Below are 112,591 nucleotides of genomic sequence, written 5' to 3' on the forward strand. Positions count from 1 at the left end.
CGGCGAGCCGGAGAGCGAATACCGGTGCACGGACGGCCCCGTCACAGCCCGGTCGTCACGTGAGTCGCCGTTTCAGGATCGCGTCAGGTCGGGCGCGCACCATGGAGACATGACGAGTCCAGAGCCGACCGCCCCCGCGACCTCCACCACACCCCGACGCAACCGTCGCTGGGTCCTGCCCACCGTGGCCGCACTGGTCGTCACGGGCGGCATCGGCTACGGCGCGATGCAGGCCGGAGCCAACTCCGGTCTCGAACCCAAGACCGCCGAGCAGATCCTCACCGGCATGCAGGCCGCCGAGATCAAGCCCCTGGCGGGTACGGTCGTCGCGACGGCCGACCTGGGCCTGCCCGCCATCCCCGGGGCCGCCGACTCACCCGAACTCATGTCGCTCGTCAGCGGATCGCACACCGTGCGGGTCTGGTACGGCGGCCCCGAGCAGGTGCGCATCGCCAAGCTGGGCGGGGCCGGCGAGACCAACGTCATCCGCAACGGCAAGGACGCCTGGATCTGGTCGAGCACCGAGAAGAAGGCCGTGCACCACACCGTGCCCACCGGCGCCGCACACGGCACGACCGGCACGAAGGACCCGGGCGCCGCCCCGAGCGGGATGCCGACGACGCCGCAGGAGGCCTCGCAGGAAATCCTGTCTCACCTGTCCGAGGACTCGACCGTGTCGACCACGTCGAACTCCACGGTCGCCGGACGCGACGCCTACGAGCTCGTGATCACCCCCAAGCAGAAGAACACCCTGGTCAAGGACGTCCGTCTCGCCGTCGACGGAGAGACGATGATGCCGCTGCGCGTGCAGGTGTACTCCACCAAGCTCAACGCGCCCGCGTACGAGATCGGCTTCACCTCACTGGATCTCGGCCCGGTCGAGGACCGCATGTTCACCTTCTCCCCGCCCTCGGGCACCACGGTCGAAGAGGCCGGCGCGCACGCGTCCGGTGACGACAAGGGACATGGCGCGGCGAAGTCCGGCGAGGTCCACAAGAAGAGTGAGGCCCACAAGAAGGGTGAGGCCGGTTCGGGCATGACGTCCAAGGTCGTCGGCGAGGGCTGGGAGCGCGTGTACGTCGCCTCGACGCCGGCGGGCGCGCTCGAGAAGGCCGCGCAGTCCGGCTCCGAGACGAGCGATGGCCCGCACGGTGGCGGGGGCATCGACCCGGCCGGGATCCTGGCCGCGCTGCCCGAGCGTTCCGGATCGTGGGGCAAGGGCCGCGTGCTCGACGGCACCCTGTTCTCGGCCGTCCTGGCCGACGACGGTCGCGTCGCCATCGGCGCGGTGGGCGTCGACCAGCTGACCGCAGCCCTCGGGCAGGGCCGGTGACCGCCACGTCGACGACGGCGTCATCAGGGGCGCGGGACTCGACCACGTCCATGGTGAGCGCTCACGAGGAGTCCGCGCCGCGGGTCGAGCCCGCGGTGGCGACCCGCGGGCTCGTCAAGACCTACGGGCGGGCGAGGGTGGTCGACGGCATCGACCTCCTGGTGCCGCGCGGATCGGTGTACGGATTCCTCGGGCCCAACGGCTCGGGCAAGACGACGACGATCCGCATGCTGCTGGGGCTCGTCGGCTCCGATTCCGGTGACATCGACATCCTCGGCCGGTCGATCCCCGCGCACGCCTCCGACGTGCTCTCCCGCGTGGGGTCCCTCGTCGAGGGTCCCGCGTTCCACAACCACCTCACCGGCCGGGCCAACCTGCGACGCCTCGACGCCGTCGACGACCGTGCCGATCCACGCACGTGCCGGGAGCGCGTCGACGCGGCGCTGACCCGGGTCGGGCTGCTGGCGGCGGCCGACAAGCGGTTTCGCGCCTACTCACTGGGGATGCGGCAGCGCCTCGCGATCGCGGCGGCGCTGCTCGCCGAGCGCGATCTGCTCATCCTCGACGAGCCGACCAACGGACTCGACCCGCAGGGCACCCGCGAGATCCGTCACCTGATCTCCGCGCTCGCCGCCGAGGGGGTCACGGTGCTCGTCTCGAGCCACCTCCTCTCGGAGATCGAGCAGGTGTGCACCCACCTCGGAGTCATGCGCGACGGGTCACTCGTCGCGCAGGGGACCGTCGGGGAGATCCGTTCTCTGGCACCGGTCCAGGTGCGGGTCACCACCACCGACGCCCAGCACGCGGCCCGTGCCGCGGAGATCCTCACGTCCGCCGGTCTCGCGCAGGTGCGGGACGTCGACGGCGCCGGGGCCGGAGTCATCGCCACACTGGGTGACGCCCGTCCCGAGGACCTCGTCACCGCGCTGGTCGGTGCCGGGGTCGGGGTGCGCGGATTCGAGGTCGTGCCACCGCGACTCGAGGACCTGTTCGTCTCGCTGACCGGGGAGGGCTTCGATGTCAGTCGTTGAGACGTGGGTCAGTGAGGACACCGGCGGGGTCCCTCGTACCGATGCGGCGTCGCGGGTGCGTGCCCGTCGCCCGTGGGCGGCGGCGTTCGGTCGCCTCGTCCGCTCGGAGCTGGGATTGATCGCCGGCCGACGCCGCAACCAGGTGGGTCTGCTCATCCTCGCCGCCGTGCCGCTGATCCTCGGGATCGCCGTCTGGTACACGGCGCCGCCGGCCGATGCGGGCGGGCCTCCGTTCTTCTCCTCGATCACCCAGAACGGCATGTTCATCGCGATGACCGCGCTGATCGTGCAGATGCCGCTCTTCCTGCCGTTGGCCGCGGCGGCGCTGTCGGGGGACGCCATCGCGGGGGAGGCGGGCAGCGGAACGTTGCGCTACGTGCTCACCGTGCCGGTCGGCCGGATCCGGTTGCTGCTGGCCAAGTACCTCGCCGCGCTCGTCGGGCTGTTCATCGGCGTCCTCGTCATCGCGGTCACCGGAGTGATCACGGGCCTGGTGCTCTTCGGGTCGGGGCCGGTCCTCACCCTGTCCGGGTTCGAACTCACCTACGCCGAGGGCCTGATGCGCGTCGGGGCGGCGGTGCTCTACACGACCGCGGCGCTCGCGGCCGTGCTCGCCATCGGCATCCTCATCTCGACGCTGACCGAGCAGCCCATCGCCGCGATGATCGCCGTGGTCGTCGTGACGATGTCGATGCAGATCCTCACGACGCTCGATCAACTCGCCTGGCTGCACCCCTACCTCATCGCGCACCACTGGCTGGCCTCGATCGACCTGTTCCGAGAGCCGGTCTTCACCGAGGGCATGGTGGACGGACTGTGGGTGTTCGCCACCTATGTCGTCATCGCCCTGGGCCTGGCGATGTGGCGCTTCCGCACCAAGGACATCACGAGCTGACCGATCCCGCTCGAGCCGTCGGTTCGAGCGTCGGGGCCGCGGCGATCGCGGCGAGGCGGGTGCGGATGCGCCGGTCCAGTGCGGCGGTGCGCAGAGTGCCGTCGGCGTCGAGCAATTGATGCCACGTGACGTGCATGACGTGCAGGCCCTGGGCTCCGAGCTCCTCGTCGCGCTCGAACACGGACGTGACGGCCGAGCTGACGGCGGCGCGGGTCGCGCCCATCGTCGTGAGGCTGCGATCCGCCGTGAACTTGGCCATGCCGTCGAACTCGAGGATCAGTGGGGTGCCGAGGAGGCGCATGTCGCATCGACGCGCTCCCTGCGCCGGGCGGTACTGGGTCTCGACGGGTCGTCCGAGCAGGTGCAGCGCGTACCGCAGGAGGGATTCGCCGACGGACTCGCTGCAGGGGTCGAGTACGGGGAACGCCTCGCGCACGGCCGCCATCCCGGGAGAGTGGGCGTAGACCTCGATGATCGAGGCGATCTCGGCACGGTCGGTGGCGCCGCTCATGAGCGCTGCGTCGCCGGCGACCAGCATGGAGACCGGTCCGAACGCGATCCCGCACTGCACCACGGCCGCCGCGACGGGCACCACCGGGCCGCTCGTCGCTCGGGAGATCGCGTCGGCGGCGTGGACGACGTAGCGATCGGTGTATCGCATGCGTGTGCGCCGGCGATGCGTGACATGGACGAGATCCGGGCTCCGTACACGGGGAGTCGGCGAAGGGCCAGGGCGCTGTGATGACTGGCCACGACGTCCTCGCCGTGCGCTGCGAGCACGCAGAGCTGCCAGTCCTCCCGGGTGCGCGCACGGGCACGGACGTACCAGCCGTGGGTCACCCGAACCACGAGCCGATCACGCACCCACCGCTGCAGCGACTCGGGTCCCACCCCTGCCCGCCGGGCCTCGGCCGTCGAGACGACCTCGAGGTCGTGGAGAGCACCGAGCTGCGCGAGGACACGGTCGTGGCGGTTCATGCGCGTCATCCTGGCGGGGTGGCGGCGCGTCCCGGGGCCTCGCAAGCTCGCCTGTGGACAGCGGCGGGCGTTCACCGGGCCGGGGGATGGAAGCGACCCGACTTCACCCCCGAAAGTCCGTCTTTACACCGGATGATTTCGGGGGTGAAGTGCCACTTCGGGGTGTCGAGTGCCTTTCGGGCGCGACGTCCGCCGATCCCGCCTCGGTTCGAGCGCCGTCACCCCGCCCTACCCGTCCGTAGCACGACGAGCGGTAGGTCTGACGCGGTGAGCGGTCGTCCCCGCTCTGGAAATTTACTAGGAAGTCCTAGTAGTTTGGTCGCATGACGATGACGGAGCCGCAGCAGATGACCGGTCGCGAGCGTTGGCAGCAGCGCTTCGACACCGCCCGAGTCCGCGACGCGGACTTCACGACCCTGTCCGGCATGGAGGTCGACGCCGTCTACGGCCCGAGCCCCGAGCAGGAGTCCGCCGACCCCGACTTCGACCGCATCGGTTGGCCGGGCGTCTACCCCTTCACCCGAGGCCTCTACCCCAACGGCTACCGCGGACGCACGTGGACGATCCGCCAGTTCGCGGGCTTCGGCAACGCCAAGCAGACCAACGAGCGCTACAAGATGATCCTCGGCCGTGGTGGCGGCGGGTTGTCCGTCGCCTTCGACATGCCCACCCTCATGGGCCGCGACTCCGACGACTCGATGAGCCTCGGCGAGGTCGGCCACTGCGGCGTCGCCATCGACTCCGCCAACGACATGGACCTGCTGTTCTCCGACATCAAGCTCGACGGGGTCACCACGTCGATGACGATCTCGGGCCCGGCCGTGCCGGTGTTCTGCATGTACCTCGTGGCCGCCGAGCGTCAGGGCTGCGACACGGGCGCCCTCAACGGCACCCTGCAGACCGACATCTTCAAGGAGTACATCGCGCAGAAGGAGTGGCTGTTCGCCCCCGAGCCGCACCTGCGTCTGATCGGCGACCTCATGGAGTACTGCGACTCCAACATCCCTGCGTACAAGCCGCTCTCGGTGTCCGGGTACCACATCCGTGAGGCCGGTTCGACGGCCGCGCAGGAGCTCGCCTTCACCCTCGCCGACGGGTTCGGCTACGTCGAACTCGGCCTCTCGCGTGGTCTGGACGTCAACTCCTTCGCGCCCGGCCTGAGCTTCTTCTTCGACTCCCACGTCGACTTCTTCGAGGAGATCGCCAAGTTCCGCGCCGCGCGCCGCATCTGGGCCCGCTGGCTGCGTGACGTCTACGGCGCCACCAGCGAGAAGGCGCAGTGGTTGCGCTTCCACACCCAGACCGCGGGTGTCTCCCTCACCGCGCAGCAGCCGCTGAACAACGTGGTGCGGACCGCCACCGAGGCGCTGGCGGCCGTCCTCGGCGGAACGAACTCCCTGCACACCAACGCCCTCGACGAGACCCTCGCCCTGCCGACCGAGCAGTCCGCCGAGGTCGCCCTGCGCACCCAGCAGGTCATCATGGAGGAGACCGGCGTCGCCAACGTCGCCGACCCGCTCGGTGGCTCCTGGTACGTCGAGGCCCTCACCGACAAGATCGAGGCGGAGGCCGAGCGCATCTTCGACTCGATCCTGCGCATGGGCACCAGCGGCCTCGGCGCCGAGGACAAGGACGCCCTCGCCGACGTCGTGCGTTCCAACATCGGCGACAAGTCCGGTGACGCCCAGTGGCCGATGACCTCCGGCATCCTGCGCGGCATCGAGGAGGGCTGGTTCATGTCGGAGATCGCCGACGCCGCGTTCCAGCACCAGATCAGCCTCGAGAAGGGCGACAAGAGGGTCGTCGGCGTCAACTGCCTCACCGAGTCCGTGGCGAACGAGCTGGAGATCCTGCGCGTGAGCCACGAGGTCGAGAAGGAGCAGGTCCGCGAGCTGTCCTCCCGCAAGGACGGCCGCGACCAGGCCGCGGTCCAGGCCGCGCTGACCACGATGGTCGAGGTCTCCCGCACCCAGGAGAACATGATCCCGGCGATGCTCGACGCGGTCCGCGTCGAGGCCACCCTCGGTGAGATCTGCAACGCCCTGCGTGACGAATGGGGCGTCTACCGCGAGCCCGCGCGCTTCTGATCACGCCGCCCCACGGGGCACCCACGACGGCGCTCGGACCGTTGCCGACAGGCGACGGTCCGAGTTGCATGTCGACGAGGGAACTCGCGAGGTGTCGCCGGATGTGGGCGCCGCTGCGTCACACTCGTCGGGTGAAAGCACCTCAGAGCCGCCGCGCGGAGGCCGACGGGCACGGTATGCGTATCGCCCCCTCGCTCTCGCGACCTCCCTCGCCCTGACCGTCCCTCTCGCCCTGGCAGCGCCGTCCGTGGCGCAGTCGGCGCCCCTGCGATCGGCGGCGTCGATCACGACGTCGGCCACGAGGATCACCCACGACACCCTGCGTGACCCGGTGCTGCGCGGCACCGCACCGGCGGGCAGCCGCCTCACCCTGCAGGTCGACGTCCGCGGCACGTGGAAGGCGAACCAGCGGTTCACCGTGCCGCGCAGCGGTACTTACGCGGTGCGGCTCACCTACGGCCGGGGAGCGGTGGGCACGTTCCGCCATCGGCTCACCTCGTCCGCGGGCTCGGTCGGCCCCGTCGTCACCCTCCGGCGTGCGGCCGTGCTCAACCCCACCATCCGCACGACGACCCGCGCCGACGTGGCCAAGACGTGGCGTCCCGGCTGCCCCGTGCATCACTCGGCCCTGCGCACCGTCGAGATGAACCACTGGGGGTTCGACGGACGCATGCACCGCGGTCGGCTCGTGCTCGCGGCCGGTGTCACCACCAGTGCGCTGCAGGCCTTCCAGGTCGGGATCGACACGAAGTTCCCGATCCAGCGGATGCGTGAGGTCTCCGCCTACGCGGGCAACGACGACCGGTCGATGGCGGCGAACAACACCTCCGCGTTCAACTGCCGGCGCATCACCAACGGCACAGGATGGTCGAAGCACTCCTACGGGAGGGCCATCGACATCAACCCCGTGCAGAACCCCTACATCTACAAGAAGACCGTGTCGCCGGCCGCCGGCAAGGCCTACACCGACCGCCGCAAGGTGCGTCCGGGGATGATGGTCTCCTCGGCGCCGCTGACCCGCGCCTTCACCACCCGCGGATGGAAGTGGCTGTCCACCTACGACTACCAGCACGTGGAGAAGTAGGGCGGAGGGCCGCGTTTCACACGGCCCCGTCTGTTCGGCAAGAATGCGGGTATGACTGAGCAGCCTGGAATCCGTTCGTCCGCTCTTCGTGGTGCCGTCGACCTGTCCTCGCTCGGGCAGGGCCCGACGGGCGGCGAGGCCACCGGTGGAGGGGTTCAGCCGGGTTCGATCCGGGTCGACGCCACCGAGGCCACCTTCGAGGAGTTGATGCTCAGCACCCGTGAGGTGCCGGCGATCGTGGTCCTGTGGTCGGCCTCGCACCCGGAGACCGAGAAGGCCGTCACCGACTCGGTGGCGGTGGCCGAGCGGCTCGGTGGTCGACTGCGGGTCATCGGGGTCGACGTCGACGCCGCCCGCGCGATCGCGTCCGCGTTCCAGGCGCAGCAGATCCCGATGACGGTCGCGGTCATCGCCGCCCAGCCCATGCCCCTGTACCCGGGGCTGCAGCCGGTCGAGCAGATGGAGAAGGTGTTCGCCGAGGTCGTCAAGGTCGCCGGTGAGAACGGTGTCAACGGTCGGATCGACGTCGGCGCCGAGCCGGCGGAGCAGGAGCCCGAGCCGCTCTCTCCCGAGCACCAGGCCGCCTACGACGCCATCGAGCAGGGTGACTTCGCCGCTGCCGTCGAGGCGTACGAGGCCGCGCTGAAGAAGAACCCCAAGGACGCCGACGCCGCGGCGGGTCTCGCGAACGTCTCCCTCATGGAGCGCACGCAGGGCGCCGATCTCGACACCGCCCGTCGCGCCGCCGCCGATGCTCCCGACGACATCGACGCCCAGCTCCTCGTGGCCGACCTCGACGTCCTCGGAGGTCACGTCGAGGACGCGTTCTCGCGCCTCATCGACCTGGTCCGCCGCACGATCGAGGACGACCGCGAGCGGGTGCGCACCCGCCTCGTCGAGCTCTTCGAGGTCGTCGGCGCGCAGGACGAGCGCGTCGTCAAGGCACGCCGCGCCCTCATGAGCGCATTGTTCTGAGACAAGACGACGACGGCGGCGCACACCCGGTGTGCGCCGCCGCCGTGTGTCCGCGTGTCCTACGCGCCGAGCAGCGCCGGCCCCTGCACGAGCAGGATCCAGACTCCGCCGAGCAGCAGGCTGGCCGCAGCGGCGAACCGGACGTTGCGCTTGACCTCGGGGCTCTTGACGAGCAGCGAGACGACGAGCAGCCCCGCCGCCAGGAACGCCGCGATGCCGGCGATCTCCATGAACTCTCCCACCCTCGTTTGTGCGTCATGCCTCGAATCGGAGGGTAACGCTCAAAGCGGACGCCGGGGTCACCGGTTCGACCCCTAACCTCGGGATTCCGGTGGGTCGGGGGAGCGCGCCTGTCAGGCTGGTGGGGTGACATCGACGAACGTGCGCGCTGGGCGCGACCTCCTTCCAGGGTTGGCACTGGCCGTCGGTGCCGCGCTCGTGGCGTCGGGGATCAACGCGGTGGTGCCCACGCTCAGCGCACTGCTGGTGGCGATCCTCCTCGGTGTCCTCGTCGCCAACACGGTGAGGTTGCCGCCGGCCATACATCCCGGACTCGCCGTGGCCTCGAAGCACGTCCTGCGTCTCGGGATCGTCCTGCTCGGTCTGCAGGTGTCGCTGCAGGCGATCGCGGGGCTCGGAGTCGGGATGGTCGCGGTCGTCGTCGCCGTGGTCGTCGGTGGCCTGGTGGTGACGGAGTACGCGGGCCGCGCGCTCGGGGTCGTCCCCTCCCAACGGGCGCTCATCGGCGCGGGGTTCTCGATCTGCGGTGCGGCCGCCGTGGCCGCGGTCGAGGGCGTGGTGGAGGACAAGGCCGAAGAGGACGTCGTCACCGCGCTGGCCCTCGTCGTCCTCTTCGGCACGCTGATGATCCCGCTGGTCCCGCTGTCGGCGGGGGCGTTCGGCCTCGACGGCCCGACCGCCGGTGCCTGGGCGGGAGGATCGATCCACGAGGTCGCGCAGGTCGTGGCCGCGGGCGGGATCATCGGTGGTGCGGCGTTGCAGACGGCCGTCGTGGTCAAGTTGGCGCGGGTGCTCATGCTCGCCCCCGTCGTCATGTGGTTCGGGTGGCGCTCGCGGCGGGCGGGAGCCGGCCCGATGGCGGGTCGCCCGCCGCTGATGCCGCTGTTCGTCGCCGGATTCCTCGCCGCCGTCGCGCTCAGGAGCACCGGGCTGGTGCCCGTGGAGCTGCTGGAGGTCCTCAAGATCGCGCAGACGCTGCTGCTCGCGGCGGCGATGTTCGCCCTAGGCTGCGGGGTCCGCTTCGCGACGTTGCGCGGCGTCGGGGGCCGCCCGTTCGCGCTGGCCACGGTGACGACGGTCGCCGTCGCCGCCATCGCGCTGGCAGGCGTCCTGCTCGTCTTCTGACCGGCAGAAGTCGGGGAATGGTGCGCCCGATCAGAAGCTGTCGCGGATGTGGACCTGCCGGCCACCCATGAGGGCGTCGAGAAGGCCCGGGGCCGGCGCACCCGTCAGGCCGCCGACCGCGGCGATGTTGGCGCAGGACTGGGCGCCCGCGAACCACAGGGCGAGTCCTCGGGCGTCGAACACCGGAACCTCACCCGCGTCCACGACATCCGCGAGGCGCCGGCAGCGTCCCCGGCCGGCCTCGACGGCCAGCTCGTAGGTCCCGTCGACCCCGGCCAGCGGCGCTCCGCCGACCCCGAAGCGCACCGTCGTGTCGATGCCGTGGACGTATCCGCGCGCCTCGAAGGCCGCGACGACGTCCAGCACCGCGAGCATGTAGTGGTCGATCTCGGCGGCGGGCCACGAACGGCCGGGGACGACCAACCGGAGCAGGTCGAGGCCGCTCGACCCCGACGACAGGAGTTCGGTGGTGGGCGCCACCGCCGCGGACGACCCGAGGGCGCCGAGCAACAGCCGGTATCCGTCGAGGGTGGTGGCGACGAGGTCGTCGACCTCGAGGAGGCCACCACCGTAGTAGCCGCCCGTGTGCTTCCACGCGGCATACCCGACGGTCTCTCCCGCCGGGTCGAGCGCGAGCGTGACGGCGTGGGTCTGGAAGACCTGGTCCGGGTCGCCGAACGCCGGACCCCGCCTGGTCAACGGGCCGTTCTGCGCGCGGGCCCAGGCGTCGTAGACGGCCGCGAGCGCCGGTCGGTCGGCCGCCGTGGCGCGTCGCGTCGTCCCGCTGCCACGGGTGACGGGCGCGAGTGACGCGGTCGGCAGCCGCAGGTGTTCGTAGGTGGTGATCGACTCGTACCCGCACGGCCGATAGGCGGCCGGTGCGGTGGGGACGAGCGTCGAGACGGCGGCGCCACGCTCGCGCGCACCGCGCATGAGCTCGAGCATCACCGCGCGCATGGTGCCGCGGCCGCGTTCCTCGGTGGCGACGGTCACCGACGCCACCCCGGAGGTCGGCACCACGCAGCCACCGAACCAGCTGTCGTAGTGCAGGTCTCGGGCCTTGCCCACGACGACACCGTCGCGCTCGGCGAGGTACATCGTCTGGCCGGGGGCATCGAGCGGCCCGAGGTCGCCGGGGTCGGTGGGCAGGGAGTACCCGAACGCCTCCGACGACAGCCGCGCCGAGGCCAGCTTGTCCGCATCGGAGTTCTGTGCAGGCCGGATCAGGAACGTCACGGCCCGAGCGTGTCACACGGCTCCTGCGCGGGCAGCGAATATTCCGGGGGCCCGGGTCGAACGGACGTGGCGGGAGCGTGGACCGGTGCCACGCTCCCGCCACGCGTCCTCAGCCCTGGGCCGGGGAGAGGACGATCCGCTGCGTCGTGTGCTTCTCGATCGCCTTGCGGCTGTAGAGCATCGGTACGTACTCGCCCTTCGACCACGGCTCGGCGAGGTCGCGGTAGTGCTTGCTGGCGGGATCGCCTGACTGGCCGGGGGTGTTCATGACCCACGAGGCGTCCCAGTTGCCGACGTCGATGACCTGCTTGTACGACGCCCGTCCCGAGGCGATGGGGGTGGTGCTCGACCCCGGGATCGCGAACGGGCCGACGTCGAGGCGTCCGTCGTGCTTGCCGAGGGGGTGGTTCATCGTCACCTTGTTGCCCTCGTACCCCCACGTCTTCTCCGACACCGCACCACGCTCGGAGAGCGCCTTCGTGTAGGCGTCGGTGAGGGTGGCCAGCAGGATCCGGTCGCGCGCGGCCTCGGGGTCGGCACCCAGCGTGCTCGTGTACTTCTTCGGGTGCTTCAGGACGTCCTCGACGACCAGCCAGTCCACGTCCTCGACCAGCTTGCGCTTGTCTTCCGGCACGAGCACGTCACGGACGGCGTGGTTGAGCCGCTCCTCCCAGTACTTCTCGAACAGCATCGCCTGCACCGAGCCCAGGTGTTCCGACCCGTTCCACCCGGACATGAGGTCGAGGGCCGCAGTGGTGGTGGGGTCGTCGCTCTCGAGGGGGCGGATGAGGCGCGTCAGCCACTGCGCGCGGGTGGAGACGACGTCGTGCTGCAGTGCCTTGGAGTCCTCGAGGGTGTGCTGGGGCTGCCGGGAGAGTACATGGCTGATGCGTCGGTGCCGGTCCGGGTACGACCACTCGTAGGCCGTGACGTCCTCCCGGGGCGTGTTCGGTGGGAGGTTGAACTGGTTGGCCGTGGCGAACCAGCCCTGGCGCGGGTTGTACACCTCGGGCAGGTTCTCGCTGGGGATGTAGCCGTTCCACTCGTACCGGCCGTCGCCGGGCACGGGGAGCAGACCGTCGTACCCGGTGCGGCGTGGGGCGAACGCGGCGGCCTTCCACCCGATGTTGCCCTTGGCGTCGGCGTACACCTGGTTCTCGCCGGGTGCTCCCCAGCGGCGCAGTGCGGCGACGAACTCCGACCAGTTGTTGGCGCGCATGTAGCCGATGCTCGCGAAGTACGCGGAGGTGCCGGGGTCGGACCAGACCGACCGGATCGCGTAGGCCTTGCGCTTGGCCTTGTCGACGTGCACGACCGGTCCGTGGCGGGTGAAGCTGACGTCCTTGGTGACGGGGGCGCCGCCGCGGACGCCGATCTTCTCGGTCTCGGTGCGAATGTCCTCCCACCCGCCCTTGTACCGATACTTCGTGCCCGTCTCGTCCAGGTCGTAGGTGTACAGGTCCTGGGCGTCGGTGCCGAAGATCGTCAGGCCGAACGCGATCGAGCCGTTGTGCCCGATCGAGATGCCCGGAAGCGCCGGCTCGCCACCGCCGATGACGTTCATGCCGGGCGCCGAGAGGTGGGCGACGTAGCGCAGCGAGGGAGCCTGGTGCACGCGGTGCGGGTCGTTGGCGAGCACGGCCCGTCCCGTGGCCGATCGGCGCGGGGAGACGACCCAGTTGTTGCTGCCGTCCGGCTCCGCCGCATCGCCGGCAGCCGTGAACTCCAGCGGATTCTCGAGGTCGCCCGTGAACTTCACCGACTTCGTGGCGTCCTCGTAGACGCCGAGGACGTCCTTCGGGAGGCAGGGGTCCAGCCCCGCCGGCACCGACGTCGTCGTCGAGGGCTCGCGCTTCATCCGCAGGTCGTCCAGGCCGAGGGCGTTCTCGCAGGCGAGCTTGGCCCGGCCCACCTCGTCCTCGAGCCCGTCGACGAGGGCGTGGGTGCGGATCCGCACGATGTCCTCGGGTGTCCACCGGTCCGGGGTGTAGCCCAGCGCCTCGAACTCCGGCGGCAGCTGGTCGGGGTTGTCCTTGAGCCAGTCGATGTAGGCGTTGATGCCGGCGGCGAACTTGGTCGCGATCTGCTTGGCGCCGGGCCCGTAGGAGGCCCATTCGGCGTCCATGTCGCCCCGGTAGAGGAAGAGGCGGGCGGCGCGGTCCTGCTCGAGGTACTTGTCCCCGAACACCTCGGAGAGCTTGCCGAGGCCTCGGCGGTGCGACAGGTCGATCTGGAAGAGCCGGTCGCGCGCGGCGTTGAAGCCCTGCGCGAGGAACACGTCGTTCGTCGACTCGGCGAAGATGTGGGGGATGCCCCAGCGGTCGACGTCGATCGTCACCTTCTTCTCCAGACCGGCCACGGTCCGGTGGGTGATGTCGGTGGTGGCTGGAGTTTCTGTGGCGGCCAGCACCGGGGTGCCTGCGACGGTCAGTGCGAGTCCGCCGCTACCGAGTACGGCGGCGACGCGGGACAGGGGCTGCGTCGGTACATGGATGACCTCCTCGTCATCGGGGTTCCCGACGCTACCCGAGCGGAATCCGGCACACTGTGCCGAATTTCGCCGGATCTGCCCACAGGGTGTGCAGGTGCGGGGTCAGCCTCCGGGCCGGTTCGAGAAGGTCGCCTCGAACTCCGCGAGAAGCGTGAGATCGCCGGTGCGGTGCAGGTCGCCGAGCGTGGGCCGCCCCCAGAAGGAGCAATCCAGGTCCTCGGCCGTGCCCGAGAGGATGGCCACCGGTCGCACCGTCCCGTCGGCCGGGTCGACGTCGGCGACGGAGATCCCCTGCGACGCCCTGGGCCGACCGTCCTGCCTGACGACGACCCTGGTCATCGTCGCCAGCCACGTGGTGCCGGTGTCGGAGGCGACGACGCGCACCAGACGGTCCTCCTCTGGCTCGACGGTCGCCTCCGGCGGGACCGCCGCTCCGATGAGACGCAGCGCTTCGTCGACACCGTCCGTCGCCAGCATCGGATCGATCGCGGTCCGGGCGCTGCAGTCGGGTGCGGCGGTCAGCTCGGCGTCGAGGCGATGGATGCACGCCTCGTGCGCCTGACGCCGCTGGATGAACCCGACCGTGTGGTCGTCCGGCGCCCACGTCCACGCCTCCGCGTCGGCGGGCGTGCTGTCCAGGGCGTCGAGCAGGCGACCGCTCGCGCCGCGGACCACGTCGAGGAGTGTCTGCCGGTCATCGGGCCGGGGGAGGGGCGTGAGGGCCTCGGCCTCGGCGTCGTCACGCACACCGGTGGTGATGACCAGCGCCCAGAAGTGGTGGACCTGCCCGAGGTGATGCAGCAGATCCTCGACGTTCCAGTCGGGGCAGGTCGGCACGCGGGTACCGTCCGGGACCGTGGCGAGGACGTCGACGAAGCGGGCCGCGTCGGCGGCGACGGCCGCCAGGTACCGGTCCGGGTCGAGTCGGGTCGATGACGCTGTGCTCATGCGCCCACCCTCCCACCGTCGCGTGCGCGCTGCACGGGGGAATCCGAACGTTCAGCGATCGTCGGTGTCCTGCTCGGTCTCCGTCTCGACCACGGACTCGGGCAGACGGGCCAGGATCTCCTCCACGACCGCGTCCGGGGCGTCGGCGGTGAGTCCGAGCCCGGGCAGGTCGCCGGCGGGCGAGGCGCCGAGGCGCACGAGGTGGATCGGTGTGGGGGAGGCGAAGTCGAGGTAGGCCTCGAGGTGCTCGGCGGGCACGTCGTCGGCGACGACCGCGTCGTACCCGGCCAGGCGAAAGCTGTCGGCCAGGGCGATCCCGGCCGTGTAACGCAGGAAGGTCTGTTCCAGACCGGATCCCTCGGCGTCCCCGCCGAACATCGCCCCGACCACCGGACCGTCGACCGAGGCCGCCCGCGGTAGACGCGCGGTCAGGGCCCGCGCCACGTCGTCGGCTCCCGCGCCGCTCAGCAGGAAGAAGCGGCCCTCCGGCGTTTCGTCGGCGCTCATCACGTTCCCTCTCGCTCCCGGTGTCGTGGAGGAATCACCCTGCCACACGCCCCGACGGGCCTCAGCGCAGGAGTTGGTCCATCTCCTCGGCGAGGCCCGAGAGCTGGCGGGCGGTGTCCTGGGAGACGGCGGCGAGTTGTCGCGTCCCGGCCATCGTCGAGGACACGCCTCCGATCCGCGTGGTCACGTCGCGCAGTGCCCCGGAGGACTCCGACGCGCGGGCCGAGATCGTCGCGACCGTGCCGGCCTGCTGCGTCGCCATCGCGGCCATCATCGACTGCTGTTCGTCGAGGGAGTTGATGTCGGAGTCGAGGGAGGAGAACGAGGTCATCATCGAGGCGGACAGTCCGCGGATGTGCCCGATCCGCTCGCCGATGTCGCGCGTCGCCGACCCGGTCTCACCGGCGAGATCCTTGACCTCACCGGCCACGACCGCGAAGCCCTTGCCCAGCTCACCCGCCCGCGCCGACTCGATCGTCGCGTTGAGGGCCAGCATGTTGGTCTGCGAGGCGATCGCGTCGATGAGTTCGACGACCTGCGAGACCGACGTCGCGGCGTCCTCGAGCTGCCCGACGTCACGGGCGGTCGTGCTCATCGAGCTGCGCACCGAGCCCGACAGGGTGGAGGAGTTCTCGACGGCGCGGGAGATCTCGCGGATGGCCGCCGACAACTCGTCCACGGCCTGCGAGATCGACGTGACGCTGTCGCTGATCTCGGAGGTCGCGCTCGTCGCCGACTCGGCCGCCCGGGAGACGTCGGCGATCTCGGCGGCCAGGCTGTCGGCCACCGCAGCGACGTTGGCCGCGTTGGAGGCGACCAGATGGGTCATGAGGGCCTGTCGGTATTCGAGCCGGTCCATGTGTTCGTCGATGCGTGCGCGGGCGGTCCAAGTGACGCCGCCCTTGGGCAGCTCGCCGAGGTGCAACCGGTCGGCGATGTCGCGGACGGGGGCGACGATCGGCAGGATGAGCAGATTCTTGATGAGGATGAACAACGCCGTGGGGAGTACCACGGCCATGACGAGCGAGAAAGCGACGATCCACGGCCCCGACAGGACGAATCCGCAGATCAGGCCCACCGCCGCGAGGCACACGGCGAACCCCAGCATGACGAGCGCGCCCTTGCGGTAGGGGTTGTCGTGGGGTTCGACGACGCGGGGCTCAGCCGGCCGATCGATCTCGACCGCCCGTGCCAGGGCCTGATCTCCGGCGGTGAGGGCCGACAACATGCGGACGAGGGCGGAGGACGTGCGACTGAACTCCCCGTCGATCCGCAGGCTTGCGCGGGCATCGTCGGTGCGTCCGGCCGTCACGTCGCGGGCCACCTGCGCGGCGACCTCGTGGAATCGGTCGTGCATAGTGACCAGCGCGTCATGGATGTCGGCGGGCAGATCCTGGCGTGCCCGGCCCGCACCCACGGTGGCTCCGAGCTCGCAGAGGTCGGTGCGGCCGACCTCGTCGGCCTCGACCCGCTCGACTCCGCTGACGGCACCCTCGAGACGGGCGCGCCATCCGGCATGGCTGATGATGGTCGCGTTGAAGTCCACGAGAGTCCGTTTCGTCCGTTTGGATACCGACTGCCCATCGTCCGCGGCGAGGGCGACATGAGACGTCGGTCACCCCTCGACCACGTGCCGAGGCGGCCTGGCACCCGCGTCGAAGCCGGCTCCCAGGAGTCGCTCCTACCCTCGTGGCCGTGCCCGTGACCTTCGCCCATCCCGTCGCCGTCCTTGCGCTGAGAAGGACCCCGTTGCCGATGTCGGCCCTGGTCATCGGGTCGATGGTGCCCGACCTCCCGCTGTTCCTGCCCTGGGCGCCGCTGGACTACGCCACCACCCACACCCCGCTCGGCCTGGTCACGGTCGACGTGGTGATCGGGGTGCTCGTGTGGGCCGTGTGGCATGCGGTGATCCGCGCGCCGGTGCTGGACGCGGCACCGAGCCCGCTGCGACGCCGGATCGCCTCCGCGCCCGCGCCCCGTGGGATGCGGGCGCTGCTCGTGCCGGTGGCCGTCGCCGTCGGAGCAACGACCCACGTGGTGTGGGACGAGTTCACCCACATCGGGCGTTGGGGAGAACGGCACATCACGTGGTTGGCCGAGGTCCATGCGGGCCTGCCCGGGGTGAAGTGGGCCCAGTACGTCAGCGGTGTCGGTGGCCTGCTGCTGCTCGCCGTCGTCGTCGCGATCCTCCTGTACCGCACGCCTCCTGCGCCGCAGGCACCCCGGGCGAGGCCCCGGCTCGCGCCCTGGATCCTCGCCGCGCCCACCGGCGCCGTGGCTCTCACCGCGGCGGTCGTCGTCGCGACGGCATCGGAGATCTCACTGCGCTCGGTGGCCTACGGGGTCATCACCCAGGGCGCGGTCGCCGGCGTGGCCGTTCTGACGCTGACGTGCGCGCTCTGGCACGTGGCCCCGCGCAGGTGACGGCGGAGATGGCCGTGGACCACGCACGTCGGCGGCCGCACCCGGACCGGGTGCGGCCGCCGATCGCGCCTGCTCAGTCGGCCAGCGCCGCGGAGACCACCTCGCGTGCCTCGGCCTGCACCTGCTCGAGGTGCTCCGGGCCCGTGAACGACTCCGCGTAGATCTTGTAGACGTCCTCGGTGCCCGAGGGGCGGGCGGCGAACCACGCGGACTCCGTCGTCACCTTGAGGCCGCCGATCGCCGCGCCGTTGCCGGGCGCCTCGGTGAGTTTGGCCGTGATCGGCTCTCCCGCCAGCGAGTCCGCGGTCACGGCCTCGGGGGACAGCTTCTTGAGCTTGGCCTTCTGCTCCCGGTCGGCGGGTGCGTCCACCCGGGCGTAGGCCGGTTCGCCGTGCTGTGCCACGAGGTCGGCGTAGTGCTGCGAGGGACTCCTGCCCGTCTTCGCCTGGATCTCGCTCGCGAGCAACGCCAGGATGATGCCGTCCTTGTCGGTGCTCCACACGGAGCCGTCGAAGCGGAGGAACGACGCGCCCGCCGACTCCTCACCGCCGAACGGGCCGGACCCGTCGAGCAGGCCGGGCACGAACCACTTGAACCCGACCGGCACCTCCACGAGGCGACGGCCGAGGTCCTCGGCGACCCGGTCGATCATCGAGCTCGACACGAGGGTCTTGCCGATGAATCCGTCCGCCGACCAGTCGGGCCGGGCGCCACCGAAGAGGTACTGGATGGCCACCGCGAGGTAGTGGTTGGGGTTCATCAACCCGCCGTCGGGGGTGACGATGCCGTGCCGGTCGGAGTCCGCGTCGTTGCCGGTGGCGATGTCGTAGGAGTCCTTCTGGTCGATGAGCGAGGCCATCGCCGAGGGGGAGGAGCAGTCCATGCGGATCTTCTCGTCCCAGTCCAGGGTCATGAAGCGCCAGGTGGGGTCGACCAGCGGATTGACGACGGTGAGGTCGAGGCCGTAGTGCTCGCCGATCGCGCCCCAGTAGTCGACGGACGCGCCGCCGAGCGGGTCGGCGCCGATGCGCACCCCGGCGTCCTTGATGGCCGCCATGTCGATGACGTTCTCGAGGTCCTCGACGTAGATGCGCTTGAACTCATACGGCTCGCAGCGCTCGCGGGCCTGCGGGAAGGGGAGGCGCTGGACGCCCTTGAGCCCGACGCGGATGTACTCGTTGGCCTTGTCGGCGATCCAGGTCGTCGCGTCGGTGTCGGCCGGGCCGCCATGGGGCGGGTTGTACTTGAACCCGCCGTCGCTGGGCGGGTTGTGGCTCGGGGTGACGACGATGCCGTCGGCGAGCCCGGCGTTCGCGGGCAGGTCGTCGACCCCGCCGATCTTGCCCTTGTTGGCGCGCAGGATCGCGTGGCTCACGGCCGGGGTCGGGGTGTAGCGGTCCTCGGCGTCGACCCGCACGTCGACACCGTTGGCCACGAGGACCTCGATGGCGCTGGCCCAGGCCGGCTCGGACAATCCGTGGGTGTCGCGGCCGATGAACAGCGGCCCGTCGAAACCCTGCTCGCGGCGGTAGTCGACGATCGCCTGGGTCGTGGCCAGGATGTGGTGCTCGTTGAACGCCGTCTTCAGGCTGCTGCCACGGTGACCCGAGGTGCCGAACGCCACCTGCTGGTCGACGTTCTGGGGATCCGGCCGGCCCGTGTAATAGGCGGTGACGAGATGAGCGACGTCGACGAGATCGTGGGGCTGGGCGAGCTGTCCTGCGCGGGAGTCGGTCATGGCCCCCATCTTTGCAGCGAGGGAGCTCCCGTGGTGGGCCGGTGATCGACCCCCGCGACGAGGATGTCCTCGACTCCGGAATTCGCCGAGACCGCCGCCTATAGGCGGCGGTCTCGGCGGTGGAGGAGAGCAGGGATGAATATGAGAACGATTATCATTAGAGTGCCGGCCATGCGTATCGACACACCTCTCCCGCTTTCCATCGCCGGGCTGGCCCTCGGCGCCCTCACTCTCACCGCGTGCGGAGGTCCTGGCGGCGCGCCCGGCCAGAACCCCACCGACCAGGCGCCCTCCGCGCCCACCTCGACCTCCATCGCCGACCCGGGGGCCGGTGGCAACGAACGCGAGGTCGGCACGGTCAAGCCGCGCCTGCTCATGTCGCACGCCGACGGCCTGACCCTCCTCGACGCCGGGACCGGCAAGGTCCTCAAGGAGACCAAGCATTCCGCGTTCCTGCGGCTGAACAACGCCGGAGACGGGCGGCACGTCTTCGTCACCGACTCCGACACGTTCCGCCTCTACGACACCGGAATCAGCTCCCAGCCCCACGGCGACCACAAGCACAACTTCGAGACCGACCCCTGAAGTTCCCCTGGAGCGTAGAGGCATCCACAATGAGGGATCGAGATGCCAGAGAAGCGTAAGAAGTACGACCGGGAGTTCCGTGAGGGAGCGGTCCGGATCGTCGAGGAGACGAACAAGCCGATCGCGCAGGTCGCTCGCGATCTTGGCGTGAACGAGGGCACGCTGGGCAACTGGGTCCAACGCGCCCGTGCCGCACGCGAGGGTCATGGAGAGCTGTCCAAGGACGACTACGAGGAGCTGAAACGGCTGCGCGCCGAGGTCGCCGAGCTGCGGATGGAGCGTGATGTCCTCAAGCGATCCGTGGTCCTGTGGGTGAAGGAGGCGACGAAGTGAGCGTGGCACGCTTCATCGCCGACCAGAGGACCAACTACGCCGTGCCACACGCCCTTGTCTGCTCGCTGCTCGGAGTCTCCGAAGCGTGGTTCTACAAGTGGATCAAGCGCGCCGACGGTCCCGGCGCTGCCAGCGGGCTGTTCACCGACACCGACCGCCGCCGCGACACCGTCGACCGCGCGGTGCGCGTCGCGTTCAAGAACGCCAAGGGCCTGCACGGCTCACCGCGCTTGCACGCCGACCTGCGCGAGGCTGGCTGGCAGATCAGCGAGAAGACGGTCGCCGAGTCGATGCGCCGCCAAGGCCTGGTCGCCCGCGTCATCAAGCGGCGCAGCGGCCTGACCAGGCAGGACAAGACCGCACCCAAGTTCCCGGACCTGGTGCGTCGCAACTTCACCGCGCCGGCGCCGAACTGCAAGTGGGTCGGCGACATCACCGAGATCCCCACGGCCGAGGGCAAGCTGTACCTGGCCACCGTGATCGACCTGTACTCGCGCCGGTTGCTCGGCGCGGCCACCAGTGCCCACCCCGACGCTGACCTGGCGTGCGCGGCGATCCAGATGGCCGTGACCGCTCGCGGCGGCAAGGAGGCGATCTGGCGCGAGGACGAGTCCGACCGGGTCATCTTCCACACCGACCGGGGCTCGACCTACACGGCGACCTCGTTCACCCGGCTCTGCGCCGACCTCGGGATCCGCCAGTCGATGGGCCGGGTCGGGTCGTGCTTCGACAACGCCGCCGCCGAGGCGTTCTTCTCCTCCCTGGAGTGGGAGGTCCTGTCCCGGCAGGCGTTCGACACCCGAGCCCAGGCCCGGGCCCTGGTCATCGACTGGGCCTACGGATTCTACAACCACCAACGCCGGCATAGCGCGGCTGGCATGATGTCACCGGTCAACTACGAGCAGTCCACCGCAGCGTCCGTCCCGGACGCCGCGTAGCCCGAAGCCCTCCACGATCCGGGGGAACCACACCCGGCCTGACCGCGGTCACCTACGACATGCCCCACGCCGGACATGTCGTCCTGCATCACGGCCGGACCGTGTTGTTCGCCGACGGCGACGGGACGATCCTCGCGATGGATTCGGACAAGGTCGCCGACACCGGCCGCGGCCCGACGCGCTACGGCGCCGACGCGGCACATCACGGTGTCGCCATGGAGCTGGCCGACGGGTCGCTGCTCACCACGCAGGGCACCAAGGACGCGCGCACGACGATCCAGAACAAGAAGGGCTCGACGGTCCTCAGCGAGACCAAGGACTGCCCGGGAGTCCACGGCGAGGCCGCGGCCAAGCCCGACACCCACGGCGACGTCGTGGTCTTCGGGTGCGAGAACGGCCCCGTCGTCTTCCGTGACGGCGCCTTCCACAAGGTGCCGGTCAAGGACGCCTATTCCCGCTCGGGCAACCTCGCCGGATCCGACGCTTCGCCGATCGTGCTCGGGGACTACAAGGTCGACAAGGACGCCGAGCAGGAGCGACCGACGCGGGTCGCGTTGATCGACACCCGCAACGACAGCCTCAAGCTCGTCGACCTCGGCTCGCCGTACTGGTTCCGCTCGCTCGCGCGCGGCCCCGAGGGTGAGGGGCTCGTGCTCACCTACGACGGCAGCCTGCGCGTCATCGACGAGGAGAAGGGGACGCAGACGGCCTCGATCAAGGTCATCGAGCCCTGGCAGGAGAAGAAGGACTGGCAGGAGCCGGGCCCGGCGATCAAGGTGGCCGGCGACAAGGCCTACGTCACCGACGCCGAGAAGAAGAAGCTGCACGTCGTCGACCTGCACAAGAAGGCCGTGAGCAACACCTACGACCTGCCGCACACGCCGGTGGAGATCGCCGTCACCACCGGTGAGGCGGAGAACCCGGCGAAGAGCGCCGACGGCCACGGCCACGAGGGGAGGGCCACGAGGGTCACGACCACTGAGCCGGACCTGACGCGGCGACGCCTCCCCGATCCTGGTCGGTCGGGGAGGCGTCGCCGGTGGCAGGCGGCAGGCCTGAGGTCGCGAGCGTCAGAGGAGGCGGCGGTTGGAGAGCTGCTTGGTGCCGGCGAAACGTCCCTCGAACCACAACTGGGCAGCGGTGGCGTGGGTGAATCCGCCGGTGAGGTGGCTCACATTGAGGTGGGTACGCAGTTGGACGTCGGCTCCCTGCGCACACCAGTCTTTGGCGAGCTGCTTGCCGACGGCGTAGGGGACGACGTCGTCACCCAACGCGTGGGTGACGAGGACAGGGACCGCCGGCTTGAGCCTCCCGATCCGGCTGTCGGCGATGGCGCTGCGCATCGGCTCGGTGTCGAAGGACGTGTAGAGGGGCTTGCCGTCCTTGGTCAGCGTCGCGGTCTTGAGGCCACCGAACGTCGTGATCTCCAGCGCGCAGTGGTCCTCGGCGCGGCGCAGGGTCTCCAGGCCGGCCTCGTTGAGCGAGTCCTTCGGGTCGATGTGGTAGCCCGTCATGAGGCCGATCGCCGAGTACAGGGTGAAGGCCGAGTAGAGGGAGCCTTCGATCTTCCTGCCCACGGGGACGAGGTCGGCCGGGACCGCTCCGGCGGCGGCGCCCTTGATGTCGAGCTCGGGTGCGTAGGAGGGGGCGAGCTCGGCGGCCGCCGCCACCGCTCCACCACCCTGGGAGTAACCGTTGAGGCCCACCGGGTTGGAGCTGTCGATGCCGGTGAACCCGAGTCCTGCTGCGGCGCGGGCCATGTCGAGCACTGCGTGGGCCTGGGCCTCCCGGACCATGTAGGTGTGCGACCCGGGGGTCCCGAGCCCCTGGTAGTCGGGGATCGCGATGGCGTACCCGCGCAGCAGCAGGTTCTTCATGAACAGGATCTCGTACTGGGAGAACTGCTGGAACTTGCGGGAGGCGGCGCAACGGTCGCCGGTGCCCTGTGTGCCGGGGGCGTGGACGATGATCGGACGCTTCTTGCCCGGGGTGATCCACTTCGCGCGCGGCACGACGACGAGGCCGGTGAGGGCGATGGTGTTGCCCTCGCGGTCCTTGCTCGAGTACATGACGCGGCGCGCGTCGAAGCTCAGGTCGTTGGCGCGCAGCGGGTCGGCCACGGTGTCGCCGTGCTCCTGCCGGATGACGGTGCCGGGCTTCGCGGGCAGCGCGCTGGGCGGTTCGTAGAACGCGGGACGGGGGCCTTCGGCGACGCCGGTCAGCGTGGCGGCGCCGGCGGTTCCGGGGATGTCGCCCGGGCTCGCGGAGGCGGGAACGGCGGCGGCGGAGACGAGAAGGGCGCACGCGAGGAAGGTGCCGCTCCCCCGAAGGAGCCTGGACGCAGACATGGGAACTCCTGGGTGAAAGCCGGGATGGTGAGAGGAACCTACGCAGGAGTAACCGGCCACCGCAACGGTTGACTTTCGGCTGCCCGTGTGCCTACTGACGAGTAGTTCCGGGGTGGTGGGTCGGGTTCCATCGCCGGGGATCACGAACTCCCTTCGGCGCCCACGACATCGGGCCACGGCCTCCTCCTCACTCGGGCCGCGTCGACGTCGAGGCGGCCCGAGTGAGGAGGAGGGGGTCGAGATGCGGGAAGGGACGCTTCAGCGGGTGTAGCGGGTCATCGCGTGGAGGCGGTCCGGGTCGAGGGGGCCCTCCTCGGACAGGCACGCCCGCATGGCTTCCTCGACCGCCTCGGTGTCGATGCCGGTGCCGATGGCGACGAGCTGGGTGATCGGGGCGGTGTCGGCGGGCCAGGGTCGCTTCTCGAAGGCGAGCCATCCGCCGACGGCCTGGACGATGTACTGACGGTCGTTGCCGGGCACGTCGACGTGTGTCCGCCCCTTGACGCGGTACACCCCCGGCGCCCGATGTTCGAGGAACGCGACGAGACGCCGCGGGTCCACGGGCAGCGGCGACTCGACGCTCACCGACGAGTAACGGTGATGCGCGTGGTCGCACGCGTGGTCGTGGCAGGACTCGTCAGCGCCGACCGGGGCTTCGTCATGGTGGTCGTGCTCGTCGTGCCGGTGGTCCTTCGCGCCGTGCTCGAGCAGGAGGTCGGTGAACGACAGCTGCCCGGTGGGTGCGTCGCGCTCGGCGGCGTCGAACAGCAGCGTGGGGTCGATGCGCCCGTAGGACGTCCGGACCACGGGCGTGCCGGGTGCGTGGCGCTGCAGGGCCTCGGTGAGACGCTGCGCCGCCTCCGGGTGGTCGTGCAGGAGGTCGTCCTTGTTGACGACGAGCAGTGAGGCCACCTGCAGGTGATCGACCGCGACGGGCAGGGGGTCGATCGCCCCGTCGGGCCCGGGCAGCCAGGCCGCCGCGTCGAGGACCTCGACGATGCCCCCGAACCGGATCCGGGTGACCGTGCTCGACAGGAGCATCCGCGCCAGTTCACGCGGTTCGGCCAGACCCGAGGCCTCGACGACGATGACGTCGAGGTCCATCGACGGCCGCGCCAGCAGGGCGAGCGTGTCGTCGAGTTCGCTCGGGTCGGACAGGCAGCACAGGCACCCGCCCGAGATCGTGGCCGTCGCGTCGACGTGCCCCTGCACGAGGAACGCATCGACGTTGATGTCGCCGAAGTCGTTGATGACGACTCCGATCCGGCCCATCCCCTGACGCAGGAGGTGATTGAGCAGCGTCGTCTTTCCGCTGCCGAGTCCTCCGGAGACGACGATGACGGGCACACGACTTCTCGTGCGGACGGACATCGTTCCCCCTTCGACGACGGCTCCACCGACCAGGCGGCGGAGGCGGCCGTCTCAGTCCTCTTCGTCGGCGGAGGCCGCGTTGGAGATGGACGAACGGTCGAACGGGGTGCGTTGGTAGACGCTGTAGTTGAGCCAGTTCGCGTAGAGCAGGTAGGCGTGGGAGCGCCACCGCTGGCGCGGCGGCTGCGCGGGGTCGTCGCCTGGGTAGTAGCCGCGGGGGACGGCGATGTCCTTGCCCTTGGCGATGTCGCGGTCGTACTCGCCCTTGAGGGTGTCGCGGTCGTACTCGGGGTGTCCGGTGACGAAGATGCGCCGACCGTCCTTGCTGGCGGCGAGGTAGAGGCCGGCCTCCTCGGAGGTGGCGATGACCTCCAGGTCGGGCTCGGCCTCGATGTCGGCGATCGAGGTGCCCGTGTGGCGGGAGTGCGGCGCGAGGAAGGTCTCGTCGAAACCACTGACGGTCGGGGCCAACGGCTGGTGCACGCGGTGCTCGAAGACGCCGAACATCTTGGCGTCGAGCTCGTGCTTGTCGATGCCGTAATGCCGGTACAGGCCGGCCTGCGCGCCCCAGCACACGTGCATCGTCGAGTACACGTTGGTGCGGCTCCAGTCGAGGATCTCGCACAGCTCGGGCCAGTACTCGACCTCCTCGAACCGCAGATGCTCCACGGGCGCCCCCGTGATGACGAGGCCGTCGAACTTCTCGTCCCGCACCTGGTCGAAGGTGCGGTAGAACGCGTCGAGATGCTGACGGGCGGTGTTGCGCGACTCGTAGCTGCGCATCGTCAGCAGCGTGATCTCGACCTGCATCGCCGTGTTGCCGAGCAGACGCAGCAGCTGGGTCTCGGTGTCGATCTTCGTCGGCATGAGGTTGACGATGGCGATCGACAACGGCCGGATGTCCTGCATGTCGGCGCGCTCGCGTGACATGACGAAGACGTTCTCGCCCGCGAGCGTGCGACGGGCAGGTAGTGCGTGCGGGATTCTGACGGGCACGAGTAGGACTCCCGAGTGATCGAGGAACCGGTCCGGGCCTGGCCGGGGGTGTGTCCACGATACGGCTCGGGTCACGGACGGGTCGGGCCGGTCCGGCGGGCGGAAGGCGACACCTCTAGATGTACTGACCGGACACGTTGATCGACTACATGCCGTGAGGTCACCTCCTGGTTGGTGCCACTTGTTATACTTGTGGCACCAACCAGGAGGTCAGCATGGACATGGATCAAACGCCCCCACCGGGCAAGTACGCCGCGACGGTCAAGGTCGGCCCCAAGGGACAGGTCGTCATCCCCAAGGGTGCGCGGGAGCTCTTCGATATTCACCCGGGCGACACCCTGCTCCTGCTCGCTGACGCGAACCAAGGGATCGCTTTGATGCGCCAGGAGACGCTCGATCAGATCGTCATGCAGGCGATGCCTAGCCATCAGGCCCCCGTGGACTCCGAGGGTGATGAGGGATGAAGAATGTCGTGAGCTGTGCGGCTGTCAGCCGCAACTTCGGCAGCTTCACTGCCCTCGAAGACGTCTCCTTCAAGGTCCGCGAAGGAGAGATCTTCGGGGTCGTGGGCCCGAATGGTGCTGGTAAGACGACCCTGTTGAACTGCCTGGAAGGACTGGACCGCCCCTCGTCTGGGCACGTCGAGGTGCTCGGCTGCGACCCCATCAAGGACCAGCACTCGTTGGCTCAGCAAATTGGGGTCCAGCTGCAAAGCGCGGCCCTGCCACCTCGCCTCACTGTGCAGGACGCCCTCGAGCTCTACTCCGCCCTCTACGAGCGTCCGCGGCCTTGGCGCGAACTGCTGAAGGATCTGGGGATCAAGGACAAGGCCAACGCCCGCGTTGACAGGCTCTCGGGTGGGGAGCGTCAACGAGTGTTCGTCGCCCTCGCCTTGATCAACCGTCCCCAGCTCGCCTTCTTGGACGAGCTCACCACCGCTCTCGATCCTCAGTCACGTCGAAACATGTGGGACACCGTCGAGCACGTCCGCGATAGCGGTGCAACGGTCGTTCTCACAACCCACTACATGGAGGAGGCCGAACGGCTATGCGACCGTGTAGCCATCATCGACCACGGCCGGTTGGTTGCTTTGGACACAGTGGCTTCCCTCATCCAGCAACACGCCGGCGAAACCACGGCGAAGCTCATCCTGTCGGCGTCGCCTAGCGCAGAGTTCGACCTCAACGGAGTTCCTGGCGTGACCAGCGCTCGAACAGAGGGACGGGAACTGACCATCCGCGGCACTGCGGACGGGCTGCAGGGCGTCCTTGCTGCACTGGCGGCACACCGCATCACCGTAACGAGCATGAGCACGACGACCCCCGGCCTTGAAGACGTCTTCCTGGCCCTCACCGGTCGACACATCACCACCGAGGAGCAGGCGGCATGAACGCATATCGAGCCCTTCTCAAAGCCCTATGGCGCTCCCAGCGCCGCGACCCTGTAGGCCTGTTCTTCTCTTTCGGTTTCGCGCCGGTTTTGGTGCTGGCCTTGGGTGTGATCTTCGGTAACGATCCGCGACCGGAGTTCGGTGGACGGGGATTCCTCGATGCGACCCTGCCCGCCTTCGCCTCTCTTGTTCTCGCCATGACCGGGGTCCTCCAGGTGCCCGTGGCGATGCTGACCCTTCGTGACACGGGCGCACTCCGACGCCTGAGTCTTACGCCGCTGCGTCGTTCCACCTTCATCGCAGCGAGCCTCACCGTGCACTTCGTCGTAGGTATTGCGGGCATGCTCACCGCTTTGGCGATTGGGATCGGGGTTTTCGGGGTGCCCATGCCTAGCCACGTCCCAGGTGTCCTGGCCGTGTGCCTCATCGGGCTCAGCACCTTCCTCGCAGTGGGTTGCGCGCTTGCTGCGCTCTATCCGTCCGCCACTGCCGCTACGGGCATAGGGAACGTGCTCATGATCCTGCTCATGCTCACATCCGGAGCCTTTACGCCATTGGCGGCGATGCCGTCGGCGATTCAGCAGATCGTTAAGTATTCACCCGTCCGTTGGTTCGTCGAAGCCGCTCAACACGCGTGGGACGGCGACCCACTAGCCGCCATGATCATGCCGGTGTTTCTTCTGTGCGTTGTACTCGCCGTCGCTGCTCTCGTTGGCCGGTGGCGCTTCCAGTGGGAGCCGGTCCGATGACGACGCACGCGAACGCCGCTCTCACACCTCGCCACCGACTCAAGGTCGCCCGCCTCGTCGTCGACGAAGGATGGCCGATCAGCGAGATCGCAGCCCGGTTCCAGGTGTCGTGGCCCACCGTGAAGCGTTGGGTAGACCGCTATCTGTCCGGCGAGTCCATGCAGGACAGGTCCTCGCGCCCGAAGAACTCACCGACCAAGACATCGCTCGCGGTCACGAAGCGCTGTATCAGCCTGCGAATGAGGCTGCGAGAAGGACCGGTTCAGCTCGCCGTGCGCGTCGGTGTCGCTCCATCGACCGTGCACCGCATCCTGCGCTCGACTCGATTGAACCGACTTGCTTACCTCGAACGCGCCACTGGCGAGCTAGTTCGCCGGTACGAACACCGCTACCCTGGCTCCCTCGTCCATGTAGACGTGAAGAAGTTCGGGAACATCCCCGATGGCGGTGGCTGGCGCTACGTGGGCCGCCGCCAAGGAGAGAAGAACCGTTCCGCCACCCCCGACAAGCCGAAGAACAAGTGGCGCGATCCCAAGCTCGGGTACGCCTTCATCCACACCGTGATCGACGATCACTCACGAGTGGCGTACTCCGAGGCCCACGACGACGAGACCGCCACCACTGCGGTCGCTGTGCTGCACCGTGCGGTCGAGTGGTTCACCGATCGTGGCGTCACTGTCGAACGAGTCTTATCAGACAATGGCGGTGCCTACCGCTCGCACCTGTGGCGCGGCACCTGCGAGGAGCTGTCCATCACCCCGAAGCGGACCCGCCCCTACCGGCCGCAAACCAACGGCAAGGTCGAACGCTTCCATCGCACAATGGCCGACGGATGGGCTTACGCTCGCTGCTACACCAGCGAGCAGGAGCGTCGCGACGCACTCGCTGACTGGCTCCACCACTACAACCACCACCGGCCGCACACGGCCTGCGACTACCAGCCGCCCATCTCCCGATTGACCAACGTCCCCGGTCAGTACAGCTAGCGCCTCAACTGCCGTCGGCGGTGAGGATCTCCCTGCTCCAGGTGTCGTCGGTGCGGGTGTAGACGATGCGCAGGTGCTTGCGGTCCGGTGATCCCTGCCAGAACTCGATGCGATCGGGGCGCACCCACCACAGGCGCCAGTCGCCATCGGCGACCAGGGACTGCGCCTGCGGGCTGCGGGCGGCGAGATCGGCGGCGCTCTCCTCGGGAGTGCCCTCGACGGCGCGACCGCGCACACGGACCGCCCGCGTGAGGGGCTGCCACCAGAAGCTCAGTGCCGCAGCAGGATTGTCGGCGAGTTGCTCACCCTTGCGGCTCGAGGCGGTGCTGGCGAAGGCCCAGCCGCGTTCGCCGACGTCCTTGAGGATGAGCAGTCGGGCATCCGGAATCCCGTCGGCGTCTGCGGTGGCCAGGGTCGTCGTCCGCGGCTCCGGCACGCCGGCCGTGACGGCGTCCTCCAGCCAGTCGAGGAAGAGCGCGGTGGGCTCGGCGGGGAGTCGCTCCAGGTCGAGGGTGGGCGGCGTACCGGTGAGGGCGGGGATGGCCGCGAGGCGGCGGCGCACGTCGTCGGTCATGCCTCGATCGTGTCACCTCTCCTCGAGCTGATCACCCCGGTTCGCCGGACGGCTCGCTCGTCCCGGGCGACCCGTCGTCGCACCAGCCCTGACGGACACGCCACGGAGGCCGCCCGGGCACGATCGGTGGTCCACGGCCACGTCATCGCGGCGAAGACGACGGCGAGCAGCGCTGCCACCGACAGCAGATACCACGGCCACGGCCCGAGCAGGTCGAGAGCCGAGGCGACACCGGGAGGCTCGGAGACGAAGCCGTAGTTCGTGCCGAGGACCGCGTTGACCGCGAGGGCGACCCCGGCCCAGCCCAGCGTCGTGAGGTAGCCGGCGGCGAACCCCCGCCAGGTCGGACGGTAGCCGAGCCCCCACACCAGCACGATCGGCGCGACCAGGGCGACGACGTGGAGGAACCAGTACATGCCGAACTCCAGGGCGGGGTTGCGGAAGTACACGAGATCCGGGGTGAGGACCGCCTGGAGATTGAGCGTCAGCCCCCAGTAGTAGGACATGACGACGGCCCAGCCCGAGCGCGTGATGAGCGCGACCCCGGTGATGACGCGCAGCCAATCCGAGAGGTGGAACGGCAGGGACTGGTGGACGTCGAAGTGCCCGGGCAGCCACCACCACACCATCCACCCCAGGCCGGCGGCCAGCATGACCCACCCGAACGCGCCGACCCAGCGCTCGGCACCCGGCCGTCGCGCGGCCGGCACACCGACGGCGATGGCGACGATGGTGATCGCCAACACGACCAGGTGGGGCGTGCTGTAGTTCTGCATGAACCCGATCTCGGGCACTCCTGCCATCACGGCTCGGAGCGTAGCGGCCCGGCGGTCCGCAGCGGGGGAGCCCGGGGGTAGCCTCACGAAATGGGAGAACTCCTCACCTTCGGGCACGGACGCCTCTCGGCCGAGGAACTCCTGGCGATGGTCGACGACGCCGGGATCCGGCGGGTCGTGGACATCCGACGCTTTCCGGGGAGCCGCGCGAACGAGGCCGCGGCGCGCGGACGGATCCCGGAGATCCTCGCCGAGGGCGGCATCGACTACCGCTGGGACGAGCGCCTCGGTGGTCGCCGCCGCCTGACGAAGGAGGAGGACGCGAACTCGCCGGACACGTGGTGGCGGGTCGCCGCCTTCCGCGCCTACTGCGCGTGGACACGGACGCCGGAGTTCCGTTGCGGACTCCACGAACTCCGCGACGACGTGGCGGCAGTGCGCACGGCGGTGATGTGCTCGGAGACCGTGTGGTGGCGGTGCCATCGGCGCATCGTGGCCGACGTCGTCACCGTCGACGGCGTCGACGTCGAGCACCTCCTTCCGGGCGGGCGCCTGGATCGACACATGCCCAGTGCCGGGGCACGCGCGGGTCCCGACGGGCTCGTCTGGGACGGATGACGGCGCGGCCGGAGGATGCGGTTGCACACAGCCGACGCCACCAGACCTCGGGCGAGCACGACGGCGGCGCCTACACGGCCTCACGGCATCACGAGATCGCGCTCATGTGCGACGACCTCGACTCGACGGTCGACGAACTGCGTTCTCGAGGTGCGGAGTTCGCCGGCGACGCGCAGGAGATGGGCTTCGGTCGCGGCATCATGCTGAGGGTCCCCGGGGCTGACGACATCCTGCTCTACCAGGCGCACCACGCCGCGGCGTACACCCTCGGCGACGCCTGAGGCTGCACAGACGACGCGGCGGCGCCCGATGACCGGGCGCCGCCGCGTGTCGCGTGCGGATCGATCAGTGCGCGGCGCCGGCCTCGTGCTTCTTCTTGGGCCAGGGCAGGACGTGCATGATCGCGACGATGACGGCGCCCACGATGAGGCCGAGGATCGCCGAGCCGACGGTGTTGGTGAGCCACTTCAGCGCCGGAGCGGCGGCGCCGGCGGCATGACCGACGACCTCCTCGGCGTGGTGGACCAGCGCGTACGGCCCGTGCCAGCCGAGGGTGTCGAAGCCGAGCAGGAGGATGTGGCCACCGACCCACAACATCGCGGCCGTGCCGATGACCGACAACGCAGTGAGCACCTTCGGCATCCCGCTGACCAGCAGGCGCCCCAGCTTCTGCACAGCACCGGACTTGTTCTTCGTCAGGTGCAGGCCGATGTCGTCCATCTTGACGATGAGCGCGACGACGCCGTAGACGCCGATCGTGATGCCGATCGCGACGACGATGAGGATGACCGCGCGCGACCAGAAGCTCTCGGCGGCGACCTCGTTGAGGGAGATGACCATGATCTCGGCCGACAGGATGAAGTCGGTGCGGATGGCGCTGGAGACCATCTGGTCCTCGGCCTCGGGCCCCTGCAGCACGGCGGGAGTCGTCTCCGCCTCCTCGTGCGGGTGGATCTTCTCCCAGATCTTCTCGGCGCCCTCGTAGCAGAGGAACGCGCCGCCCAGCATGAGGATCGGCGTGAGCAGCCAGGGCAGGAACTGACTGAGCAGCAGGATCGCCGGGAGGATGAACAGGAGCTTGTTGCGCAGCGACCCCAGGGCGATCCGCTTGATCGCCGGCAACTCGCGGTCGGCCTTGAACCCGATGAGATACCTGGGAGTGACGGCCGTGTCGTCGACGACGACGCCGGCGGCCTTGGCGCTCGCGCGGCCGGCAGCGGCACCGATGTCGTCGACGGAGGCGGCTGCGAGCTTGGCCATCGTCGCCACGTCGTCCAGCAACGCGACGAGACCGCCGCTCATGAGCGGCCCCCAGGGCCGAGAGTGATCGTCATGGGATCACGGTAAGGCTCTCGGCAGGCGACCGCGATGCAGCGCCCCGGGACGCGGCGTCGCCGGCCGGGATCGCCCGGGCGGGGAGGTCGTCCCCGCCCGGGCGGCGGCGTTCGGGCTCAGAGCCCGAGGGCGTTCACCAGGGCGTCGTTGAACGCCGGGAGGTCGTCCGGGATGCGGGAGGAGATGAGGTTGCCGTCGACGTGGACCTCTTCGTCCACGTACGTGGCGCCCGCGTTCGTGATGTCGTCACGAATCTTGTTGACGGCAGTGACGGTTCGACCCGAGAGGACATCCGCCGAGATGAGCAGTTGAGGCCCGTGGCAGATGGAGGCGACCGGCTTGCCGGAGGCCACGAAATCGCGCGTGAAGTCGACCGCGGTCTCGTCGATGCGCAGGTTCTCCGGCGAACCGCCGCCGGGGATGATGAGGAGTTCGAAGTCGCCGACGGTGGAGTCGGCGATCGTGGCGACGGCGTCGACCTTCGCGCCCTTCTTGCCCGTGAGCGTGCCTGTGCTCATGCCGATGACGGTGACGTCGACGCCCTGGGCGTCCAGGGCCTCGATGGGGCTGGTGGCCTCGGAGTCCTCGAAGTTCTCGGCGAGGATCATCGCCACACGACGGGGGGTGCTGCTCATGGTGGTCCTTCCCACGGAGTTCGTCGGACGCCGACCATCCTCTCGTCCATGGCGACGAGCCGCGACCTGGGCGATCCCCGCAGAACGCCCGGGGCGACAGCTGGTCGTCGGTGTGGCGGATGGGTCATGGTGAAGCCATGACGAGACTGCTGTGGCCCGACGTGCTCGACACCCCGACCTTCGACGACACCGAGGTGATCGTCTACGACGCCGCTGCGCCCTTACCGGAATCCGCGGCGGACGCCGATGTCTTCGTCGTGTGGGGACGGGACGGTCGCCGTATCCCCGACGACGCGCGTCTGTTGACGCGGGTGCGTCTGGTGCAGGGGCTCATGGCCGGCACCGAGGCCTTGGAGTCCGCCGGGTTCGGCGCGGACGTGGCGATCTGCTCAGGAGTCGGGTTGCACGATCGGCCGGTCGCCGAGCACGCCCTCGCGCTCCTGCTGGCGCTGGTCCGCAGGGTGCCGGACTGCCTCGAGGCGCAGCGTGAGAGTCGGTGGTTGAGCGAGTACGCCGGTCATCAGCCGTTGCACCACGAGGGTCCCGTCACGACGCTCATCGACGCCCGCGTGCTCATCTGGGGATTCGGGAGCATCGCGGCGACGCTGGCACCGATGCTCACCGCCCTCGGCGCGCAGGTGCGCGGTGTCGCGCGCAGCGCGGGGAGCGGCACGGATATCCGGTGGTCACCGAGGAGGATCTCGATGCGGCGCTCGCGGAGACCGACGTGCTCATCTCGATTCTTCCCGGAGGCCCGGCCACGCGCCACGCCCTCGACGCGGCCAGGTTGGAGCGCCTGCCCGAGCACGCCTACGTCGTCAACGTCGGTCGCGGGTCGACCGTGGATGAGGACGCCCTGGTCGAGGCGCTGAACGCCGGGCGCCTCGGCGGGGCCGCCCTCGACGTCATGGAGACCGAACCGCTGCCCGCCGATTCGTCGCTGTGGAGCGCCCGCAACATCGTCCTCACCCCACACTGCGCCGGTGGGAGGCCGGTGGGCGCGTCCGACCTCGTCGCCCACAACCTCGCGGCCATGAACACGGGATCTCCGCTGCGCAATCAGGTCGCCGGCGCCCCGGGCGCCACCACCTGAGGACCGGCAACGGCGAGACCGGAGCTCATGACCTCCGGGCTCGACGCCACCCTCCGGTTCAGGTGAGACGGGGTGCTCGGGCCAGTGCCGTCCCGACGCCGCGCAGCGCTCGGTCCCGGGCGGGTTGGAGCCGGGTGGCCAGGGCCACCTGCATGAGTGCGTGGGAGGTCCGCCGCAGGACGGCGCCCGGGAGGAGCCGGCGCGCCTCGTACCGCGTCAGGGCGCTCCCGAGGTCGCGGGTGTTCAGTTCCGAGGCGAGGATGCGCGCGCCGACGAGCGCCTCACAGGCACCCCGTCCGAGATTCGGTGTCATCGCGTGCGCCGCGTCACCGACGAGCACCGCGCGACCGTGGACCAGCCGCCGCATCGGCGGTGCCTCGTAGATCCGTTGCGCGAGCGTCGTCTCCGCGTCCGCCCGGCCGAGGACGTCGAGCACGACCGGGGCACGGTCGGCGGTGCCCTCGAAGACGCGACGGGCCTCCGCGAGCGCCTCGCCGACGTCGACGACCAGCGACCGACGCCACGGATCGCCGCCGGCCTCCGCGGGCAGGGCGCCGAGGTGGCTCACGTGCGTCGTGAACCAGTAGGTGCCGCCCGGCGCTTCGACGACGCCCGCGAGATCGCCACGCCCCCAGTACTCCCCGTTCTCGGGCGGCGTCCCGGGCAGGAGTCCGCGCAACGCCAGCCACGGCGTGAGGCGGGGCACGGTGTGCTCACCGAACGCGGAGCGCCGCACGACGCTGCGCACGCCGTCGGCACCGACGACCAGGTCGGCCGGCAACCTCTCGGGCCGGTCCACCCGCTCGTGCACCCGGCGGACCGTGTCCGGCACCGCCTGCTCCAACAGCTCGATCAACGCCGGCCGCAGGATCATCTGCATCGACGCGTCCGCGGGCGGACTCACCAAGGGACGGCCGGTCGCGTCCCGCAACGACCCCGTCCCCACCTCGTGGACGAGCCGGCCGGCACGATCACCGACTCCGAGATCGTCGAGCACGCGCCGGGCATCGGGCCACAGCGCCAGGGAGGATCCGGCCTCGGCCCGCTCGGGACGCTCCTCGTGGATCGTCACCGCGAACCGCTCCGGGTCCAGCAACCCCGCGAGGGCCAGGCCCGCGATGCTGCCGCCGACCACGGCGACGCGTGTCCTGCTCATCGGGGCGTGGCGAGGTCGGCGAACGCCGCCAGGACCGGCGCCCAGGCTCGGTGGACGGCCGGCATCTCGCGGCGGATTTCGACCATGGCGGCCTCCGCCCGCGCCACCGATCCGGCCTCCCGCTCCTCGCTCTGCGACGCGGCCCACGAACCGACGATGTCGACGTCGACCTCCGGATGGCACTGGACGCCCCAGGCACGCGGCCCGTACCGCAGCACCTGGATGCCGCCGCGGGGATCGTGGGCGAGCACGGTCGCGCCGGCCGGCGGGACGGTGACCAGGTCGCCGTTCCAGTGCACGACCCGCGCGTCGGCCCTCAGGTGCGCGAAGAGCGGGTCCTCGCGCCCCGCGTCGGTGAGTCGCACGGGAAAGACGCCCCAGAGCGGGTCGGGATGCCGCTCCACGGTGCCGCCGAGGGCGACCGCACCCAGTTGGTGGCCGAGGCACACCAGCAACGTGGGGATGCCTGCGCCGATCGCCTCGCGGATGAGGCCCTTGGTGGGGGCGAGCCACGGGTACTCGGCGTCCTGGTAGGCGTTCATCTCGCCGCCGAGGACGATCAGGCCGGAGTGCCCCGCCACCGATGGCGGCAGGTCCTCGCCCTGATAGGGACGGACGACGTGGGTCGGGGGTCCGTCGTCGGCGATGAGGAGTCCGGCGGGAGCGTCCGCCTCGTGCTGCACGACCAGGATGCTCATGTGTGCCCTTCGGATCGGCGTCGATGACTCGATCGATGGAAGCACATCGGCGGGGTGGGCGCCCGTGGATCAGAACCGGTGGCGGGGGTGCCTCCCGCTGCGCCCCGACCCGGGGACCCGGAGGCCACCATCGCGAGGAACTCGCTGAACATCGGCTCCCACGAGGAGCACACGGCGTCCATCCGCTCCAGATCCGGTTCGAGCGCGGCACGGGCCTCGGGGGTGAACAGTGGATGTCCGGCCTCGAGCAGCTCGGTCAGGGCCGCGCGGTCGAGGTAGGGGTGGCCCTGAAGCCCCCACGTCTGGGGCCCGAACCGGACGGCCTGGGGAAGGCCGGACTCGTCGACCGCGAGAACGGTGGACCCGACCGGCAGCCGGGTGAGGCCGAGGTCGCTCCACTCGATCCAGCGGGCGGTGGAGGGGACACGTGAGAACAAGGGGTCCAGACGCCCCTGGGCGGTGCGCGTGACCGCGCGGAGTCGGACCGGGATCGGCTCGGGAATCCCCGGCTGTGCGCCGAGGGCCCAGGCCACGAAGTGTGCTCCACCACCGATCCCGAGCGTGGGCATCTCGCGCCCGACGGAGGTGACGAGCAGGGCACCCAGGCCGCGGGTGTGGATGCGTTCGTCGTAGGGGCTGACAGCGCCCCCGACGACGAGCACTCCACAGAGGTTTTCGATACGCGGCAGGTCAGCAGCCGGATCGACCTCGTGCAGGGCAATGGTCACGCCGGAGTCCCGGCACCACTGAAGCAGCCTTTCGGGTGTCCGGACGCCCGGCAGGAGAGCGACGAGACAGGTAGACACCTGACCATCGTACTGAACGGTCGACCTGGAAGCGATCACGGCGCCCGGGCCTGCGACCAGCGGGTTGTTCGAACCCCGTGGCCAAACTTAACGAACAGGCCCTTCCGGTGCGAGCAGAGAACGCGCACAGCCGATCTCGGCGTTCACACCACGACGGCTCCGGACCTGACCGTCGCGAGGAACCGTTCGATACGGCCCACGGCCTCGGCGAGCTCGTCCTCGTGCGGCAGGGTGACGATGCGGAAGTGGTCGGTGTGCGGCCAGTTGAGGCCGGTCCCCTGCACGACCAGGACCTTCTGCGCCTTGAGGAGTTCGAGGGTGAAGGCCTCGTCGTCGGCGATCGGGTACACCGCGGGGTCGAGGCGGGGGAAGGCGTACAGCGCCCCCTTGGGCATCGTGCACGAGACGCCGGGGATGCTGTTGAGCATCTCGACGGTGATGTTCCGCTGCCGCGCGAGCCGGCCGGTGGGGTGCACGAGTTCCTCGATGCTCTGCCGGCCGCCGAGGGCCGTGGCGATGGCGTGCTGCGCGGGGTGGTTGGCGCACAGGCGCATGTTGGAGAGGATCTCGATGCCCTCGATGTAGCTCTGCGCGTGCTCCTTCGGGCCCGAGATGACGAGCCACCCGCTGCGGAACCCGGCTACGCGGTAGCTCTTGGACAGCCCGTTGTAGGTGAGGCACAGCAGGTCGGGAGCGAGCGACGCGGTGGGGATGTGGACGGCGTCGTCGTAGAGGATCTTGTCGTAGATCTCATCGCTCATGAGGATGAGCCCGTGCTTGCGGGCGATCCCGACGAGCCCTTCGAGGACCTCACGTGAGTAGACGGCGCCGGTCGGGTTGTTCGGGTTGATGATGACCATGGCCCGGGTGCGGTCGTTGACCTTGGCCTCGATGTCCGCGAGGTCGGGCGCCCAATCGGCCTCCTCGTCGCAGAGGTAGTGCACGGGAGTGCCGCCCGCGAGCGAGACCGTCGCCGTCCACAGCGGGTAGTCAGGCGCCGGGATCAGCACCTCGTCGCCGTTGTCGAGCAACGCCTGCAGCGTGGTCGTGATGAGCTCGCTGACCCCGTTGCCGAGGTAGACGTCCTCGATGTCGAAGCCCTCGACGCCGCGCTCCTGGTAGTACTGCACGATCGCGCGGCGGGCCGAGACGATGCCCTTGCTGTCGGAGTATCCGACCGAGGAGGCGAGCTGGCGCCGCATGTCGACGAGGATGCCCTCGGGCGCCTCGAAACCGAACGGGGCGGGGTTGCCGATGTTGAGCCGGATGATGCGGTGACCCTCGTCCTCCATCCGCTTGGCCTCGGCCGGGACGGGTCCCCGGATCGCGTAGTGGATGTCGGCGAGCTTGCGGGACTGGGAGACCGGGCGCATGCGCTCATCATGGCACCGCCGGTGGTGTAGGGCCGCGAACGGCACAGACCTCGAGGCGCTCTCTTCACCTCACCTCACGGGCCGCGTCGAGGCGCCGCGACTCCTCGTCGTCGTGGCGGCGAGGACCGGGGTGCCGCCGACAGAGTCGCAGGTCAACAGGACTTCGCGCCAAGTCCTTGGTTCCACCCGCTGCCCGTCGATAGGGGATGCGGAGCGTGGCGGGCGGCGGAGGAGGGGCCGCCGCCCGTCACGCGCCTTTCCACCCCGCCGGCGCACTCGCGCCCGTCGCTGCAGGGTGATGAACCCCCCGGCCGGCATGACGAACGTCATCCCCGCCCCGTGCACGCCTCACCCGGACCGATGCCCGGGCTCATCGCCTCACCGCCCCGACCGGCACCACGATGAAGACATGACGACAACGCTTCTTCGTGCAACCGGGCTCCACCGCCGCTACGGCCACCCCCGCACCGGGTTCGAGGCCGTGCGCGGTGTCGACATCGAGGTCGGGCCGGGCGAGTTCTTCGCCCTCCTCGGCACCAACGGTGCGGGCAAGACCTCGACGATGGACCTGCTCGAGGGCGTCGCCCGCCCGACCGCGGGCAGCGTCGAGATCGCCGGCCTCGACCCGTTCACCGACCGCCGCCGCCTGCGTCCGCACATGGGTGTGGTGCTGCAGAACGCCGGGTTCTCCGGGGACCTCACGGTTCTCGAGACCGCCCGGATGTGGGCGGGCACCATGGCCGCACCGCGACCGGTCGAGGAGGCGCTCGCCATCGTCGACGTGCACGAGCGTCGCGACGTGCCGGTGCAGAGCCTGTCCGGTGGTGAACGCCGGCGCCTGGATCTGGCCCTGTCGATCATGGGCAAGCCCCGCATCCTCTTCCTCGACGAGCCGACGACCGGCCTCGATCCCGAGAGCCGCCACCGCGCCTGGGACGTCCTCGGAGGCCTGTTGGACGACGGAACGGCGATCGTCCTCACCACGCACTACCTCGAGGAGGCCGAGCGGCTGGCCGACCGGATCTCGATCATGCACGAGGGACGGATCGCCACCTCGGGGACGCTGTCGGAGATCGTCGCCGGCGCACCCGCCACGATCTCCTTCCAGACCCCGGGGGTCACCCTCCCGCGGATCCCCGACGCGCGCGTCGAATTCGACGGCCCGCGCACCGTCCTGCGCACGCCGGAACTGCAGCGCACCCTGCGCGAGCTGCTCGCCTGGGCGGGCGACGACATCGACCTCGTGGGCCTGCGTGCCTCGGCCGCCTCGCTCGAACAGATCTTCCTCGAGATCGCCGGCACCACCGACGCCGCGCAGTCGGCCGCCGCGTGAGCGGGCCGACCATGACCACGCCAGCTTCGAATCACCAGGAGACAGCGATGCACAGCGAGACCTCCACGACCGACCCGACCACGCGCGACACGACCGCCCGCGACACGACCACCCCCGGCGGCGTGACGCCGACGGGCTCGAGCGTCGCCACCGCCGCTCGCCCCGTCACCCTTCCGGAGGTGCGCCCCGCGAGTCGCCTCAAGCAGGCTCTCTCCCTCGCCGGCGCGGAGTGGCGCCTGCTGCGGCGCAACAAGGTCGCCCTCATGAACACCCTGCTCATGCCGGCACTGATCGTGGTGTTCTTCTCGGCGATGCCCATGGGCAACGATCTGGGCTTCGGGCGACTCGCCCCGATCCTCATCCTCGGAACGGCGCTGATCTTCGTCGTCTACTACACCCTCGTCACCGCGCTCGTCGCCCGCCGTGAGGCCTACGTGCTGCAGCGGTTGCGCACCGGCGAGGCGTCCGACGCGGTGATCCTCACGGGGCTCTCGCTGCCCTTCGCGCTCATCACGATCCTGCAGACCGTGCTGTGCGTCCTCGGCGCGGCCCTGCTGCTGGGCGTGGGGATGCCGCCGAACGTGCTGCTGATCGGCGTGGCCATGGCGCTCGGCACCATCGTGTGGTCCCTGCTGGGCATCGCCTCCACCGGATTCACCCGCAGCGTCGAGCACGCCCAGATCACTACTCTCCCCTTGATCTTCGTGCCGCTGCTCCTGTCGGGCATCTCCTTCCCGCTCACGATGCTGCCCGACTGGGCCCAGCGCATCGCCGCCTGGACCCCGCTGAACCCCGTCGTCGAGCTCATGCGGCTCGGCATGGCGGGAGTGGACGCCGACGGCACCGCGCTCACCTTCGCCGAGACGTTCACCGCGGCCGGCATGCCCGTGCTCGTGCTCGTCGTCTGGACCGTCCTCGCCGCCTGGCTCGTGCGCCGCTACCTGAAGTGGGAGCCGCGCCGGTGACATCGGTGCTCACGGACGAGTGGCAGGCATGATCGGAACCATGGATCACTCCGCCACCACACACGCCACCGGGGCGCGGGCCGACGACATCGTCGGTCCGCGCAGCGAACGTGAACGTCGCCGCTTCGAGGCCTACTGCCGCTGGTCGATGCACGTGATCCTGCTCGGCGCCGGAGTCGTGGCGGCCGCGGGCTCCCTGTCGGCCGGACGCGCGGGGGTGCGCGCCCACGGCTGGAGCCCGGAGACCGGGCTGCTCATCGGCGCGGTCTCCGCCGGAGTCGCGATCGTGTGGACGGCGCTGGCCATCGCACTCACGGAGTTGCTGTGCACCGAGCGCCCGGTGCCGCCCGTCGTCGTCCGCTCCTTCGCCGTCATCTCGGTGATCGGGATGGTCGGGCAGGCGGCTCTGGTGCCCTCGACCGGGATCCGTGAGCAGGGTGCGGGACCGTTCATCGGCCTGGGACCCGCCATCCTCATCGGCACGGCAGCGGTCGCCGCCCTCACCAAACGGTGGCGTCTCGTGCTGGCCGGCACGGTGATCGGGTTGATCGTCCTCTACCTGGTGTACGTGGTCGGGCCGCCCGGGCTGTCCACCCCGCGGCCGCGGCCGTGATGGTCATGACGACGTGGCTGTGCATCGTCATCGTCCCCACGGCGATGGCGACGCGATGGATGATCGACGTCGTCCGCCGCCTGTGGCGGTCGCGGCAGGTGGCCGCCGACCTCGCCGTCGCCGAGGAACGCCTGCGCTTCTCCCGCGACCTGCACGACGTCTTCGGACGCACCCTGTCCACCGTCGCGGTCAAGAGCGAACTCGCCGCCGAACTCGCCCGGCGCGGCGACGACCGCGCCGCCGAGGAGATGATGGCCGTCCGCGAGATCGCGCAGAGCGCACTGACCGACGTCCGCGGGCTCGTCCGCGGCTATCGGCGTATCCAGCTCGACGACGAGGTCATCGGTGCGCGGTCGGTGTTGCGCGCCGCCGGGATCCGCACCCGCGTGCTGGGACTGGACGACCCCGAGGCGGTCGCGGCGCGGCTGTCGGACCCGGCCGCGGAGGCGCTCGCGTGGGTCGTCCGCGAAGGCGTCACCAACGTGCTCCGGCACGGCCAGGCCGGCGAGGTGCGCATCACCGTCGACGAGGCGCCCGACCACGTTGTGCTGACCATCGAGAACACCTCGCTCAACGCCGTGACCCGCACGCCGGGCGGGACCGGACTCATCGGTCTGCGGGAGCGGGTGGAGGCCGTGGGCGGATCACTCGAGGCGGGCCCGTCGGAGTCCGGATTCGCGCTGGTCGCCGGGGTTCCGCTGCACTGAGCTGTGGAGCGCGAGGAGGCAGCGCGGCCGACGAGGCGCGACACCCTGCGGCTCGTCGGCCCGCCGCCCGGTTAGCCTGCTCACAGGAGGTGCCGCCATGGTCCGTCTGCTGCTGGCCGACGACGAGAACATGTTCCGCGACGCGCTCGCGACCCTGCTCGGTCTGCAGGACGACCTCGAGGTCGTGGCCCAGGCCGCGTCGGGGGCCGAGGCCATCGCCGTCGTCCGCTCCAGCGAGATCGACGTCGCCGTGCTGGATCTGCAGATGCCGGGCATGGACGGCATCGCCGTGGCCGAGACGTTGCTGGCCATGACCCCACCGGTGAGCTGCCTCATCGTCACGAGCCACGGACGCCCCGGTTATCTCAAGCGGGCTCTGGAGCTGGGCGTTCGCGGGTTCCTGCCCAAGACCGCCTCGGCCGGAGTGCTCGCCGACGCCATCCGTGCCGTGCATACCGGTGGTCGGTATGTCGACCCCGAGTTGGCCGCCGACGCCATCGCCGCGGGGGCCAACCCGCTCTCGGCCCGCGAGGCCGACGTCCTCGAACTCGCCGCGGAGGGCGCTCCCGTGGACGAGATCGCGGCCCGTGCTCATCTGTCACCGGGAACGGTGCGCAACTACCTGTCGGCGGCCGTGGCCAAGACCGGCGCGAACAACCGGCACGAGGCCGTGCATTTGGCCCGCGACCGCGGTTGGATCTGACCGACGAACTCGGACCGCCTCCGGGTGGAGGCGGTCCGAGTCGGTGGGAGTTGGTGGGAGCCGGCGTCAGTTCGTGGCGTCGGCGTGATCGGTGGAGCGTGGTTCGGCCTCGGTCGAGCCCGGCACGGTGTGGGGGCCGCGGTCCTTGAGGGCGTGGCCGGTGAGCAGGCCCACCATGAACAGCCCGATCGAGAGGGCACCCACGGCGAAGATCGTGTCACCCGGGGTGCGCATCCACCGAAGGACGGTGAGCACGGGGTCGTACAGGAACTCCGGGCTGCGGGCGTACCACAGGCCCTCGTTCATGCTGGCCCACGCCTGGGCCAGACCCAGCGGCAGCAGGCTGAGCAGCGCCATGGCCAGCAGTCCGCCGTTCATGGCCCAGAAGCCCAGCTTGAGCGGCCAGTCGTTCCACTCCCGCCCCGGCATGAGGCTGCGCACGCAGAACAGCATGAGACCGATGCCGAGCATCCCGTACACCCCGAACAGCGCGGTGTGCGCGTGCAGGGGAGTGAGGTTGAGGCCCTTGACGTAGAACAACGAGATCGGCGGGTTGATGAGGAACCCGAAGACGCCGGCGCCCAGCATGTTCCAGAACGACACCGAGATGAAGAAGTAGATCGCCCACTTGTAGCCCGCGACCCACTCGCTCACGCGGAGGATCTTGAGGTTGCGGAACGCCTCGAAGCCCATCAGCGCCAGCGGCACGACCTCCAGCGCACTGAACGTCGCACTCCATGCCATGACGGCGTCGCTGCCACCCGAGAAGTACAGGTGGTGACCGGTGCCGATGATGCCGCCGAGGAGGAAGATCGTCGTCGCGGCGAGCGTGGCCGTCGTCGCCATCCGCGGACGCACGAGGCCGAGGCGGGCGAAGAGGAACGCGATGACCACGGTGGCGAAGACCTCGAAGAAGCCCTCGACCCACAGGTGCACGACCCACCAGCGCCAGTACTCCAGGATCGACAGGTGGCTGTCGCGGCCCATGCCGAACGCGGCACCGAAGAACGAGGCGATCGCGAAGCAGCTGATGAGCAGCATGATGATGAGCGTGCGCTGCGAGCCACCGGCCAGCGGCGCGTTGGCCGTCGGCGCGGCGCGGCCGCCCTTGGCGCGGCGCACGGCCGGCCACATCGACCGGAACATGAGGAAGAACCACAGGAACAGGCCGATGAAGAGCCCGATCTGCCAGAGACGGGCCAGGTCGAGGTACTCCATGCCGGTGGTGCCGAGCCACCAGTTCATCGGGGTGCCGTACCCCATCTTGCCGGTGATGGACAGCCACTGGCCGGCCATCGAGCCGGCGACGACGACGATCAGCGCGCCGAACAGCACGTTGACGCCGAGGCGCTGGAACTTCGGCTCGAAGCCGCCCACCGCGGGGCCGACGTAGAGACCGGTGGCGAGCCAGGCCGTGGCGATCCAGAGGATGCCGAGCTGGGTGTGCCAGGTGCGGGCGACCGCGTACGGGAGGATCTGATCGATGGGGATGCCGTAGAGCGCGCCGCCCTCGACCCCGTAGTGCGCCGTGATAATGCCCACCGCGATCTGCAGCACGAACAGGGCTCCGACCACGAAGAAGTACTTGAGCGTGGCCTTCTGCGAGGGCGTCGACTCGTATCCGAGCAGCGGGTCGTTCGACGGCGGACGCTTGGTCACCTCGTCCTCGGGGTGGTGGCTGTGGTACCAGACCATGCCCGCGATGCCCATGAGGAGCACGATGAAGCTGATGATGCTCCACAGGATGTTCGGCGCGTTCGGCACGTTGTCGACCAGCGGCTCGTGCGGCCAGTTGCGCAGGTAGGTCGCGTCGCCGGGCTCGGTCTCGGTGGACGCCGCCCAGCTACCCCAGAAGAAGAACGCGTTCATCTTGCGCATCGCCTCGGGGTCGTCGATCGTCCCGGCCGGGATGGCCATGTCGACGTTGCCGTTCATGAAGACGTCGGCGTAGTGCGCGGCGTTCGCCTCGTAGGCGGCGGCCCGGGCCGGGCTGATCGTGATCGTTCCGGTCGACGGGTCGTAGGTGTTGGTGCGGAACGCCGTGACGACGTGGGCGTCGATCGCGCCCTTGTCCTCCGGAGAGGCGGCGTCGTAACCGGGCAGGCCACGCTCCTGCACGTAGGAGCTCTGCACGTGGACCGCCTCGCGGTGCAGCCAGTCGGCGGTCCAGTCGGGGGCGACGTAGGAGCCGTGGCCCCACACCGATCCGATCTGGTGGCCGCCGATGGACTGCCAGACCTGCTGGCCGGCGAGCACGTCGCCTTCGTTCACCAGCACCTCACCGTCCGTCGAGACGACCTGGGTGGGGATCGGCGGTTTGTTGTCGTTGATGTCGACGCCCATCCAGATGAGGACGCTGAACGACCCCACGACCACCGCCAGCAGCGCGGCCCACCATCGCCGCTGAGCGATGAAGTGGTGCCGGGCGTCGTCGTCGTCCGGTGGTGGGGTGGCGTCCTGTCGAGCCGGAAGCGTGGTACTCACGAGGTACTCCTACCAAAAAACACGATATTGACCGTGCAAAACATACGCCCACCGAGGTGGCAAGCCGAGCGCTGGGTTCCCGGTCAGGTCGTGACTTGCATCACAATCCGCGCCAGGGGCGAGGCCGAGCGTACTCCCGTTCCGGCCCGGATCGAGGCGCGATCCCGCGGCCGGTTCCCCGGGTCGGCCTCCTGGCGCCGGCCATCGAGTCGCCATGCAGCACAAAGCTCCGCGCGCATGCGCGAGGAGCCCGGTGCTGCCTGTCTCAGTCGACGTCAGTTGACCTCAGTTGACCTCGGTGACCGAGGCCGGTCCGGTGAAGCTGCCGGTGACCCCTTGGGGGTTGCCCGGGTTCTGGAACTGCTCGCCTCCGGACGGGTCGACCTCGTGGGGTGCCAGGGTGCCGTCGGCGATGCTCTCGGCCCAGTGGCAGGCCACTTTGTGCGGTCGTTCGTCGGCAGCGCGACCGGTCGTGTGGATCACCCGGAGTTCGGGACGCTCGGTGTCGCAGCGGCTCTCCTGCCGCCAGGGGCAGCGGGTGTGGAAGCGGCAGCCGCTCGGCGGGTTGGCCGGGCTCGGCAGGTCGCCGGCGAGGAGGACGCGTCCGCGTCGGTCCTCCACCGTGGGGTCGGGCACGGGCACGGCCGACATGAGCGCGCGGGTGTAGGGGTGCAGCGGCTCCTCGTACAGCGCGTCGGCGTCGGCCTCCTCGACCAGCGCGCCGAGGTACATGACGCCCACGACGTCACTGATGTGGCGCACCACCGCGAGGTCGTGGGCGACGACGAGATAGGTGAGACCGAACTGCTCCTGCAGGTCCTCCAGGAGGTTGACGACCTGCGCCTGGACCGAGACGTCGAGGGCCGAGACCGGCTCGTCGGCGACGATGAGCTTGGGGTCGACCGACAGGGCGCGGGCGATGCCGATGCGCTGACGCTGGCCACCGGAGAACTCGTGGGGGTACTTCTTGAGTGCGGCGGGCGGGAGGCCGACGGCCTTCAACAGGTCGCGCAGGCGGGTGCCGGCGGCCTTCTTGTCCTTGACGAGTCCGTGCGCCTGCATGCCCTCGAGCAACAGGGACTCGATCGACTGCCGCGGATCCAGGCTGGAGAGCGGGTCCTGGAAGACCATCTGCATGTCCTGGCGTCGCCGCCGCAGGGTCTCACCCTTGAGCGAGGCGATGTCCTCGCCGTCGAAGTGCACCGAGCCGGCGGTCAGCTCCTCCAACTGCAACAGCGCGCGGCCGAACGTCGACTTGCCACATCCGGACTCACCGACGAGCCCGTAGGTCTCGCCCTGACGGATCTGCATGTCGATGCCGTCGACCGCGTAGACGTGCCCGACCGTCCGGTCGAAGATGACACCGCGCTTGATGGGGAAGTGGACCTTGAGTCCCTTGACGTCGACCAGGACGTGCTCGTCCGGGCCGGCCCCGAGATCGCCCGAGGACACCTCACGGTCGGAGGCTGCGGTACTCATCGGGTCTCCTCCGGGTTGGGAACGGGATTGTGGCAGCGCAGCGCTCGCGGTCGGACCGAGCGGCTCGGCTCGTCGACGAGCTCCGGGGTCTGCTCCCGACAGATCTCGATGGGCTGCGAGCACCGCGGCGCGAAGGCGCACGCATGCGTCCACGGCAGGTTGTCCGCCACCGACCCGGGCACCGGGTTGAGGCGCTCACCGCGCGGGGCGTCCAGACGGGGGATGGAGGCCAGCAGCCCGTTGGTGTAGGGGTGGCGGGGAGCCGCGAACAACTCGTGCCGGTCGGCGCGCTCGACGATCCGGCCGCCGTAGAGGACGTTGACGCGGTCGCAGAGACCGGCGACGACACCCAGGTCGTGCGTGATCATGATGAGCGCCGTGCCGGTCTCCTCGACGAGTTCGCGCAGCAGCATGAGGATCTGCGCCTGGATCGTCACGTCGAGGGCGGTGGTCGGTTCGTCGGCGATGAGCAGCCGCGGTTCGCAGGCCAGCGCCATGGCGATGAGCGCGCGCTGGCGCATCCCGCCGGAGAGCTGGTGCGGGTACTCCTTGAGCCGCCGGTCGGGGTCAGGGATGCCGACGCGCTTCAGCAGATCGGCCGCCACCGGCCGGGCCTCGGAGCGCTTGAGTCCCCGGTGCCGTTCGATGACCTCGGTGACCTGCAGGCCGATCGGCACGACGGGGTTGAGCGAGCTGAGCGGGTCCTGGAAGATCATCGCCACGTCGCTGCCGCGTCGATCGCGCATCTGCTTGTCGGACAACGTGAGCAGGTCGGTGCCGTCGAAGTCGACGCGTCCGGTGACCTTGTTGCCGCGGTGGGGGAGCAGCCCCATGATCGCCAGCGAGGTGACCGACTTGCCGCAGCCGGACTCGCCGACCAGGCCGACGGTCTGGCCGGGCTGCACCTCGAAGGTGACGTGATCGACGGCCGTGAACGACTCCTGCCCCTGGCGGGTGAACTCCACGGTGAGGTCCTCGACGCGCAGCAGCGGGCCCTCCCCGCGGGCGTGATGACGTCGACCGTCGCCGGCGCCGGCCGCGTCGGTCGCCGTGGCCGCGGTGCTTCCGCTGGTGGTGCGGGCCATGGCTATCGCCTCGTCTTCGGGTCGAGTGCCTCACGCAACGACTCGCCCATGAGGGTGAAGCCGAGCGCGACGACGATGATGCACGCCGCGGGGTAGAACGCGAGATGCGGGAATCCGGCCAGGTACTGCTGGGAGGCGCCGAGCATCTGTCCCCACTCGGGGAGACGGTCGTCGGGGTTGCCCAGGCCGAGGAAGGAGAGCGCGGCCGCGTCGATGATCGCCACGGCGAGCACGAGGGTGGCCTGCACGATGACCGGGCCGAGCGCGTTGGGCAGCATGTGCCGGAACACGATCGGCGCCTTCTTGACCCCCAGGGCCCGGGCGGCGAGCACGTGGTCGCTGTACCGCTGGGCGATCATCGAGCCGCGTAGGAGGCGGGCGAAGATCGGGATCTGCACGATCGCGATGGCGAGGATGACCGTCCACTGGCTGGGGTTGGCGAAGATCGCGGCGATCGAGAACGCCATGAGCAGGCTCGGGATCGAGAGCATCACGTCGACGATGCGCATGACGAGGGCGTCGACCCAGCCGCCGAACGCGCCGGCCAGGGTGCCGAGCACCAGGCCGCCGAAGAGTCCGCCGAGGGTGGCCAGCACACCGACGATGAGCGTCTGACGGCTGCCCACCATCAGGCGTGAGAGCAGGTCCCGCCCGAACCAGTCGCCACCGAGGACGTACCCGGGCTGGGGGCCGGGGATGGGGTTGGTCTGCTGCCGGATCTGCGGGTACAGGTCCTGGGCCGTGGGGTCGTGCGGGGCGATCCACGGGGAGATGATCGCGAGCACGACGAACGAGAGGGTGATGAAGGCGCCGAAGAGGAACAGCGGGTTGCGGCGCAGGCGACTCCACGCGCTGGCCAGCAGGCTCACGCCCTCGCCGGAGTCGATACGGCCCGCGTCGGCGACCGCCACCGAGGAGTCGGACCCGCCCGCGGCTGCGGGAGCTCCCCGGGCCGACGACGCGGCCAGGGAGTCGATGCGGTCCTTCTTGGAAGAGTTCATCGCGCCGTCCTCACACGCGGGTCGATGACCGCGTACAGCAGGTCGACGACGAGGTTGACGAATACGTAGACGGCCGCGGCGGCCATGATGAGCAGTTGGAGCATCGCGTAGTCGCGGAGCTCGAACGACCTGGCCAGCGCGTCGCCGATGCCTGGGAAGGCGAAGACCTTCTCGGTGAGCACGGCCCCGGCCAGCAACGACCCGACCTGCAGACCGATCGTCGTGACCACCGGGAGCATCGCGTTGCGCAGCACGTGGCGGTTACGGATGACCGGCAGGGTGAGGCCCTTGGCCTCCGCGGTGCGCACGTAGTCCTCGTCGAGCACGTCGAGCACGCTCGCGCGGGTGATGCGGAAGATCACCGCGAACGGGATGGAGGACAACGCGATTCCGGGGAGGATGAGGTGTTTGAACGCGTTCCAGGCGGCGTCCCACTCGCGTGTGAGCAACCCGTCGAGCACGAAGAAGCCGGTGATGCGGGTGGCGTCCATCGTGGCCGACTGACGGCCCGAGGCCGGGAGCCAGCCCAGCTCGATCGCGAAGACGTAGCGGAGCAGGAAGCCGAGGAAGAAGACGGGGACGGCGACGCCGACGAGGGAGAGCAGCACCCCGCCGAGGTCGAGCGGACGACCGCGGTGACGGGCGGCGAGGTATCCGGCCGGCACGCCGATGAGCACGGCCAGAAGGATGGCGAACAACGACAGCTCGATCGTGGCCGGAAAGCGTTCCACGAGGATCGAGACGACCGAGCGCCCGGGGAGCACGCCGGTGGAGACACCGAAGTCGCCGGACAGGGCCCGCATGAGGAATCGCCAGTACTGCACCCAGATCGGCTGGTCGAGGCCCAGGGCGGCCTCGAGCTGCGCTCGGGTCTCGGGGGTGGCCCGCTCGCCGAGCAGCGCGGAGACCGGGCCCCCGGCAGGGATCTCAGCCACGCGAACAACAACAACGAGAGGACGAGGACGACCAGCACCATCTGGGCCAGGCGTCTGACGATGTACCTCAGCACGGGAGGACCTTCCGAGAGTTCACCCGAACGGGTCCGGCCGCGTGGTTCGCGGCCGGACCCGTCGAGTCGGGGCGGATCAGTTCGAGACGGTGACCTGGTCGAACTTCTCGTCGGTCAGCGGGCTGGGCGTCACACCCTCGACACCCTTGGCCAGGGCGATGGCGGGCGGGCTGTGGCTGATCGGGATCGCCGGGAGGTACTCCTGCATGATCTTGGCGTTGATGTCCTCGTACTTCTTGGCGCGCTCCGCCTCGTCGACGGTGCCGTCGGCGTCCTTGAGAGCCGCCGACAGGTCCTTGCCCCAGGGGTACTCGGAGGTCTTGAAGCGGTTCTCGGTGTCGCCGAAGAACGTGCCGATGAAGTTGTCGGCGGTGTTGTAGTCGCCGGTCCACCCGAGGAAGAAGGCTCCGGCCTGTCCGGCGTCGACCTGGTCGAGGTAGCCACCGTTCCAGGGCTTGGTGGTGGGCTGGACCTTGATGCCGACGGCCTCGAGGTCGGTGCGCATCGCCTCGTAGAGACGCTGCGGGGCCGGCATGTACGGACGCGTCACCTCGGAGGGGTACCAGAACTTGAGGGTGAAGCCCTCGGCGCCGGCCTCCTTGAGGAGCTGCTTGGCCTTCTCGGGGTCGTACGGCGCGACCTGCAGGCTCTTGTTGTAGCCGGCGACGGTCTCGGGGATGAACTGCGTCGCGGCCTTGGCGCCCTCGGGCAGCTGGGTCTGGACGATCTGCTCACGGTTGATGGCGTGCTGGATCGCCTGACGGACCTTGAGGTCCTTGAGCTCGGGGTTGGCCTTGGCGTTGAGGCCCAGGTAGAAGACGTTGAACGCGGGGCGGACCTCGACCTTGTTGCCCTCGCCCTTCAGCGCCTCCCAGTCGACGGGGTTCGGGAAGTCATACCCCTGGATGCTGCCGGCCTGGAGCTCCTGACGACGGGTGCTCTCGTCGGGGATGATGCGGAAGATCAGCTTGGAGAGCTTGGCCTTGGTGCCGTGGTACTCCTCGTTGCGGGCGAGGCTGATGGTGCCGTTGGCCTGGTCGTAGCTTTCGAACTTGAGCGGCCCGGTGCCGGTGGGGTGCTTGGTGGCGTACTCGGAGAACACGAAGCCCTCACCCTGCGCCTTGACGTCGTTGGCCTTGTACTGATCCATCGCGGTCGGGCTCTGCATCGCGAACGAGGAGAGGCCGAGCAGCGCCGGGAACTTGCTGGTGACCCGGTTGAGCACGATGTCGACGGTCTTGGGGTCCTTGGCCGTGCACGACTTGTAGAGCGAGTCGGCCTTGCCGTCGGTGAATCCGCCGAAGTTGTCGGTCCAGTACTGCGACACCGCGGCCGTGGCACCGGCACCGGTCTGGCCGTACATGCGCTCGAAGTTCTTGCAGACGGCCTCGGCGTTGAAGTCGGTCCCGTCGTGGAACTTGACGCCCTCCTTGAGGGTGAAGGTCCAGGTCAGGCCGTCGTCGCTGGGCTTCCACTCGGTGGCGAGAGCGGGTGCGGGGTCGGCCGTGCCGGGCTTGAAGCCCACGAGGCCCTCGAACATCTGACGGGTGACGCGGAACGTCTCGCCGTCGGTGGCGTAGAAGGGGTCGAGCACCTTGGGAGCGCCCGCCGCGCCGAAGGTGAAGGTGCCGCCGCCTCCGCCCTGCGTACCACCGCCCCCGGAGGTGTCCTCGCGCTGCGACTGGGCGCACGCGCCGAGGGTGAGGACGAGGATGGAAGAGGCTGCGACTGCGGCCAGCGACCGGATCCGGCTCATGAAGGAACCTTTCTCAGGGGCCGGGCGGGCCCGGCGGTGGACTGTCGCGAACAGTACTTAACGACCGGGTCCACGTCCGGTGATCCGGCTCACACGGGCGCGTCGTCACCGAATCGAGACCTGGCCTCAGGCCCTCGCGTCATGCCCATGTGCCCTCACGCAGCGACGGCGCCCCGGGGGACGCCGTCGCTGATCGGATGTCTGGTGTTCAGGTGAGTTTCACTGCTGCACATACTCGATGAGTTGATCGCGCTCGTCCTGCAGGAGCGCCATCCGGGCCTTGACCACGTCTCCGATGCTGACGATGGCCACCAGATCGGTGCCGTCGATGACCGGAACGTGACGGAACCGGTTCTGCGTCATGAGGTCGGCCAGGGCCACGACGGTGTCGCGGGCCGTGCACGTGCGCACCTCGGAGGTCATGATGTCGGCGACGGTCAGATCGCGGAGTCCTGCGCCGTGCTCGGGCAGCGCCCGCACGACGTCGCGCTCGCTGACGATCCCGTCGATGCGGATCCCGTCGGTCGAGACCACGACGGCGCCGATGCGGTGCTCGGCCAGCAAGGTCGCCAGCGCGGCGACGGTATCGGTGGGGGAATCGTGACGACGTCGGAACCCTTGGCCCTGATGATATCGGCGATCAACATGACGACACGTTACCGACAACTGGGGCCCGGAGTCACCGGTGGCTCGTGTGCATTCTCGTGATTCCCCCTGGAACACAGATGGATCCGGGCACGATCCCACCTTTCGGACTCCGGCATCATGGCGCGGGTGAGGATCGTGCCCGTCGTCGCCGCCGCCATCGTCGACTCCCTGGAGCGGCCCACGACCGTGCTCGCGGCAAGGCGCACGCGGCCGGAGCACCTCCGCGGACGGTGGGAGTTCCCCGGCGGCAAGGTCGATTCCGGGGAGAGCCCCGAGCAGGCGCTGCACCGCGAGCTGGCCGAGGAACTGGGTGTGCGGGTCGTCCTCGGTGATCGACTCCCGGGCCCGTTGCCCGGTGGCGACTGGCAGTTGGTGCCGCCGTACCGCATGGGGGTGTGGCTCGCCCGGATCGTCGAGGGGACGCCGCGACCACTGCAGGATCACGACGAACTCCGGCTGCTCGATCTGGCGTCGCTGGAGGCGGTGCCGTGGCTGGAGAGCAACGCCGACATCGTCGCCTCGCTCGGCTCGGTTCTGCGTGCCTCGCGCCCCCACTGATCGCGCGCGTTCGGAGCATGGCGCGATTCCTGAGAGAATCAGGCACGTGCCTACGCAGACCAACATGACCCGCGGTGACATCCGCAACGTCGCCATCGTCGCCCACGTCGACCACGGCAAGACCACGCTCGTGGACAAGATGCTGATCCAGGGCGGTGCCTTCCAGGGCCACCAGTCCGGCGGACAGATGGACCGCGTCATGGACTCCGGTGATCTCGAACGCGAGAAGGGCATCACGATCCTCGCCAAGAACACCGCCATCCACTACAACGGCCCGTCCGCCGCCGGCCACCCCGAGGGCGTGACGATCAACATCATCGACACCCCCGGCCACGCCGATTTCGGTGGCGAGGTCGAGCGCGGCCTATCGATGGTCGACGGGGTCGTCCTGCTCGTCGACGCCTCCGAGGGTCCGCTGCCGCAGACGCGGTTCGTGCTCCGCAAGGCGCTGGCGGCCAAGATGCCGGTCGTGTTGTGCATCAACAAGGTCGACCGGCCCGACTCGCGCATCGCCGAGGTCGTCGACGAGGCGTACGAGTTGTTCATGGATCTCGACGCCGACGAGTCGCAGATCGAGTTCCCGATCGTCTACGCCTCGGCCAAGGCCGGCAAGGCGTCGATGGAGCGGCCGGCCGACGGGACCCTGCCCGACAGCCCCGACCTGGAGCCGCTGTTCCGCACGATCATGGAGACGATCCCCGCGCCGCGGTACGACTCCGAGGCGCCGCTGCAGGCGCACGTCACCAACCTCGACTCGAGCAACTTCCTCGGCCGCCTCGCGCTGCTGCGCGTGTTCAACGGTGAGATCCGCAAGGGCCAGCAGGTCATGTGGTGCCGCCACGACGGCGAGCAGAAGCCGGTCAAGATCACCGAGCTCCTCGTCACCGAGGGGTTGGAGCGCAAACCGGCCGACAAGGCCGGGCCGGGCGACATCATCGCCATCGCGGGCATCCCCGAGATCACCATCGGCGAGACCCTCACCGACGTGGAGGACCCGCGGCCGCTGCCGCTCATCACCGTCGACGAGCCGGCCATCTCCATGACGATCGGCACGAACACCTCGCCGATGGTCGGCCGGGTCCGCGGAGGCAAGGTGACGGCGCGTCTGGTCAAGGACCGTCTCGACCGCGAGCTCGTCGGCAACGTGTCGCTGCGCATCCTGCCCACCGAGCGCCCCGACGCCTGGGAGGTCCAGGGCCGTGGTGAACTCGCGCTGGCCATCCTCGTGGAGCAGATGCGCCGTGAGGGTTTCGAGCTGACCGTCGGCAAGCCGCAGGTGGTCACCAAGGAGATCGACGGCAAGCTCCACGAGCCCGTCGAGCACCTGACCATCGACACGCCCGAGGAGTGGCTGGGCGCGATCACGCAGATCCTCGCGGCCCGCAAGGGACGCATGGAGCAGATGACGAACCACGGCACCGGCTGGGTGCGCATGGAGTTCGTCGTCCCCGCCCGCGGTCTCATCGGATTCCGCACGGAGTTCCTCACCGAGACCCGCGGCGCCGGCATCGCCCACCACGTGTTCCACGGGTACGAGCCGTGGTTCGGCCCGATCTCCACCCGCCAGGCGGGATCGCTGGTGGCCGACCGTTCGGGTGCCGTGACCAGCTACGCGATGGTCAACCTGCAGGAGCGCGGGATCCTCTTCGTCGAGCCGACGACCGAGGTGTACGAGGGCATGATCGTCGGCGAGAACTCCCGCGCCGACGACATGGACGTCAACATCACCAAGGAGAAGAAGCTCACCAACGTGCGCGCCTCCTCGGCGGACAACTTCGAGAAGGTCATCCCGCCCAAGAAGCTGTCTCTGGAGCAGAGCCTGGAGTTCTGCCGCGACGACGAGTGCGTCGAGGTGACCCCGGAGGCCGTGCGCATCCGCAAGGTCGACCTCGACCAGGTGAGCCGGGCCCGCAACGCCGCCCGCGCCCGCAGCGACGCGAAGAAGGGCTGACCCTCCTCACCTGACACAGCACCTGAGGTCTGAGACAGCACCGCACGCGCGCCTGTCTCACCCTCAGGTGCTGTCTCACTTTTCTCAGAAGACGTGTGGAGGAGGGGAACGTGATCGCTGCAGGTGCCGTCGCGGATGCGGCGACCCGCGCCTACTGGCGCCTGACGGGCCGGGAGATCGAACTCGACGGCGAGCAGGCGTGGCTCGACGCGCCGGTCAGTGCGGGGCCGCGGGTCGACGACGGGTGGATCGAGCGCCACGCCGCCTCCGTCGGGGGCGGAGTGGCGACCCCGCAGGGGGCCGGGCTGCTGGCGGACATGAGCCTCCTCGACGGGCCGGAGTTCCGGGCTCGGGAGCTGGAGGGGCAGGTGCGCGCTTTCTACGAGCACACCTCCCGGTGGCGCATGGAGGTCTGGTTGGGCTGGTCCCGGTGGCTGCGCCCGGGTGGAGCCGTCGTGGGTGCCGCCTTCGGCAGGCGTGTCGGTCAGCTCGCCATTCCCGTGGATCCGTTGGCGGTGGCGCACGGCATGGACAGCGAGGTGCGCGTCATCACCGACGGATCCGGCTGCCAGATCGCGGCCGCGTGGCTCCGGCGCCTGCGGGCCACGGGGGAGTACGTGTACAGCGGGTGCTACGGGGTGAGGCGGCTGCCGGGAACCGAACAGCCGCGCGTCCATGTGGCGTTCCCGCTGGAGCAGGGCAACGTCCAGGTGTTCCTGCGCCCCGAGGTCGGCCCCGGTGGCTCACTCCGCCTGACGTCGCCGAGGGGGAGGTTCGGATCGGACGGCGCCTACGTGGTGGTGCGTCGGGGTGGGCGGGCCGACGCAGCCAGGGTTCCGATCCACGAGGAGTTCCACGTCTACGTGGACGACGAGGGTGTCCTGCGCACCGATCACCGACTCGATCTCTGGAACGCCACGGCCGTGCGGCTGCACTACCGCCTCACCGAGGCCGAGCCGGCCGACCCGCCGGCCCGCTGACCCCTGCTCACCTGACACAGCACCTGACGTCTGAGACAGCACCGCACGCGCGCCTGTCTCACCCTCAGGTGCTGTCTCAGATGCTCGCGGTCGACCCGCTCACGGTTCGCGGAGGTCCAGGGAGTGCAGCGGCTCGACGTCGGGTTCGGGGACCGGTGGGGCGGGCTCGCCGTCGCCGTACAGCTCCATGAGGACGGCCGCGATGCCCTCCTCGTCGTGGGAGGCGGTGACGCGGTCGGCCGCCTCGAGGACCTCCGGGATGGCGTTGCCCATCGCGACCCCCAGGCCCGCGGTGCGGATGAGCGGCAGGTCGTTGCCGTTGTCGCCGAACGCGACCGACGCGGCGACGTCGAGGCCGCGGGCCGCCGCGAGATCCGTGAGCGCCGACCCCTTGTGGACACCCTTGGCCGTGGCTTCGTAGTAGAACGGCGCGGAGAAGGAGGACTCGACGCAGGCGCCGAACCGCTCGGTGAACAGCTCCGCGAACGGCCGCAGGACCTCCGGCGGCGCGTACATGAGCAGCTTGTCGACGGACCCCTCGTCCTCGGTGAGCGTCGTGACGTCACCGACGATGCGGAGGTTGAGGTCGTTGCCCTCGGCCTCGATCACCACCTGAGGATCCTCGGTGTCGACGACCAGGTCGTCCCCGTCGCACAGCATGGGGATGACCCCGTTCTCCTTCGCCAGGGCGGCGATGCCCCGGACCGTCTGGGGGTCGAGGCCGTGCCGGGCGAGGAGGTCACCGGTCTCGGCGTCGATGCTCACGGCGCCGTTGACCCCGGAGTAGACCACCCCGTCCGTGTCGAGGCGGAGTCGTCGCACCAGGCGACGCAGGCCCGCGACGGGACGACCGGAGGCGAGGACGATCGTCGCCCCCGCGGCGCGCGCCCTCGCGAACTCGGCCCGGGTGCCCGGCAGGATGGTGCCGTTGCTCGCCAGCAGGGTTCCGTCGATGTCGACCGCGATGAGTGAGGGAGGATTCTTCACCCTGCCAGGCTCTCATCGCCCGATCGTGCCGGTGTCCGGCGGGTCCGCCCCGCGGCGTCGAGCGCCACCCCGACCGCGAATCCGACGAGCGCCGGGACGACCCACCCGAATCCGACCTCGAACCCGGGCAGGACCCGCCCGGCGGCACCGGTCAGCGCGGTGACGACGGGTGTCGTGGCCAACCCCTCGGGCAGAGCCGCGAGGAGGTCGAAGAACGCGGCGAGCGCCGTGAACGCCAGCGTGCAGCGCACGACGACCAGGTGACGGCGGGCCCGGCTCCAGCCCAGGCCGAACACGATCGTGACGATGGCCAGGGGATAGAGGAACATCAGCACCGGGAGCGACACCCCGATGATCGTCTCCAGGCCCGCGTTCGCGATGGCGAACGAGACGAGCACGAAGCCGAGCGCCCAGGGGACGTAGGACCGTTCGGCGACGGACCCGTCGGTGGGGGAGTCGCCGGCGGCGGATCGCAGCCGCCCCAGCTCGGAGAACATCCGGGCGCAGGCGGCGATGAGGCCGATCGAGGTCTTGAGGCAGGCGACGAGCACGATCGCCGCGATGAGGTACTGCCCGGCCGCGCCGAAGTAGTGACGACTCGTGGCGGCCAGGAGCACGCCGCCGTTGTCGGCCTCGGGGACCGCGCCGACGCTCGTGGCTCCGATGTAGGCGAGGGCGGCGTACACCACGGCCATGCCGAGACCGCCGACGACGCCGGCCTTGCCCAGTTCGACCGCGAGCCTCCGGGGTGTGTTCACGCCGAGGCGGCGGGCGGCGTCGACGATGACGATGGCGAACGCGAGGGAGGCGAGGGCGTCCATCGTGTTGTACCCGTCGATGAGCCCTGCCGACAGGGCATGTCCCGCGTACCGATCCACCGGGGCGGCAAGGGGTTCCGTCGTCATCGGCCGCACGAGGGCCGCGACGACCAGCGCCGAGAGCAGGACCAGGAAGATCGGCGTCAGGTACCGCCCGATCCAGTCCATGAGCCGACCCGGTCGCAGCGCCACGGCGGCGGTGACGGCGAAGAACGCCAGCGAGAAGAGCAGCAGCCAGGGTCCGCCCTCGCCCACGAGGGGACGTACGCCCACCTCGAAGGACACCGTCGCTGTCCGCGGGATGGCGAAGAGCGGGCCGATCGTCAGGTACAGCGCGCAGGTGAAGAACAGGGCGTAGCGCCGCGAGACCGGGTCGACCATCGCGTGGACGCTGCGCGACCCGGACACCGCTGAGGCCACCACGCCGAGGACCGGCAGGCCCACGGCGGTGATGAGGAACCCCGCGCACGCCGCGAGCACCGCCTGGCCGGCCTCACGGCCGAGCTGAGCGGGAAAGATGAGGTTGCCGGCGCCGAAGAACAACCCGAAGACGAGTGACCCGAGCAGCAGGGTCTGGCTGGGGCGCAGGCGCGAATCCACGGGCACTCCTGGGTGATCGTTTCAGGCCGTGGTGGGTGGCCGCGGCCTCCGTGACGGTACTCGGCGTGGAGTCGGCGCTTCGATTCGGGTGGAGGCCAGGGGCGCTCCCGCCTCGGCCCCGGGCGACCCGCCGCTCGCGCACCCACTGGTCCATAACGTCAAGTTTGGTATCTGTGTGTCGAGGTGATGTAATTGCCATGGTTTCGCGCGTGACACGTCCGCGACGACGACCCCCTCGACGGCCAGTGATGTCCGGCCGCTTCCCTGATTCGACGAACGGATACCCCATGCCTCGCCGCGCCCTGCCCACCCTCGCTCTCGCCCTGGCCGCCTCGCTCGGTCTGTCCGCCTGTGGTGCCGGCGGTGGGAACGGCGACGCCGGTGGTGGCACCGCCGACGCCGCGAAGCCGCTCACCGTGGTCGCCGACGCCGAGCCGCACGCGACCCTGCTCAAGCAGGTCGAGGAGCAGGGCCTGCTCGGCGACGTGGACATCGAGGTCACCGAGATCGCCGGTGGCGTCGACCCCAACCAGCTCGTGTCGGGCGGGGACGTCGACGTCAACTACTTCCAGCACACCCCGTACCTGAAGAACTGGAACTCCGAGCACAGCGCCCAGCTGCAGATGGTGGGCACGGTCCACGTCGAGCCGTTGGGCCTGTACAGCCGCAAGGTCTCCTCGCTGCAGGAGGTCCCGAAGGGCGCCAACATCGCCATCCCCGCCGACGCCGTCAACCAGGGACGCGCGCTGTTCCTCCTGCAGGAGGCCGGGCTGGTCACCCTCGACGTGCAGGCCGGCGACCCGAACCTCGACATCGCGCAGGTCACCGAGGGCAACATCACGGAGAACGCCCAGGGCATCACGTTCACCAAGATCGACCGCCCGCAGCTCGCCGCGTCGCTCGACGACCCGAAGGTGCACCTGTCGGTCGTCAACGGCAACTACGCCCTCGAGGCCGGCCTCAAGCCCGACCAGGACGCCCTGATCCTCGACTCGGTCGCGAACAACCCCTACGCCAACGGCATCGTCACGCGTCCCGAGCTCGTGAACGACCCGCGCGTCGTCAAGCTCACCCAGGCGCTGCAGGACCCCAAGATCAAGCAGTTCATCACCGACACCTACGCCGGCTCGGTCCTCCCGGCCGAGGACGGCGAGGCCGCCCCGACCGGCGCGCCGACCAGCTGATGATCACGCTCGATTCGGTCACCAAGGTCTACGCCGACCGCGGCAAGCACGTCACGGCCGTCGACGGGGTCTCGCTCACCGTCGACTCCGGTGAGATCTTCGGGATCCTCGGCCGCAGCGGCGCCGGCAAGACGACCCTGTTGCGCTGCCTTAACCTGTTGGAGCGTCCGACGTCCGGCACGATCACCGTCGACGGGGTCGAGCTGGTCTCGATGAGCCGGCGGGACCTGCGGACGGCGCGGCAGCGCATCGGCACGGTGTTCCAGCACTTCAACCTCATGTCGAGCCGGACCGCGGCGGAGAATATCGAGTTCCCGCTCGAGGTGACCGGTGTGGGTCGGGCCGAGCGTCGTCAGCGCGTCACGGAGTTGCTCGAGCTCGTCGGGCTCTCCGACCGCGGCGGCAACTACCCCTCCGAGCTTTCGGGCGGGCAGAAGCAGCGGGTCGGTATCGCCCGCGCGCTGGCGGGTCGCCCGTCGGTGCTGCTGTCCGACGAGGCCACGAGCGCCCTCGACCCGGCGACGACCGAGCAGATCCTCGACCTGTTCAAGCAGATCAACGAGGCCACCGGGGTCACCGTCGTGCTCATCACGCACGAGGCCGAGGTCGTCCGGCGCATCTGCGATTCGGCGGCCCTGATGGAGTCGGGGCGGTTCGTCGAGCAGGGGCCGCTGCTGCAACTCGTCGGTGACCCGGACAGCAGGCTCGCGGAGATCCTGCTCCCCACGGGCGACCACGACCTCTCGATCCCCGGCCGGCACCTCACGCTGGCGTTCGCCGACGAACGCGCCATCGAGCCGTCGCTGTCGCGTCTGTCGCGTGACCTCGGCGTCGAGGTGTCGATCCTCGGGGGCACCCTCGAACGCGTCGCCGGGCATCAGGTCGGGCGGCTGCGCGTCGTCTACCAGCCCGGTCAGGCCTCCGACGACGCCGTGATCGGCTATCTACGTGAGCGGGGAGTGACGGTGACCGCGGCATGAACCGCACGACATGGATCGACGCGCTGCCGGAGCTGCTCGAGGCGTTCGGTCAGACCGCGTGGATGACGGGCTGGGCGTTCCTCATCACCCTGGTCCTGGGTCTGGTGGTCGGGGTCGCCCTCCGCCTCACCGCCCCGGACGGGATGACGCCCAGCCGCGTCTTCTACCAGGTGTGCGGGGCGATCGTGAACCTCACGCGCAGCCTGCCCTTCCTCATCCTGCTCATCGTGCTGATCCCGTTCACGCGCTACGTCGTCGGGACGGCCTACGGCCCGACGGCCGCGATCGTGCCGCTGGCGGTGGGAGCGATCCCGTTCTACGCCCGGGTGGTGGAGTCGGCGTTGCGCGAGGTGGCGCACGGCAAGATCGAGGCGGCCCAGTCGATGGGCGCGAGCACGTGGCAGATCGTGCGCAAGGTGCTGCTGCCCGAGGCCATGCCCGGCCTGGTCGCCGGCGGCACGCTGACACTCGTGACGCTCATCGGCTACTCGACGATGGCGGGCGCGATCGGCGGCGGAGGCGTGGGCGACTTCGCCATCCGCTACGGCTACCAGCGGTTCAACGCCCCGGTACTGCTGTCCTCGGTGATCGTGCTCATCGTCATCGTGCAGGTGGTCCAGTCCATCGGCGACGCGATCGTGCGATCGATGAACCACAAGCGAGGCTGATACGGCAGAGGGTTCAGCGTGGCTGTGGCTGTGGCTGGGCGTCTGCGGCGGTGGCGCATGATGCGCGTGCCGAGATCAGGCCCCGTCTCGCCGCGAGCGGACGTCCCGACTCAGACGTCGAAGCGGTGCAGGATGGTCTCACCGCGCTCGCCGTAGGGCGTGAAGCCCATCGCCCCGTAGTAGGCCAGGGCTGGTTCGTTGTCGGCTCCGATGCTCGCGTCGATGTGCTTGAGGCCGGCGGTCCTTGCCGCTGCCAGGGATGCCGTGAAGAGCCGCCGGCCCAGCCCGCTGCGCCCGGCGTCGGGGTGGATGTGCGTGCCGATGATTCCCCACCCCTCGGCCACGTCGTAGGGGTTGTCGGGCCACGCCCGCTTGAGCGACTGGAATCCGACGACCCGGCGCAACGTCATCGCCATGCACCTGATGGTATCGAAGTGGTATCACGTCGTCATGCCTGTGCTTGCCTGACGCTGGGACCGGTTCTGACCCGCTCCGAAGCCATCCGCCGGGCACTGGCCAACGTCGCGGCGTGAACGCCCACCCCAGCGCCCCGCCGATGACCCATCGGCGCGGGATCGAGACGTTGGTGCAGTTCTGAGCCATGACGTTCCGCCGTGATGGTTCGTGGTCGCTGCGCCGACGGTAGCCGGTGCTCCAAGTGCAAGGCGCATCTCGTGGGACGTGGTGGGCTCTTCGGCGGATCGGGTTGGGGTGGAGCATGGTTCCCGACGACCTCGGAGCAGGCGCCGCCGGGGTCGCCGCCGCGCCTATTGACGTCGGGGAAGCCCTCTGCGAGGGTCGCAGCAACCCGATGCACACCGAGCGACTCCGGTTGCTCTTTCGACAACGAGGTCGACATGACGAATGCGCAGAATGTCCCCAGCATGGACGAGATCCTCAAGGACGCCCCGACGAACTGGGGCAAGTGGGGTCCGGAGGACGAGGTCGGAGCACTCAACTACCTGACGGCGCAGGAGGTCATGCGCGGCGTCCGCCACATCACCCAGGGCGAGGTCTTCACGCTGCAGCGCCTCATCGGCGACCCGAAGGGCGACCCCGTGTGGCCCGGACGCACCCCGGCGGTCCGCACGATGATCCTCGACGAGGCCCACTGGGACGAGGGCGGCGACGGCCCGGCCTTCCCCGGCGGCCTGCACTACGCCGACGACAAGATCGAGGCATTCCTCCAGGGATCCACGCAGTACGACGCGCTCGGTCACGTCTGGTACGGCGGCAAGATCTGGAACGGCTACGACGCCCGCACCACCGTCGACGGCCTCGACAAGGCAAGCGTCGAGCCCATCGCCCAGCGTGGCATCGTCGGCCGCGGCATCCTGCTCGACATCGCCCGCTGGCGGGACAAGGAGGCACTCGACGCGGCCGAGACCTTCACCCACGAGGACCTCATGGCCTGCGCCAAGGACCAGGGAGTGGAGATCGAGAAGCACGACGTCCTGGTGATCCGGACCAACTTCCTCAAGAAGTTCCACGAGCAGGGCGAGAAGTTCTACGAGAACTTCTGCGAGCCCGGCCTCGTGTACTCACCCGAACTGGTGCAGTGGTTCCAGGACATGGAGATCCCCAACCTCGTCACCGACACGATCGCCAACGAGATCACCTACGACCCCAACAACGGTGCGGCCCTGCCGTTGCACTGTGCGCTCATGCGCAACCTCGGGGTCACGCTCACCGAGATCGCCGACCTCGAGAAGCTCGCTGAGCACAGCGCCGGTGACAAGCAGTACACGTTCCTCTACGCCGCGGCTCCGCTCAAGATCCACCAGGGCACGGGCTCGCCGGTCAACCCGATCGCCATCAAGTAGCAGGGGGCGGTCCCGCGATGAGCATCTACGCAGACCGGCCGTGGCTCGCCCGGTACCGCGAGGGCAACCCGCCGGACATCGAGGCCGAGCACACCGACATGCTCGGGCTCTTCCGCAGCACGCTCGAGCGGGACCCTCCGCACCCGCGATCCGGTACTTCGACGGCACGTTGACGTTCGCCGATCTCGACTCCCGCAGTGACGCGCTGGCGGCGTATCTGCTCGAGCAGGGATTCTCCGCCGGTGACCGCATGGCCGTCTACACCCAGAACGACCCGGCGTTCGTCGTCGGGTTGCTCGGGGTGTGGAAGGCCGGCGGCAGCGCCGTCGCCGTCAACCCGATGAACAAGGCCCGGGAGTTGGAGTACCTCCTCACCGACTCGGGCGCCGTCGCGATGCTCTGCCTGGACGACCTCTGGGCAGGCGTGGCGAAGTCGGTCGTCGACGGCGGGGCGACGCAGGTGCGCACCGTCGTCCTCTGCAGCGGTCTCGACGATCAATCCCGCGACGACGAGCGGCTGTTCGCGGACACGACGAGGCACGGGACCGACGGCGATCAGCGCGTCGTGACCCTGCGCGACGTCGTCGAGCAGTACGCCGGGGCGAAGATCCCGATGCGCACCGCGGACGCCGACGACGTGGCCGTCCTCACCTACACCAGCGGCACGACCGGAGTCCCCAAGGGCGCCATGAACACCCACGCCAACATGGCGTTCAACGCCCAGACCTACCGCGACTGGGTGGGGCTGGGCAGCGAGGACGGGGTCCTCGGGGTGGCACCGCTGTTCCACATCACCGGGCTGGTGGGCCACATCGCGCTCGCCCTGCTCACCGGGGCGCCCCTCGTCCTGGCCCACCGGTTCGAGCCGCACGTCGTCATGGACGCCATCCGCGAGCACCGCCCGGCGTTCACCATCGGGTCGATCACGGTGTTCATCGCCCTGGTGGGACTCGACGGGGTGGGCCGGGAGGACTGGGAGAGCTTCCGGATGATCTACTCCGGCGGCGCGCCCGTCGCGCCGGCCGTCACCGACAAGTTCGAGCGGCTCACCGGTCAGTACATCCACAACGCCTACGGGCTCACCGAGACCAACAGCCCCTCGCACATGGTGCCGATCGGGCAGCGTGCGCCCGTCGACGAGAACAGTGGCGCCCTGTCGGTGGGCGTGCCGGTGTTCAACACCGTCGTCCGCATCCTCGGGGAGGACGGCGAGGAGTTGCCGGTGGGGGAGGTCGGTGAGATCGCCACGTCGGGCCCGCAGGTCGTCCCCGGGTACTGGAACAAGCCCGAGGCCACCGCCGAGAACCTGCCCGGCGGCGAGTTGCGCACGGGTGACGTCGGATTCATGGACGAGCAGGGATGGTTCTACCTCGTCGACCGCAAGAAGGACATGATCAACGCCGCCGGCTACAAGGTGTGGCCGCGTGAGGTCGAGGACATGCTCTACGGACACGAGGACGTGCGTGAGGTCGCCGTCGTCGGCGTCCCCGACGAGTACCGCGGCGAGAGCGTCAAGGCGTTCGTCTCCCTGGTGCCCGGCTCGAACCTCACGCCCGAGGAACTCGTCGACTGGGCCAAGGAGCGCATGGCGGCCTACAAGTACCCGCGCGAGATCGAACTCGTCGAGGAACTCCCGAAGACGACGACGGGCAAGATCCTGCGCCGCGAACTCCGCGCGCGAGATTCCCGCGCCTGACCCGCCGGAGGGGCCGCTGAAACCGGACGCCATGGCGTACCGGTTTCAGCGCCCCCTCGTCTCATCAGGTGGTGACGGTTCGCCTCGGGTGACGGATGTCAGGGGTGGGGGGTGACTCGCGGCCGAGGTGGGCTCGTCCTCGTGCGGCGAGGGTGGAGCCATGACCACCACCTCCGGCTCCACCACCCGCCTGACCGGGACGCCCGCCGTCCATGTCTCCGGACTGGTCAAGACCTTTCCCGCCCCGCGCGGCGGCACACCGATCGAAGCCGTCCGCGGCGTCGACCTGCACATCGAGCGTGGTGAGGTCGTCGCGCTCCTCGGCCCCAACGGCGCCGGCAAGACGACCCTGCTCGACATGGTCCTCGGCTTCACCGAGCCCGACGCCGGCACCCTCGCCGTCCTCGGTGACGCACCCGCGGAGGCGATCGCGCGGGGCGGCGTCTCCTCGGTGATGCAGACCGGTGGACTGCTGCCCCTGCTGACCGTGGGGGAGACCCTCGACATGGTCGCCGACCTCTACGGGCGGCGCGACGCCGTGGCCCGACGGGCCGGAGTCGCCTCGCTGCTCCGCCGCCGGGTGAGCAAGTGCTCCGGTGGCGAACAGCAGCGCCTCCGCTTCGCGCTCGCCCTGCTTCCCGACCCCGAGTTGCTCCTCCTCGACGAGCCCACCACGGGCCTGGACGTCTCCGGTCGGCGGGCGTTCTGGGACGCGATCCGCGCCGACGCCGACTCCGGGCGCACCATCGTCTTCGCGACGCACTACCTCGCCGAGGCCGACGACATCGCCGACCGCATCGTGCTCCTCAGCGGGGGTCGGATCGTCGCCGACGGCACACCCGCCCGGATCAAGGGCACCGCTCTCGGTCGGGTCGTGCGCGTGACCCTGCCCGCCGATGACAGCACCGACGCCGCCCTGCGGGAACGTCCCGACGTCACCGCCTGGGAACGCCACGGCGACGTCGTCGAGATCCGGACCTCCGACTCCGATGCCCTCGCCCGCCACCTGCTCACCCACACGGGCGCCCGCGACCTCGAGGTCACCTCCACCGCCCTCGACGACGCCTTCGTCGCGCTCACCGGATCGGACCCCTCATGACCACCGACGCGCCCACCGGCCGCAGCTCCACGTCATCCACCGCATCCACGGCATCCATCGCGAGGAACCCCATGACCACGAACCCGGCCACCACGAACCCGGCCACCACGATCCCGGCCACGACGTCGACCCCGGGGCGTCACGTCCCACGGGTGTACCTGCGGCTCGAACTCGTGCGCGCCCTGCGCAATCCCTGGACGATCGGGTTCTCCGTGCTGATGCCCGTGGCCTTGTACCTCCTGTTCGGGGCCGGTCCGGCCTACGGCGCCATGGAGACGCCGCGCGGCACGGTCGCGGGCATGATCATGGCGAACATGGCCCTCTTCGGCGCCATGATGGCCTCGACCAACGTCGCCGGCAGCGTCTCCGACGAGCGCGCGAGCGGCTGGACCCGTCAACTCCGCCTCACGCCGCTCTCACCCGTGTACTACATCGGCGCCAAGCTCCTCGCGGCGCTCGCGATCGGGCTGTTCGTCGTGACCATCACCTTCGCCGTCGGCGTCGCCACCGGCGCCCGTCTCGACCTCCCGTACGCCGCCTGGGCGTTCCTGCTCGCCTGGCTCGGCGGGACGACGATGTTCGCCGTGTTCGGCCTCGCCGTCGGCTACCTGTTCCGCGGGGAGGCCGTGCTGGGTGTCGTCGGCCCCTTCATGTCCCTGTTCGCCTTCTTCGGTGGGGTCTTCATCCCCCTGGAGCAGCTCGGTTCGGTCATGTCGACGATCGGGCAGTACACCCCGATGTACGGTCTGCGCAGCCTGCTCGCCTCGCTCACCCTCGGCGCCGAGGTCGAGCCCGTGGCCGTCGCCGGCATCGTGTGCTGGACCGCACTCTTCGCCGTCGTCGCGGCGTGGCGCTACCGGCGGGTCGCCGGTCGGGAGTGACACGCCTCCGACGGACGACCGATCCCGAGACCACCTGCGACGATGCAGGTAGCCACCCCCACAGGAGGAGACCACGGTGACCACGTCCCCGGAGCGACCGAGCCTCTGGTCGCCACGACGGTGGCGCCGGGGACGGGACACCACGGTCTACGCCTCGATCTTCCTCGTCTTCACCCTGTTCACGGTGGTCGACGGGTGGGCCCGCGGTCTGGTCGCGGGGGTGGGCGCCACGCTCGTGGTGCTCGTGTTCTGCGTCTGGTACATGGCGGGCTACCTCGCCGCCGAGACCCCGCCGGTGCCCTGGGCGGCGAAGATACGCCCATGGCCGTGGATGCTCGGACTCATCGCTCTCGTGGCCATCGGTCTGCTGTTCACCGATGCCGCGCTCACACTCCTCACCTACGTCGCGGCCGGTGGGGGAGCACTGCTGCGGGGCCGGCGGTCGGTGGCGGTCATCGTCGGCAGCGGTGCGGTTTACGTCGTCATCGCCCTCCTGTTCGGCGTCCCCCTCGGGTGGGCGATCGGCGTCGGGTTGTGGATCGCGTTCATCGGGTTCACGGTCTGGGGGTCGCTGCGCCTGGCCAAGAGTGAGGAGGCCCTCGTCGCCGCCCGGGAGGAGAAGGCGGCGCTCGCGGTCGACCTCGAGCGTGAGCGGCTGGCCCGGGACCTGCACGACATCCTCGGTCACTCCCTCACCGTCGTCACCGTCAAGGCCCAACTCGCCGGGCGACTCGTCGACGCCGATCCCGAGCGCGCCAAGTCCGAGATCGCGGAGGTGGAGCGGCTGGCGCGGGATGCGCTCGTCGACGTGCGCTCGACGGTCCGCGACTACCGCAGGGTGTCGCTGTCGGCCGAACTCGCCGGGGCGAGAAGAGCGCTGGCCGCGGCGGAGGTCGAGGACGTCGAGATCCCCGGCGCGGGCGACCACGTCGACTCGGAGTGCCGCGAGCTGTTCGCGTGGGTGATCCGTGAGGGTGTGACGAACGTCGTCCGGCACGCGGACGCGAGCCGGGTGACGGTGCGGCTGGGTGAACGTGAAGTGGAGGTCGAGGATGACGGTCGCGGGTCTCCCGCCGTGGGCGAGTACGGAAGTGGGCTCCTCGGGCTCACCGAGAGGGCGAGGAACGCGGGGGCACACCTGAGTGTCGGGCCCGGGCGCGGCGGGCGAGGAACGCTGGTGCGCGTGGCCGTCGACGACACGATCGGCCCGGTCACCAGGAAAGGGGAGAGGCCATGAGCATCCGTCTGCTGCTCGCCGACGATCAGGCGCTGGTGCGCGGAGCCCTCGCGGCGCTGCTCGAGCTGGAGGCCGACCTCGAGGTGGTGGCCCAGGTCGGGCGGGGCGACGAGGTCGTCGAGGCTGCCCGCACGCACGCCCCCGACGTCGCGTTGCTCGACGTCGAGATGCCCGGCCTCGACGGCATCGCCGCCACGGCGGCCCTGCGTGAGGCCTGCCCGCAGGTGCGTGTTCTCGTCGTCACGACGTTCGGGCGACCCGGGTACGTGCGACGTGCGCTGGAGGCGGGTGCGTCCGGTTTCGTCGTCAAGGACACCCCGGCGCCCGACCTCGCCGACGCCGTGCGGCGCGTCCACGCGGGGCTCCGGGTCGTCGACCCGACCCTCGCGGTCGATTCGATGGTGAGCGGCAGCTCCCCGCTGACCTCCCGCGAGACGGACGTTCTCCGGGAGTCACGGCGAGGCGGTACGGTCGCAGATGTCGCCCGCGCTCTTCACCTGTCGGAGGGGACGGTGCGCAACCACCTGTCGGCGGCGATCGGCAAGACGGGCGCCAGGACTCGTGCGGAGGCCGCCGGTATAGCCGTCGACAACGGGTGGCTGTGACGACGATCGCCACCACGAGCACGTCGGTGCCATGACGGGGACCGAGGACGGAGACCCGGATGAGCCAGGACGGAACGACCCAGGACCGAACGGCGCTGGATCTGACGTCGATGGGGGAGTACGTCCGCGACACGGAGTTCGGCCCGGACACGACGTGCGAACAACGGCTGGTGAGCGTCGAGTTCGAGGGCTGCACGTTCTCGGGGATCGTGTTCGACGAGTTCGTCCTGCGGCAGTGCTCCTTTCGCGACTGCCGCTTCGAGGACTGCAGCCTGTCGGGGATGACGTGGCCGGACTGCTCGATCGGCGGGTGCACCTTCGTCGGCTGCCGCTTCGTGGGCACGTCGTTCTCGCAGCTCGCCGCCAGCGTCGTCATCGACCCGTGCACCTTCGACCGCTGCCGGCTGCACCTGTGCTCGCTCTCCGGACGGGACATGTCGCGCTGGGTGTTCACCGACTGCGCGATCATCGAGTGCGACCTCGACGACTGCGACCTGCGCCAGGCGAGTCTGCGCGACTGCGACCTGCGCAAGACCGCGATCCGTGGATGCGACCTGCGCGAGGTCGAGATGCCCGGCACCACCGGCATGCAGCTCGACCCCCGGGAGAACCGGGTGCGCGGCCTGCTCGTCGACGAGTCGGCCGCGGCCTCCCTGCTCGCCCCGTTCGGCATCCGGCTGGGGTGAGGCTCGCGGGGTGAGTCCCGCCGGGCGGGTTCGATCCGGACGCGTGTGGAGGTCGGAGGGCGCTCGCGGCGGGACGAGCGGACGGTCCGACGATCAGCGGCGGAGAGCGGGATACGCTCACCCCTGTCGCCGCACACGAGCCAGGGAGACCCGATGACCGACACCATCGACAAGGACACACTCGCGGCTGCTCGCGAGTCCGCCCGCAGTCGCTACGACGAGTACGTCGCTGCCGGACTCAAGCTCGACATCACCCGCGGCAAGCCGTGTTCGGCGCAGCTCGACCTCAGTGACGGGATGACGGACGTCCTGCCCGCCGGCGACCACACGGCCGACCCCGAGGGCGACGCCCGCAACTACGGCGGTGCGCCGCAGGGACTGAAGGCCCTGCGTGAGATGTTCGCGCCGCTGGTCGACGTCCCCGCCGATCAACTCGTCGTCCGTGACAACTCCTCCCTGTCGCTCATGCACTTCTGCGTGGCCAGCTCGTTCTTCCACCCGCTGCCCGGCGGCGAGAAGCCCTGGGCCGGAGAGAAGGTCACGTTCCTGGCGCCCTCACCGGGGTACGACCGTCACTTCGCCGTCTGTGACGAGTTGGGTGTCGACCTCAAGACCGTCGCAATGACGGCGGACGGCCCGGACATGGACGAGGTCGAGGTTCTCGTGGCCGCCGACTCCTCGATCAAGGGCATCTGGTGCGTGCCCAAGTACAGCAACCCGACCGGCGTGACCTACAGCGACGAGGTCGTGCGCCGCCTCGCCGCCATGACGACCGCCGCGCCCGATTTCCGCATCTACTGGGACAACGCCTACGCCATCCACCACCTCACCGGCGAGCACGACGAACTCGCGTCGATCGTGGACGCCTGCGCCGAGGCAGGTCACCCCGATCGCGTGTTCGTCTTCGCCTCCACCTCGAAGGTGACGTTCGCGGGCGGTGGCGTGTCGTTCTTCGGTGGATCCCCGGCGAACGTCACGTGGTTCCTGGCCCGCGACGGGATGCGCTCGATCGGCCCGGACAAGATCAACCAGTTGCGTCACGTGCGGTTCTTCGGCGACACCGCCGGAGTCCAGGCGCACATGGACAAGCACCGCGAGATCATCGCGCCGAAGTTCGAGGCGGTGGGCAAGGCGCTCGCCGGCGACCTCGGCGCCCTGGGCGTGGCGGAGTGGAACGAACCGAACGGCGGATACTTCGTCAGCCTCGACGTCGTCCCCGGTACCGCCAAGCGCGTCGTGCAGCTGGCCAAGGAGGCGGGCGTGGCCCTCACCCCGGCCGGCGCGACCTTCCCCGGCGGTGACGACCCCGGCGACCGCAACATCCGGATCGCGCCCACGTTCCCGACCACCGACGAGCTGGAGCGCGCACTCGGCGTCCTCACCACCTGCGTGATCCTCGCGGCCGCGGAGAAGCTGCTCGACTGAGGCGAGGAGACAGGCAGGAGGACAGCGTCGGTGTCGTGATGACGACACCGACGCTGTCCTCCTGGCTGTCCGTTCCGGGACATCGAGCCGGGGCGTCTCGCAGCCTTCGCCGAGTGCCGCAGACGCCGACTCTCAGACGGCGGTGGCGACGAGACGCCGTGGAGCCCGCCCCGTGAACTGCTCGACGACGTCACTCGCCACCGCCATCTCCCCCGCGCGATCGCAAGGTAGGTGCCGACCCATCCGTCCAGCTCCCAGTCGGGGGCCTGGGGTAGGCGGCTCGGCGAGGCGTACGCTTCGTCGACCGTCTCGTTCTCGAAGCGGTAGCCGCCGCCGGTCCCGCCCAGGCGTGCCGCGGTCTCGGCCATCGTCAGGAGCTCGTCCCCGGTGACGTCGTACGTGGCGCCCTCGTGACCCCCGGAGGTGAGCACCTGCGCAGCCACGGCCGCGAGGTCGTCACGGGCGACCCACGCGATGCGTCCGTCCTCGGCCGGTCCGCGGATGACGCCGTGATCGTCGGCCCAGAGCGCGACGTGGTCGAGGTAGAAGCTCGGGCGCAGGAACGTGTGGTCCACTCCCGACTCCCGCAGCATCGTCTCGGTGCGGATCACCGGTCGGCGGGACGTCCTGCCCGGGTGCCGGCCCGGTGTCGGCCGCGGGGCCGGCGATCGGTGACGGGGCGTACCCGGGCGCCGAGCCGGCAGTGTGTGCGCGACTCACCGGTTGGCAAGTCCCGTGTCGTCGTCCGGGGGCTGCTCGGAGGTGGCGGAGGTGGGGGTGGCCGGGTCGGATCCGCCCACGCGCATGGCCTGGTCCGCGAGCTCGAGACCGGTGGCCGCGAAGGCGTTGAAGGCCATGTCCGCGCCCGCCTCCAGTGCGTCGTGGACCCCGTCCTCGTAGCGGTCGGCGGTGGCGATGATGCCCTGGAATCCCTGGATCCGCAGGGCTCTGACGGCGTGCGCGCAGTGGCTGGGGAGGGCGACCACGATCACGCGCACCTTCTCCCGTCCAGAGAGCCGGACGAAGAACGTCTCGTCGCTGCCGTCGGCCTCGACCACGCGCATCCCCTGCCCCCGCAACCGTTCGATCCTCGCCAGGTCGCTGTCGATGCCGACGACGTCGAGACCGTAGGCGTCGGTCAGCTGGGCATAGGCATTGCGTCCCACCCGGCCGAGCCCGATGACCACGGCCTCGGCGCCGCTGATGTCGGCGGGGCGGTCCTCGGGATGCAGGCGGGTCGGGTCCTGATAGGGCATCCGTGCGGCGAGTCGCTCGAGCAGACCTTGGCCCAGGCCGTTGAACAGGGCGGAGACGACGAACCCGAGCGACAGCGCGAGGGACAGCACCACGAGCCAGTCGGGATGCACCAACCCCGCCTCGGCACCGACGTCGGCGACGATGAGGCCGAACTCCGAGAACTGGGCCAGACCGAACCCCACGAGCCACGCCGTGCGGTGCCGCACCCGCATCGCCCACAGCACCATCGCGTAGACCAGCGCCTCCAGTGGGAGCAGGAGCAACAGGGCCACGGCGACGGCGGCCTGGCCCGGTGTGGGGAGGCCGCCCGCCATCCCGATGGAGAGGAAGAACCCGACGAGCAGCAGCTCCTTGACGTGGAACAACGCCCGCGACAGCTCGGTCGCCGACGGGTGGGAGGCGAGGAGGACCCCGATGATGAGAGCGCCGAGATCGCCCTTGAGGCCGACGAGTTCGAAGAGCAGGTACCCCGGCACGATGGCCATGAGGATGCCGAACATCGACTGCATCTCGCCGTGGCCGAGCCGCCCCCACACGGCGCGGAAGAACCGCGCGGCCGGCCACAGCAGCACCAGCGCGAAGGCCCACGGGCTGGGCAGATGCCCGGTGGTGGCGGTCAGGAACGCCACCGCGATGACGTCCTGCACGATGAGCACGCCGACCGCGATACGGCCGTAGAACGCGTGCGAATCTCCGCGCTCCTCGAGGAGTTTGATGACGAACACCGTGCTGGAGAACGCCAATCCGAGGGCGACGACGCCAAGCGTGCGGAGGTCGGCGCCGGCGGCCGGGCCGAGCCCGATGACGGCGAGCATCGACAGCAGACCCAGGCCGGCGGCGACGTTGACGACGAGAGTGACGCCCGTGGTGAGCCAGACCTCCTTGCCCAGCAGGCTGCGCACGTCGAGCTTGAGGCCGATGGCGAACAGCAGGAGGGTGACGCCGAGGTCGGCCACCGTGTCGATCAGGGGGACGTGGTGGTAGCCCAGGGCGTTGAGGACGAACCCCGCGGCGAGGAACCCCACCAGGGGCGGAAGCCGCAACAGGGAGGCGCCGAACCCGAGCACGAACGTGACCGTGAGGATGGTTGCGGCGACCTCCACCCCGGTCTCCTTCACGGTCGACCCCGCCCGACCGGCGGATCACCCGAGGATATCCGCGCGACCCACCGGGATGTGTGGATCCCTCTCGCGGCGCGTCCGGCTACGGCGGAGGCCCACCGTCGGGCACCGCGGTCGCCGGAACGACGGGTGCACCCAGGGGTGTCTCCTCACCGGCCCTCGACTCCGCGAGTCGGCGGGCGCTGCGGCGGATGAGGCGCTCCAGGACGACGGCGCCCCGGACGGCCAGCGTCGGCGTCGCTCGCACGAAGGCGTCGATGATCCGGGCGTCCGCGCCGATGAGCACGCGGGGCCTTCCGGCCGCCACGCCGTCCAGGATCGTGGTCGCAGCGTCCTCGGGCTCGGTCAGCAGGATGTGGTCGTTGTAGAACGCCGTTCGCGCCTCGTCCTCGACACCGATGACCTCGCCGGCGAGCCGCGCCTTCTCGAGCCGCGACGTGGCGATGTCGGTCTTGACACCCCCGGGGTGCACGACGGTGACGGCGACCGGGTGTCCGTCGGTGAGCATCTCGGCGCGGACGGTCTCGGTGAAGCCGCGGACGCCGAACTTGGCGGTGACGTACGGCCCCAGGCCGGGTTGGGCGAGGACTCCGTTGAGGCTGGAGATGTTGACGAGTACCCCTGCGCCGGAGGCGATGAGGTGGGGGAGGAACTCCTTGGTGCCGTGGATGACACCCCAGAGGTTGACCGCGAGCGAGCGTTCGAGGTCGTCGTAGTCGCCGTCCAGGACGTAACGGCCACCCGATCCGATGCCGGCGTTGTTGTAGAGCTGGTCGACGACGCCGAAGTGCGCGACGGTCTCCCGGGCCCAGGCCGCCACCGCCGCCCGCTCGGACACGTCGACGACCGAGGTGAGCACCCGGGCGCCGAGCTCCGCGGCGCGGACGCGGGTGGTCTCCAGGCCGTCGGCGTCGACGTCGCAGAGCGCGAGATCGGCTCCGCGGCGCGCGAGTTCGAGTGCCAACGCGCGCCCGATGCCGGAGCCGGCGCCTGTCACGGCGGCGACGACGGGCCTGGTCCGGGCGCGGCGCTCACCCGCCGGGTCGTCGGTGTCGCCCACCGGGAGCCCCTGGGCGTGATCGGCGATGAGGGTGGTGAGGCGCGTCGTGAGTCCCGGCGCGATGTGGTGGCGCATGCCCGGGATGGTCACGTGGCGGGAGCCGGCGATGAGATCGGCGGTGGCCCGGCCTCCGGAGGGATGGACCATGAGGTCGGCGTCGCCGTGGATCACGAGGGTGGGAGCGGTGATCCGGCGGACCTGGACGGTGCGGTCACCCGAGCGCCTGATCGCGTCGATCTGCCGTGAGGTCCCGGCGTACCGGGCGCGGCCACCGGCGCGGTTCCAGACCTCGGCGGCCCAGGTGCGTTCGACCTGTTCGTCGAAGGGGAACTCCTCGAGCCGATGTGGCGCATCGTGCGCACATGGCGCTCGACGGCCTCCTCCTGCGTCGACGGCGCCGGCACCGCGAGTCGCAGCATCGCCGAGCGCGCGATGCCTCCGACCCCGGAGGCGCCCGTCGTCGAGAAGATCGAGGTGAGGGTAGCGACCCGCTCGGGGTGGGTGGCGGCCACGATCTGCGCGATCATCCCGCCCATCGACATGCCCACGAGGTGCGCCCGGTCCACGCGCAGGTGGTCGAGCAGCGCGACGACGTCTGCGGCCATGTCGCCCAGGTCGTACCCGCCGGACACCGGCCGTCCCGCCACCTGCCGCCACACCCGGGACCGGGGAGCTCGGTCATGAACGTCGAACGACCCGCGTCACGGTTGTCCGGTCGGATGACACGGAACCCTCGGGTGACGAGGGCGTCGACGAACTCCGGACTCCACGAGAGGAGGTCGAGACCGAGACCGGCGAGGAGCACCAGTGGTGCGCCGTTCTCGTCACCGTCGACGCGATAGCAGATCCGCACACCGGCGTGGTCGCAGAACAGGTCGGGCATGGGGCCTCCGAAGGGCGGGATCGATCGAAGTTCGTCGGCGGCCGTCGGACGCGGCGCCGCCGTGTGGAGAGGGGAGGGACGGCGTCAGTCGCCGACGGCCTCCAGACCGCGGCGCACGATCTCCGGGTCCGGGGCGTAGACGACGCTCGTGTCCTTGCCCTCGTAGTCGAACTGGTTCAGGAAGTGGCGCATCGCGTTGATGCGGGCGCGCTTCTTGTCGTTGCTCTTGATCGTGGTCCAGGGCGCGATCTCGGTGTCCGTGCGACGGAACACCTCTTCCTTGGCGTCGGTGTACGCCTCCCACTTGTCGATCGACTCGAGGTCCATGGGCGAGAGCTTCCATCGGCGCACCGGGTCGATCTGGCGGATGGCGAACCGGGTGCGCTGCTCCTGCGCCGTCACCGAGAACCAGAACTTGGTCAACGACGTGCCCGCGTCGATGAGCATCTGCTCGAACACCGGCGCCTGCGTCATGAACAGTTCGTACTCGTCGTCGCTGCAGAAACCCATGACGCGCTCGACACCGGCGCGGTTGTACCAGGAGCGGTCGAACAGCACCATCTCGCCGGCCGTGGGCAGATGCTGGACGTACCGCTGGAAGTACCACTGGCCCTGTTCGGTGGTCGTCGGCTTGTTGAGGGCGACGACCCGCGCGGCGCGGGGGTTGAGGTGCTCGGTGAACCGCTTGATGGTGCCACCCTTGCCGGCGGCGTCGCGGCCCTCGAAGAGGATGACGTGGCGGCCATCGACGTCCTGCGTCCAGTACTGGAACTTCAGCAGCTCGACCTGCAGCAGGTACTTCTCCGCGTCGTACTGTTCGCGCGTCATGCGCTCGTCGTAGGGGTAGCTCTCGCGCCAGGTGTCGACGGCGCTGCCACCGGGGTCGATGAGGTCGGGATCGGAGCCGTGGTGGTCGCTGCGAACCGTGTACCCCTCCTCGCGCATCCGGTCGATGTGCTCGCGCAGGCTCATCTGCATCGTCGGGGTGTCCTCTCAGGTCGGATCCGTCCGGGTGGCCGCCACATGACGGCCCACGGCCCGGTCATCGTGCGGGCGGCGGGTGAACACCATTCGACTCCAGGATGAACCGTTCTGCGACCCACAGCCCCTCGACGGCCCTCGCCGATGTGCACCGGGCCGAGTGGGCCGGGGCGACTCCGGTGGTGCCGTGACGGTTACGGTGAGCACGTCATGACCGAGAACCACGCACCCCGCCGCATCGTCCTCGTGCACGCACATCCGGACGACGAGACGCTCGCCACCGGCGTCACCATCGCCCACCACGTGCTCGCCGGTGACGAGGTCACCGTGATCACCTGCACCCTCGGTGACGAGGGTGAGGTCATCCCACCCGAACTCGCCCACCTCGGCCCTGAGGCCGAGGACCGGCTGGGCCCCTACCGGCGGGGGAGTTGTGGGCGGCGTTGCACCGCGCCGGTGCCCGGGGCGTCGTCCTCGCGGACGAGGAGACCGAGCTGCCCGGCGAGGGAGCCGGCTTCTTCCGCGACTCCGGCATGGCGGGAACTCCCGCGAACGACCGCGAGGGCGCGCTCGCCTACGTCGACCTCGACGAGGTCGTCACGCGCCTGACCGCCGCCCTGGAGGCGGTGGACCCCGACATCGTCGTCACCTACGACGCCACTGGCGGCTACGGGCACCCCGATCACATCCGCGTGCACGACGCGACCGTGGCCGCCACGGCCCGCCTCAGCCGCACACCGGCGCTCTACACGGTCGTCACCCCGCGCTCGTGGGTGACACGCGACCGCCGGTGGGTCCTCGAGAACGTCCGCGGGGACCGCTGGAGCACACCGGCACTCGATGACGAACTCATGCCGTCGGTCGTCGACGACGAAGCCGTGACGCACGTCGTCCAGGGCAGCCCCACCGCGCTGACCCGGCGCGACGCCGCACTCCGGGAGCACCGCACACAGGTCGTCGTCCACGACGGCTGGTTCACCCTCAGCAACGACGTCGCGACGCGGTTGCCCAGCGCCGACGCCTTCGTGCGCGTCCAGCCGGGAACGGGTGAGCCGATGCCGGGGCGGGGGGAGCCGGGAGGTCTGGACGGTGCGTCGGGCGACGGAGAGGGGACCCGGTGACGCCGGCGAACAGCGCCCCCGACGGCGACGATCTGCGGGCGGTGATGACCGAGTTCGCCACGGGTGTCGCGGTGGCGACGACACGCCACGACGGCGTCGACCACGCGGTCACGGTGAACTCCCTGACGTCGGTCTCGCTCGACCCGCCGATGGTGCTCCTCTGCCTGGGCACGACGTCGCGCTTCGCGCTCGCGGTGCAGGCCGCGGGTGTGTGGGGTGTCGCGATCCTGCGCGCGGAGGACGGGGAGACCGCGCGGCGTCTGGCCGTGCGGGGTCCGCGCCCCGGCCCGGTGTTGGAGGGCATCCCGCATCACCGCGGATCCACGGGCGTCCCGCTCCCCGACGGCTCGCTCGCCCGGCTCGAATGTGCCACGCGGCAGATCCACGAGGCGGGGGACCATCTCATCGTCGTCGGTGAGGTCGTGTCGACCTCGACCGGACCTGCCTCACGCGCGAACGGCGACGCGTCCGCCATCATCGACAGCGTTGGGCCACTCGTGAACTGGCGGGGGGCTTCGGAACCTTCGGGTGAGACGAGGGAGGCGGGGGCGATGGGCGGGCGGGCAAGCGGTGTGCTCATGCTCATGGCCTCGCTCACGGTCCTGCTGGCCCTGTATGTCGGGATCGCCCTGTTCGTCGGGCGCCAACTGCCCGCCCGCGCCGAGGTCGCGGGCGTGAACGTCGGAGGCCTCGGCACGCAGGAGGCCGAACAGCGTCTGGCCCGGCGGGTGGAGGAGCTCGAGACGACGCCGGTGACGCTCGTCATGGACGGCACGCGCAAGACCCTGGTGCCGTCGGAGTCCGGCCTCCACGTCGACGTGTCCCGCACGTTGCAGGGGGCGACGGGGTTCTCCCTCGACCCGCGCGAGGTGTGGAACCGGCTGGCCGGTGGTGGGGAGTACCCGCTCGTCGGGCGCGTGGAGACGGGGCGCCTGTCCGACATCGTCCGGGAGGTGGCCACCGACGTCGACCGCCCGCTCGTCGAGGGCGCGATCAGCTTTCAGGGTGCCCAGGTGGACGTCGTGCGGAGCGCCGCCGGCCGGACGGTGGACGTGGCCGGCACCGTCTCGGGGATCGAGGACCGCTGGCCGCAGCAGCGTGAGTTCGAGGCCGTGATCGACACCCAGGCTCCGGCCGTGTCACCGCAGGAGATGGATCGGCTCGTCGAAGAGGTCGCCGACCGCGCCGTCGCCGCGCCGCTCGTCCTCCTCGCCGGGGATCGGCGCATCAGCGTCCCCGTCGCCGAGTTCGCCCCCGCTCTGCGCATGAACCCCGCGGGCTCGACCCTCACCCTCGCGCTGGACGAGGAGGCCTTCGCCCCGGTGGTCGACAAGGCCCTGGCCCGCGTGCTGACCGAGCCCGTCGACGCCGGCCTGCGGGTCGTGGGGGACCGGGTGGAGGTCACACCCGCCCGGGAGGGCCTGCGGGTCCGCATGGACCTCACCGCCGAGAACGCGGCCTCCGTGCTCACACGCACAGAACGCCGTGAGGCGGCCGTGGCGATCAGCCGGGCGCAACCCCGGCTCACCACCGAGACGGTGCAGGCGTGGAAGGTCGGCCGGCGTGTGGCCACGGTCGAGATCGGCGGGCTGCCCCCGGCGGCGGCCGCCAACGCCCGGCGCGCGCTCGAGGCGCTCGACGGCACGGTCGTCCCGCCCGGCACCCGGTTCTCCCTCGCCGACCACCTCGGACCCCGGACGGAGGCCGCCGGGTACGTCGCCGCACCGACCGGTGGTGAACCGGCCCATGCGCTCGCCGGTGGTGTCGACCACGTCGCCTCCGCGCTGTACGAGGCGGCCTTCCGCGGCGGCTTGACGATCGAGGGCCGCGTCTCACCCGCCGTCCACCTGGCCCGCACCACCGACGGTCTCGACGCGGCCCTGACCGGCGCCGACCTCGCCCTCACCACCACCGCGGGTCAGGCGGTCCTCGTCTCCACGACGTCGACGCCCCGGGGCGGGAGCATCGCCCTCTGGGCGGCGCGTCCCTCGGGCGTCGCCGTCGAGATCGGCGAACGACGCGACGTCGTGCCACCCGGGCCGGCGGTCACCGAGGCGTCACCGGACTGCGTCGCCGACCCGGGGGAGGCCGGGTTCCGGGTCACCGTGACCCGCACCGTTCCGCAGGAGGGCGGCGAGGACAGGCGGGAGAGCCACGAGGTGGGGTACCGTCCGCGGCAACCGCACACGTGCCTCCCGCAGGTCGGCGCACCGACGGGGTGAGCGCGGTGAGATCGTGGCCGGGCCGCTTGGGCGGCGTCCGGGCGCGAGAGGCATACTGGTGCAACCCACGACCCCCGACGGAGGACCCCTGCAATGACGTACGTGATCGCCCTGCCCTGCGTCGACCTCAAGGACAAGGCCTGCATCGAGGAGTGCCCGGTCGACTGCATCTACGAGGGTGAGCGTTCGCTCTACATCCACCCCGACGAGTGCGTCGACTGCGGTGCGTGTGAGCCGGTGTGCCCGGTCGAGGCCATCTACTACGAGGACGACGTGCCCTCGGAGTGGGCCGAGTACTACAAGGCGAACGTCGAGTTCTTCGACGACCTCGGCAGCCCGGGCGGCGCCGCCAAGATGGGCCTCATCAACAAGGACCACCCGATCATCGCCGCCCTGCCCCCGCAGAGCCACGACGAGTGAGCCTGACGCTTCCCGACTTCCCGTGGGACACGCTCGCGGCCGCCAAGGCGCGCGCCGTCGAGCATCCCGGGGGGATCGTCGACCTCTCGGTGGGGACCCCGGTCGACCCCACGCCCACCCTCATCCGTGAGGCGCTGGCCGGGGCCTCCGACGCGCACGGTTACCCGCAGACCTGGGGGACGCCCGACCTGCGCGAGGCCGTCTCGGCCTGGTTCGAGCGTCGTCGCGGCGTACCGGGACTCGACCCCGACGGGGTCATGCCGACCATCGGCAGCAAGGAACTCGTGGCCTGGCTGCCCACCCTGCTCGGGCTGCGCGGCCGGCCGGTCGCCTTTCCCGCGGTCGCCTACCCGACCTACGACGTCGGCGCCCGCATCGCCGGCGCGACACCCGTCCCGTTCGAAGGACTCGCCGAACTCGGCCCCATGACCGAGGCCACACGGCCCGGACTGATCTGGATCAACAGCCCCAGCAACCCCACGGGCAAGGTCCTGGGCATCCCGCACCTGCGCAAGGTCGTCGACTGGGCCCGCGCCAACGGCGCGATCGTCGCCAGTGACGAGTGCTACGCCGAGATCGACTGGCGCGATCCCGCCGAACGCCTCGACCAGGCGGGCGGGTCCGGACACACCGGCGTCCCCAGCCTGCTCGACCCGCGCGTCTGCGACGGCGACCACACCGGGCTGCTCGTCTGTTACTCGCTGTCCAAGCAGAGCAACCTCGCGGGCTACCGGGCGGCGTTCGTCGCCGGCGACCCCGCGCTCGTGTCGCAACTGCTCGAGGTGCGCAAGCACGCCGGGATGATGATGCCCTGGCCCGTGCAGCGCGCGATGCTCGCCGCTCTGCGCGACGACACCCATGTGGCGGCCCAGGTCGAGATCTACCGCAGGCGACGCGAGACGCTCCTGCCCGCGATCAAGGCCGCAGGCGGACGCGTCGACGACTCCCGGGCCGGCCTGTACCTCTGGACGACCTTCGGCAAGAACGCCCTGACCACCGTCGACGCACTCGCCGAACGAGGGATCCTCGTCGCCCCGGGCACCTTCTACGGACCCCGCAGCGCCGAACACGTCCGCATCGCCCTCACCGCCCCCGACGAACGCATCGAAGCCGGCGCCGCACGCCTGCGCGAACGACCGCTCTGAGTCAGACCCCCCACGGGGGCTCCGCCCCCGTGTGCCCCCGGAACTGCTCGGACGCGGCTACCGCCGCGGCGTTCCTCTGTTCCGCCCGTTCAAGCTCGCTCCGCTCGCGAACGGGCGGGCCTCGCTCTCGCTCGGCGTCCCGATTGCCTGCCCTTCTCAGGAGCTGAAGGAGATGCGGACCTCGTTCGGGCCCGCGTCCGTGTCGTGGGAAAGCCACTGCGACGACGTGCGGGACAAGCCCCGGGACCAGCGCTTCGAGCCGACCGACACGCTGCCCACGCCCGTCCGGTCGGCATGCGCGACCGCCCAATGGGCCACCGTCCACGCCAGCTCGGGGGAGCTGAGCACCGCGACCAGACCCTCACCCGTGACCGCCGGAGAGACCCCCACCTGCTCCTTGATGTCGGCGGCCACCTGCGACGCCGTCATCGACGTCGAGGCATCGTCGAGGCGACACGTGAGCGCCGCCGGACTCTGACCCGTCAGCGCACCCGCCAGGAGGTCGGCCAGAGGTTCGTGCTGCGCGTACGCGTCCGGGAAGCCACTGCGTTGCACGTCCTGCGCCACCTCGGTGAGCGGTCGATCGAGATACCCGCGCACCCGCACCAGCCGCTCGTAGAACGCCTCGGTCGCATACACGGTGTCCTGGAGTTGCGCCGGAGTTCCCCAGCCCTGGCTGGGCCGCTGCTGGAACAAGCCGAGCGAATCACGGTCGCCGTGGTCGAGATTGCGCAGCTTGGACTCCTGCATGGCCGTGGCCAACGCGATCGTCACCGCACGGCGCGGCAGGCCCTCCCGGACCCCGATCGCGGCGACCGTGGCCGCGTTGCGGGTCTGTTCTGGCGTGTACGTCACCGACTCGCCACCGGCCTCGACCCGACACGTCCGCGGCGAGAGTCGGGGCACGAGGTAGGAGCCCACACCGTAGGTACCGAGGATGAGCGCCACGACCATGAGGATCGAGGTGACGATGCACCCGAACCGCCGGCGTCGACGCCGCTCCTCCCGCGAGGAATCAGTTGGCATGCAGCTCCGAGTTGAGAGTGATGCCGTGGCCGTCACGGGCCAGCGCGCGGACGGCGCCCGAGACGGAGTCGCGGATGAACAGCAGGTTGTCCTGCCCGGACAACTCGGCGGCCTTGACCACCCGGTCACCCTCGAGGGTGACCTTGGTGCCGGCCGTGACGTAGAGGCCCGCCTCGACGACGCAGTCGTCACCGAGGGCGATGCCGATGCCCGCCTCGGCCCCCAGCAGGCACCGCTTGCCAATGCGGATGCGCGCGGTGCCGCCGCCGGACAGGGTGCCCATCGTGGAGGCGCCGCCGCCGATGTCGGACCCGTCGTCGACGACGACGCCCTGGCTGATCCGCCCCTCGACCATCGAATGGCCCAGCGTTCCGGCGTTGAAGTTGACGAAGCCCTCGTGCATGACCGTCGTGCCCTCGGCGAGGTGGGCACCCAACCTGACCCGGTCGGCGTCGCCGATGCGCACGCCGGAGGGGATGACGTAGTCGGTCATGCGCGGGAACTTGTCGACACCGAACACCTGGACCGGTCCCGCGGCACGCAGCCGCGCCCGCGTGGCCTCGAATCCCTCGACCGCGCAGGGGCCGTGGTTGGTCCACACGACGGTGGTGAGCGTGCCGAACAGGCCGTCGAGGTTGATCGAGTTGGGCTCCACGAGCCGGTGGGAGAGCAGGTGGAGACGCAGGTAGGCGTCCGGCGCCGACGACGGTGCCGCATCGAGGGCGATCTCGACCAGGGCGACGCTCGTGCTCACCCCGCGACGCGGATCGGAGGTCGCGAGGGCGGTGAGGTCGGCCGGCTCGTCGGCCCCGGCGGGCGCGGCGCCCAACTGCGGCGAGGGATACCACGTGTCGAGCACCGTGCCCTGATCGGTCGTGGTGGTCAGTCCCCAGCCCCAGGCAGCACGCGAAGTCATGGCGCCACCTTAACGGCGGCCACCGACAGCCTCGGGGAGCCCGCGCGGGCGGTGGGTTCGGACAGGGCCGTGAACGGTTGTCGGAGGGAGGTTCTACGGTGGCTTGCATGACGGACGTGACACGCCTCGACCTCGGTTCCGACATCGTCGACCTCACGGCGGCGATCTGCGACATCCACTCGGTGAGCGGCGACGAGGCCGAGCTGGCCGACGCCGTCGAGGCGGCCCTGGCGGGGGCGGCGCATCTGGCGACGATCCGTGACGGCAACACCGTCATCGCGCGCACCGACCTCGGTCGCGACGAGCGGGTGGTGCTGGCCGGGCATCTCGACACCGTGCCGCTCACCGATCCGCCCAACCTGCCCACGCGCGTGGAGTCGGGGCCCGAGGGCCCGGAGTTGTGGGGCCGGGGGACCGTCGACATGAAGGGCGGGGTGGCCGTGCAACTGCGCCTCGCGCACCTGCTCGAGGCGCCGAACCGCGACATCACCTTCGTCTTCTACGACTGCGAGGAGGTGGAGGCCGAGCGCAACAGCCTCACCCGCATCGGTTCCACCCGGCCGGAGCTGCTCGAGGGCGACTTCGCGGTGCTGCTCGAACCCACGCGTGCCCTCGTCGAGGGCGGGTGCAAAGGCACCCTGCGCGCCGAGGTCACCACCCGTGGCGTGGCCGCCCACTCCGGTCGACCCTGGATGGGCGAGAACGCGATCCACGCCGCCGCTCCCATCCTCACCCGCCTCGCCGAGTACACCCCGCGCGAGGTCGACGTCGACGGGTTGCTCTACCGCGAGGGCATGTCCGCGGTCGGCATCGAGGGCGGTATCGCCACCAACGTCATCCCCGACTCCTGCACCGTCTCCGTCAACTACCGCTTCGCCCCCGACATCGACGAGGCGGCAGCGGAGGCCCACGTGCGTGAGCTCTTCGACGGCTTCGAGGTCACGATCACCGACAGCGCAGGCGGCGCGAGGCCGGGGCTCGACCGCCCGGCGGCTCTCGCCTTCGTCGAGGCGATCGGTGGTGAGGTGTCGGCCAAGCAGGGCTGGACCGACGTCGCCCGCTTCTCCGCCCTCGGGGTCCCGGCCGTCAACTTCGGCCCCGGCGACCCGCTGTTGGCCCACAAGGACGACGAGCGGTGCCCGCTGGACCAGCTCCGGGCCGCCGAACAGGCCCTCCTGCGCTGGCTCGGAGGCGAGTCCACCGCGCACGCGGCGCCCCCCGAGTGATCGAGAGGGTCTATTCAGGCGAGCGCTGGGGTGATAGCCACACTCTATCTGGCGCATCCGGAAAAACGATCGACCCAGACTGTCATTCCAGCCAGTCTTGATATAGGTTCTATATCGAGCGCGGGGGTCGACCGCCCCCACGAAGCTCACCACACGACACGAGGAGCGCAACACATGTCCTTGATGAACACGGAGATCCTCCCCTTCTCGACGACCGCCTACAAGCAGGGCGAATTCGTCGACGTCAGCGACGCCGACGTCCGCGGCAAGTGGGCCATCTTCTTCTTCTACCCGGCCGACTTCACCTTCGTCTGCCCCACCGAACTCGGAGACCTGGCCGACTACTACGCCGACCTCCAGAAGCTCGGCGTCGAGGTCTTCTCCGTCTCCACCGACACCCACTTCGTCCACGCCGCGTGGCACAACTCCTCCGACACCATCGGCAAGATCGACTACTACATGCTCGGCGACGCCAACGGAGTCATCACCAACAACTTCCAGAACATGCGCCCCGGCGCCGGCCTCGCCGACCGCGCCACCTTCCTCGTCGACCCCGACGGCATCATCCAGTACATCGAGACCACCTGCGAAGGCGTCGGCCGCTCCGCCACCGAACTCATGCGCAAGGTCAAGGCCGCCATGTACGTCCGCGAGCACCCGGGCGAGGTCTGCCCCGCCAAGTGGGAAGAGGGCGAGAACACCCTCAAGCCCGGACTGGACCTGGTGGGCAAGATTTAATCGCCGCGTGCGCGGACACCGCTGCGCGGGGCTTGAACTGCCCTGACGCCGCTTCGCGGACACCGCTGCGCGGGGCTTGAACTGCCCTGACGCCGCTTTCGCGGCGGCGTTCTGGATTACCAGAAATAGGCTCCTTCGTCGCATTTCTGGTGCCGATGGTGAATCACGGGGCTTCGCCCGGTGATTCACCATCGGCGGCCCCGCTCCCCGTCCTTGGGGCCTGCTCCGCGGGGAGTCGGCCGAACCGATACGCCCTCACCAGGGAGGGGCCCTCCTGATCTCTTCCCGGTCGTAGCGCGACTGTTGCGCTCCCGGCTCTCACTCGTCATCCCTCGGTCTTCCCCGAAAGGACACCTCCGTGCTCGACGCCGACCTCACCGCCCAGTTGAAGACCTACCTCGAGATGGTTCGCGAGCCCATCGAGCTCGTCGCCACCCTCGACGACAGCGCCAAGAGCACCGAGATGTCCGAGATGCTCGACGACATCGCCGCACAGTCCGACAAGGTCAGCGTCCGCACCGACGGCACGTCCGAACGCACCCCCTCCTTCGGCATCGCACGCGTCGGCGAGACCCCCGCGTCACCTTCGCCGGACTTCCCCTCGGCCACGAGTTCACCTCCCTCGTCCTCGCGCTGCTCCAAGTCGGCGGGCACCCCCGAAGGAGGACGAATCGGTCCTCGACGCCATCAAGGCCGTCGACACCGAACACCACTTCGTCACCTACATGTCGCTGAGCTGCCAGAACTGCCCCACCGTCGTCCAGGCCCTCAACACCATGGCCGCGCTCAACCCCAAGATCAGCCACACCGCCGTCGAAGGCTCCCTCTTCCAGGACGAGATCGCCGAGAAGAACGTCCTCGCCGTCCCCACCATGTACCTCGACGGCGAACTGTTCGGCCAAGGCCGCATGGACGCCCGCGACATCGTCGGCAAGATCGACACCGGAGCCTCCGCCCGCGACGCCGAACGCCTCAACGGCATGGACTCCTTCGACGTGCTCGTCGTCGGCGGCGGCCCCGCCGGCGCATCCGCCGCCATCTACGCCGCCCGCAAGGGAATCCGCACCGGTCTCGTCGCCGAACGCTTCGGCGGGCAGGTCCTCGACACCATGGCCATCGAGAACCTCATCTCCGTGCCCTACACCGAGGGCCCCAAGCTCGCCGCCCACCTCGAAGAGCACGTCAACGCCTACGACGTCGACCTCCTCAAGGGGCACACCGCCAGCGCCCTCAAGGTCGCCTCCGACGGCGCCCTCCACGAGGTCGAGTTCGACAACGGTGCCACCCTCTCGGCCAAGACCGTCGTGCTCGCCACCGGCGCCCGCTGGCGCACCATGGGCGTTCCCGGCGAGGACGAGTACCGCAACAAGGGCGTCACCTTCTGCCCGCACTGCGACGGACCCCTGTTCAAGGGCAAGCGCGTCGCCGTGATCGGCGGCGGCAACTCCGGCGTCGAAGCAGCCATCGACCTCGCCGGCGTCGTCGGCCACGTCACCCTCATCGAGTTCCTCGACGAGATGCGCGCCGACGAGGTCCTCCAGCGCAAACTCCGCAGCCTCGACAACGTCGACGTCGTCCTGTCCGCCCGCACCACCGAAGTCATCGGCGACGGCGCCCAGGTGACCGGCCTCGACTACGAGGACCGCACCACCGGTGAGACCGAGCACCTCGACCTCGAAGGCGTCTTCGTCCAGATCGGGCTGCTCCCCAACACCGAATGGCTCAAGGGCGCCGTCGAACTCACCGACCGCGGCGAGATCGTCATCGACGAGGACGGCAAGACCAACGTCCCCGGAGTCGTCGCCGCCGGAGACGCCGCCTCCTCCCCGGCCAAGCAGATCGTCGTCGCCCTCGGCGGAGGAGCCACCGCCGCACTGACGGCCTTCGACCACCTCATCCGCACCAGCGCCCCCGCGTGAGACCGCGATGAACCTGCGCGACCTCGAATACCTCGTCGCGCTGTCGGAACACCGGCACTTCGGCCGGGCGGCAGCGGCCTGCTACGTCAGCCAGCCGACCCTGTCGACCCAGATCAAGAAGCTGGAATCCGACCTCGGCGCCCCGCTCATCGAGCGGGGCGCCCGCGGGGTCCTGTTCACCATGGCCGGTGAACAGGTCCTCGCCCGCGCCAAGACCGTCCTTGCAGGCACCGAGGAGATCCGGGCCATCGCCCGATACGCCACCGACCCCCGCGCCGGCACCCTGCGCCTCGGCGTGTTCCCCACCCTCGCCCCGTACCTCCTGCCCCACGTGGTCCCGGAGATCCGCCGGCGACTGCCCGACCTGCGGCTCCTGCTCGTCGAGGAACGGACCGCGGAGCTGACCGACATGCTCCACGCCGGCTCGGTCGACGCCGTCGTCCTCGCCACCCCGGTCGAGGACTCCTTCGAGTCGCTGCCCCTGTTCCGGGAGGACTTCGTCCTCGCGGTCCCCAGCGGTCACCCGCTCGCGGCCACGAGTGGGCCCGTGACGACCGGGGCCCTGCGCGGTCAGGACATCCTGCTGCTCGCCGAGGGGCACTGCCTGCGCGAACAGGCCCTCGAGGTCTGCTCGCAGGTCGGTGCCGGTGAGCGCGACGGGTTCCGGGCCACGAGCCTGGAGACCCTGCGCCACATGGTGGCCGCCGGGGTCGGGATCACCCTGCTGCCACAACTGTCGGTGGCGCCCCCGGTGCCGCAGTACGACGGGATCGACCTCATCCCCTTCGCCGACCCTGCGCCCTACCGCGACATCGCCCTCGGGTGGCGGCGGGCCGGCGTCCACGGCGGCCTCATGACGGAGCTGGCCGACATCCTGCGCACGGCCACCCAGCACGGCCCGCGACCCCTCGGCGAATAGCCGTCGACGGGCAACGAGGCGGCCGGTGAACGTGAGGCGACGGGCTCCCCGTGAGGAGCGTTCGGGTTCCGTCGCAGGTGGGGCCTCCTCTAACCTCGATGAATGAACGCGTATCAGCGTGGTCCCGTGACACTGCGCGGGCAGCACGTCCCCACGACGACGACCGACCAGCGGCTGCTGGACAACAGAGGGCCCGCCGACTGGCTGCACACCGACCCGTGGCGTGTCATGCGGATCCAGGCGGAGTTCGTCGAGGGGTTCGGTGCCATGGCCGAGGTCGGGCCCGCGGTGAGCGTCTTCGGGTCGGCCCGCACCAAACCCGACCACCCCATGTACGCGCTGGGGGAGCAGGTGGGCGCCGAACTGGTCGAGGCCGGGTACGCCGTCATCACCGGCGGGGGCCCCGGGTCGATGGAGGCCGTCAACAAGGGTGCCGACCGGGCGGGCGGGACGTCGGTGGGACTGGGCATCGAGTTGCCCTTCGAGCAGGGCCTCAACTCCTACGTCCACATCGGCGTCAACTTCAGGTACTTCTTCATCCGCAAGACGATGTTCGTCAAGTACGCCGAGGGGTTCATCGTGCTCCCCGGCGGATTCGGCACGTTCGACGAGCTGTTCGAGGCGCTGACCCTCGTGCAGACCCATAAGGTGACGTCCTTCCCCATCGTCCTCATCGGCACCACGTACTGGCAGGGCCTGCGTGACTGGCTGCGCGACGTCGCCGTCGAGGAGGGCACGATCAGCGCCGCGGACGTCGACCTCCTGCACCTCACCGACGACCCGCAGGAGGCGGTGCGCCTGATCCGCACGGCCAACGAGGAGCGTCGCGCGCATCGTCCCGAGTGAGGACGCCCGCGCGCCGGTACGCCCGAGCCCCGTGGCGTGACACCATCGTCGGGTGATCGTCCTCATCGCCGTCGCAGCCCTGACCGTCATCGGTCTCGCCGTCGCCCTCGGCTTCGGGGCCGTCGCCCGCCTGTCCGTGCATCGCAGCGATCCCACCTCCACCGTCGGTGGCCGGGCGTTGCCCGAGGGGAGATCGTCAGCGACGACGTGGAGCACGTGCGCTTCGACGTCGCCCTGCGGGGATATCGCATGGATCAGGTCGACGAGGTCGTCGATCGACTCCGGCTGCGGATGGCCGAACTCGAGGAGGAGCTCGCCGCCCAGGGACCCCGCTACCCCTTCTTCGCCGAGGACGGGGAGCACTCGGGCGGGTCCGTGTCGATGTTCCCGGTCGTGCGCCGGGACGCGTCCGACCCCGCGTCCGGTCGTGCGCGGCTCGGTGCGGCACACGAGGATCGGCAGGACGGTCCCGCAGACGACACACCGAAGGCGTGACGCGAGTGTCGGCGACGCCCCGTGGGCGTGCGCGCGTGGGGACCGGTCATGACCGGGGGGTACAGTGGGCCCGATTCGCCGCGGGCGGGGGCCCACGTCGTCTCTCGGCCCGTCCACGGCCGACGGACTCGACACCGTTCACGCCCCGGGCCGCCCATCCCGCCGCGGTCGACACGAGTTGTCGTGACCAGTCCCGGACGGAAGGAAGCACCGTGCTGCAGGCGGACGCCGTGCGTCGAGTCGATCTCGGAGCATGTCGATGAGGGGTGCGGTCGGCGCCACCTCCGGTGAGAGCTCGCCGAAGGCGGCACTCGCGGCGGATTCGGGCGGACGGACGAGTTCGCAGCAGGCCGGGTCGCCCTCGGCGCTGCAGCGAGTCCTCTACCGGTGGTACGAGCGGCCGCGGGCGTTCATCGTGGGCACGCTCGTGATCTACTTCGTGGCCCGTCTCTTCTCGGCGGTCGTGCTCACGCTCGTCAGCGGTTGGCAGCAGGACGTCACCTGGAACCTCGCCGAGCACGGCAGCCCCTACTTCCGGATGACGGTCCTCTGGGATGCGTTCTGGTATCGGCAGATCGTCGAGGACGGCTATCCGGCGGTGATGCCGGCCGACGCCGAGACGGGCCGGTTGTGGCAGAACCCGTGGGCCTTCTACCCGCTGTTCCCCTACCTGACCCGGTTCCTCATGCAGCTCACGGGTGGCGGCTTCGCCGAGGTCGGGTCCACGGTGTCGTTGCTGGTCGGCGCCGGGGCCGCGGTGCTCATCGCCGTGCTGCTCCGGGATCGTGTGGGCCCCCGAGTCGCCATCGCCGGCGTCACGCTGTGGGCCACGTTCATGGCGGCCCCGGTCCTGCAGGTCGCCTACACCGAGTCGATCGCGATCCTGCTGCTGTGCGGCGTCCTGTACTTCCTCGCCCGTGAACGCTGGCTCGCGGCCGCGGCCGTGGCCCTGTTCACCGGTATCGCCCGCCCGATCGCGTTGCCCCTGGGCTTCGTGGGCTGCGTCTGCGTGTTCCTGCGCTGGCGCAAGCGCGACGAGCGCCCGGTGAGCAAGGCCGAGTGGGTCAAGATGTTCACCGCGCTGGTCGCCTGCGGCCTGTCCGGTCTGATGTGGCCGGCCCTCGCCTGGCTCGGGACGGGCAAGCCCACCGCCTACACCGACTCGATGGCGGCCTGGCGCGCCGTCCCCGAGATCCAGCCGTTCCAGCCCTGGTGGAAGCTCTTCAAGTGGATGGCGGCGTACTGGGTCGACGGGGGACCGCTGGTCGCCGCTCTCGCCCTCGCGGCGATCGTGCTGCTCACCTTCGGGCTCATCCTCGGCCCGTGGGCGCGGTCCCTCGGCCCGGAGCTGCGCGCGTGGTCGTTCGCGTACTCGCTCTACCTCTTCGCCTCGCTCGACCCCTCCACGAGCATCTTCCGCTACCTGCTCTGCCAGTTCCCGATCGCGGTGGTCCTGCTCGGACGTGGCTTCGGCCCACCGCGGCCGATCCCCGGGGTGGACGACGAGAGCGACTCCGTGGCCACCGTGGCCGAACGCTACGACGCCCGGCTGTGGTGGCTGGTCGCCGCCGGAGTCATCCTCAACCTGGCGCTCCAGTGGTGGTGGGTCGACGTCATCTGGCACTTCACGCCACCGGCCGACAACCCGCCGTGATCCACGTGGTGGCACCGGTGAAGGACGGCACCCGCCCTGGTGGCGAGCGCGGTTCGTCCCGGGGAGCCGCCTGTCAGATTTCGCTCGGGGGTGAGGGTGGGAGATACTGGGGTCCGTGAGGCGCCGGGTCCTGGCCGGATCCGCCCCACGTCCGCTCTGGTTGAGAAGGAAGAGGGTACCCATGGCCGCGATGAAGCCGAGGACTGGTGACGGGCCGCTCGAGGTCACCAAGGAGGGTCGCGGCATCGTGCTGCGCATGCCCATCGAGGGGGCGGGCGCCTGGTCGTCGAGATGTCCCCCGACGAGGCCGCCGAGCTCGGCGCCGCCATCGACGGGTGCGAGGCTGTCCCTTCTCGTTGACACATCGCCCGCATTTCGAAGGAGCCCCCGCCGATCCGGCGGGGGCTCCTTCGTGTCGTCGGCGGGTGATCGAACCCCACCTACGGGGTCAGGCCAGACGCACCGAGACCAGCAGACCGTCACCGACGGGGAGCAGGGTCGTCTGTAGACGCTCGTCGTCGCGCAGGCGCTTGCCGAGGGTGCGCAGGATCGTCGTCGTCTCATCGCGGGCGGCGGGGTCGGCGACGCGGTCGTGCCAGAGCATGTTGTCGACGGCGACCACGCCGCCGACGCGGACGATGCGCAGCGCCTGCTCGAGGTAGTCGGGGTACTCCCGCTTGTCACCGTCGACGACGACCATGTCGTAGGCGCCGTCGGCCAGGCGCGGCAGCACGTCGAGTGCCTGCCCGGTGATGATGCGGGTGCGCTGCGGCGCGAGACCGGCGGCGGCGAACGACTGGCGGGCGGCGCGGTGGTGTTCGGCCTCGATGTCGATAGTGGTCAGGACACCGTCGGAGGGCATCCCCTCGAGCAGCCACAGCCCCGACACGCCGGCGCCGGTACCGATCTCGACGACGGTGTGGGCCTGCCCGGAGGCGGCCAGCAGCCGCAGCGCCGCGCCGACGCCGGGCAGCACCGGGGAGCATCCGAGCTCCTCACCGCGCCGGCGGGCGGCCTCGACGGCCGGGGGCTCGGTGAGGAAATCCTCGGTATAGATCCAGCTCGCCGGCTTCTGCATGCTCATGGCGCCAGCCTAGTCCGGATCCGCACGCATCTCGTCCCCGGTCGGATCGCTCGGCCCGCGGCGGCGGGGAGCGGTTCGAGCGCCGGATCCCGTGGTCCCGTCGGCCGCCCCGCGGCGGTATTCAGGGCGGACTCGTCACCATTGTCCAGCGTCCTCCCAGGTTGAGTCGGGACAATCGAGGGGTCGATGGGTTCCGTCCCGGGACCCCACTCCAGCCGAAGGACCGACGTGGTCTCCACACCGACCCCCGCTCGAACCACCACTGCGTCGAGTGACGCGGTGTCAGATGGCGCGTGGACGCAGCCGTCGTGGGACGAGGTGGTCCGGGACCACTCCGCCCGCATCTACCGGCTCGCCTACCGCCTCACCGGCAACCAGCACGACGCCGAGGACCTCACACACGACGTCTTCATCCGCGTGTTCCGCTCGCTCGGCTCCTACCAGCCCGGAACGTTCGAGGGCTGGCTGCACCGCATCACCACCAACCTCTTCCTCGACCGGATGCGGCGCAAGCAGCGCATCCGCTTCGACGCCCTCTCGGAGGACGCCGCCGCGCGTCTGCCCAGCAAGGCCCGTGGCCCGGCGCAGGAGTACGACGACACCCACTTCGACGACGACGTCCAGCGCGCTCTCGATGCGCTCTCGCCCGAGTTCCGCGCGGCCGTCGTGCTGTGCGACATCGAGGGTCTGACGTACGAGGAGACCGCGGCGGCCCTCGGGGTCAAGCTCGGCACCGTCCGCTCGCGCATCCACCGGGGCCGGTCGCTGCTGCGCGAGTCCCTGGCGCACCGGGCTCCGACGTCCGCCCGATCCAAGGCCACCCGCCTTCCCGCGCTCTCCTCGCAGACGGTCCTCGCTCACTGAGAGTTCACGTGGCGGGTTTCGGCCGCCACGACGTCGGTGCTTGAATGGCACTGCGCCGGACCTCGGCGCCGCAGAGCGGATCGGGTGAGGAGCGCACAGGGTGGGTGCTGGAGAGTTCGGCGTCATCCTCGTCCTCGCCTTTCTGCTGATCGGCCCCGAGCGACTGCCGGAGGTGCTGGCCAAGGTCAAGCACTTCGTGCGTGAGGCGCGCAAGATGGCCGAGGGAGCCAAGGGGCAGCTGCGCGAGCAGATGGGCCCGGAGTTCGACGACATCGACTGGAAGTCCTACGACCCGCGTCAGTACGACCCGCGCCGGATCGTGCGTGAGGCGCTGGCCGAGCCGCTCGAGGACGACGACGAGCCCGCCCGGGACGAGCCGCAGGATCGGCCCACCTATCGGCCCGCCGCGGTGTACGACCCGGCCAGGCCCGTTCCGTTCGACACCGACGCGACCTGACCCGGTCCGCCGACGACGCATCACGACGACGAAGCAGGCCCCGCCGAGAACGGCGGGGCCTGCTTCGTGCTGCGCTGCGGTCAGCGGTTCTGCGGAGTGATGCCCAGCTTGCGACCGGCCAGGCCGCGGGCGCGGGTGGCCAGGCCCTTGGCGATGCCGCGCAGGGCGACGCCGGCGGGGCCGTCGGGGTTGGACTGCACGACGGGAGCGCCGCTGTCGGAGCCCTCGCGCAGGCTGATGTCGATGGGGATCTGCCCGAGCAGGGGGATCTCGGTGCCGACGATCCGGCCCAGGGACTCGGCGACCTGTTGCCCGCCGCCGGAGCCGAAGAGCTCCTGCCGCGTGCCGTCCGGCAGCTCCAGCCACGACATGTTCTCGATGACGCCGACGATGCGCTGGTGGGTCTGCGTGGCGATGGAGCCGGCACGCTCGGCCACCTCGGCCGCGGCCTGCTGCGGCGTCGTGACGACGATGATCTCGGCGCCGGGGATGAGCTGGGCCACGGAGATCGCGACGTCGCCGGTGCCGGGCGGCAGGTCGAGGAGCAGGACGTCGAGGTCGCCCCAGTACACGTCGGCGAGGAACTGCTGCAGCGCGCGGTGCAGCATCGGCCCGCGCCACACGACGGGCTGGTTGCCGGGCACGAACATCCCGACGGAGATGACCTTCACGCCCTTGGCCTCGGGCGGCATGATCATGTCGTCGACCTGGGTCGGCGGGTAGTCCACACCCATCATGCGGGGGATGGAGAACCCGTAGATGTCGGCGTCGACCACGCCCACGCGCAGCCCGGACTCGGCCAGGGCCGCGGCGAGGTTGGCGGTCACCGAGGACTTGCCGACGCCGCCCTTGCCCGAGGCGATCGCATAGACACGGGTGAGCGAATCGGGCCTGGCGAAGGGGATCTCACGCTCGGCCTGGCCGCCGCGCAGATGCTGTTTGAGGGCGGTTCGCTGCTCGTCGTTCATCACGCCGAGAGTGACGTCGACCGAGGTCACGCCGTCGACCGCCGCGAGCGCCTTGTGGGTGTTCTGCGACAGGGTGTCCTTGAGGGGACACGCCGCGACCGTGAGCAGGATCGTGACGGTCGCGCGGCCGGCGTCGTCGACCGAGACGTCCTCGACCATGCCGAGCTCGGTGATGGGGCGGTGGATCTCCGGGTCCTCGACCCCGGCGAGGGCCTGGAGCAGGGTCTCCTTGGTGGGGGCTGACATGTCACCCACTCTATGGGGCGCCGGGGGTGGGTCGAGCACGGGGCGGAGGCCGGGGGTCCGTCGTCGTTCATGTCCGCGTCACCCGGCGCGTGCACAGTGGCACGGGTGTCTCGCCCGAGGAGGGGGATCGATGATCGAACGGGTGGGCCGCGCGATGATCGCGGTCGTCATGGTGGTGCTGCTGACGACGGCGTCGGGGCTGGGGACCTCGGCCGGTGTCGCACAGGCCGCGAGTCGGGTGAAGAACGTGAGTCTGCAGGTGGGAGCGACCTCGACCGTTCACCACCTGTCCTGGTACGCACGCGCCGTCTCGGGCCAGTCGGTGCAGGTCAGGCAGCGCCCGGCGGACGGGCGCTGGTCCGGGCCGGCGCGCACGGTCCCGGCACGCGCCCACCGCACCTCGGAGCGTGGATGGGTCGGGCTCAGGGCTGTCGTCGCGGGGCTCGAGGCTGGCAGGACCTACCTCTATCGGGTCGGCTCGGGTCGCGGTGGGTGGTCGAGCACGGGCACCTTCACGGTTCCGGCGGGCGACCACGGCACGTTCATCGCCCTGGGGGATCCGCAACTCGCGCACCGGGGGCGGAGCGTGCGGGGAGCCGACGGCTGGCGCCGGACCGTGGAATCGGCCACGACACGCCACCCCCGCGCCCGGTTTCTGCTCAGCGTGGGCGACCAGGTGAACGACCCGAGGTCCGTGAGCGAATGGGACGCCTTCTACGCGCCCACCCGGCTGCGGGGGTACCGCCTGGCCACCGTACCGGGCAATCACGACGTGGCCCGCCGGAGCACCACGTACGGCGAGCATGTGCATCTGCCCGGCCTGGCGCCGGCGGGTCGAACCGTCGCCGGAACGGGCGACTACCACTTCGTCGACGGTGCGACGCTGGTCGTCGGTCTCAACTCGAACGAGAAGCGCGTCGAGGTGCACCGCGATCACCTCCGTCGGGTCGTCGCGGCGAACCCCGCGCGGTGGATCGTCGTCGTCATGCACCACGCCCCGTTCTCGGGAGCCGGGCACCTGCACGACGCCGACGTGCGCGCGTTCCGGGCACGACTCACGCCCGAGTTCAGCCGGCTCGGTGTCGACCTCGTCCTCTCCGGGCACGACCACAGCTACGTGCGCACCCACCTCATGACGGGTGCGGCGGTCTCGCACAGGACCGGGCCGGCTCCGGCCACCGTGCGACCGGGACCACGCGAGGTGATGTACCTGACGCTGGATTCGTCCTCCGGGAGCAAGCACTACGCGCTCGAGGGGAAGGTGCCGTGGGCCGCCGTCCGACACCAGGGGATGCGCCCGTCGTACACGGCGGTGACGACCAGCCCGACCAGCCTCGTCGCCACCACCTACGACGACCGCGGCGCTCGCGTGGACTCCGTGACGCTGCAGCGCTGACGTCGGTGCGCGGCGGGGTGGCCGGTGACGCCGCGGGCGCGTGTCGATGACAACCGATGGTGCCCGTGGATGCGTCACTGAGGACATGGAGAGAGCGCGGACCTCGTTCGAGGACTTCGTGCGCGCCTGCGGCCCTGGCCTGCACCGGGCGGCCTGGGTGCTGACCCGCGACGTCGGACATGCCGAGGACCTGGTCCAGTCGGCGTTGCTCTCGACGTGGAAGGCATGGCACCGCATCGAGACCGAACCCGGCGCGTATGCCCGCACGGTCCTCGTGCGGGAGTTCGTCTCGACCCGCCGGCGGCGGATGTGGGGCGAACGCCCGGGCGCGGATCAGGACGTAGCAGGGTCTTCGGCGAAGACCGATGCGCCGGAGGAGAACTGGGTGGACCGCGTGGCCCTGCACGACGCACTGCTCGCCCTTCCGCGGGCGCAACGGGCCGTGGTGGTCCTGCGATTCCTGGAGGACGTGTCGGTCGATGCCACCGCGCAGGCCCTCGGCATCGGCACCGGAACGGTGAAGTCGCACACTTCGCGGGCGCTCGCGCATCTGCGCGTCGACCCCGCCGTCGAAGGGAGCACGCGATGAGATCCGAGCACTACCTGGACGACCTCCGCCGTGACCTGCGGAGACTCGCCGACGACGCGCCGGCCTTCGACCCGCGGACGGTGCGTGAGCCGGCCGAGCAGGCGAGCGAGCTCGGCACCCGGTCGCGACGACCACGTCGGTCGTGGATCCTCGGCGCGGCCGCGGCCGGTTTGCTGGTCGCACTCGTCCTTCCGTGGGCGGCCATGCTCGGGGGTGCCGACCCGGTCGGGGCGCCGGCGCAGCAGGCGGCCGGAGACGCGACGACCACGGCGACTCGTGATCCGGGGCCGATACCGGTTGAGGAGCGGTTGCCGGCGCACGGAGGAACCGGGATGGAGGCGCTGCTCGACGGCCCGACCGTGGTGATGGCGCCCGGGTGCGTCGCCGTCGTGGGACCGAACGATGACCTCGTCCCGGTGATCTGGCCGCAGGGATACTCCTCCGAGACGACCGAGGAGGGCACCTACCTGGTCCGTCCCGACGGCACGCGGGTCGTGCGGTTGGGGACGCCGGACCGGCCCGGACCGCCGCTGCGGATCGGGGGCGGGTATGGTGCCGCCGTGCCCTCGGCCTGCCGAGGCGCGGGCATCACGGCCACGGAGGGGTTCTGGGCCGGAGACGTCGAACTCGGCTGAGCCCGAACGCCGCCGGGTCGCAGGATCAGGGGCCCTGCGGCTGCGGAGGACTTCCCGCGTCGAGCGGGTCGTCGGACTCCATGCGGCGCGCCTTGGCCTTCTTCTTCTTGCGCGGGCGACGGTCGGCGTCGTCGGGGGAGTCCTCGCCGTCGTCGGCGCCACGGCGTTCGTCCATCTCCTCGAGCAGGTCACGCAGCTCGGAGCGCACGAAGTCACGGGTGGCCACGTCGCGCAGGGCGATGCGCAGCGCCGCGACCTCACGGGTGAGGTACTCGGTGTCGGCGAGGTTGCGTTCGTCGCGGGCACGATCCTGCTCCAGACCGACCCGGTCGCGGTCGTCCTGCCGGTTCTGCGCGAGCAGGATGAGCGGGGCGGCGTAGCTGGCCTGCAGCGAGAGGATCAACGTCAGCAACGTGTAGTTGAGCGCGCGCGGGTCGAACTGGGCCGACTCCGGCATGAACGTGTTCCACGCCAGCCACACGGTGACGAACACGGTCATGTAGAGCAGGAACTGCGGAGTTCCCATGAACCGTGCGAAGCCCTCGCTCGCCCGCCCGAAACCCTCGGGATCCATCCGGGGGATGCGGATGGGACGACGGGTCGACTCACGCGGCTGGTCCAGTCGGCCGCGGGAGGGGAGTCAGCCATGCGTCACCTCGTGTCGGTTCTCGCGCCAGTCCTCGGGCAGCAGGTGGTCGAGCACGTCGTCGACGGTGACCGCGCCGAGCAGGTGTCCGTCCTCATCGGCGACGGGCAGGCTCACGAGGTTGTACGTCGCCAACTCGCGCGTGATCGTCCCCACCGGATCCGTCGGGGCGAGCGGTTCGACATCCTTGTCGACGACCGAGCCGACGGACTCGTGCGGTGGTTCTCGCAGCAGCCGCTGGATGTGGACGATGCCGAGGAACTTGCCCGTCGGGGTCTCGGTGGGAGCCCGGCAGACGTACACCATGGCGGCCAGCGCGGGGGAGATCTCGGTGCGGCGCACCGACGCCAACGCCTCCGCGATCGTCGCCTCGGGCGGGAGGATCACGGGCTCGGTCGTCATGAGACCGCCGGCGGTGTCCTCGTCGTAGGTGAGCAGGCGCCGAATGTCCTCCGCCTCGTCCGGTTCCATCATCCGCAGGTATCGCTCCTGCGCCTCGGGCGTGAGTTCGGAGAGCAGGTCGGCGGCGTCGTCGGGCTGCATCTCCTCGAGGACATCGGCGGCGCGCTCGCCCTCGAGCGAGGCGAGGATCTGGATCTGCTCCTCCTCGGGCAGCTCCTCCAGGACGTCGGCGAGCTTCTCGTCGGTGAGTGCGCGCGACACGTGGATGCGCCGGTGGGGCGGCAGATCGCGGATCATCTCGGCGAGGTCGGCGGCCTTCATGTGGTCGACGTCGTCGAGCAGCAGGTCGGCCCGCTGGTCGGGTTCGTGACCCCGCAGACCGATGACGCGATCGACGTCGACGAGGGCGGTCTCGCCGCGTCGCCGGGTGATACGGAATCGCGAGGCTTTCTCCCCGGGCGGGGTCTTGCGGACGAAGATCTTCTCCACCGACCACTCACGGGTGCGGACCCGCTCGATCGCGACGTCCTCGACGGTGGCGGAGTAGGCCTCCTCGTCGATCTCCTGCACGGTGACGCTGCGGTCGAGCAACTCGGCGACGACACGCACCTCGGTGGGGCGTTGCTCGAACCGGCGCATGTTGACCAGGCCCGTCGTGATGACCTGTCCGGCGTCGATGCTGGTGACGCGGGTGAGGGGCACGAAGACGCGCCGACGCCCTGCGACCTCGACGACGAGCCCGACCGCCAGCGGCCGTCGCCGGGTGGAGGTGAACGTCACGATGACGTCACGGACGACGCCGACCTGGTCGCCGAGAGGATCGAAGACGGCGAGACCCGCCATGCGCGCGACGAAGACCCGGGTGCTCTGACTCACGTTGGCAGGGTACAACCCGGCACGTCAGCGCCCCTGGCGCCGATCACGCGACGGGACCGGACACGCCCGATCGGTGGCGCAGCTCAGTGGGAGGAGGTGTCCCGGTCGGTGTCGTCCCCTTGCCGCGGTGGCGTCGCACGAGCTTGACGACGTACCAGACCACGACCACCACGATGACGGCGACGATCACCCATTGGAAGTAGCCCACGTAGTTCTGCACGACGTCGTACTGGTCACCCAGCCAGTACCCGGCGCAGATGAGGGCGGCGTTCCACACGAGGCTGCCGAGGAACGTGAAGATCGAGAACTGTACGAACGGCATGCGTTCGAGCCCGGCGGGGATGGAGATCAGGCTCCGCACGATGGGCATGAGTCGTCCGAAGAACACCGCCGACCTGCCGTGCCGGTTGAACACGCTCTCGGCCTTGACCATGTCGTCGACGTCGACCATCGGCATCTTGTCGATGATGTGGATGAGCCGGTCGCGGCCGAGGACGACCCCGAGCCAGTACAGCGCCCAGGCGCCGACCAGGGAACCCACGGTGGCCCAGACGATGGCCGCGGTCAACGACATCGACCCCACGCCGGCGGTGAAGCCGGCGAGGGGGAGGAACACCTCGCTGGGGATCGGCGGAAAGATGTTCTCCAGCGCGACGAGCACGGCCACACCAGGGGCACCGAGCGCCTCCATGATGGAGACCGCCCAACCGGCGATGCCGTCCGTGGGAGGGGAGGCGGCGGCGGCGAGAAACGGTGCCGGGGAAAGCATTCGGACGTCCTTGCTGGAGGTGGGGTGACACGTCATTAGACCGCCGGAGGCTGAGAGTTCGCTGGACCAATGGTGCGTGGGGAGTCGGTCGAGGAGGGGGCGGGAAGCTCCGTGACGAGGGTCTCGTTCACCGAAAGTGCTGATCGCGAGGCCGCTGCTAGTCTCGAAAAAGCAGGCTGCCCAGCTCTCGAAACGCGCCGCCCCGCCCGGTGCTCCGTCCCGGGGACCGGTCGCGTCCGGCAGACACGACGACGTGGGAGGACATCGCCACATGCGCAGTGCCAAGGACTTCTTCGCCCCCTCGCGGTCGGGGCCCCCACCCCGTTGCGGGAGATCCCGAGCCGGCCCAGCCGGGCCATCCACTTCTTCGACCCGAGCAACGCCAAGATGGCCGCCAAGGTGCCGGCGATGGCGGGCACCGTCGATGTGCTGCTCGGCAACCTCGAGGACGCGATCAAGGCCGACAACAAGGAGGCCGCGCGCGAGGGCCTCGTGACGATCGGCAGGGAGACCGACTTCGGCACCTCGCAGCTGTGGACGCGGGTCAACGCCCTGGACTCGCCGTGGGTGCTCGACGACCTCACCCGCCTCGTCACGGAGATCGGGGACAAGCTCGACGTGGTCATGGTGCCCAAGGTGCAGGGGGCCGAGGACATCCACTACGTCGACCGGCTGCTGGCGCAGCTCGAGGCCAAGGCGGGCGTGCAGCGGCCGATCCTCGTGCACGCCATCCTCGAGACCGCCCGCGGCATGGCCAACGTCGAGGAGATCTGCGGTGTGTCGCCGCGCATGCAGGGCATCTCGCTCGGCCCGGCCGACCTCGCCGCCGACCGCCGCATGAAGACGACGCGGGTGGGCGGCGGACACCCCGGTTACCTCGTGCGCTCGGACGCGGCCAAGACGGACGACGGCTACGACGTCCACGGCGAGCAGACGCCTCGCTCCACCTACCAGCAGGACCTGTGGCATTACACGATCGCGCGCATGGTCGACGCGTGTGCGATGCACGGGATCTTCCCGTACTACGGCCCGTACGGAGACATCACCGACGTGGTCGGGTGTGAGGACCAATTCCGTAACGCCTTCCTCCTTGGTTGTGTCGGTACATGGACGTTGCACCCGAAGCAGATCGAGATCGCCAAGCGGGTGTTCTCGCCGGCCCCCGAGGACGTCGAGCACGCCAAGCGCGTCGTCGAGGCGATGGGTGACGGCACCGGCGCGGTGATGCTGGACGGCAAGATGGAGGACGACGCCTCGCTCAAGCAGTGCCTGGTCATGGTGCGGCTCGCGGAGCAACTCGCCGAGGGCGACCCCGAACTCGCCGCCGCTTACGGGATGAAGGGCTGAACACCATGGATCAGGACACCGTGTTCCGGCCGCGCCGCTCGGTGCTGTACATGCCGAGTTCCAACGCTCGAGCGCTGGAGAAGGCCAAGACGCTCCCCTGCGACGGGCTCATCCTCGATCTGGAGGACGCCGTCGCCCCCGACGCCAAGGAGGGCGCGCGCGAGGCGGCCTGCGCCGCTGCCGCGAGCGGAGAGTACGGACGCCGAGAGCTGACGATCCGGGTCAACGGCATCGGCACCCGGTGGCACGAGGCCGACATGGCCGCAGCGGCGAAGGCGGGCCCCGACGCGATCGTCGTCCCCAAGGTGAACTCGGCCGAGGAGGTGCGGCAGCTGGTCGGCGCGATGGAGAAGGCCGGGGCCCCGGAGAAGACGACACTGTGGGCGATGGTCGAGACGCCCATCGCGATGTTGCGCGTCCACGAGATCGCCGCCGCCTCCGACCGGTTGTCGGTGCTGGTCATGGGCACCAACGACCTCGTCAAGGAGCTGTACGCCGAGCACGTGCCCGGCCGTGTGCCGCTGCTGACGGGGCTGGGGCTGGCGCTGCTCGCCGCCCGGGCGGAGGGCAAGGCGATCCTCGACGGCGTCTACAACGACGTGAAGAACACCGAGGGGTTCCTCGCCGAGTGCGCCCAGGGCCGCGAGATGGGTTTCGACGGCAAGACCCTGATCCACCCGGGTCAGGTCGAGGGCGCCAACTCCGCGTTCGCCCCGAGCGAGCAGGCCGTGACCGACGCGCGGGGCATCCTCGAGGCGTGGGAGGCCGGCAAGGGGACGGGCGTCGTCACCTACAACGGCAAGATGGTCGAGAGCCTGCACGTCGAGTCGGCCCAGCGCACGCTGACCATCCACGACGCGATCCAGGCGCTGCAAGCCGACTCCTGAGCCGAGCCTCCACCCCTCCGACCGGGTCTACGCCGAAACCGCCGCCTATAGCCGGCGGTTTCGGCGTTTCTCGGATCCGACGTGGTCGGTCAGGGCGTGCCTCCCATGACGATCTCGGCGACGTCCGTGGACGCCCTCATGATCGTCTTGGGGCCGGTGACGAACGGCTTCACGGCCTCTGCGCGAGGGCCGTCGCGCGGGGTGTCGGCCGTCACCAGGGCGTGACCTCGGTAGGCACCGACTCGTGATCTGGACCGAGTAACTTGGACGTCAGACCTGATCGGTGATTCGACGATCGGTCACGCGGGGAGGGCCCCGCGGGGGCTGCCTACTGCCGGGCAGCGTGTTCCACACAGGGGGAAGCATGTCTCGTCGTCGTCTCATCACCATCGTCCTGGCCGCCGGGCTGGCCGGGATTCCGGTCGTCACGGGGGCCGCGCCGGCGACCGCCGGATCGTCCCCCTCGGTCACGAGGTCGGTGGCCGCACCCACCCCGGCGCCGTCGCCGACGGTGAAGCCCACACCCAAGCCGACCGTGAAGCCCACGCCCAAACCGGCACCGAAGCCGACGACGAAGCCGGCGCCCACGACGGTGGCGGGGTCGCGGCCGCTGCTGCGTCCCGGGGCGCGAGGGGTCGCCGTCACGACGCTGCAGACCCGTCTGGCGAAGCTGGGGTACTGGCTGGGCGCGCCGAGCGGGCGGTACGACCACACGACCGCGCAGGCCGTGATGGCGCTGCAGAAGGTCGCCGGGTTGGGGCGGGACGGGGTGACCGGGCCGGCGACCTGGGCGGCTCTCGACCGAGGCATCCGACCGACGCCGAGGAGCGCCCGAGGCCGGGTCCTCGAGGTGGACCTGAAGAGGCAGGTTCTCCTGTTCGCCGTCGACGGCAAGCTGAAGTACGTCATCAACACGAGCACCGGCACGAAGGCCACCCCCACGCCGCGCGGGCTCTACCGCATCTTCCGGCAGCAGGACGGATGGCGAACGGCACCGCTCGGAAAGCTCTACCGCCCGAAGTACTTCCACCGCGGATACGCCGTCCACGGCGTCACCGACGGCCACATCCCCGGCTACCCGGCCTCGCACGGCTGCACCCGCGTCAGCATGAAGGCGATGGACATGATGTGGGCCAAGGGCGGCCTGCGCTATAACGACCGGGTCTGGGTGTACTGACCGCGGAGCATCGGGAGCCCATCCACGGGCAGCAATTAGGTAAGGCTAACCTGTGGAGCGTGACTACCGAGAAGCGCCGCCGCGTCCCGCGTGAAGCCGTCGTCACCCGCACCGAACGACTCACCCGCGACCTCGTGCGAGTCAGCTTCGAGGGGGACGGAGTCGCCCACATACCGCCGCTGAAATTCACCGACAGCTACATCAAGCTGCTGTTCCCGCCGGAGGGCGCGGACTACGCGTGGCCCTTCGACCCCGACCGGATGCGCGAGGAGGCACCCCGCGAACTCTGGCCCGTCACACGCACCTACACGATCCGCAGTCTCGACCAGGGCCGCATGTCCGTCGACTTCGTGCTGCACGGCGACTCCGGGCTCGCCGGCCCGTGGGCGGCCCAGGCGAGCCCCGGCGACAGGATCGGGTTCCTCGGCCCCGGTGGCGCGTGGGCGCCGGCAGCCGACGCCGACCATCACCTGTTCGTGGGCGACGAGTCGGCCGCGCCTGCAGTGGCCGCGGCTCTCGAGGCGCTGCCGCACGCGGCCGCCGCCACCGTGATCCTCGAGGTCACCGACGAATCCGTGCACATCCCGCTGCGCGCCATGCCTCACGTCGACGTGCGCTGGGTCCACCGGAACGACGCCGGCGAGGGTTACGGCGTCGCCCTGACCCGAGCCGTCCGCGAGACGCCCATCCCCGAGGGTGACGTGCGCGTCTTCGTCCATGGCAACGCCGACATGATCAAAGACCTGCGCCGCTTTCTGTTCGTCGAGAACGGGGTGCCGCGTGAGCGCGTGTCGATCTCCGGCTACTGGCGCACCGGTCAGGACGAGGACGCCTGGCAGAAGGGCAAGAAGGCGTTCGTCGAGCAGATGGAACGTGAGGAGTCCGAGACTGCGTGGGCGGGCTCACAGCGGACGTGACGAGCGTGGAAGCGCTCCCGACCGGCATACTCGGCGGGACGGCCGAGCCGACCGAAAGGGTTACCCATGTCCCGCCTGCAGAAGACCGAGGGCCTCACCGAGGAACAGACCGAGCTCGTCAAGCTGGTCCGCGAATTCGTCGAGGAGCAGATCATCCCCGTCGCGACGGAGATGGAGCACGCGGATGAGTACCCCACCGAGATCGTCGAGGCGATGAAGGAGATGGGGATCTTCGGGCTGATGATCCCCGAGGAGTACAGCGGCCTGGGGGAGTCGCTCCTCACCTACGCCCTGTGCGTCGAGGAGATCGCTCGCGGATGGATGAGCGTGTCGGGCATCATCAACACCCACTTCATCGTGGCGTACATGTTGCTCAAGCACGGCACCGAGGAGCAGAAGCAGAAGTACCTGCCGCGCATGGCCACCGGCGAGGTCCGTGGCGCCTTCTCGATGTCGGAGCCGGGCTGTGGTTCGGATGTGTCGGGCATCAAGTCCAAGGCCGTCAAGGAGGGCGACGACTGGGTCGTCAACGCCCAGAAGATGTGGCTGACCAACGGCGGCAGTTCCACGCTCGTGGCCGTGCTCGTCAAGACCGACACCGGTCACGACTCGGTGTACAAGAACATGTCGACCTTCCTCGTGGAGAAGGAGCCCGGATTCGGGCAGGTCGGCGAGGGCGTCAACGTGCCCGGCAAGATCGAGAAGATGGGCTACAAGGGCGTCGACACCACCGAGCTGATCCTCGACGGCTACCGCACCACCGACGCCGAACTCCTCGGCGGTGAGCCCGGCCAGGGCTTCTACCAGATGATGGACGGCGTCGAGGTCGGCCGCGTCAACGTCGCGGCGCGCGCCTGCGGCGTCGCCCGCCGGGCCTTCGAACTCGGCATCTCCTACGCCCAACAGCGGGAGACCTTCGGCAAGAGGATCGCCGACCACCAGGCCATCATGTTCCGCCTCGCCGACATGGCCACCAAGGTCGAGGCCTGCCACCAGATGATGGTGATGGCCGCCAAGCTCAAGGACTCCGGGCAGCGCAACGACGTCGAGGCCGGCATGGCCAAGTACCTCGCCGCCGAATACTGCGCCGACGTGGTCGAGCAGAGCTTCCGCATCCACGGCGGCTACGGATACAGCAAGGAGTACGAGATCGAGCGGCTCTACCGCGAGGCGCCGATGCTGCTCATCGGAGAGGGCACCGCCGAGATCCAGAAGATGATCATCGGCCGCAGCCTCCTCAAGGACTACGCGATCAAGCGCTGATCACACACGCACGGGGCTCCGCCCCGTGTGCCCCCGGACTGCGTGGACGCGGCTGCCGCCGCGGCGTTCTGTCTGTTCCGTCCGTTCAGGCTCGCTTCGCTCGCGAACGGGCGGGGCTGCGCCCCCGTGTGCCCCCGGGACTGCGTGGACGCGGCTGCCGCCGCGGCGTTCTGTCTGTTCCGTCCGTTCAGGCTCGCTTCGCTCGCGAACGCACGGGGGCTGCGCCCCCGTGTACCCCCGCAGAGGCATGGGCGCGGCTTCGCCGCGGTGACTTCTCTGTTCCGCCCGTTCAGGCTCGCTTCGCTCGCGAACAGGCGGGCCTCGCTCCCGCTCGGCGACCGCGACGTGCCGTGGGTGCCCGGAACTGCGCTCCCCCTCGCGCCGCACTCCTCCATCTGTGGTGAGAATGGGGCATGGCCACCTCTCCTGGAATGTCCGGACGCCTGCCGGCGTCCAAGCTGCAGCTCGACAACCCCCGTAGCCTTGCCGTGTACGACAGCTACGAGGACGCGCAACGCGCGGTCGACTACCTCTCCGATCACGGCTTCGCCGTCGAGAACGTGATGATCGTCGGCACCGACCTGCGTCAGGTCGAGCGGGTCACCGGGCGGATGAGTCTGGCCAAGGCGCTCGCCGGTGGCGCCCTCAGCGGAATGTGGCTGGGGCTCATGGTCGGCGTGCTCATGTCACTGTTCATCGAGGACGACATGTGGATGACGATCGTGTCCTCGGTGCTCTTCGGTGCCGTCTTCTTCACCATCTGGGCGGGCATCGGCTACGCGTTCACCCAGGGCAAGCGTGACTTCACCTCGGTGAGTCAGGTCGTCGCCACCCGATACGAGATCCTCGTCGAGCACGCCAAGTTCGACGAGGCCAACCGCATCCTGCGCGGGCCGGCGCAGGGGCAGGATCACGGCCGCGAGCACCAGTCACGCGAGCCGCACCACTCCCGCGAGCCGCACGGACGTGAGCAGGACCAGCCGCCCGCGGCGGCTCCCACCCAGCCCGCGCCCCCGCGTGAGCCGCACGAGACCGAGCGCCCCGACGCCGGGCGGCGTCCCGTGGTCGACCGGCCCGAGGACGAGCCGCGCGACCCATGGCGCGCGCCCCCGGCCTGACACCACGCAGAGCGCGCAGCGCCTCGGCCGGGCGCCGGAACCGACATCGCGCACCGCTCGCAAAAAATCCCGAGAACCGTTGGGCAACAGACGTGTTCGGCGATCGTACGATCGTCCTGGACGATCTTCTCACACGACTCTCGGGCTGCCAGGATGCCGCTCGGCCTCCTCGGCCGGGGACACGGACCCGAGGGTGACCGCCACGATCGTCGGCGCTGCTCTCCCTCTCGCGGTGCCCTGACCCAGGAGGACCGAGTGGCCAAGCAGCGCCTCGTTCGACGCGCCCCGAGTGGCGACGTCCTACGTCTCGAGTGGGAGGGAGCCGCGCCCGGTAGCGAGGTCGTCGGCGTCCGATTCGCCGGTGGCAACTACGGCCGCGGATTCCAGATCCATCCCCTCGGCGCCCACGACGCCGCCGTCGAGCGGTTCGTGCAGGGCGCGCGCACCTCCCGACTGGTCGTGGGTCGCCACGAGGTCAAGGTCTCGGTGGCGCCCGACGACTCGAGCACCACGGCCACCCTCATCGGACGGCACCACGAGCTGATGACCGTGTTCACGGGACCGGCGCCGGCGACCGGCCGCATCGTCGACATCTTCGGCGTCCTCGACATCGACGACGCTCCTCAGGGCATGCGGGTCACCCCGGCGCGCAGCACCCTGCTGTCGGTGCTGAACGAGCATCTCGTGGTGTTCGCCGAGGACTTCGTCTCCATGGACATGCCCGGGCCCGCCCATGCCCACCGGGTGGTGCCTCGCCACCGCGGCAATCGCACGCGGCGCGGCAACGAGGTGTGGAAGTCGACCTTCCCGGGTCGTGGCCGCGGCCGTGGCCGGGCCCGTGACTTCGCCTACATCGTGGGTGGTCGGAGCGGAGTCGCCGAGGTCGTCGCATCGGACGTCGACGCGACGACCGATGCCGCCGTGCTCGCCATGGTCGACTCGCTCGACGTCGCGTGGAGCCCGGGAAGCTGATGGACGCCGTCATCGCACTGCAGATCCTGCAGTGGGTCGCGATCGTCGTGGTCTACCTCGGATTCGCCGCTCTGCTGCGCGAGACCCGCCTGTTGCGCGGGCAGGTGTCGCGCCTGCAGCTGCAGGTCTCCACCCTGGGCGGAGAGGGCGGCGCGCGGGCCGAGGAGGAGCCTCTTCCGGAGCGGGTGACCGGTGGGCGTGACGGCGTGGTCGTCGTCGCCGACACCACCTGCCCCTCCTGCGCGCTCGTCCTCGAGCGGCTGATGTCGCACCGAGGACACCTGCGGGCGCAGGTCACCCTGCTCACCTGGGAACCCGAGGAGGACTGGTCGCACCTGGAGTCCGTCCGCATCGTCCGGGATGCCCAGGCGTGGTCGAACCTCGCCCACCTCACGCCGCCGATCCTCCTGCGGGTCGAGGCGTCCGGACGCATCGCCTCCCTGCACCTCCCCTCCGGCATCGAGGACATCGACGCCACCCTGACCTCCTGGGGCGTGCTCGCCCCGGCCACCGAAAGGGATCTCGCATGACTCTCACCCTGGATCAGATCCCCGCCGCGGACACCGCGCCCGAGGGCGCCGAGAAGACCGAGGCGCTCAGTGCCCTGGGCGCCATGGCCCGCCGACGCACGGTCCTGCGCGGCATAGCCCTCGCCGCGACGACCGTGGGCGCGACGGCTCTGGGCTGGTCACCGCTCGGCGGAGGCACCGCGGCGCGGGCGGAGACCTCGCCGAGCGGCCTGCAGGGCTGGGACGCCAACGACTGCAAGGACGCCTACCCGAACGGGTACGCCGAGCAGCGCGACACCGAAGGCGCCTACACCACCCGGCCGGGCGCGTGCTACGGCGGCTACCGGATGGGCTCGACGCTGTGCGACTCCACCGGATGGCACCGCGCGGACGTGGAGCGTCGCTCCTGGCTGGAGTCGTGGGCCTACCGTCCGACCTCGACGGCCTGCGGCGCCACCACGACGAAGAACGCCTGGAAGTGGACCGTCGACGGCACGACCTATCGCTGCTCCGACGGGGTCATGTCGGTGCGGTACCTCGGAATGAGCTGGTACTCCTACCTGACCATCTGTCGGTCCATCGTCTGATCGTGTCGGTCCTGACCTCGTCCCGACGCAGATGGCACCCGGTCACGGGGGCGATCACCCTCGCCCTGCCCTGCCTGCTCGCCGTGCTGCTCGCGGTGGGCGGGTCGGCCGATGCCGGCGCGGTGGTCGGGGGCCTGACCGCGTTCCTCGTCATGGGTGCCGTCGCGGGATTCTCCGTCTCGGGCTCCACCTGAAGTCGCAACTCGGCCGCCGTGCTGAACTCGCCCGTGTGGCGAGGATCCCCTTCCCGGGCCTTCGCGCTCGGTCTGCTCGCCGGTGGCGTCGCGTCCGCGCTCGCCCTGGTCGTCCTCGGGTCCGTCCTGCGGCTGCTTGCGCCCCCGCTCGTCTGGCTGACGCTGGCCGCGGCCTGGTTCGTCGTCCTCGCCGTGCGCGAGACCGGCGCGATCTCCTTCGCCCTGCCCCAGAACGCCCGCCTGGTGCCCGAGTCGGTGTTCCGGCACGGCCCGTTCTTCGGACCGTTCCAGTTCGGGCTGGAGATGGGCACGGGCGTGCGCACCTACGTGACCTCCGGGCTTCCGTACGCGCTGGTCGTCGTGGTCGCGTTCCTCGCGACGCCTGTGACGGCGGTGGCCGCAGGGATCGGGTTCGGCCTGGGTCGCAGCGTGATGACCTTCGGCAACCTGCGCTACGACGAGGACGCCGGCTGGGACCGGGAGTTCGACCGCTGGGGCGTCCTCATCCGCGTCCTGGTGTTCGTGTCCTACGCGGTCTCACTCGGAGTGGTGGCGCACCCGTTCCTCTGACCAGAGGGCGATGACGGCGGGGATGACCCAGGCGACCAGCGCCACCACCACCGCCGCGCCCAGGGCGAGGACGCGGTCGATCGTGGAGGGCGGAGGCGTGCCCAGGAGCGCGGGGGCGGTTCCCAGCGCGAGTGCCCCGGCGCGGAGGGGGACCGCCCAGGTCAAGGGTTCGACGCCGAAACAGGCACACGGGGAGCCGGGGGCCGAACGCATCGCCCTGGCCGTGTAGAGGCAGAACACGGTGTACAGCGCGACGACCCCGGCCACCGCCCCGATCCAGAGGAACCGAAGGTCCTCGACGGCGACGAACCACAGGCCCAGGGTTCCCGCGCCGAGGAGGAGCTCGACCGGCCCCAGCATCGGGGCCGACCGCGCCGCCCACGGCGGAAGGACCCCGTGCCGACGCACCGAGACCACCAGGAGCGGGCGGTGACGCAGATGCCCGGGAGCCGCGGCGAGCAGCAGCACGGCCGCCGCCAGGACGACGACGGCTGAGGCTCCGGTCACGGCGTTCACAGCGATGGGGGAGTGCGTGCTCAGCGGGAGAGGATGTCGCCCATCCAGGCCTCGACGTCCGTCGACGTGCGCGGCAGCATCGCCGAGAGGTTCTCGTGGCCGTCCTCGGTGATGAGGATGTCGTCCTCGATCCGGACGCCGATGCCGCGGAACTCCGGCGGCGCGAGTTCGTCGTCGGCCTTGAAGTACAGGCCGGGCTCGACGGTGAGGACCATCCCGGGGCGCAGTTCGGCGTCCATGTAGTCCTCGCGCAGGGCCATGGCGCAGTCGTGCACGTCCATCCCCAGGTGGTGGCTGGTGCCGTGGACCATCCACCGCCGGTGGTACTGGCCCTTCTCGGCGTCGAGGGTCGCCTCGACGTCCACCCCGTCAGGCAGCAGCCCCCAGTCGAACAGGTGCCGGGCGATGACGCGGATCGCGGCCGCGTGCACGTCCTTGAACCGATTGCCCGGGCGGCACGCCTCGATGCCGGCGCTCTGGGCCTCGTACACGGCGTCGTAGATGCGGCGCTGGGCGTCACTGAACGTGCCCGAGACGGGCAGGGTGCGGGTGACGTCGGCGGTGAACAGCGAGTCGACCTCGATGCCGGCGTCGAGCAGCAGGAGGTCGCCGTCGCGCAGGTCACCGGTGTTGCGGATCCAGTGCAGCGTGTTGGCGTGGTCGCCCGACGCGCAGATCGAGTCGTAACCGACGCCGTTGCCGTGGTGGCGTGCGTGGAGGCCGAACACCCCCTCGACCCACCGCTCGCCGCGTCCCCGCCTCTTGGCCTCGGGCAGGTCGGCCACGACCGCCTCGAACGCGCGCGCCGTTCCCTCGCAGGCCAGACGCATCTGGTCGCGCTCCCACTCGTCCTTGACCAGGCGCATGGTCGAGCAGTGGCGGGCGAGTTCGGCGTCACCCTCGACGGCGGTGGCGACCTCCTGCTCGCTCTGGCCCGCCTCGCTGCGCGCCACGTCGACGGTGGAGGCGATGTCGACGTCCGCGTCGCGGATCACGCGCAGACCGACCTGACCGGCGTCCTTGGCCACGGCATCACCGAACTCGTCGATGTGGCGCGTGGCGATCCCCAGCTCCGCAGCCATGCTCTCCAGGGTCGGGCGTGACCCGACCCAGAACTCGCCGTAGCGGGAGTCGGCGAAGAACTCCTCGCTGTCCCGTGGCGCGAGCGGCCGGAAGTACAGGACCGGGTCGTGCCCGTCCTCGGTGGGCTCGAGTACCAGGACGGCGTCGGGCTCGCGGTCGGCACCCAGTCCCGTCAGGTAGGAGAACGCCGTGTGCGGCCGGAAGACGTAGTCGGTGTCGTTGCTGCGGACCTTGAGCCCACCGGCGGGAATCACCAGGCGTTCGCCGGGGAACGCCTCGGACAAGGCCCGCCTGCGCGCCGGTGTCCACGAGGCCACCTCGATGGCCTGCGGCAACGTCTCGTCCCGCGGTGCCCAACCGCTCGCGATGAACGCGCGGAACTCCTTGCCGGAGGGGCGGCTGCGGTGGTCGGAGGACTTCGGCTGCTTCTCACTCACCACGTCATGGTGTCACGCCGACACGGGCACGATCAGTCGATCCCTGCGAACCCCCACCGGTGCCCGGCACGCCCGTGTGCGAGACGGTTTGCCGCGTTCGGACCCGGTGCCCCACAGTTGAGGTCGTGACCGAGCAGTTCTCGCCCGACCCCCAGCCAAGCGCCCATCACGACTACGACAAGTACGAGGTCAATCCGACCCTCACCGGCGTCTCCAGCGACCCGCCGTCCGAGGTGTTCGAGATCGTCGACCAGAGCGTCGTCGAGGCCAACATGGGATCGGCGGTCACCGCCGCGCGTACGACGCCCCCGCAGAAGATCGGCGCGAAGACCGCGTTCATCCGGCGTGCCAAGAGCGCGGTGCGCGCCGTCGATCCGCCGACCTGGGGACTCGACCTGCGCGAGATCAGCGACGGCATCGAGAAGGCGCGCTCGCGTGCCGTCATCGACCTCGCCATGCGCATCGCAGAGTCGACCCTGTCCACGGGCGCGTCGGCCGCCGACGTCACGGCCAACACCCTCGCCGTCACCTCTGCCTACGGACTCCGGGCGGTGCACGTCGATGTCACGTTCACCTCGATCGCCGTCACCCACCACCGGGGCGCGCACGAGGACCCGGTGACGATGGTGCGGATCGTGCGCGTGCGGGTCGCCGACTACGACCGGCTCGCCGCCACCCAGCAACTCATCTCCGACATCGCCGACGGCGACCTCCCACTCGAGGACGCACAACGCCGGTTCTTCGACATCATGGGTCGCCCGCACCTGTACCGCCGCTGGGTCATCACCCTGTCGTTCGTGCTGCTCGGCGGGGGAGTGGCCACCCTCATCGGAGGACGACCGCTGGAGATCCTCCTCGCCATGCTCATCTCCGGGCTCGTCGACCGCGCCATGATCTGGACCGGCCGCAAACGCGTCGCCACGTTCTTCGCCCAGATGCTCGGCGGCGCCATCCCCACCGTCTTCGCGACGATCATCATCGCCCTCCGCGAGCACATCCCGTTCATCGACGCCTCCGTCAGACCCTCGGTGCTCGTCGCCACCGGCATCGTCATCCTGCTCGCCGGACTCTCCGTCGTCGGCGCCGCGCAGGACGCCATCGACGGGTACTACGTGACCGCCGCAGCGCGAACCTTCGAAGTCGTCGTCCTCACCCTCGGCATCCTCGTCGGCGTCCTCGGCACCATCACCCTCGCCTCCACCCTCGGAGTGCCGTCCTACCTCATCCCGCCCGCGTCACTGGCCACCTCACCCGTGGTCCAGCTCATCGCTGTCGCGTTCATCGCGATCTCCTACGTCCTCGGCTGCTACGCGCGCCCGCGGACCATCCTCATCTCCGTCGGGATGGGCCTCCTCGGCTGGACCGCGTCCCTCATCGTCGGTGAACTCGAGGTCGGCGGCCTCGCCGCCACCGCCCTGGCCTGCGTCGTCGTCGGCTTCTTCTCCCAACCCGCCGCCTGGATGTTCCGAGTCCCCTCCCTCGCCATCAGCACCGCCGGCATCGTCGCCTTCCTCCCCGGCAGCATGGTCTACCGGGGCCTCTACTACCTCGTCGAACCCGCCCCCGTCACCACCCCCAGCACCGACGGACCCACCCTCCTGTGGACCGCAGCCGGCACCGGACTCGCCATCGCCGGCGGCGTCAGCCTCGGCTCCTACTTCGGGCGCCAGGTCAAACGCGACCCCCGCAGCGCACAGGCCCGCGCCTCCGCCCGAGCACTCCGGCGCGGCGCAGCACCCGTGGCGGACTGACGTCCGCCCCGCAGGCGGCGCCCGCCCGCCTTCGGCGGACACCGCCCGCGGCGGGTTCACCTGCATCGACGCCGCTTCGCGAAGGTCGCCGCAAAGGCGGCTCAGACGCGTGCCCATCTGAACCGGATGACCTCGCGCCGATTCCAGCGACCCAGCAGGCCACGCCAACTCGGCGCCGAAGACGAAGACGCCGACGAAGTCGCCGTGTTCGTCATCGGCCCGAGAATCCGTCCGAGCGAAGCGAGGCTTGGATTCTCGGAACATCCACTGCGCCGCCGCGAAGCGGTGTCCATGCAGTTGATGTCCGCCGAAGGCGGGGTGCAGTCGACATTCGCCGAAGGCTGGATGGGTCAGCGGATCGAGGTCACTGTGCTCGCGCTCTTGACCCGGCCTGACTCGTCCTTGACGACCACCCGGTACTCCATGCGGGTGCCCTTACGGATGTCCACGGTGTCGTGGAAGACCTGGTACGGGGCGTTGTCGTCGATGCCCAGCAGCGTCCACGTCGGCTGACCCGCTCGCCTCGCGTAGAACGTCGCCTGCACGAAGCGGCCCTCGGAGACGTTCGC

The 112,591-nt window shown here is 70.1% G+C and carries 108 protein-coding genes and 5 pseudogenes (1 of these 113 running past the window's edge); 68 read left to right on the top strand and 45 right to left on the bottom strand.

Annotated elements, in window-relative coordinates:
- The first annotated feature begins 109 nt into the window (after positions 1–109).
- Genes QQK49_RS03955 through QQK49_RS03965 form a run of 3 tightly spaced genes read left to right on the top strand, consistent with a single transcriptional unit; the run spans position 110 to position 3,259 of the window.
- Positions 110–1,333, top strand: a complete 1,224-nt coding sequence (locus QQK49_RS03955; RefSeq protein ID WP_284302807.1) for a LolA family protein — start codon at positions 110–112, stop codon at positions 1,331–1,333.
- Positions 1,334–1,383: 50 nt separating this feature from the next.
- Complete coding sequence (locus QQK49_RS03960; RefSeq protein WP_284305818.1) at positions 1,384–2,364, top strand: ABC transporter ATP-binding protein; 981 nt, start codon at positions 1,384–1,386, stop codon at positions 2,362–2,364.
- Positions 2,351–3,259 carry a DUF2705 family protein gene (locus QQK49_RS03965; protein ID WP_284302808.1) on the top strand — a complete coding sequence of 303 codons (909 nt, stop codon included), beginning with the start codon at positions 2,351–2,353 and terminating at the stop codon, positions 3,257–3,259. Before QQK49_RS03960 ends, QQK49_RS03965 begins: the two co-directional genes overlap by 14 nt.
- On the opposite strand, the gene QQK49_RS03970 is transcribed toward QQK49_RS03965, so the two are convergent.
- A complete protein-coding gene (locus tag QQK49_RS03970; protein WP_284302809.1) occupies positions 3,249–3,920 on the bottom strand; it encodes a hypothetical protein in 672 nt (223 codons plus the stop codon). The two genes, QQK49_RS03965 and QQK49_RS03970, sit on opposite strands and share 11 nt — an antisense overlap.
- Positions 3,921–4,560: 640 nt before the next feature.
- On the opposite strand from QQK49_RS03970, the gene icmA reads away from it, so the two are divergent.
- The 3 genes from icmA to QQK49_RS03985 all read left to right on the top strand — a co-directional run bounded on the left by icmA (position 4,561) and on the right by QQK49_RS03985 (position 8,383).
- Complete coding sequence (icmA, locus tag QQK49_RS03975; protein WP_284302810.1) at positions 4,561–6,324, top strand: coenzyme B12-dependent isobutyryl-CoA mutase large subunit; 1,764 nt, start codon at positions 4,561–4,563, stop codon at positions 6,322–6,324.
- A gap of 247 nt (positions 6,325–6,571) precedes the next feature.
- Positions 6,572–7,408, top strand: a complete 837-nt coding sequence (locus QQK49_RS03980) for a M15 family metallopeptidase (protein WP_284302811.1) — start codon at positions 6,572–6,574, stop codon at positions 7,406–7,408.
- Positions 7,409–7,459: 51 nt separating this feature from the next.
- Complete coding sequence (locus QQK49_RS03985; RefSeq protein ID WP_284302812.1) at positions 7,460–8,383, top strand: co-chaperone YbbN; 924 nt, start codon at positions 7,460–7,462, stop codon at positions 8,381–8,383.
- A 59-nt stretch (positions 8,384–8,442) separates the two neighbouring features.
- Here the strand turns inward: QQK49_RS03985 and QQK49_RS03990 are convergent, their stop codons facing one another.
- Entirely contained in the window at positions 8,443–8,613 is a 171-nt protein-coding gene (locus QQK49_RS03990; RefSeq protein WP_284302813.1) for a hypothetical protein, read from the bottom strand.
- 136 nt (positions 8,614–8,749) lie between these two features.
- On the opposite strand from QQK49_RS03990, the gene QQK49_RS03995 reads away from it, so the two are divergent.
- On the top strand, positions 8,750–9,748 hold the full coding sequence (locus tag QQK49_RS03995; protein WP_284302814.1) for a YeiH family protein: 999 nt from the start codon (positions 8,750–8,752) through the stop codon (positions 9,746–9,748).
- A 30-nt stretch (positions 9,749–9,778) separates the two neighbouring features.
- Here the strand turns inward: QQK49_RS03995 and QQK49_RS04000 are convergent, their stop codons facing one another.
- The 5 genes from QQK49_RS04000 to QQK49_RS04020 form a co-directional block, all read right to left on the bottom strand.
- Positions 9,779–10,984: a GNAT family N-acetyltransferase gene (locus QQK49_RS04000; protein WP_284302815.1), complete on the bottom strand. Its 1,206-nt coding sequence runs from the start codon at positions 10,982–10,984 to the stop codon at positions 9,779–9,781.
- Positions 10,985–11,093: 109 nt separating this feature from the next.
- Positions 11,094–13,394 (bottom strand): penicillin acylase family protein, encoded by a 2,301-nt coding sequence (locus tag QQK49_RS04005; RefSeq protein ID WP_284302816.1) that lies wholly within the window; start codon positions 13,392–13,394, stop codon positions 11,094–11,096.
- Between the two features lie 183 nt (positions 13,395–13,577).
- Positions 13,578–14,423, bottom strand: coding sequence for a maleylpyruvate isomerase family mycothiol-dependent enzyme (locus tag QQK49_RS04010; RefSeq protein WP_284302817.1), 846 nt, complete (start codon positions 14,421–14,423; stop codon positions 13,578–13,580).
- A 51-nt stretch (positions 14,424–14,474) separates the two neighbouring features.
- A complete protein-coding gene (locus QQK49_RS04015; RefSeq protein WP_284302818.1) occupies positions 14,475–14,930 on the bottom strand; it encodes a hypothetical protein in 456 nt (151 codons plus the stop codon).
- Positions 14,931–14,991: 61 nt separating this feature from the next.
- On the bottom strand, positions 14,992–16,476 hold the full coding sequence (locus QQK49_RS04020) for a methyl-accepting chemotaxis protein (protein WP_284302819.1): 1,485 nt from the start codon (positions 16,474–16,476) through the stop codon (positions 14,992–14,994).
- A 149-nt stretch (positions 16,477–16,625) separates the two neighbouring features.
- Here QQK49_RS04020 and QQK49_RS04025 point away from each other — a divergent pair, with 149 nt between their 5' ends.
- Positions 16,626–17,354 (top strand): DUF4184 family protein, encoded by a 729-nt coding sequence (locus QQK49_RS04025; RefSeq protein ID WP_284302820.1) that lies wholly within the window; start codon positions 16,626–16,628, stop codon positions 17,352–17,354.
- Between the two features lie 73 nt (positions 17,355–17,427).
- Here QQK49_RS04025 and pgm read toward each other — a convergent pair whose 3' ends face one another.
- The gene (pgm, locus tag QQK49_RS04030) at positions 17,428–19,092 is read right to left on the bottom strand and encodes a phosphoglucomutase (alpha-D-glucose-1,6-bisphosphate-dependent) (protein WP_284302821.1); all 1,665 of its coding nucleotides are present in this window, start codon (positions 19,090–19,092) and stop codon (positions 17,428–17,430) included.
- 171 nt (positions 19,093–19,263) lie between these two features.
- On the opposite strand from pgm, the gene QQK49_RS04035 reads away from it, so the two are divergent.
- Genes QQK49_RS04035 through QQK49_RS04045 form a run of 3 tightly spaced genes read left to right on the top strand, consistent with a single transcriptional unit; the run spans position 19,264 to position 20,948 of the window.
- Complete coding sequence (locus QQK49_RS04035) at positions 19,264–19,677, top strand: hypothetical protein (protein WP_284302822.1); 414 nt, start codon at positions 19,264–19,266, stop codon at positions 19,675–19,677.
- Positions 19,678–19,719: 42 nt separating this feature from the next.
- On the top strand, positions 19,720–20,010 hold the full coding sequence (locus QQK49_RS04040; protein ID WP_182818941.1) for a transposase: 291 nt from the start codon (positions 19,720–19,722) through the stop codon (positions 20,008–20,010).
- 41 nt (positions 20,011–20,051) lie between these two features.
- Positions 20,052–20,948, top strand: a complete 897-nt coding sequence (locus QQK49_RS04045) for an IS3 family transposase (RefSeq protein ID WP_431310568.1) — start codon at positions 20,052–20,054, stop codon at positions 20,946–20,948.
- Here QQK49_RS04045 and QQK49_RS04050 read toward each other — a convergent pair.
- The 4 genes from QQK49_RS04050 to metA all read right to left on the bottom strand — a co-directional run bounded on the left by QQK49_RS04050 (position 20,906) and on the right by metA (position 25,663).
- The gene (locus tag QQK49_RS04050) at positions 20,906–21,898 is read right to left on the bottom strand and encodes a hypothetical protein (protein ID WP_284302824.1); all 993 of its coding nucleotides are present in this window, start codon (positions 21,896–21,898) and stop codon (positions 20,906–20,908) included. The two genes, QQK49_RS04045 and QQK49_RS04050, sit on opposite strands and share 43 nt — an antisense overlap.
- Before the next feature lie 120 nt (positions 21,899–22,018).
- Positions 22,019–23,296, bottom strand: a complete 1,278-nt coding sequence (locus QQK49_RS04055; protein ID WP_284302825.1) for a lipase family protein — start codon at positions 23,294–23,296, stop codon at positions 22,019–22,021.
- Between the two features lie 258 nt (positions 23,297–23,554).
- Positions 23,555–24,667: a CobW family GTP-binding protein gene (locus QQK49_RS04060; protein WP_284302826.1), complete on the bottom strand. Its 1,113-nt coding sequence runs from the start codon at positions 24,665–24,667 to the stop codon at positions 23,555–23,557.
- Between the two features lie 51 nt (positions 24,668–24,718).
- Positions 24,719–25,663, bottom strand: a complete 945-nt coding sequence (gene metA, locus QQK49_RS04065) for a homoserine O-acetyltransferase MetA (RefSeq protein WP_284302827.1) — start codon at positions 25,661–25,663, stop codon at positions 24,719–24,721.
- A gap of 215 nt (positions 25,664–25,878) precedes the next feature.
- Here metA and QQK49_RS04070 point away from each other — a divergent pair, with 215 nt between their 5' ends.
- Genes QQK49_RS04070 through QQK49_RS04085 form a run of 4 tightly spaced genes read left to right on the top strand, consistent with a single transcriptional unit; the run spans position 25,879 to position 28,788 of the window.
- Positions 25,879–26,127, top strand: coding sequence for an AbrB/MazE/SpoVT family DNA-binding domain-containing protein (locus QQK49_RS04070; protein WP_018021349.1), 249 nt, complete (start codon positions 25,879–25,881; stop codon positions 26,125–26,127).
- Positions 26,124–27,053, top strand: coding sequence for an ABC transporter ATP-binding protein (locus QQK49_RS04075; protein ID WP_087484690.1), 930 nt, complete (start codon positions 26,124–26,126; stop codon positions 27,051–27,053). Before QQK49_RS04070 ends, QQK49_RS04075 begins: the two co-directional genes overlap by 4 nt.
- Positions 27,050–27,802 carry an ABC transporter permease gene (locus QQK49_RS04080; protein ID WP_018021351.1) on the top strand — a complete coding sequence of 251 codons (753 nt, stop codon included), beginning with the start codon at positions 27,050–27,052 and terminating at the stop codon, positions 27,800–27,802. Before QQK49_RS04075 ends, QQK49_RS04080 begins: the two co-directional genes overlap by 4 nt.
- The gene (locus QQK49_RS04085) at positions 27,799–28,788 is read left to right on the top strand and encodes an IS481 family transposase (RefSeq protein ID WP_284302828.1); all 990 of its coding nucleotides are present in this window, start codon (positions 27,799–27,801) and stop codon (positions 28,786–28,788) included. Before QQK49_RS04080 ends, QQK49_RS04085 begins: the two co-directional genes overlap by 4 nt.
- Before the next feature lie 4 nt (positions 28,789–28,792).
- Here the strand turns inward: QQK49_RS04085 and QQK49_RS04090 are convergent, their stop codons facing one another.
- Both QQK49_RS04090 and QQK49_RS04095 read right to left on the bottom strand, forming a co-directional pair.
- Positions 28,793–29,362 carry a pyridoxine/pyridoxamine 5'-phosphate oxidase gene (locus tag QQK49_RS04090; protein WP_284302829.1) on the bottom strand — a complete coding sequence of 190 codons (570 nt, stop codon included), beginning with the start codon at positions 29,360–29,362 and terminating at the stop codon, positions 28,793–28,795.
- Positions 29,359–30,165 carry a YwaF family protein gene (locus QQK49_RS04095; RefSeq protein WP_284305819.1) on the bottom strand — a complete coding sequence of 269 codons (807 nt, stop codon included), beginning with the start codon at positions 30,163–30,165 and terminating at the stop codon, positions 29,359–29,361. Before QQK49_RS04095 ends, QQK49_RS04090 begins: the two co-directional genes overlap by 4 nt.
- Positions 30,166–30,228: 63 nt before the next feature.
- Here QQK49_RS04095 and QQK49_RS04100 point away from each other — a divergent pair, with 63 nt between their 5' ends.
- Together QQK49_RS04100 and QQK49_RS04105 are read left to right on the top strand one after the other, a co-directional pair.
- A complete protein-coding gene (locus QQK49_RS04100) occupies positions 30,229–30,756 on the top strand; it encodes a DUF488 domain-containing protein (protein WP_284302830.1) in 528 nt (175 codons plus the stop codon).
- Positions 30,753–31,037, top strand: a complete 285-nt coding sequence (locus QQK49_RS04105; protein WP_284302831.1) for a VOC family protein — start codon at positions 30,753–30,755, stop codon at positions 31,035–31,037. The genes QQK49_RS04100 and QQK49_RS04105 overlap by 4 nt, the downstream gene beginning before the upstream one ends.
- Before the next feature lie 64 nt (positions 31,038–31,101).
- Here QQK49_RS04105 and QQK49_RS04110 read toward each other — a convergent pair whose 3' ends face one another.
- Positions 31,102–32,058, bottom strand: a complete 957-nt coding sequence (locus QQK49_RS04110; RefSeq protein WP_284302832.1) for a DUF808 domain-containing protein — start codon at positions 32,056–32,058, stop codon at positions 31,102–31,104.
- Positions 32,059–32,207: 149 nt separating this feature from the next.
- Positions 32,208–32,726 carry a type 1 glutamine amidotransferase domain-containing protein gene (locus QQK49_RS04115; protein ID WP_284302833.1) on the bottom strand — a complete coding sequence of 173 codons (519 nt, stop codon included), beginning with the start codon at positions 32,724–32,726 and terminating at the stop codon, positions 32,208–32,210.
- A gap of 137 nt (positions 32,727–32,863) precedes the next feature.
- Between QQK49_RS04115 and QQK49_RS23145 the strand changes: the two are divergent.
- Positions 32,864–33,819: pseudogene (locus tag QQK49_RS23145) on the top strand (NAD(P)-dependent oxidoreductase).
- Between the two features lie 58 nt (positions 33,820–33,877).
- Here QQK49_RS23145 and QQK49_RS04130 read toward each other — a convergent pair.
- The 4 genes from QQK49_RS04130 to QQK49_RS04145 all read right to left on the bottom strand — a co-directional run bounded on the left by QQK49_RS04130 (position 33,878) and on the right by QQK49_RS04145 (position 37,852).
- Entirely contained in the window at positions 33,878–34,975 is a 1,098-nt protein-coding gene (locus tag QQK49_RS04130) for a flavin-dependent monooxygenase (protein ID WP_284302835.1), read from the bottom strand.
- Entirely contained in the window at positions 34,972–35,673 is a 702-nt protein-coding gene (locus tag QQK49_RS04135; RefSeq protein ID WP_284302836.1) for a type 1 glutamine amidotransferase, read from the bottom strand. Before QQK49_RS04135 ends, QQK49_RS04130 begins: the two co-directional genes overlap by 4 nt.
- Positions 35,670–36,401, bottom strand: coding sequence for a type 1 glutamine amidotransferase family protein (locus tag QQK49_RS04140; RefSeq protein ID WP_284302837.1), 732 nt, complete (start codon positions 36,399–36,401; stop codon positions 35,670–35,672). Before QQK49_RS04140 ends, QQK49_RS04135 begins: the two co-directional genes overlap by 4 nt.
- 221 nt (positions 36,402–36,622) lie before the next feature.
- Positions 36,623–37,852, bottom strand: coding sequence for a pyridoxal phosphate-dependent aminotransferase (locus QQK49_RS04145; protein ID WP_284302838.1), 1,230 nt, complete (start codon positions 37,850–37,852; stop codon positions 36,623–36,625).
- Positions 37,853–38,261: 409 nt separating this feature from the next.
- Here QQK49_RS04145 and QQK49_RS04150 point away from each other — a divergent pair, with 409 nt between their 5' ends.
- The 5 genes from QQK49_RS04150 (at position 38,262) to QQK49_RS04170 (ending at position 42,173) form a co-directional block, all read left to right on the top strand.
- Complete coding sequence (locus QQK49_RS04150; protein ID WP_284302839.1) at positions 38,262–39,185, top strand: ABC transporter ATP-binding protein; 924 nt, start codon at positions 38,262–38,264, stop codon at positions 39,183–39,185.
- Between the two features lie 47 nt (positions 39,186–39,232).
- Complete coding sequence (locus tag QQK49_RS04155; protein ID WP_284302840.1) at positions 39,233–40,150, top strand: ABC transporter permease; 918 nt, start codon at positions 39,233–39,235, stop codon at positions 40,148–40,150.
- A 40-nt stretch (positions 40,151–40,190) separates the two neighbouring features.
- A complete protein-coding gene (locus QQK49_RS04160; protein WP_284302841.1) occupies positions 40,191–40,763 on the top strand; it encodes a hypothetical protein in 573 nt (190 codons plus the stop codon).
- 5 nt (positions 40,764–40,768) lie between these two features.
- Entirely contained in the window at positions 40,769–41,470 is a 702-nt protein-coding gene (locus QQK49_RS04165) for a sensor histidine kinase (RefSeq protein WP_284302842.1), read from the top strand.
- Positions 41,471–41,567: 97 nt separating this feature from the next.
- Positions 41,568–42,173, top strand: a complete 606-nt coding sequence (locus tag QQK49_RS04170) for a response regulator transcription factor (protein ID WP_284302843.1) — start codon at positions 41,568–41,570, stop codon at positions 42,171–42,173.
- 66 nt (positions 42,174–42,239) lie between these two features.
- Here the strand turns inward: QQK49_RS04170 and QQK49_RS04175 are convergent, their stop codons facing one another.
- The 7 genes and pseudogenes from QQK49_RS04175 to QQK49_RS04205 form a co-directional block, all read right to left on the bottom strand.
- Positions 42,240–44,657, bottom strand: coding sequence for a nitric-oxide reductase large subunit (locus QQK49_RS04175; protein ID WP_284302844.1), 2,418 nt, complete (start codon positions 44,655–44,657; stop codon positions 42,240–42,242).
- Between the two features lie 285 nt (positions 44,658–44,942).
- Positions 44,943–46,136, bottom strand: a complete 1,194-nt coding sequence (locus tag QQK49_RS04180) for an ABC transporter ATP-binding protein (protein WP_284302845.1) — start codon at positions 46,134–46,136, stop codon at positions 44,943–44,945.
- Positions 46,133–47,221: an ABC transporter ATP-binding protein gene (locus QQK49_RS04185; protein ID WP_284302846.1), complete on the bottom strand. Its 1,089-nt coding sequence runs from the start codon at positions 47,219–47,221 to the stop codon at positions 46,133–46,135. The genes QQK49_RS04180 and QQK49_RS04185 overlap by 4 nt, the downstream gene beginning before the upstream one ends.
- A gap of 2 nt (positions 47,222–47,223) precedes the next feature.
- Entirely contained in the window at positions 47,224–48,222 is a 999-nt protein-coding gene (locus tag QQK49_RS04190; protein ID WP_284302847.1) for an ABC transporter permease, read from the bottom strand.
- A pseudogene (locus QQK49_RS04195) lies at positions 48,219–49,231 on the bottom strand (ABC transporter permease). Before QQK49_RS04195 ends, QQK49_RS04190 begins: the two are co-directional and overlap by 4 nt.
- A gap of 76 nt (positions 49,232–49,307) precedes the next feature.
- Positions 49,308–50,987 carry an ABC transporter substrate-binding protein gene (locus QQK49_RS04200; RefSeq protein ID WP_284302848.1) on the bottom strand — a complete coding sequence of 560 codons (1,680 nt, stop codon included), beginning with the start codon at positions 50,985–50,987 and terminating at the stop codon, positions 49,308–49,310.
- 219 nt (positions 50,988–51,206) lie between these two features.
- Positions 51,207–51,551 (bottom strand): CBS domain-containing protein, encoded by a 345-nt coding sequence (locus QQK49_RS04205; RefSeq protein WP_348536084.1) that lies wholly within the window; start codon positions 51,549–51,551, stop codon positions 51,207–51,209.
- 201 nt (positions 51,552–51,752) lie between these two features.
- Between QQK49_RS04205 and QQK49_RS04210 the strand changes: the two genes are divergently transcribed.
- The 3 genes from QQK49_RS04210 (at position 51,753) to QQK49_RS04220 (ending at position 55,124) form a co-directional block, all read left to right on the top strand.
- Positions 51,753–52,193 (top strand): (deoxy)nucleoside triphosphate pyrophosphohydrolase, encoded by a 441-nt coding sequence (locus QQK49_RS04210; protein WP_284302849.1) that lies wholly within the window; start codon positions 51,753–51,755, stop codon positions 52,191–52,193.
- Positions 52,194–52,257: 64 nt separating this feature from the next.
- On the top strand, positions 52,258–54,144 hold the full coding sequence (gene typA / locus QQK49_RS04215) for a translational GTPase TypA (protein WP_284305820.1): 1,887 nt from the start codon (positions 52,258–52,260) through the stop codon (positions 54,142–54,144).
- 110 nt (positions 54,145–54,254) lie between these two features.
- Positions 54,255–55,124, top strand: a complete 870-nt coding sequence (locus QQK49_RS04220; RefSeq protein WP_284302850.1) for a hypothetical protein — start codon at positions 54,255–54,257, stop codon at positions 55,122–55,124.
- Positions 55,125–55,223: 99 nt separating this feature from the next.
- Here QQK49_RS04220 and QQK49_RS04225 read toward each other — a convergent pair whose 3' ends face one another.
- On the bottom strand, positions 55,224–56,111 hold the full coding sequence (locus QQK49_RS04225) for a Cof-type HAD-IIB family hydrolase (protein ID WP_284302851.1): 888 nt from the start codon (positions 56,109–56,111) through the stop codon (positions 55,224–55,226).
- Entirely contained in the window at positions 56,108–57,529 is a 1,422-nt protein-coding gene (brnQ, locus tag QQK49_RS04230) for a branched-chain amino acid transport system II carrier protein (RefSeq protein WP_284302852.1), read from the bottom strand. The genes QQK49_RS04225 and brnQ overlap by 4 nt, the downstream gene beginning before the upstream one ends.
- A 287-nt stretch (positions 57,530–57,816) precedes the next feature.
- Here brnQ and QQK49_RS04235 point away from each other — a divergent pair, with 287 nt between their 5' ends.
- The 3 genes from QQK49_RS04235 to QQK49_RS04245 are packed head-to-tail and all read left to right on the top strand — an operon-like array spanning position 57,817 to position 60,361.
- The gene (locus QQK49_RS04235) at positions 57,817–58,713 is read left to right on the top strand and encodes a MetQ/NlpA family ABC transporter substrate-binding protein (protein ID WP_284302853.1); all 897 of its coding nucleotides are present in this window, start codon (positions 57,817–57,819) and stop codon (positions 58,711–58,713) included.
- The gene (locus QQK49_RS04240) at positions 58,713–59,693 is read left to right on the top strand and encodes a methionine ABC transporter ATP-binding protein (protein WP_284302854.1); all 981 of its coding nucleotides are present in this window, start codon (positions 58,713–58,715) and stop codon (positions 59,691–59,693) included. The genes QQK49_RS04235 and QQK49_RS04240 overlap by 1 nt, the downstream gene beginning before the upstream one ends.
- Positions 59,690–60,361 carry a methionine ABC transporter permease gene (locus QQK49_RS04245; protein ID WP_284302855.1) on the top strand — a complete coding sequence of 224 codons (672 nt, stop codon included), beginning with the start codon at positions 59,690–59,692 and terminating at the stop codon, positions 60,359–60,361. The genes QQK49_RS04240 and QQK49_RS04245 overlap by 4 nt, the downstream gene beginning before the upstream one ends.
- Before the next feature lie 110 nt (positions 60,362–60,471).
- Here the strand turns inward: QQK49_RS04245 and QQK49_RS04250 are convergent, their stop codons facing one another.
- Positions 60,472–60,777 carry a GNAT family N-acetyltransferase gene (locus QQK49_RS04250; protein WP_284302856.1) on the bottom strand — a complete coding sequence of 102 codons (306 nt, stop codon included), beginning with the start codon at positions 60,775–60,777 and terminating at the stop codon, positions 60,472–60,474.
- A gap of 441 nt (positions 60,778–61,218) precedes the next feature.
- Here QQK49_RS04250 and QQK49_RS04255 point away from each other — a divergent pair, with 441 nt between their 5' ends.
- From QQK49_RS04255 to QQK49_RS04295, 9 genes are all read left to right on the top strand, one after another.
- Positions 61,219–62,184, top strand: coding sequence for a cyclase family protein (locus tag QQK49_RS04255; protein ID WP_284302857.1), 966 nt, complete (start codon positions 61,219–61,221; stop codon positions 62,182–62,184).
- Between the two features lie 17 nt (positions 62,185–62,201).
- Positions 62,202–62,357 (top strand): hypothetical protein, encoded by a 156-nt coding sequence (locus tag QQK49_RS04260; RefSeq protein ID WP_284302858.1) that lies wholly within the window; start codon positions 62,202–62,204, stop codon positions 62,355–62,357.
- Complete coding sequence (locus tag QQK49_RS04265; RefSeq protein WP_284302859.1) at positions 62,354–63,880, top strand: AMP-binding protein; 1,527 nt, start codon at positions 62,354–62,356, stop codon at positions 63,878–63,880. The genes QQK49_RS04260 and QQK49_RS04265 overlap by 4 nt, the downstream gene beginning before the upstream one ends.
- A gap of 160 nt (positions 63,881–64,040) precedes the next feature.
- Entirely contained in the window at positions 64,041–64,979 is a 939-nt protein-coding gene (locus QQK49_RS04270; RefSeq protein WP_284302860.1) for an ABC transporter ATP-binding protein, read from the top strand.
- A 71-nt stretch (positions 64,980–65,050) separates the two neighbouring features.
- The gene (locus tag QQK49_RS04275; RefSeq protein ID WP_284302861.1) at positions 65,051–65,860 is read left to right on the top strand and encodes an ABC transporter permease; all 810 of its coding nucleotides are present in this window, start codon (positions 65,051–65,053) and stop codon (positions 65,858–65,860) included.
- Positions 65,861–65,936: 76 nt separating this feature from the next.
- Complete coding sequence (locus QQK49_RS04280) at positions 65,937–67,097, top strand: ATP-binding protein (protein ID WP_284302862.1); 1,161 nt, start codon at positions 65,937–65,939, stop codon at positions 67,095–67,097.
- Complete coding sequence (locus QQK49_RS04285; protein WP_284302863.1) at positions 67,094–67,702, top strand: response regulator transcription factor; 609 nt, start codon at positions 67,094–67,096, stop codon at positions 67,700–67,702. The genes QQK49_RS04280 and QQK49_RS04285 overlap by 4 nt, the downstream gene beginning before the upstream one ends.
- Before the next feature lie 59 nt (positions 67,703–67,761).
- Positions 67,762–68,388 (top strand): pentapeptide repeat-containing protein, encoded by a 627-nt coding sequence (locus QQK49_RS04290; protein ID WP_284302864.1) that lies wholly within the window; start codon positions 67,762–67,764, stop codon positions 68,386–68,388.
- A gap of 153 nt (positions 68,389–68,541) precedes the next feature.
- Positions 68,542–69,813, top strand: coding sequence for an aspartate aminotransferase type Ic (locus QQK49_RS04295; protein WP_284302865.1), 1,272 nt, complete (start codon positions 68,542–68,544; stop codon positions 69,811–69,813).
- A gap of 716 nt (positions 69,814–70,529) precedes the next feature.
- On the opposite strand, the gene QQK49_RS04300 is transcribed toward QQK49_RS04295, so the two are convergent.
- From QQK49_RS04300 to ppk2, 4 genes are all read right to left on the bottom strand, one after another.
- On the bottom strand, positions 70,530–72,173 hold the full coding sequence (locus QQK49_RS04300; RefSeq protein WP_284302866.1) for a cation:proton antiporter family protein: 1,644 nt from the start codon (positions 72,171–72,173) through the stop codon (positions 70,530–70,532).
- Positions 72,174–72,273: 100 nt separating this feature from the next.
- Positions 72,274–73,422, bottom strand: coding sequence for an SDR family NAD(P)-dependent oxidoreductase (locus QQK49_RS04305; protein ID WP_284302867.1), 1,149 nt, complete (start codon positions 73,420–73,422; stop codon positions 72,274–72,276).
- Positions 73,419–73,883 (bottom strand): alpha/beta fold hydrolase, encoded by a 465-nt coding sequence (locus QQK49_RS04310; protein ID WP_284302868.1) that lies wholly within the window; start codon positions 73,881–73,883, stop codon positions 73,419–73,421. The genes QQK49_RS04305 and QQK49_RS04310 overlap by 4 nt, the downstream gene beginning before the upstream one ends.
- Before the next feature lie 335 nt (positions 73,884–74,218).
- Positions 74,219–75,112: a polyphosphate kinase 2 gene (gene ppk2 / locus QQK49_RS04315; protein ID WP_284302869.1), complete on the bottom strand. Its 894-nt coding sequence runs from the start codon at positions 75,110–75,112 to the stop codon at positions 74,219–74,221.
- 213 nt (positions 75,113–75,325) lie between these two features.
- On the opposite strand from ppk2, the pseudogene QQK49_RS22580 reads away from it, so the two are divergent.
- The 5 genes and pseudogenes from QQK49_RS22580 to dapC form a co-directional block, all read left to right on the top strand.
- Positions 75,326–75,439, top strand: a pseudogene (locus QQK49_RS22580) (hypothetical protein); the annotation flags it as partial.
- 119 nt (positions 75,440–75,558) lie between these two features.
- A complete protein-coding gene (locus QQK49_RS04325) occupies positions 75,559–76,236 on the top strand; it encodes a PIG-L family deacetylase (protein ID WP_284302870.1) in 678 nt (225 codons plus the stop codon).
- Positions 76,233–78,458, top strand: a complete 2,226-nt coding sequence (locus QQK49_RS04330; RefSeq protein ID WP_284302871.1) for a flavin reductase — start codon at positions 76,233–76,235, stop codon at positions 78,456–78,458. Before QQK49_RS04325 ends, QQK49_RS04330 begins: the two co-directional genes overlap by 4 nt.
- 93 nt (positions 78,459–78,551) lie before the next feature.
- Positions 78,552–78,878: a ferredoxin gene (gene fdxA / locus QQK49_RS04335; protein ID WP_284302872.1), complete on the top strand. Its 327-nt coding sequence runs from the start codon at positions 78,552–78,554 to the stop codon at positions 78,876–78,878.
- Positions 78,875–80,023: a succinyldiaminopimelate transaminase gene (gene dapC, locus QQK49_RS04340; protein ID WP_284302873.1), complete on the top strand. Its 1,149-nt coding sequence runs from the start codon at positions 78,875–78,877 to the stop codon at positions 80,021–80,023. The genes fdxA and dapC overlap by 4 nt, the downstream gene beginning before the upstream one ends.
- Positions 80,024–80,179: 156 nt before the next feature.
- On the opposite strand, the gene QQK49_RS04345 is transcribed toward dapC, so the two are convergent.
- The gene (locus QQK49_RS04345) at positions 80,180–81,049 is read right to left on the bottom strand and encodes a hypothetical protein (protein WP_284302874.1); all 870 of its coding nucleotides are present in this window, start codon (positions 81,047–81,049) and stop codon (positions 80,180–80,182) included.
- Positions 81,039–81,965 (bottom strand): 2,3,4,5-tetrahydropyridine-2,6-dicarboxylate N-succinyltransferase, encoded by a 927-nt coding sequence (dapD, locus tag QQK49_RS04350; protein WP_284302875.1) that lies wholly within the window; start codon positions 81,963–81,965, stop codon positions 81,039–81,041. The genes QQK49_RS04345 and dapD overlap by 11 nt, the downstream gene beginning before the upstream one ends.
- A 107-nt stretch (positions 81,966–82,072) precedes the next feature.
- Between dapD and dapE the strand changes: the two genes are divergently transcribed.
- The 8 genes and pseudogenes from dapE (at position 82,073) to QQK49_RS04390 (ending at position 90,122) form a co-directional block, all read left to right on the top strand.
- Positions 82,073–83,191: a succinyl-diaminopimelate desuccinylase gene (dapE, locus tag QQK49_RS04355; RefSeq protein WP_284302876.1), complete on the top strand. Its 1,119-nt coding sequence runs from the start codon at positions 82,073–82,075 to the stop codon at positions 83,189–83,191.
- 174 nt (positions 83,192–83,365) lie between these two features.
- Entirely contained in the window at positions 83,366–83,929 is a 564-nt protein-coding gene (ahpC, locus tag QQK49_RS04360; protein WP_284302877.1) for an alkyl hydroperoxide reductase subunit C, read from the top strand.
- A 686-nt stretch (positions 83,930–84,615) separates the two neighbouring features.
- Positions 84,616–85,848, top strand: a complete 1,233-nt coding sequence (gene ahpF, locus QQK49_RS04365) for an alkyl hydroperoxide reductase subunit F (RefSeq protein ID WP_284305821.1) — start codon at positions 84,616–84,618, stop codon at positions 85,846–85,848.
- A gap of 7 nt (positions 85,849–85,855) precedes the next feature.
- Positions 85,856–86,767, top strand: coding sequence for a LysR substrate-binding domain-containing protein (locus QQK49_RS04370; protein ID WP_284302878.1), 912 nt, complete (start codon positions 85,856–85,858; stop codon positions 86,765–86,767).
- A 102-nt stretch (positions 86,768–86,869) separates the two neighbouring features.
- The gene (locus tag QQK49_RS04375; protein WP_284302879.1) at positions 86,870–87,613 is read left to right on the top strand and encodes an LOG family protein; all 744 of its coding nucleotides are present in this window, start codon (positions 86,870–86,872) and stop codon (positions 87,611–87,613) included.
- Positions 87,614–87,820: 207 nt separating this feature from the next.
- Entirely contained in the window at positions 87,821–88,108 is a 288-nt protein-coding gene (locus QQK49_RS04380; RefSeq protein ID WP_284302880.1) for a DivIVA domain-containing protein, read from the top strand.
- A 259-nt stretch (positions 88,109–88,367) separates the two neighbouring features.
- The gene (locus tag QQK49_RS04385) at positions 88,368–89,762 is read left to right on the top strand and encodes a hypothetical protein (RefSeq protein ID WP_284302881.1); all 1,395 of its coding nucleotides are present in this window, start codon (positions 88,368–88,370) and stop codon (positions 89,760–89,762) included.
- A 181-nt stretch (positions 89,763–89,943) separates the two neighbouring features.
- Positions 89,944–90,122 (top strand): annotated as a pseudogene (locus tag QQK49_RS04390) (DUF3117 domain-containing protein).
- 88 nt (positions 90,123–90,210) lie between these two features.
- On the opposite strand, the gene QQK49_RS04395 reads toward QQK49_RS04390, so the two are convergent.
- Positions 90,211–90,846: an O-methyltransferase gene (locus QQK49_RS04395; protein WP_284302882.1), complete on the bottom strand. Its 636-nt coding sequence runs from the start codon at positions 90,844–90,846 to the stop codon at positions 90,211–90,213.
- Between the two features lie 279 nt (positions 90,847–91,125).
- Between QQK49_RS04395 and sigE the strand changes: the two genes are divergently transcribed.
- Both sigE and QQK49_RS04405 read left to right on the top strand, forming a co-directional pair.
- Positions 91,126–91,710, top strand: a complete 585-nt coding sequence (sigE, locus tag QQK49_RS04400; RefSeq protein ID WP_431310508.1) for an RNA polymerase sigma factor SigE — start codon at positions 91,126–91,128, stop codon at positions 91,708–91,710.
- Positions 91,711–91,810: 100 nt separating this feature from the next.
- Positions 91,811–92,167, top strand: a complete 357-nt coding sequence (locus QQK49_RS04405) for a twin-arginine translocase TatA/TatE family subunit (RefSeq protein ID WP_284302884.1) — start codon at positions 91,811–91,813, stop codon at positions 92,165–92,167.
- Positions 92,168–92,247: 80 nt separating this feature from the next.
- Here the strand turns inward: QQK49_RS04405 and QQK49_RS04410 are convergent, their stop codons facing one another.
- Positions 92,248–93,381, bottom strand: a complete 1,134-nt coding sequence (locus tag QQK49_RS04410) for an Mrp/NBP35 family ATP-binding protein (RefSeq protein ID WP_284302885.1) — start codon at positions 93,379–93,381, stop codon at positions 92,248–92,250.
- Between the two features lie 130 nt (positions 93,382–93,511).
- On the opposite strand from QQK49_RS04410, the gene QQK49_RS04415 reads away from it, so the two are divergent.
- From QQK49_RS04415 to QQK49_RS04425, 3 genes are all read left to right on the top strand, one after another.
- Positions 93,512–94,777, top strand: coding sequence for a purple acid phosphatase family protein (locus tag QQK49_RS04415; protein ID WP_284302886.1), 1,266 nt, complete (start codon positions 93,512–93,514; stop codon positions 94,775–94,777).
- A gap of 85 nt (positions 94,778–94,862) precedes the next feature.
- Positions 94,863–95,366, top strand: coding sequence for a SigE family RNA polymerase sigma factor (locus QQK49_RS04420; RefSeq protein WP_284302887.1), 504 nt, complete (start codon positions 94,863–94,865; stop codon positions 95,364–95,366).
- Positions 95,363–96,001, top strand: coding sequence for a hypothetical protein (locus tag QQK49_RS04425; protein WP_284302888.1), 639 nt, complete (start codon positions 95,363–95,365; stop codon positions 95,999–96,001). Before QQK49_RS04420 ends, QQK49_RS04425 begins: the two co-directional genes overlap by 4 nt.
- Positions 96,002–96,026: 25 nt before the next feature.
- Here QQK49_RS04425 and QQK49_RS04430 read toward each other — a convergent pair whose 3' ends face one another.
- From QQK49_RS04430 to QQK49_RS04440, 3 genes are read right to left on the bottom strand one after another with little or no spacing between them, the layout of a single operon-like run.
- Positions 96,027–96,623 carry a DUF1003 domain-containing protein gene (locus QQK49_RS04430; RefSeq protein WP_284305822.1) on the bottom strand — a complete coding sequence of 199 codons (597 nt, stop codon included), beginning with the start codon at positions 96,621–96,623 and terminating at the stop codon, positions 96,027–96,029.
- 18 nt (positions 96,624–96,641) lie between these two features.
- Positions 96,642–97,925: a magnesium transporter MgtE N-terminal domain-containing protein gene (locus QQK49_RS04435; protein ID WP_284302889.1), complete on the bottom strand. Its 1,284-nt coding sequence runs from the start codon at positions 97,923–97,925 to the stop codon at positions 96,642–96,644.
- Between the two features lie 43 nt (positions 97,926–97,968).
- On the bottom strand, positions 97,969–98,694 hold the full coding sequence (locus QQK49_RS04440) for a DedA family protein (RefSeq protein ID WP_284302890.1): 726 nt from the start codon (positions 98,692–98,694) through the stop codon (positions 97,969–97,971).
- Positions 98,695–98,965: 271 nt separating this feature from the next.
- Here QQK49_RS04440 and QQK49_RS04445 point away from each other — a divergent pair.
- Positions 98,966–100,041, top strand: a pseudogene (locus QQK49_RS04445) (HpcH/HpaI aldolase/citrate lyase family protein).
- A gap of 5 nt (positions 100,042–100,046) precedes the next feature.
- Positions 100,047–100,928: an HpcH/HpaI aldolase/citrate lyase family protein gene (locus tag QQK49_RS04450; protein WP_284302891.1), complete on the top strand. Its 882-nt coding sequence runs from the start codon at positions 100,047–100,049 to the stop codon at positions 100,926–100,928.
- 89 nt (positions 100,929–101,017) lie between these two features.
- On the opposite strand, the gene QQK49_RS04455 is transcribed toward QQK49_RS04450, so the two are convergent.
- Positions 101,018–101,143 (bottom strand): hypothetical protein, encoded by a 126-nt coding sequence (locus tag QQK49_RS04455; RefSeq protein ID WP_284302892.1) that lies wholly within the window; start codon positions 101,141–101,143, stop codon positions 101,018–101,020.
- 149 nt (positions 101,144–101,292) lie between these two features.
- Between QQK49_RS04455 and QQK49_RS04460 the strand changes: the two genes are divergently transcribed.
- The 9 genes from QQK49_RS04460 (at position 101,293) to QQK49_RS04500 (ending at position 108,235) form a co-directional block, all read left to right on the top strand.
- On the top strand, positions 101,293–102,105 hold the full coding sequence (locus QQK49_RS04460) for a L,D-transpeptidase family protein (protein ID WP_284302893.1): 813 nt from the start codon (positions 101,293–101,295) through the stop codon (positions 102,103–102,105).
- A gap of 59 nt (positions 102,106–102,164) precedes the next feature.
- Positions 102,165–103,022 (top strand): siderophore-interacting protein, encoded by an 858-nt coding sequence (locus QQK49_RS04465; RefSeq protein WP_284302894.1) that lies wholly within the window; start codon positions 102,165–102,167, stop codon positions 103,020–103,022.
- A gap of 66 nt (positions 103,023–103,088) precedes the next feature.
- Complete coding sequence (locus QQK49_RS04470; RefSeq protein ID WP_284302895.1) at positions 103,089–104,285, top strand: acyl-CoA dehydrogenase family protein; 1,197 nt, start codon at positions 103,089–103,091, stop codon at positions 104,283–104,285.
- A 413-nt stretch (positions 104,286–104,698) separates the two neighbouring features.
- Positions 104,699–105,403 carry a YflT domain-containing protein gene (locus QQK49_RS04475; RefSeq protein WP_284302896.1) on the top strand — a complete coding sequence of 235 codons (705 nt, stop codon included), beginning with the start codon at positions 104,699–104,701 and terminating at the stop codon, positions 105,401–105,403.
- Positions 105,404–105,658: 255 nt separating this feature from the next.
- Positions 105,659–106,375, top strand: coding sequence for a hypothetical protein (locus tag QQK49_RS04480; protein WP_284302897.1), 717 nt, complete (start codon positions 105,659–105,661; stop codon positions 106,373–106,375).
- A complete protein-coding gene (locus QQK49_RS04485) occupies positions 106,375–106,905 on the top strand; it encodes a hypothetical protein (RefSeq protein ID WP_284302898.1) in 531 nt (176 codons plus the stop codon). Before QQK49_RS04480 ends, QQK49_RS04485 begins: the two co-directional genes overlap by 1 nt.
- On the top strand, positions 106,902–107,471 hold the full coding sequence (locus tag QQK49_RS04490) for a hypothetical protein (RefSeq protein WP_284302899.1): 570 nt from the start codon (positions 106,902–106,904) through the stop codon (positions 107,469–107,471). Before QQK49_RS04485 ends, QQK49_RS04490 begins: the two co-directional genes overlap by 4 nt.
- Before the next feature lie 2 nt (positions 107,472–107,473).
- Entirely contained in the window at positions 107,474–107,665 is a 192-nt protein-coding gene (locus QQK49_RS04495; protein WP_284302900.1) for a hypothetical protein, read from the top strand.
- An 18-nt stretch (positions 107,666–107,683) separates the two neighbouring features.
- Positions 107,684–108,235, top strand: a complete 552-nt coding sequence (locus tag QQK49_RS04500) for a hypothetical protein (protein ID WP_284302901.1) — start codon at positions 107,684–107,686, stop codon at positions 108,233–108,235.
- Here QQK49_RS04500 and QQK49_RS04505 read toward each other — a convergent pair.
- Complete coding sequence (locus QQK49_RS04505; RefSeq protein ID WP_284302902.1) at positions 108,203–108,742, bottom strand: MauE/DoxX family redox-associated membrane protein; 540 nt, start codon at positions 108,740–108,742, stop codon at positions 108,203–108,205. The two genes, QQK49_RS04500 and QQK49_RS04505, sit on opposite strands and share 33 nt — an antisense overlap.
- Before the next feature lie 29 nt (positions 108,743–108,771).
- A complete protein-coding gene (locus QQK49_RS04510; RefSeq protein ID WP_284302903.1) occupies positions 108,772–110,271 on the bottom strand; it encodes an aminopeptidase P family protein in 1,500 nt (499 codons plus the stop codon).
- Positions 110,272–110,396: 125 nt separating this feature from the next.
- Between QQK49_RS04510 and QQK49_RS04515 the strand changes: the two genes are divergently transcribed.
- Entirely contained in the window at positions 110,397–112,022 is a 1,626-nt protein-coding gene (locus tag QQK49_RS04515) for a threonine/serine exporter family protein (RefSeq protein ID WP_284302904.1), read from the top strand.
- A 350-nt stretch (positions 112,023–112,372) separates the two neighbouring features.
- On the opposite strand, the gene QQK49_RS04520 is transcribed toward QQK49_RS04515, so the two are convergent.
- Positions 112,373–112,591, bottom strand: partial view of an alpha-amylase family glycosyl hydrolase gene (locus tag QQK49_RS04520; RefSeq protein WP_284302905.1) — the final stretch only. It continues 1,950 nt past the right edge of the window; the window shows 219 of its 2,169 coding nt (coding positions 1,951–2,169); its start codon lies off the right edge, out of view; the stop codon is at positions 112,373–112,375.

This window comes from Mobilicoccus caccae, assembly GCF_030161635.1.
In the GTDB taxonomy this organism is placed as follows: Bacteria; Actinomycetota; Actinomycetes; order Actinomycetales; family Dermatophilaceae; genus Mobilicoccus; species Mobilicoccus caccae.

Excerpts from the sequence above, each read along its gene's own strand:
- QQK49_RS04080 (WP_018021351.1), top strand. The coding sequence starts at position 27,050 with ATGAACGCATATCGAGCCCTTCTCAAAGCCCTATGGCGCTCCCAGCGC.
- QQK49_RS04440 (WP_284302890.1), bottom strand. The coding sequence starts at position 98,694 with ATGCTTTCCCCGGCACCGTTTCTCGCCGCCGCCGCCTCCCCTCCCACG.
- QQK49_RS03965 (WP_284302808.1), top strand. The coding sequence starts at position 2,351 with ATGTCAGTCGTTGAGACGTGGGTCAGTGAGGACACCGGCGGGGTCCCT.
- QQK49_RS04260 (WP_284302858.1), top strand. The coding sequence starts at position 62,202 with ATGAGCATCTACGCAGACCGGCCGTGGCTCGCCCGGTACCGCGAGGGC.
- QQK49_RS04160 (WP_284302841.1), top strand. The coding sequence starts at position 40,191 with ATGGATCACTCCGCCACCACACACGCCACCGGGGCGCGGGCCGACGAC.
- QQK49_RS04290 (WP_284302864.1), top strand. The coding sequence starts at position 67,762 with ATGAGCCAGGACGGAACGACCCAGGACCGAACGGCGCTGGATCTGACG.
- QQK49_RS04010 (WP_284302817.1), bottom strand. The coding sequence starts at position 14,423 with ATGAGCACAGCGTCATCGACCCGACTCGACCCGGACCGGTACCTGGCG.
- QQK49_RS04385 (WP_284302881.1), top strand. The coding sequence starts at position 88,368 with ATGAGGGGTGCGGTCGGCGCCACCTCCGGTGAGAGCTCGCCGAAGGCG.
- QQK49_RS04070 (WP_018021349.1), top strand. The coding sequence starts at position 25,879 with ATGGACATGGATCAAACGCCCCCACCGGGCAAGTACGCCGCGACGGTC.
- QQK49_RS04085 (WP_284302828.1), top strand. The coding sequence starts at position 27,799 with ATGACGACGCACGCGAACGCCGCTCTCACACCTCGCCACCGACTCAAG.
- QQK49_RS04200 (WP_284302848.1), bottom strand. The coding sequence starts at position 50,987 with ATGAGCCGGATCCGGTCGCTGGCCGCAGTCGCAGCCTCTTCCATCCTC.
- QQK49_RS04425 (WP_284302888.1), top strand. The coding sequence starts at position 95,363 with ATGAGATCCGAGCACTACCTGGACGACCTCCGCCGTGACCTGCGGAGA.
- QQK49_RS04095 (WP_284305819.1), bottom strand. The coding sequence starts at position 30,165 with ATGGCAGGAGTGCCCGAGATCGGGTTCATGCAGAACTACAGCACGCCC.
- QQK49_RS04420 (WP_284302887.1), top strand. The coding sequence starts at position 94,863 with ATGGAGAGAGCGCGGACCTCGTTCGAGGACTTCGTGCGCGCCTGCGGC.
- QQK49_RS04060 (WP_284302826.1), bottom strand. The coding sequence starts at position 24,667 with ATGTCCGTCCGCACGAGAAGTCGTGTGCCCGTCATCGTCGTCTCCGGA.
- QQK49_RS04130 (WP_284302835.1), bottom strand. The coding sequence starts at position 34,975 with ATGAGCAGGACACGCGTCGCCGTGGTCGGCGGCAGCATCGCGGGCCTG.
- QQK49_RS04295 (WP_284302865.1), top strand. The coding sequence starts at position 68,542 with ATGACCGACACCATCGACAAGGACACACTCGCGGCTGCTCGCGAGTCC.
- QQK49_RS04100 (WP_284302830.1), top strand. The coding sequence starts at position 30,229 with ATGGGAGAACTCCTCACCTTCGGGCACGGACGCCTCTCGGCCGAGGAA.
- QQK49_RS04475 (WP_284302896.1), top strand. The coding sequence starts at position 104,699 with ATGGCCACCTCTCCTGGAATGTCCGGACGCCTGCCGGCGTCCAAGCTG.
- QQK49_RS03985 (WP_284302812.1), top strand. The coding sequence starts at position 7,460 with ATGACTGAGCAGCCTGGAATCCGTTCGTCCGCTCTTCGTGGTGCCGTC.
- fdxA (WP_284302872.1), top strand. The coding sequence starts at position 78,552 with ATGACGTACGTGATCGCCCTGCCCTGCGTCGACCTCAAGGACAAGGCC.
- ahpC (WP_284302877.1), top strand. The coding sequence starts at position 83,366 with ATGTCCTTGATGAACACGGAGATCCTCCCCTTCTCGACGACCGCCTAC.
- QQK49_RS04110 (WP_284302832.1), bottom strand. The coding sequence starts at position 32,058 with ATGAGCGGCGGTCTCGTCGCGTTGCTGGACGACGTGGCGACGATGGCC.
- QQK49_RS04410 (WP_284302885.1), bottom strand. The coding sequence starts at position 93,381 with ATGTCAGCCCCCACCAAGGAGACCCTGCTCCAGGCCCTCGCCGGGGTC.
- pgm (WP_284302821.1), bottom strand. The coding sequence starts at position 19,092 with ATGACCGACTCCCGCGCAGGACAGCTCGCCCAGCCCCACGATCTCGTC.
- QQK49_RS04075 (WP_087484690.1), top strand. The coding sequence starts at position 26,124 with ATGAAGAATGTCGTGAGCTGTGCGGCTGTCAGCCGCAACTTCGGCAGC.
- ppk2 (WP_284302869.1), bottom strand. The coding sequence starts at position 75,112 with ATGCAGATGAGCCTGCGCGAGCACATCGACCGGATGCGCGAGGAGGGG.
- typA (WP_284305820.1), top strand. The coding sequence starts at position 52,258 with ATGACCCGCGGTGACATCCGCAACGTCGCCATCGTCGCCCACGTCGAC.
- dapD (WP_284302875.1), bottom strand. The coding sequence starts at position 81,965 with ATGACTTCGCGTGCTGCCTGGGGCTGGGGACTGACCACCACGACCGAT.
- QQK49_RS04145 (WP_284302838.1), bottom strand. The coding sequence starts at position 37,852 with ATGCGCCCGGTCTCCCAGTCCCGCAAGCTCGCCGACATCCACTACGCG.
- QQK49_RS04255 (WP_284302857.1), top strand. The coding sequence starts at position 61,219 with ATGACGAATGCGCAGAATGTCCCCAGCATGGACGAGATCCTCAAGGAC.
- QQK49_RS04105 (WP_284302831.1), top strand. The coding sequence starts at position 30,753 with ATGACGGCGCGGCCGGAGGATGCGGTTGCACACAGCCGACGCCACCAG.
- QQK49_RS04395 (WP_284302882.1), bottom strand. The coding sequence starts at position 90,846 with ATGAGCATGCAGAAGCCGGCGAGCTGGATCTATACCGAGGATTTCCTC.
- QQK49_RS04180 (WP_284302845.1), bottom strand. The coding sequence starts at position 46,136 with ATGAGTACCGCAGCCTCCGACCGTGAGGTGTCCTCGGGCGATCTCGGG.
- QQK49_RS04485 (WP_284302898.1), top strand. The coding sequence starts at position 106,375 with ATGGACGCCGTCATCGCACTGCAGATCCTGCAGTGGGTCGCGATCGTC.
- QQK49_RS04250 (WP_284302856.1), bottom strand. The coding sequence starts at position 60,777 with ATGGCGATGACGTTGCGCCGGGTCGTCGGATTCCAGTCGCTCAAGCGG.
- QQK49_RS04210 (WP_284302849.1), top strand. The coding sequence starts at position 51,753 with ATGGCGCGGGTGAGGATCGTGCCCGTCGTCGCCGCCGCCATCGTCGAC.
- QQK49_RS04170 (WP_284302843.1), top strand. The coding sequence starts at position 41,568 with ATGGTCCGTCTGCTGCTGGCCGACGACGAGAACATGTTCCGCGACGCG.
- QQK49_RS04235 (WP_284302853.1), top strand. The coding sequence starts at position 57,817 with ATGCCTCGCCGCGCCCTGCCCACCCTCGCTCTCGCCCTGGCCGCCTCG.
- QQK49_RS04375 (WP_284302879.1), top strand. The coding sequence starts at position 86,870 with ATGAACGCGTATCAGCGTGGTCCCGTGACACTGCGCGGGCAGCACGTC.
- icmA (WP_284302810.1), top strand. The coding sequence starts at position 4,561 with ATGACGATGACGGAGCCGCAGCAGATGACCGGTCGCGAGCGTTGGCAG.
- QQK49_RS04450 (WP_284302891.1), top strand. The coding sequence starts at position 100,047 with ATGGATCAGGACACCGTGTTCCGGCCGCGCCGCTCGGTGCTGTACATG.
- QQK49_RS04040 (WP_182818941.1), top strand. The coding sequence starts at position 19,720 with ATGCCAGAGAAGCGTAAGAAGTACGACCGGGAGTTCCGTGAGGGAGCG.
- QQK49_RS04055 (WP_284302825.1), bottom strand. The coding sequence starts at position 23,296 with ATGTCTGCGTCCAGGCTCCTTCGGGGGAGCGGCACCTTCCTCGCGTGC.
- QQK49_RS04190 (WP_284302847.1), bottom strand. The coding sequence starts at position 48,222 with ATGAACTCTTCCAAGAAGGACCGCATCGACTCCCTGGCCGCGTCGTCG.
- QQK49_RS04345 (WP_284302874.1), bottom strand. The coding sequence starts at position 81,049 with ATGCCAACTGATTCCTCGCGGGAGGAGCGGCGTCGACGCCGGCGGTTC.
- QQK49_RS03990 (WP_284302813.1), bottom strand. The coding sequence starts at position 8,613 with ATGGAGATCGCCGGCATCGCGGCGTTCCTGGCGGCGGGGCTGCTCGTC.
- QQK49_RS04135 (WP_284302836.1), bottom strand. The coding sequence starts at position 35,673 with ATGAGCATCCTGGTCGTGCAGCACGAGGCGGACGCTCCCGCCGGACTC.
- QQK49_RS04035 (WP_284302822.1), top strand. The coding sequence starts at position 19,264 with ATGCGTATCGACACACCTCTCCCGCTTTCCATCGCCGGGCTGGCCCTC.
- QQK49_RS04470 (WP_284302895.1), top strand. The coding sequence starts at position 103,089 with ATGTCCCGCCTGCAGAAGACCGAGGGCCTCACCGAGGAACAGACCGAG.
- QQK49_RS04370 (WP_284302878.1), top strand. The coding sequence starts at position 85,856 with ATGAACCTGCGCGACCTCGAATACCTCGTCGCGCTGTCGGAACACCGG.
- QQK49_RS04460 (WP_284302893.1), top strand. The coding sequence starts at position 101,293 with ATGTCTCGTCGTCGTCTCATCACCATCGTCCTGGCCGCCGGGCTGGCC.
- QQK49_RS04275 (WP_284302861.1), top strand. The coding sequence starts at position 65,051 with ATGACCACGAACCCGGCCACCACGAACCCGGCCACCACGATCCCGGCC.
- QQK49_RS04245 (WP_284302855.1), top strand. The coding sequence starts at position 59,690 with ATGAACCGCACGACATGGATCGACGCGCTGCCGGAGCTGCTCGAGGCG.
- QQK49_RS04150 (WP_284302839.1), top strand. The coding sequence starts at position 38,262 with ATGACGACAACGCTTCTTCGTGCAACCGGGCTCCACCGCCGCTACGGC.
- QQK49_RS04240 (WP_284302854.1), top strand. The coding sequence starts at position 58,713 with ATGATCACGCTCGATTCGGTCACCAAGGTCTACGCCGACCGCGGCAAG.
- QQK49_RS03960 (WP_284305818.1), top strand. The coding sequence starts at position 1,384 with ATGGTGAGCGCTCACGAGGAGTCCGCGCCGCGGGTCGAGCCCGCGGTG.
- QQK49_RS04285 (WP_284302863.1), top strand. The coding sequence starts at position 67,094 with ATGAGCATCCGTCTGCTGCTCGCCGACGATCAGGCGCTGGTGCGCGGA.
- QQK49_RS04270 (WP_284302860.1), top strand. The coding sequence starts at position 64,041 with ATGACCACCACCTCCGGCTCCACCACCCGCCTGACCGGGACGCCCGCC.
- QQK49_RS04490 (WP_284302899.1), top strand. The coding sequence starts at position 106,902 with ATGACTCTCACCCTGGATCAGATCCCCGCCGCGGACACCGCGCCCGAG.
- QQK49_RS03955 (WP_284302807.1), top strand. The coding sequence starts at position 110 with ATGACGAGTCCAGAGCCGACCGCCCCCGCGACCTCCACCACACCCCGA.
- QQK49_RS04115 (WP_284302833.1), bottom strand. The coding sequence starts at position 32,726 with ATGAGCAGCACCCCCCGTCGTGTGGCGATGATCCTCGCCGAGAACTTC.
- QQK49_RS04090 (WP_284302829.1), bottom strand. The coding sequence starts at position 29,362 with ATGACCGACGACGTGCGCCGCCGCCTCGCGGCCATCCCCGCCCTCACC.
- QQK49_RS04015 (WP_284302818.1), bottom strand. The coding sequence starts at position 14,930 with ATGAGCGCCGACGAAACGCCGGAGGGCCGCTTCTTCCTGCTGAGCGGC.
- QQK49_RS03970 (WP_284302809.1), bottom strand. The coding sequence starts at position 3,920 with ATGCGATACACCGATCGCTACGTCGTCCACGCCGCCGACGCGATCTCC.
- dapE (WP_284302876.1), top strand. The coding sequence starts at position 82,073 with ATGACGGACGTGACACGCCTCGACCTCGGTTCCGACATCGTCGACCTC.
- QQK49_RS04415 (WP_284302886.1), top strand. The coding sequence starts at position 93,512 with ATGATCGAACGGGTGGGCCGCGCGATGATCGCGGTCGTCATGGTGGTG.
- QQK49_RS04185 (WP_284302846.1), bottom strand. The coding sequence starts at position 47,221 with ATGGCCCGCACCACCAGCGGAAGCACCGCGGCCACGGCGACCGACGCG.
- QQK49_RS04155 (WP_284302840.1), top strand. The coding sequence starts at position 39,233 with ATGCACAGCGAGACCTCCACGACCGACCCGACCACGCGCGACACGACC.
- QQK49_RS04165 (WP_284302842.1), top strand. The coding sequence starts at position 40,769 with ATGACGACGTGGCTGTGCATCGTCATCGTCCCCACGGCGATGGCGACG.